This window comes from Klebsiella sp. CN_Kp097 (assembly GCF_040064495.1).
GTDB lineage: Bacteria > Pseudomonadota > Gammaproteobacteria > Enterobacterales > Enterobacteriaceae > Klebsiella > Klebsiella aerogenes.
On record NZ_JBEAIL010000002.1, the window covers coordinates 281,125 to 395,646 of the forward strand.

The following is a 114,522-nucleotide window of genomic DNA, read 5'->3' on the forward strand; positions in this document are numbered from 1 at the left end:
TAAACGTGATTTGCTGCACAGTGTAAATACTAATGAGAACCACTATCAATTCGATGCCGTTTTGATATTATTATGCTCAGTTTTTGTGATTGATGTCCTGGAGAAACAGTGTGGGTAATAATTTGATGCAGGCGGATCTCTCCGTTTGGGGTATGTATCATCACGCCGATATTGTCGTTAAGGTTGTGATGATTGGCTTGATTCTGGCTTCGGTAGTCACCTGGGCTATCTTCTTCGGCAAGGGCGCCGAAATGTTGTCCAGCAAGCGTCGCCTCAAGCGTGAGCAGCAGCAGCTCAGCGAAGCGCGTTCTCTCGATCAGGCTAACACTATCGCGAATGGATTCCATGCCAAAAGCCTGACCACTCAGCTGATTAACGAAGCCAATAATGAGCTGGAACTGTCGGCAGGCGTGGATGACAACGAAGGCATTAAAGAACGTACCGGTTTCCGCCTTGAGCGTCGTGTGGCGCAGGTTGGCCGCTATATGGGCCGCGGTAACGGTTATCTGGCGACTATCGGCGCTATTTCCCCGTTCGTCGGCCTGTTCGGTACCGTCTGGGGCATCATGAACAGCTTTATCGGTATCGCGCAAACGCAGACGACTAACCTCGCGGTTGTCGCACCGGGTATCGCGGAAGCGCTGCTGGCAACGGCGATTGGTCTGTTTGCCGCGATTCCGGCGGTGGTTATCTATAACGTCTTCGCCCGCATGATTGCCAGTTACAAAGCGTCTCTTGGCGACGTGGCCGCGCAGATTATGCTGCTGCAAAGTCGCGATCTCGACCTGAACGCCAGTGGTTCTCAGCCGCTGCGTCCGGCGCAGAAATTACGGGTAGGTTGATCCGCTATGGCAATGCATTTTAACGAAAACCTCGATGATAACGGCGAAATGCACGACATTAACGTGACGCCATTTATCGACGTCATGTTGGTGCTGTTGATTATCTTCATGGTGGCGGCGCCGCTGGCCACCGTGGACGTCAAAGTCAATCTGCCTGCTTCATCCAGCCAGCCGCAGCCGCGTCCGGAAAAACCGATTTATCTGTCGGTGAAAGCGGACAAATCGATGTTCCTCGGCAACGATCCGGTGACTGAAGAGAGCGTGATTGCCTCGCTGGATGCGCTGACTCAGGGCAAGAAAGACACCACCGTGTTCTTCCGCGCTGACAAAACCGTCGACTACGAGACGATGATGAAAGTGATGGATACGCTGCATCAGGCCGGATATCTGAAGATTGGTCTGGTGGGCGAAGAGACCGTCAAAGCGAAGTGATTTTCCCCAGGATATCTCCCGAAAGGCCAACACTGCGTTGGCCTTTTTTATTTCCCCGGCGCCTGCGCATCGTTTTGATATGAGCCAGCTGCGATATAATGGCGGCCATTTTTACAAACTGACAGGACCTTATGGAACGCTTTCTGGAAAACGCTATTTATGCTTCGCGCTGGCTGCTGGCGCCGGTTTATTTCGGCCTCTCGCTGGGCCTTATCGCGCTATCGATAAAATTTTTTCAGGAGATATTCCACATCCTGCCGCATATCTTCAGCGTCAGCGAGTCGGATCTGATTCTGACGCTGCTTTCGCTGGTCGATATGACGCTGGTGGGCGGGCTGCTGGTGATGGTGATGTTTTCCGGTTATGAAAACTTCGTCTCGACGCTGGATATTAACGAAGGCAAAGAGAAGCTCAACTGGCTTGGCAAAATGGATGCGACATCGCTGAAAAACAAGGTGGCGGCGTCGATTGTGGCTATCTCTTCCATTCACCTGTTGCGGGTGTTTATGGATGCGAAGAACGTGCCGGATAATAAGCTGATGTGGTACGTCATTATCCATCTCACCTTTGTGCTGTCCGCCTTTGTGATGGGCTATCTCGATCGCCTGACCAAGGTAAAGCACTGATGTGACAACTTACCCGGCAGCTTCGCGCCGCCGGGTAAAGGCATTACGCCTGACGTTTGTCTTCGGTCTGCGTGTCGAAATCGCGGGCGTCATGGCGCTCGTGCAACTGCTCGTCGAGCGGGCCATTGGTACGGTTAACCATCCGTCCGCGCTTCACAGCCGGGCGATTGCCCACGTCTTGCGCCCAGCGCAGCACGTTAACGTAGCTGCCGGCATCGAGGAATTCTGCGGCGTTATAGACGTTGCCCAGCACCACGTTGCCGTACCACGGCCAGATCGCCATATCGGCAATGGTGTACTCTTCCCCCGCCACAAAGCGGCCGCGCGCCAGTTGCTTATCCAGCACGTCGAGCTGACGTTTCGCTTCCATGGTAAAGCGGTCGATGGCGTACTCGATTTTTACCGGCGCATAGTTATAGAAGTGGCCAAAGCCGCCGCCGAGGAACGGCGCTGCGCCCTGTAGCCAGAACAGCCAGTTTAGCGTTTCGGTACGCCCGGCCGGGTCTTTCGGCAGGAAGAAACCAAATTTTTCCGCCAGATAGAGCAGGATACTGCCGGATTCAAATACCCGAGTCGGCGGAGTGGTAGAGTGGTCGCTCAGCGCCGGGATCTTCGAGTTCGGGTTAACTTCGACAAAGCCGCTGGAGAACTGGTCGCCTTCGCCGATACGAATCAGCCAGGCGTCATACTCAGCGCCTGCTACACCCAGCGCCAGCAGCTCTTCCAGCATGATCGTCACTTTCTGCCCATTCGGCGTGCCCAGCGAGTAGAGCTGGAGTGGGTGATTACCAACGGGCAGCACTTTCTCATGCGTGGCGCCGGAAACCGGACGGTTGATATTGGCGAACGCGCCGCCGTTATTCTGTTTCCATTCCCATACTTTCGGTGGTTGGTAGTGATTGTCGGACATACTGACCTGCCTCTTTAGTAAGGTGTACAAAAATAGTGAGGTGTACAAAAAGTCTAGCAGCTAATCTCAGGCCATAATCCGCGCGGCCCACACGCTGACGTCATCGCCGCTGCCGAGATCGGGCTGCACCAGGCCGTTGACCATAAACGTCGGCGACACATGAATGCCGTTCTGGCGGGCGTATTTACTGTGCCATTTGATCTCGTTTTGCAGCTCCGGACGGGCAAACGCCGCCGCCAGCGACACGTGGCTGTAGCGTTCAAGGCGTTCGATAATTTGCTGCGGGGTGGTATTCATATTCGGCCCGCTGCAGTGGTCGGTGAATTCAAACTCTTCACGATGATCGGCGACCGCCTGCAGGACTTTGTGCGCCTGCTCTCTGCCGTGCGGCAGGGTGGAGGCGGCCAGCACGCAGCGCACTATCACCCCGGAAAACAGATGCCACGGCTGGGACTGCAGGCGAATCTTAATCGTGACGTTCTCGGCGCCCACTTCATCCAGCAATTCATCGAGTTTATTGAAGGCGCGAACGGAAAACGGACAGGTTGGTTCGAGGAATACTTCAAAAGTCCGCGGTCCGTGTCCCCAGACCAGCGGCTGGGCATTGAGATGCGAAGGTGAGCTCATTGTCGACTCCTGATGTAGTGATGTTTTTTTGTTATGTGTTGGCTAACAATATCACTTCTGCCAATGGACGCCGGGTTATTTTCTATAAGGGCACGTTTAGCGAATCGAATGAGTGGTATCATCATTTCACCTCTGTCTGGTAAGTGCCTGCGGCAGGATAAGAAGAGGGAGTTTTGTTCCGCCAACTGCCCGGGCTGCATTAATTTGAGGTCAGGCTAAATGAGTAAAGGATCGACCAGTATTGACGCCCCTTTCGGCACGCTTTTAGGCTACGCGCCGGGCGGCGTGGCAATTTATTCTTCGAATTACAGTAGCTTAAATCCACAAGATTATCCGGATGACGCCGCTTTCCGCAGCTATATCGGCAATGAGTATATGGGGCATAAATGGCAATGCGTAGAGTTCGCGCGGCGCTTTTTATTCCTCACCTACGGTTTTGTTTTTACCGATGTCGGTATGGCTTATGAAATCTTCTCGCTGCGCTTTCTGCGCGAAGTGGTGAATGACAACATTCTTCCCCTGCAGGCCTTCGCCAACGGCTCGCGCCGTCCGCCGATCGCCGGTTCGCTGCTAATCTGGCAGAAAGGCGGCGAGTTTAAACATACCGGACACGTGGCGGTGATTACGCAACTGGTAGGGAATAAGGTCCGTATCGCCGAGCAGAACGTCATCCACGCGCCGCTGCCGCAGGGGCAGCAGTGGACCCGCGAGCTGACGCTGGAAGTGAAAGACGGCGTCTACACCATCAAAGATACCTTTGCCGATACCGAAATTTTAGGCTGGATGATCCAGACCGCCGATACCGAGCATAGCCTGCCGCAGCCGGTGCTGCCGGGCGAGGAGATGAAAATCAGCGGCGCGCGGCTGCCGAATAAAGGCCAGTTCCGCGGTAACTGGCTCAACGAGAAAGACACGCTGCAAAAGGCCTATGTTGAAGCCAACGGTCATTTCATCAATCAGGATCCTTACCAGTACTTCACCATCAGCGAGAGCGCCGAACAGGAGCTGATTAAAGCGACCAACGAACTGCACCTGATGTATCTGCACGCCACTGATAAGGTGATGAAGGATGACAACCTGCTGGCGCTGTTCGATATTCCGAAAATTCTCTGGCCTCGTCTGCGCCTCTCGTGGCAGCGCCGTCGTCATCATATGATTACCGGGCGCATGGATTTCTGCATGGATGAGCGCGGGCTGAAGGTGTACGAATACAACGCCGACTCTGCCTCTTGCCATACAGAAGGCGGATTGATCCTCGAACAGTGGCTGAAACAGGGCTATCGCGGTACCGGCCATAATCCGGCGGAAAATCTGCTTGAGGAGCTGGCGGGGGCGTGGAAGCACAGCCGCGCGCGGCCGTTCGTGCACATCATGCAGGATAAGGATCTTGAAGAGAACTACCATGCCCAGTTTATTCAGCGTTCGCTAACCGAGGCGGGCTTTGAGAGCAAAATTCTCTTTGGCCTTGATGAGCTGCGCTGGGATGCCGCCGGACAGCTTATCGACGGCGATGGCCGCCTGGTTAACTGCGTGTGGAAGACCTGGGCGTGGGAAACCGCCATCGAGCAGGTGCGGGAAGTCAGCGCCGATGAGTATGCGGCGGTGCCGATTCGTACCGGTCATCCGCAAAATGAGGTGCGCCTGATTGACGTCCTGCTGCGCCCTGAAGTATTGGTATTCGAACCGCTGTGGACGGTTATCCCCGGCAACAAGGCGATTCTGCCGGTGCTGTGGTCGCTGTTCCCGCATCATCGCTATCTGCTGGATACCGATTTTGTGGTCAATGACGAGCTGGCGAAAACCGGTTATGCAGTCAAACCGATCTCCGGGCGCTGCGGTAATAACATCGATCTGATAAGCCCGCACGATGAGGTATTGGATCAGACCAGCGGGCAATTTGTCGATCGCAAAAATATTTACCAGCAGCTGTGGTGTCTGCCGAAGGTTGACGGCAAGTACATCCAGGTGTGCACTTTTACGGTGGGCGGTAACTATGGCGGAACCTGCCTGCGCGGCGATGATTCGCTGGTGGTGAAGAAAGAGAGCGATATTGAGCCGTTAGTCGTGCTAAAAGACGACGAGTAGCGGCCGCAAACCGGGCAGCGGCTAGCATCGCAGCCCGGCACCTGCAAAGCTTCAACGTACAACTAACACAACAACAAGACAGAAAAGGAAAAGCATATGCACGATCGGCGCCTCGCCGCCCGCGCGGGTGAACTTAAGCCCTCCGCCGTCCGCGAACTTCTCAAACACAGTAAACTGCCCGGCGTTATTTCGCTTGGCGGTGGTATTCCGGCTCCGGAACTGTTTGATACCGAAGGTCTCAACCTCGCGGTGCAAAAGGTGATGAGCGAACGTTTTAATGATGCGTTCCAGTACGGCCTTACCGAAGGTTATCCGCCGCTGCGTCAGGCGGTGAGCGAAATCTGCCAGTCGCGCGGCGTGGCCTGCTCGGCAAGCCAGGTGTACATCACCTCCGGCTCGCAGCAATCGCTGGATATTGTCGCCCGCACGCTGCTCGATCCGGGCGATGCGGTCGTCGTTGAACGCCCGACCTACCTTGCCGCGCTGCAGGTATTCCAGCTGGCGCAGGCGAATATCCTGAGCGTCGATACCGATGATAACGGGATGCTGGTTGAACAACTGGCCGATCTGCTGGAGACCACTAAGGTTAAAGCGGTCTATCTGGTGCCGACGTTTGGCAACCCTGGCGGTAAAACCCTCAGCGACGATCGTCGCCAACGGCTGGTAGCCTTAGCGAAGCAACATGATTTTGTGATCATCGAAGACGATCCCTACGGCGAAATCAGCTTCACCGATAAAGTGCGTCGTCCGCTGTATCAACATGCGATCGAACAAGGCTGTGAAGATCGGGTGGTGTACACCTCCACGTTCTCCAAGATCCTCGCGCCGGGAATGCGTATTGGCTGGATCGTGATGCCGGAATGGCTGGCGCACCAGGCGGTGATCGTGAAGCAGGCGGCGGATCTGCATACCAATATGCTCTCTCAGGTCATCACCGCTGAGTATCTGGGAATGAATCGCCTGAACGATCAGATCGCCCTGATCCGCGAAGACTACCGTAAGAAGTGCGTGGCGCTGGCTGATGCGCTGGAAAGCCGTCTTGGCGAGCATCTTGAGTTTAGCCGCCCGGAAGGGGGAATGTTCCTGTGGGCCCGTTTCCGCTATCCGTTCGATACCATGGCGTGGCTGAAAAAGACGCTGGAAAACGGCGTGGTTTACGTACCTGGTGAAGCGTTCTACAACGATAATCCGGATACCCGCACCCTGCGTCTTTCCTATTCGACGGTTTCTGAAGCCGGTCTGCTGACCGCCGTCGAACGTCTGGCGAAATCGCTGTAATCTTTTGTCTCCGCACCGATGACCGGTGCGGAGAGCTTTAAATCGGGGGAGGGGTTACTCCTGCTCGGCGATGCGATCGTCAAGCCAGATAAGCATCAGGGAAGAGAGAAAAGCGACAGCAATAGTGCCAATAAACAACAACATAAAAATTTCCTCAGGGGTTTTATTATTTTTCTAATGTAACCGGTGAGTGGCTATTTTTGTTTGCAATGGTGATTTTAGTGTCACGCTGAGCCGTTGCAAGGGTAAAAAAATCATCAGCGTCAACATCGAAATTCAGGACGATTTCCCGGTATTTTCTGGCGTTAACGAGTTCTTTAGCTTCTTTCATACTACTGGCGATAATAGTAGGCATCAGTTTCATCTCAGTTTGAAAACTAGCAGGCAAAATAAAAGCTTGTTCGTATCAGATCAACATTTTTTTGCTACTTTACACATCACCAGAAAGTCTGTCTTTGCGCAATCGTAACCAGAGTGGGAGCGTATGCAGAAGCGGAGGCCAGATGACCCCGCTCACCGTCTTAAAGCTGATACTGCCAGGAGAACAGGAAGCGCTTTTCGGCTTCATCGAGATAGGTGTTGTTATCCTGCACGTAGGTCATAAATTTCACCGCGTTATGCTCGGTCAGGTTATATCCCACGCCGACCCCGGCGAAATAACCTTTATAGTTATCGCCATCGTCGTTTTTCGAGCCATACGACCCCCCGGCGAAGCCCAACAGGCGCAAATCGGCGCTCAGTGGTTTCAGGACAAATGCGCCGAGATAGCCGCTGCTGCCGGAGATATTCGTCGATTCAAAACCGTTTTCCGGCGACGGCATGCCGTTAAAACCCGACTGCGAACAGGCGCTATGTTGATCCTTATTACAGGCCATATGGTCGCCGGTATTATAGGTATAACCGGCCATCGGGAATATTTGGAAGCCTGCTGGTTCAAAGCCAAAATAACTGAGCGGCAGGAACGTGCCGATAGAATAGTTGGTTTGTGAGGAGTCATCGGGATAAACATTTTTCCCAAAGTTAAAGTTAAAAATACCAATCGGAAATAGCCATGAACCGCCGACGCGCCATTCCGTGGCGTCGCTATTAATACGCACATTGAGTTTCCGCGCTTCGTCAAAGGCCAGCGAGCCGGAAAATGCGAGATTGCTGTCATCCAGATCGTAGTTATCTGACCACGTCATGCCGAATTTGGTGGTCACTTTAGTCGGGTCATCCGCCGATTTCTCGGCGTTGGTTTTAACTTCCCCCGTCTGGGCAAAGAGCGCGCCTGGCAGCAGACCGATACACAGCGCACATACCGGGAGATATTTAATAAGCATAAAAAATTCACAATTAAAAAATAAAATACAACCAACTACTGTACACGACGATATTCATCGCTAATATCACCGATATATTTAATTTTGCATTTGCCTGTAAGACGTTTTAATTATTTACGCTATTCCCGTCATACTTCAAGTTGCATGTGCGTTGGCAATAACTCGGCCCATCCTTGGGCCTCGCCCTTACGGGCGCTGTAAACAGCGTTCAAATTCGTTCCTGACGAATTTGTCCTCGCTCACCCCAGTCACTTACTGGAGTAAGCTCCTGGGGATTCCCTGCGTCGCCGCCTTCCTGCAACTCGAATTATTTAGGGTATATAAAAAATTAACCCGCGCGCGGCGGGTTAATAATGTAAACGATATTAAATAATGCTTATAGCAGGCCAATCTCTTTCGCGGTGCGGTCCACGGCGCGTTTGGTTTTTTCAACCAGTTCATCGAGTTCGTTATGTCCGGCTATCAGCGCCGGCGCCATGATCATGCGCCCCAGCGTTGAGCGGATGATCACGCCTTCCTCAAAGCCGATGGTGCGACAGCGCCAGGCCAGTTCGTTCTCGTTGGCAAAGCGTTTGCGAGTGGCTTTATCTTCAGCAAACTGCAGGGCGGCCACCAGCCCGGCTCCCTGCACCTCGCCAATAAGCGGATGGTTTTCGAACACCTCGCGCAGCGTTTTTTGCAGATAGGGGCCGCTATCGGTGCGAACCCGGGTGACGTGGTTTTCATCGCGCAAGGCTTTCAGGTTGGCAATCGCCACCGCGGCCGCCACCGGGTGGCCGGAATAGGTCAGGCCGTGTGGGAAAACGCCGCCTTTTTCCACCAGCACGTCGGCCATGCGCTTGCTCAGCACCAGCCCGCCCATCGGTACGTAACCGGAGGTTAGCCCCTTGGCAATCGATAGCGTATCCGGTTCAAAACCAAAGTACTGATGCGCAAACCATTCACCGGTACGGCCAAAGCCGCCAATCACCTCATCGGCGCACAGCAGCACGTCATATTGCCGGCAAATACGTTGGATCTCCGGCCAGTAGCTTTCCGGCGGGAAGATCATACCGCCGGCGCCCTGGAACGGCTCGGCGATAAAGCCGGCGACGTTTTCCGCGCCCAGCTCAAGGATTTTCTCTTCCAGTTGGCGGGCGCAGCGCAGGCCGAACTCCTGCGGCGTCAGGTCGCCGCCGTGCATAAACCAGTAGGGTTCATCGATATGGGCCACGTCCGGTATCACCCCGCCCATTTCATGCATGAACTTCATGCCGCCGAGCCCGCTTGCCGCCAGCGTGGAGCCGTGATAGCCGTTCCAGCGGCCAATCATCACCTTTTTCTCCGGCTTACCGAGGATCTGCCAGTAACGGCGAACGGTGCGAATCAGCACTTCATTCGATTCCGAACCGGAGTTGGTGTAGATAGCGTGGCTGTAGTGCGGCGGCAGTAGGCTGAACAGTAGCTCGGAAAGCTCGATAACCGCCGGGTGGGTCGTGTGGAAGAACATATTGTAATAGGGCAGTTTGGCAAACTGCGCCGCGGCGGCGTCCGCCAGATCCTGGCGGCTGTAGCCCAACTGGGTACACCACAGGCCGGACATTCCATCGAGGTATTTATTGCCGTCGTTGTCCCACAGGTATAGTCCTTCGCCGCGTACCATGACGCGCGCCCCTTCGGCGTTCAGCGCTTTTTGATCCAGGAAGGCGTGAATATGGTGAGCCGCATCTGAATGTTGGTAATCGGACGTCGAACGGTTCTGATTGCTTGGATTAGTCATTTCGTCTCTCCTGTCTGCTGAAACTGAAACCAGGTGGTTTTGAGGCTGGTGAATTTATCAAAGGCGTGCAGCGACAGATCGCGGCCAAAGCCCGACTGTTTGTTGCCGCCAAAGGGAACGGTGACGTCCAGCGCATCGACGGTATTTACCGAGATCGTTCCGGCGGTCAGCTGCGCGGCGACGCGATGGGCGCGGTGCAGATTGTCGGTCCACAGCGAGGCGGCCAGCGCATAGATATGGTTATTCGCCAGATGGACCGCCTCCTGCTCGCTATCGAAGGCGCAAACTGCCAGCACCGGACCAAAGATTTCCTCTTTCCACAGCGCCATCTCTTCGTTCACGTCGGTCAGTAGCGTCGGCTGAACATAGTTGGCGACGCCGTCTATTTCCACCGTACGGCCGCCGGTAAGCAGCGTTGCTCCCTCGTCTTGCGCGCGGCGGATAGCCGCCATCACTTTTTCGGCATGGGCGGCGCTGACCATGGCCCCCATGCGGCTTTGCGGTTCGAGCGGATGCGCCGGAGCCCAGGCCTGCATTTTTTCCTGTAGTTTGGCAATGAAGGCCGCGTAAATCGGGCGCTCAACCAACAGGCGGGAGTTTGCCGAGCAGACTTCGCCCTGATTAAAACAGATGCCGAAGGCTGCTTTTTCAGCGGCCAGGTCGAGATCCTGGCAGTCGGCGAAGATGATATTGGCGCTCTTGCCGCCGCACTCCAGCCATACCTGTTTCAGGTTGGACTGGGCCGAATAGGCCATAAAGGCTTTGCCGACGGCGGTTGAGCCGGTGAAGGCGATGACATCGATATCGTGATGCAGTCCCAGCGCGCTTCCGGTTTCGGTTCCCAGCCCGGTCACCACGTTAAGCACGCCTGGCGGAATACCGGCCTCCAGCGCCAGTTCGCCCAGACGCAGGGCGCTAAACGGCGAGTTTTCCGAGGGCTTGAGGATTACGCTATTGCCGGCGGCCAGCGCCGGACCCAACTTCCAGGAGGCGAGGTCCAGCGGGAAATTCCACGGCACGATGGCGGCAACCACGCCGATGGGCTGGCGGGTAATAGTCGCCAGCGCGCCGGGCCTGGCGGGAGCCACTTCATCGTAGAGTTTATCTACGCTTTCGGCATACCAGCTGAGGATGTGCGCGGCGCCGGGGACATCAATGTTCAGCGCATCGTTGACCGGTTTCCCCATGCTGACGCTCTCCAGCAGCGCCAGCTCTTCGCGATGCTGAAGGATCAGCGCCGAGAGGCGCAGCAGCGCGCGTTTACGCTCCTGCGGCGCCAGCCCCGACCAGACGCCGGAAGTAAACGCGCGGCGCGCGGAGGCGACGGCAATATCGATATCTTCCGTCTGCAGCGAGGTGACTTCCGCCAGCAGCGTATTGCTGGCTGGGTTAATGGCGGGACAGGTTTTACGGCTTTTCGCGACGTACGGTTGACCATCGATAATGGCGTGGCTGATAAAGCGCTGCTCCTGCAGCTTGCGCTGCCAAAAGTTTCTATCAGACATGAACCTTCTCCTTCGCATGTTGCGTAATTGTTATTTATTTGTTTCTTTGAGTTCATGATGCAGTAGGCCAATGCGGCGAGAAAGGACTAAAAATCTAGGCAACCTCTATAAAAATCGTTGTTAGCCAGGATTGGCTATTTTCTGTGATCCAGGGCGGGAGGTTGTGCGTTGTGATGGCGTTCAAAAATCGGGGAGGTACAATTTTTCAATAGGCTGTAATGCAAAGAGTTTTTATTTGCGGTCAGTTTTCTACAACCCCGGAGCCTGCGTGCTTTTGGCGATATTAAATATTCTCAAATTAAGGTATTGAGAATATAAATACTAATTAAGGAGAAATGAATAACGGTGAAACGATCGAGTTCATCAGCCTGTTTTCATTAGCGGCAGCACGATTAATACGTTGTAATATAAGGTAGTTATATGCCTTGTTTTTTCTCATCCTGCTTATACTGGCCGAAGTACTATCCTCCGGCGCTCGCAATTTTTTCGCCAGGTATCTGTTAATTTTCTGTAAAAATCTGATCGCTGTCGGATTGTTGATCTTTTTCACGGCAGAGGGTTGCAGGCCAAGGTGTTCATCGTTTAAAGCTAACCAGCCTGCCTCCTTGATGATAAAAAAATAAGGTATCACATGCCCCATTTCACCCTGAAACAGCTCAAATACTTTGTTGCCGTCGTCGAGGCGGAAAGTATTGCTGAAGCCTCACGCCAGCTGCATATCGCGCAGCCGTCAATTTCCATCGCCGTGAAGACGCTGGAAGATATGTTTGAGCAGCAGTTTTTTATTCGCCACCACGCCCAGGGGGTATCAATGACCCCGAGCGGGCAGCGTTTTTATGAAAAAGCCAAAGAACTGCTGCGGCTCTCTTATCAATTTGAACAAAACTCGAAAGCCGATAATGAGCTGGTCTCCGGAATTATTTCCATCGGTTGTTTTGAGACCGCCGCGCCGCTGTATATGCCGTCGTTGATGGCCGGGTTTAAGAAAATTTATCCCGAAATCACCATTAAAATTTACGACGGCGAGCAGCACGAGATTGCTCACGGTCTGCACCGCGGGCGTTTTGACCTGGCTTTTCTCTACGACCTCGAACTGGATACCTCGATTTATACCGAGAGCCTCAACGCGCCGCAGAAACCCTATGCGTTGCTACCGGCGGACCACCCACTGGCCCAGCGGCACGCCGTACGGCTGTCCGAGCTGAGCAATCTGCCAATGATCCTGTTGGATGTGGTGCCAAGCAAAAACTACTTCATCAGCATTTTCAAAGATAAGGGCTACAACCCGCAGGTGGCCTACAGTTCGCCTTCGATTGAGATGGTGCGCTGCATGGTCGGCCAGGGGCTGGGCTTCTCGGTGCTGGTGACGCGTCCGGTGAATGACATGACCTATGACGGCCAGCAGGTACGCTGTGTGGAAATCCAGGATGAGATGGCGAATTCGGCGCTGGTAATGGCGCACCTGCGCAGTAGTGAACCGACTAAACCCACCAAACTGTTTATGGAATATTGCCGCAATGCGGTGTTGAGCCCGCCGCAGCAAGAAGTGAAAGTCGCCTGAATGAGTAAATTTACCCGCGATTAGCGCGGGTAAACATATTCATAAGGTATATTCTGCATTTTATTGCCTATAAAAAAACGAGGCTCTGACGATATTTTCATGAGCCTCGAAAGTCATGGTTATTTTCCTTTCAAAATCTCGTGCCTGAAAAATAAATACTGCGTATTCGCATGGCGGGAATGGCCTGAAGGCAGGGGGAGACCGCTGCATCATTATTTTATTCTCAGGTACTAAATTTATAATAATTTACCTGTGTATAACGGTTTATTAACCTCGGTCATGAGCAGAACATCATCCGAAGGACATATTTATGACCGTAGAAAAAATACAAATCGAGACGCTGGTTGTTGGCGGGGGGCAGGCCGGTATCGCCATGAGCGAGCACCTGAGCAAACAGGGTATTTCGCATCTGGTCGTGGAAAAGAATCGCATTGCCGAAGCATGGCGTACCGGCCGCTGGGATTCGCTGGTGGCGAACGGCCCGGCGTGGCATGACCGTTTTCCGGGCATGGAGTTTAAAGGCGGCGACCCCGATGCCTTTATTGCCAAGGATGATGTTGCGCAATACTTTGTTGATTATGTGCGCGAATTTAATCTCCCGGTGCGTACCGGCGTGGAAGTCAAAAGCGCGGTGCGTAACCACGGGCGTCCGGGGTTTACCATTGAAACTACCGACGGCGTGATTGAAGCGCTGAATATTGTCGCGGCGACCGGGCCGTTCCAGAAGCCGGTTATTCCGCCGATCGCCCCGCGCGACAGCGCCATCCATCAAATTCATTCGGCGAAATATTACAACCCGCAGCAACTGCCGGAAGGCGCGGTGCTGGTGGTGGGCGCGGGCTCGTCCGGCGTGCAAATCGCCGATGAACTGCAGCGCGCGGGCCGCAAGGTTTATCTGTCGGTCGGCGCCCATGACCGCCCGCCGCGCGCCTATCGTAACCGGGATTTCTGCTGGTGGCTGGGGGTATTAGGCCTGTGGGATGCCCCGGCCAGCGAACCCGGTAAAGAGCACGTTACCATCGCGGTTAGCGGCGCGCACGGCGGCCACACGGTTGATTTCCGTGAGCTGGCGCATCGCGGTATCACGCTGGTTGGTCTCACCGAATCCTTCGCTGGGGGCACCGTCTCCTTTAAAAATAATCTCGTCGAAAATATTCGCCTCGGCGATGAAAACTACCTGGCGCTGCTGGATGCCGCCGATGCTTACATCGCCGCCAATGGCCTGGATTTACCGGAAGAGCCCGCCGCACGGCAATTCTTAGCGGACCCGGACTGCATGACGTCGCCGATCCTGTCGCTCGATCTGGCGCAGGCGGGGATTAACACCATTATCTGGGCCACCGGCTATGCGGTGGACTACAGCTGGCTCAACGTCAACGCTTTCAATGAACAGGGCCGTCCTCAGCATCAGCGCGGCGTCTCCAGCGAACCGGGTGTCTACTTCCTTGGCCTGCCGTGGTTATCGCGCCGGGGATCAACCTTTATCTGGGGCGTCTGGCACGACGCGAAGCATATCGCCGACCATATCGCTACCCGCCGTAAATATAGCCAGTATAAAGACGCCAGCCAGCGTTAATCATGACTTACTGAACAGGATAACCATTATGCCGACCCATACTCGTATTCGGATGTTCAATACCAAAGAGACTTACCCTAATCAGACGCTGGACAATGACTTATGTCAGGCGGTGCGCGCAGGTAATACCGTCTACGTTCGCGGCCAGGTAGGGACGGATTTTGCCGGCAATCTGGTGGGCCTTGGCGACCCTAGAGCGCAGGCGGAACAGGCGATGAAAAACGTCAAACAGCTTCTGGAAGAGGCGGGGAGCGATCTGTCGCATATCGTCAAAACCACCACCTATATTATCGATCCGCGCTATCGCGAACCGGTCTATCAGGAGGTAGGAAAATGGCTAAAAGGCGTGTTCCCGATCTCCACCGGACTGGTGATTTCCGCGCTGGCGCAGCCGCAGTGGTTAATGGAAATTGATGTAATCGCCGTCATCCCTGATGACGCGGCGAAATAAGGAGGCAGAATGACATTTTCGATTGCCGCACGCTGCCCGGAAAGCGGGCAGTTTGGTATCGCGATCAGCTCTTCAAGCATTGCCGTCGGCGCCCGCTGCCCGTGGCTGCAGGCGGGGGTAGGAGCGGTATCGAGCCAAAATATTACCTTACCGGCGCTGGGGCAACTCACTCTGGCGCAGATGGAGCAGGGGCTGACGGCGGAGAAAGCGATGCGTCGGGCGCTGGCGGAAGACGACTTTAGCCGCTATCGGCAGATTATCGCCATCGACGCCAGCGGCCAGACCGCGTGGTTCAGCGGCGATAAAACGCTGGGGACCTGGCATGTTGTGCAGGGCGATAACTGTATCGCCGGCGGTAATATGCTGGCATCTGAGGCTGTTATTGCCGCGATGGCGGCAACGTTTTCGCAAACCGAAGGCGAGCTGGCGACGCGGCTGGTTGCCGCGCTGCAGGCCGGTGTAGCAGAGGGCGGCGAGGCCGGGCCGGTCCATTCGGCGGCGGTGAAAGTGGTAGATGATTACTCCTGGCCGCTGGTGGATCTGCGCGTCGACTGGAATGAAACGGACCCGATTGGCGAGCTGGCGGCGCTGTGGCAGGCCTATGAACCGCAAATGCAGGCTTACGTGACGCGCGCGCTCGACCCGCGGGAGGCTCCCAGTTACGGAGTACCCGGCGATGAATAGTCGATTACAGGATATTCTGGCGCGGCTGCTGGCGTTTGACACCACCAGCCGCGAATCGAACCTGGCGATGATCGACGATATTGCCGATTATCTCCACGGCTTCGCAATCGAAACGCAGCGTTTTTATGATGCGGAAGGGCGAAAAGCTAATCTCTATGCACGACTGGGCCCTGCGGGGCCCGGCGGCGTTATGCTCTCCGGCCACACCGACGTGGTGCCGGTTGACGGCCAGCCATGGACGGTTCCCCCTTTTGCCCTCACGCAACGCGATGGCCGCTGCTACGGCCGCGGTAGCGCCGATATGAAAGGCTTCCTCGCCTGCGTACTGGCCGCCATTCCTGATTTTCTCGCCCAACCGCTACGCATGCCGCTGCACCTGGCTTTTTCCTACGATGAAGAGGTGGGATGTCTTGGCGTACGCAGCCTGGTCGCCCATCTGCAGGCGTCGGCAGAGAAACCGGCGATGTGCATCATCGGCGAGCCGACGGAGATGCGCCCGGTCTATGGTCACAAGGGGAAGCTGGCGATGCGCTGCGATGTTCACGGCCACGCTTGCCACTCCGCTTACGCGCCTGATGGCGTGAATGCGATTGCCTGGGCGGCAAAACTGATTGGCCGCCTGGACGAGCTGGGCGAGCAGCTGGCGCTTCGCCAGGATACGCGTTTTGATCCGCCTTTCAGCACCCTGCAGGTGGGGGTGATTAAGGGCGGCGCGGCGTTGAATATTGTACCTCAGCACTGTCAGTTCGATTTTGAAATTCGCCATTTACCGGATGTTTCGCTCGATGACACCCTGTCCTCGCTGCAGGCGTATGCCGAAGGCGAACTGCTGCCAAAAATGCGCGCGACGGCGGCGGAAGCGGCTATTACCTTTCAACCGCTCAGCCAGTATCCCGGCCTGTTGAGCGACCCGCAGTCGGCGTTCGCCGGCTGGTTGGCGCAGTGGGCCGAATGCGGGGATTTTTCAACGGTCGCTTTTGGCACCGAAGGCGGATTGTTTGATGAGGCCGGCGTGGCCACGCTTGTTTGTGGTCCGGGGAGCATGGAGCAGGGGCATAAGGCGGATGAATTTGTTAGCGAGGCGCAGTTGGAAAAGTGCGCGCAGATGTTGAAAAACCTCTGCCGCTGGATGTCAGCTTAAATGCCGACGCGCCGCAATGGCGGCGCGCTTTCTTGTAGTCCTTAAACCTTCTCTTTTGCAAAAGCCATGCTTTTAACACTCTTCGCTTTCGAGAAATAATAATAGACCGGTGAGACCACCAATAAACCTATAATCCAGGAGAGATCCGCGCCGCCGAAGGTGAGGGCGATTGGCCCGGTATAAATTGAGGTCGACATAAACGGTACTTCGACCAGAATACCGAGGATATAGCAGGATATTGCCGTTGCATTAAAGTAGCCGTAAATACCGCCATCGCGTTTAAAGAAAGACTCAACGTGATATTCGCCATGGGCCACTAAATAATAATCGACCAGATTAATCGCCGTCCACGGCACCAGCACATACAGCAGCACGGTAATAAAGTTAGTGTAGATTAACAGGAAATTTTCCTGGCCATAGATGGCGAGGAATATCTCCAGCAGCATGGTCAAAATAGCGGTGATAATGCGTGCCCGCGCCATCGGCGACCAGCCGTCGATAAAGGTCTGGCCGAGCGTCAGGGTACAGAGTACGCCGCAGTACAGCATCATCGAGTTGGTGGCGGCGATCCCCAGCGCCAGCACGATAATCACTATCGCCCCCATGCTGCCGGTCAGATCCATAATCCCTTGAATAATATCGTCATTACCGATACAAATCGCCACCAGTACCCCGAGCACCATCGGCAAATAGGAGCCGAGAATGCAGCCAAAATAGCTGGCGTAAAAGACGCTTTTATCGTTGGTGCTGTAGGGCATATAGCGGGAATAATCAGAGACATAGGGCGCATAGGCCAGTTGCCAGAGCGCGGCGATAGACACGGCGCCGAGAAAACCGACGATGTTGAAGCCGCCGCGGTCGGCAAAATCGCCCGGCAGGCCATGGATGAAGACTATCCACACGAAGGTTGCCGCCAGTACGATACCGGAAATCCACGACATGATCCGCGCGTAGGAGTGGATGATCTTATAGCCAAAGATGGTGGCGAACAGGCTTAGCGCACCAACCACGATAATCCCAATGTCCGAGTTCATCGGCTGATAAATCGCGTGCATCGACTGCCCGCCGAGCACCAGACTGGAGGCGGTAAAGCCGATATACATCAGTACGACAATCGAGACCACCAGCACGGAGCCATAGGATCCGAACTGGCCCTTGGTCTGGACCATTTGCGGCACCCCGAGTTTTGGCCCCTGCGCCGAATGCAGCGCCATAAAGAGCCCGCCGACCAGGCTGCCGATAAATAGCGCAATCACTGACCATAAAAAGGAAAGATGAAAAATCGTCACCGACATCGCGCCGGTGATGACCGTTAACAACATAATGTTGGAGCCAAACCAAATGGTAAAGAGATCGCCTGGTTTGCCGTGACGCATATTTAAGGGGATAGGTCTGATGGTATTACTTTCAAGATTCTCGACATTAACAGATTGATGTTTTGTCATGGTGCTCTCTCATTATTTTGGTCTTCATCAGCGTAAGAGTGATATTTCAATGAGGAGTACAGCTAATCTACTCATCACAACATTTCATTCACCATTTTTACAACTCTGTATCATTTGCGAAATGACAAAAAATATCGGTGCTGGATATAAAAAAACTGCTTTACCCGGCGCTGGAAAAACGCCGCATTTGTGCGTTGCGCGTTTTTTAGAGCTTTATGCTTCGTGCTTAATTTTTTACTGGCAAACCCGCTGATGGTTTTTTATCGGGCAGATAAAACTCTGCCATATTGCGAGGGGATTAGAATGATGAACCATAGAGAGAAATAACAATTCCCTGTTTTTATTGCGGTCTAATGAGATAGATGTTTGACCCCATAAAATAATGGGGAAATAAAATAATTAGCTGATACATCATGACATTAGAATTGTCGTATTGAGTAACCTAAAGTCACACAGATAATGGGGATAAGGGCGTTATGCGAGGCGCTTCACAATAACCAACAGATAATCAATATAAGGGCAGGAATGCGACATCCTGCCCGAAAATAATTAATAACCGACTTTATAAACCCGTCCGCTTTGGATCCCTTCGACGCTGCGGCGGTAGGCCTGCGCCACCGCTGCGGCCGGTACGCTGGAGAAACCGGGGAAAAAGCCGTCATAGGCTTCGACGGATTCACTGAGCACGGTGGGGCTTATCAGGTTAATGCGGATCCCGCGCGGTAATTCGCAGGCGGCAGCGCGAACGAAGCCAGCCAGTCCGGCGTTAACGGTGGTGGCATTCACCCCTTGAGCGATGGGTTCATCGGCGACGATGCCGCTGATCAGGGTGATGGAACCGCCATCGTTAAGATAATGCTGGCCGGTGAGGGCGAGGCGAATCTGCCCCAACAATTTATCCTGCAGTCCCTGGTCAAAATCGCGGTCGGTCATCGTGCTTAGCGGGCCAAAGTATAAGCTGCCGGCTGCTGAGACAATGGCATCGACCGGGCCAATTTTCTCGAACAGCGCCTGCACACTGTGCTGCGAGGTGATATCAACCTGCTCGTCGCCGTGGGTCCGGCCAACGCGGATAACCTCATGCTGGCGGCTCAGTTCTTCCGCAACCGCGCGGCCAACGGTACCGCTGGCGCCAATAACGATAATTTTCATCGCAAACTCCTCAGTGAAGTGAGCCTCTATTCTTTAATTAATCGATTGTCGGATAAACTAGCTAAAAGTTAGATGATTGCTAACCAGGGGTTTGTAATATGGACAAGCTGCGTGGAATGGAGACGTTTGTCGCGGTGGTGGAGTGCGGCAGTTTTACCGGCGCGGCGGCGCGTCTTGAGATGTCGGCGGTGATGGTCGGCAAATATATCGCCTTACTTGAAGGCCAGCTCGGCACCCGCCTGCTGGAGCGAAATACCCGCCGGCAAAGCCTGACCGATGCCGGGCGAGTCTATTTTGACGAGGCGCGGCGTGTGCTCGAGCAGGTGGCGAATGCCGAGCGTTCGGTTGAAAGGCTACGGCTGGCCCCTGCCGGTACGCTACGGGTGAGCGCGCCGGTTTCTTTCGGCGCCAGCATTATCGCGCCGCTGACCGCCTCCTTTCTGCAGGCCTGGCCAGAGGTACGCGTCGAGCTTGATTTGACGAACCGCATGGTGGACCTGGTGGATGAGGGAATCGATCTGGCGATTCGCATCGGCGATATCCAGCGTACCGACCTGGTGGCGAAGTATCTCGCCCCTTATCGCATGGCGATCTGCGCGGCGCCGGATTATCTGGCGCGCCACGGCACGCCGCAGACGCCCGCTGATTTAGCCGGGCATCAGTGTCTTTCGCATACGGTGTGGACTGCGCGCAACGAGTGGCGGCTACCGGGCACTGCGGAAGAGGTACGCTGGAAGCGCGATGCGGTGCTGCGCTGCAATGATGGCTACGCGCTGCGTATGGCGGCGGTGGCCGGCGCCGGGCTGTTATTGCAACCGGAAGTGCTGCTGGCGGAAGACTTAGCCAATGGCCGACTGGTGCGTATTTTACAAAATTACACCCCGGAACCGAGGCCGATACACCTGCTGTGGCGCCAGGATCTGCGCCCGTTACCGAAACTTACCCGCTTCGTCGAACATTTGTTAAAGGAAGTGAACGGTATTTATAAGCTATGATTATCGTGTCTGATGAAAGCATTCATCGTGAAACAGTAATGGAGGTATGGATAGATGGGATTATTAAGTTTTGTGAAAGAAGCGGGCGAGAAGATCTGGGATGCCGTCTCCGGCTCCAGCAAGGAAGATCAGGCTGACAAGCTGAAAAAACATATTGATAGTCTTAACCTGCCTGGTGCCGAAAAGGTCAATATTGCCGTAGCGGACGATGGTACCGCGACGGTAACGGGCGACGTCGGTTCACAGGAAGATAAGGAAAAAATTCTGGTCGCGGTAGGTAACGTAACCGGGATTGGCCAGGTCAACGATAGCGTTACTGTGACGCAGAGCGGAGCGGAAAGTCGTTACTATACGGTTAAATCCGGTGATACCCTCAGCGCCATCTCGAAAGCGATGTATGGCTCCGCCAATGACTATCAGCGTATTTTTGAAGCCAATAAACCGATGCTGAAGCATCCCGATAAGATCTATCCGGGGCAGGTACTGATTATCCCGGCGAAGTAAGCCGTGAATCAGGGATCAATAGCAACGTTTTGATGGAGACTGTAATGGGATTATTAGATCAAATCGGCGGCGTGCTTGGCGGGCAGGCTGGCAAAGCTGAACAACTTCAGGCGATCATGACCTGGATTGAACAGCAGGGCGGTATTCAGGGAATCCTGGAAAAATTCCGCAGCGGCGGCTTAGGTGAAATCGTCGAGTCGTGGCTTAGTCAGCAGAGTAATATGTCGGTGAACAGCGATCAGATTACCTCGGTGTTCGGCTCGCCTGCGCTGCAGGATCTCGGCGCCAAACTGGGCGTTGATTCGCAAACCGCCTCATCGCTGATTGCGGAATACCTGCCAAAAATCGTCGATGGCCTGTCGCCGCAGGGCGAAGCGCCGGCCCAGGGCGACCTGGTCTCCGCAGGGCTTAATCTACTGAAAGGTAAGTTATTTAGTTAAACGCTTGCCGTTTGAGTTTTAACTTATCACATAATACGGGCCTGAATAACGGCCCGTATTTTATTATCCGCCATAAATTCACCGCCTCGCGATTATTTATTCTGTATTACTAATTGACAACTTACCGCTGCGTTGAAAATATCATTATTTAATCTTACCGGAACGGTTATGATAAATTTTTATGATATTTATCGGCGTCCTGCCGGGCTAATTAGTTTTTTTATTTCCTGTAGCCATAAACAAAGTAATTTACCCTTTCGCAAAATAATGCGCATTATCTCCAAAACATAAAAACACCTGCACATCACAACCATTATTAATGGTTTCTGACTTTGGAGAATGCTATGCCGACCAAAGAATCATCGCCGCCGCTTATTGAGAAGCACACCATTGGCTATATTCCGCCAGAAGATCGCCACGGTAAAACCCGCGATCTCTTTACCCTGTGGTTTGGCGGCAATATCGCGCCGCTGCCGATCGTTACAGGCGCCCTGGGGGTACAGATCTTTCATCTGAATCTGCTGTGGGGGATCGCTGCGATTTTAGTCGGCCATCTGGTTGGCGGGGCGCTGATGGCGCTGCACTCGGCACAGGGGCCGCAGATGGGGATCCCGCAGATGATCCAGAGCCGCGCGCAGTTTGGATCGTTTGGTTCGCTGCTGGTGGTGGCGATCGCCGGGGTGATGTACGTCGGTTTCTTTGCCTCGAACATCGTGCTGGCCGGGCAGTCGCTGCACGGTATCGCCCCTGCCGTCCCACTGCCGGTGGGGATCGTGATCGGCGCGGTGGGATCCTGCGTGATTGGCATTATCGGCTACCGATGTATTCACATTCTCAACCGAATCGGCACCTGGGTGCTGGGCATCGGCATTATGGTCGGCTTTGGCTACATCTTCACGCATCTGCATACCGCCGATTTCTTAACCCGCGGCGGCTTTTCCTTCTCGGGCTGGCTGGCTACCGTGTCGCTGGCGGCGTTGTGGCAGATCGCCTTCGCCCCGTATGTTTCTGATTATTCGCGCTACCTGCCGGCGGATGTGCCCGTCGCCGCGACGTTCTGGACCACCTACCTTGGCTCGACGCTCGGTTCCAGTCTGTCGTTTATTTTCGGCGCGGTAGCGGTGCTGGCGACGCCGGTGGGGCTGGAAACCATGGATGCGGTAAAGCTGGCGACTGGCGCGATCGGCCCGTTGATGCTGGTACTCTTCCTGCTGAGCGTCATCAGCCATAACGCGCTTAATCTGTATGGCGCGGTGATGTCTGTGATAACCCTGGTGCAAACCTTCCTGTGGCGCTGGATCCCCGGCAGCCGCAGCCGGGCGCTGCTGTCGGTTATCGTGCTTATTTGCTGTGTGGTGGCGGCGATCTTCGCCTCGGCGGACTTTATCAGCCACTTTATCGATCTCGTTCTGGCTCTGCTGGTGGTGCTGGTGCCGTGGACCGCGATTAACCTGATCGACTTCTACGCCATTCACAAGGGCAACTACGATATTAACTCGATATTTCAGGTGGATGGCGGCATCTATGGCCGTTACAACCCGCACGCGCTGCTGGCCTACGCCATCGGCATCCTGGTGCAGATCCCGTTTATGAATACCCCGCTATACGTTGGCCCGGTCTCGGCGTGGTTTAACGGCGCCGATCTCTCCTGGCTGGTCGGCCTGCTGGTGACCTCGCCGCTGTACTATTGGCTGGCAAGCCGCGATAGCGCCTGGCGTCGCCGTCAGGTTGGCCTCAGGCAGGCGATGGATTAAGTTATAAAGCGGAGCGCCGCTGGCTGGCCTTACGGTACTGCAGCGGCGTCTGGCGCATCATCTTTTTAAAACAGGTAATGAAGTAGGTCACCTCGCCAAATCCCACCGCCAGCGCGATGGCATCAATGCTCTCATCGCTATTACGTAGCAGATCGCAACTGCGTTTTATTCGCCGGGTGAGCAAATATTCATGGATATTGCCGCCGGTCTGCTGACGAAAAACCCGCGAGGTATAGCTGCGTGAAAGTCCGAGGTCGCAAGCCAGCTGATCGAGAGAAAACTTGCTGGCATAGTGGGCTTCGATCCAGTTCATAATCCGCGAGGCGACGGTCTGCTGGCGCGGCGGGTAGCGTTGCGGCTGCTCGGGAAGAAACGTCATCAGCTGCATCATCAAAAACGCCACCTCGCAGGCGGTGGTCTGCTCGTTATCTTCCAGACGCTGAAACTGTTCAAGGATCCTTTCGATAAATGCCGCGTGCTCGCTGAGGTCGTAAATTTGCGCCGGCAGATTGCTGGCGGCCAGCGCCGCGAACTGGGCCTGATGGCGCGGGAAAGCGCTGAGTGCGCTCTCGACGACCGACTGCTCAATGTGCATGGTGGTGCGGTGATAAGGATTTTTATCGCTATGATCGACCTGCACTTTGTGCAAACGGAAGGGCGGAAAGATAAATAATCGCCCCGGACGGGCGGTGTAGTGCTGGTTATCCACCACCACGATGCCGTAGCCGCTGGATATATAAAGCAATTCGACGCATTGATGCCAGTGGTAGTAAAGCACGCTGGTGGTATACATGCGATTAAACGAAATGGCCTGCCGATCGAGCGTAATACGTTCCAGCAGTTGCGCTTCGCCCATTTTGCCTCCAGGACAATAGATTTAAATTTTTACGCCATCATTTGCAATTTATCCTCCGCGCGGCCGACAAAATCCAGCAAAAATGAAATGGCGGTTTAATTTTGTGAGTCCGCTCACTCAGCGCCGGGAATAAAAGCGGTTACTCTTCATCCAGACGTCGCACACGTGGCTTGATAAAAGCCTAATAACAATAACTTACCTCTATCCTCGTGTTATACGGGAGGACCCTGTGCAACCTGAAAACATTCATCTGGATAACCCACTGACAAGCCGGGAAGAGGTGCTACGGCTGGTCAATGAAATGTTGAACGCGGTGGCGCCTTATTTTAAAAACGACGCCAGCCGCATTGATTTAGCGAACTTCACCGCTCACTACGGCCAGCAGGTCGCGAGCATGGAAACCTTTTCCCGGCTACTGTGGGGCGTGACGCCGCTGTTGGCTGGCGGCAGCGAGCCGCAGCATTTCTCCTTCTATTTACAGGCGATAAAAAACGGCACCAATCCGCAGCATGCCGATTACTGGGGCGAAGTCGCGCCTTACGATCAACGCATTGTCGAGATGGCGGCTTACGGATTATTGCTGGCGCTGGCGGGCGAAACCGTACTGGCGCACTTCACTGCTGCGGAAAAAGAGAATTTATGGCGCTGGTTAAAGCAGTGCGAGACCCAGGATATCCCGGATAATAACTGGCACTTCTTTCCGATTCTGGTGCAGGTTGGCTTTCATTATTGCGGTATGCCGACCAATCCGCAGGCGCGGGAAGATCATTTCGCCGCCATGGAACGTTACTACCTCGGCGATGGCTGGTACTCGGACGGTCCGGGCCGCCCGCGCGACTATTACATTTCGATGGGCTTTCATTTCTATGGCCTGATTTACGCGAAGCTGATGGCTGATGTCGATCCGCAGCGCTGTGCGGAACTGCGTCAGCGGGCCGCGCATTTCTCCTCTGACTTCATCCATTTCTTTGCCGATGACGGCGCGGCGATCCCGTTCGGCCGTAGTCTGACCTATCGCTTTGCCGAAGCGGCGTTCTGGAGCGCGGCGGCCTTCGCCGGGCTGGAAGTCTTTTCGCCGGGCGTGATGAAAGGCATCGTGTTGCGCCACCTGCGCTGGTGGCTGAAGCAGCCGATGTTCGACCGCGACGGCGTACTGAGCGTTGGCTACAGCTACCCGAACCTGGCGATGGCGGAAGATTACAACGCGCCGGGTTCACCATACTGGGGGCTGAAAACCATGCTGGTGCTGGCGTTAGGCGAGGGCGACGCCTTCTGGCAGGCGGCTGAGTTGCCGCTGCCGCCGCTGCCCGCGCAGCACACAATAGCCCATGCGGATCAGGTGCTGGTACATCAGGCCGATCACCTGTGGATGCTAACTTCCGGCCAGCTGGAGCTGAACAACTTCGTTAATACCGAGGCGAAATACTGCAAATTTGCCTACTCCACCCGCTTTGGTTTCACCATTGAGCGGGGGCGCTACGGGTTGAACCATGCCGCCCCCGATTCGATGCTGCTGCTGGCCGAAAAGGATAATTACTGGCGCGGCCGCCGCGAATGCCAGCAGGTGGTCACCGCTGATGGCACCATTTACAGCCGCTGGCTGCCATGGCGTGACGTGGTGATTGATAGCTGGCTACTGGCGCTGGGCGACTGGCAGCTGCGCGTCCATCGCATAACTACCCACCGCGCGCTGGATTGCGCGGAAGGCGGCTTTAGCCTGGCGAACCGTCCGCTGCCGCAGGCGCAGGAGCGTGACGGCGCCTGCTGCTTACGCAGCGCCCGCGATATCTCGGCGATTTTCTGTTTACATCCGCACGCCCGCCGCGGCGAGACGGTACTGACGCCGCCGAACAGCAATCTGTTGTTCGCCGAACGCGCGGCGGTGCCAGTGCTGCGCGGCGAGCTTGATGCGGGGACGCATTGCCTGGTAAGCGCGGTATGGGCGGGGAATGCCGCTGACTTCGAACCGCAACACTGCCCACAGGCCTTCATTAGCGATGACGCGGTACGCTTCGTGACGGCACGACAAGAAACGACGCTCGTTCTGGCCCCGGAGGCATCGCTATGAGCACATCATCGTCCGTACGCGCCGCGCAGTACAAAATGAGTACCTTTATTTTTCTCTACTTTTTCACCTGGTCATCCAGCTTTGGCCTGTACGCGCTGTGGCTGAGCCAGAAGGTAGGTCTCGATAGCATTACCATCGGCAGCGTGTTCGCCATTAATGGCGTTTTCGCGGTGGTCCTGAAACCGGTGTACGGCTACATCATGGACAAAATCGGCATGAGCAAGTGGCTGCTCTATTTTGTCTGCGCCATTTCCGCGCTGATGGCGCCGTTCTTCGCGCTGGTGTACCAGCCGCTGCTGCAAAGCCACGCGACGCTGGGGATTATCATCGGCGCGCTGTATTTGAGCCTTGGCTGGTACGCCGGGGTGGCGGCTTCCGAATCTTATGCCGACCGCTTTAGCCGTCTGTACGGGCTGGAGTTTGGCCGTATCAGAATGTGGGGTTCGCTGGGCTGGGCGATGGCGGCTTCGGTCTCCGGACTGCTGTTTAACTTCACGCCGCTGGCTAACTTTTTGCTCAGCAGCGGCACCTCGGTACTGATGCTGCTGGTGCTGATTAGCCTCAAAATTGGTGATGAACAGCTGCGCAATAACAACGTCATTTCCGCGAATAAGATCGTCTTTGCCGATGTGTTGATGCTGCTGAAAAATCGCAAATTCTGGATGTTCAGCCTCTACGTCGCCGGAGTCGCGTGGATGATGTTCATCGCCGAGCAGCAGTTCCCGCGCTATTTCGTCTCGTTCTTTGCCACCAAAGAGCAGGGCAACGCCTGGTACGGCTATCTGAGTACCGTCCAGTCGGGGATGGAGTTTGTGATGATGATGTTTATCCCGTGGCTGGTGAACCATTATGGCGCCAAGCGCGGCCTGCTGTTCTGCGGCTGCGTGGTGGGGGCGCGGCTGATTGCCTCCGGCTTGACCAACGACCCGATTGTCATCTCCATTATCAAACCTTTTTACGGCGTTGAGATCGCGCTGCTGCTGATTTCAGTTTTCAAATACATCGCCGAACACTTCCATCGTCGGGTTAACGCCACGATGTACCTGCTGGGTTACCAGGCAATGATTTACGTCGGATCGATTGTGGTCGCGCCGCCGGCGGGTTACCTGTACGACAAAATCGGCTTTGAGCATACCTATCTGCTGATGGGCTGCTGCGCCCTGACGTTTACGCTGATTTCCGCTTTTACGCTATCGCGCTGCCAGTCGAAGCGCGATGCCTCACGACCCTTTACTCCGGCTTTAGATACCGCCTCGGTTGAACCGGCCAAACATTAATTCAGGAGTTGTTATGACCAAATCTGTTATCACCGAAGCGCTGCGGCCGATAGAACTGCATCAGGTCGACCGCCTGGCGTTGAGCCAGAAGCTGGAAGACGCGCTGGCCCGCGTGACGCGCAAGCTGGACAAAAATATCGTTGCCTTCGGCGATAAGTTCCCCGGCGAAGCTTGTGAAAACGGCATCTGGCCGCGTACCGATAACGTAGAGTGGACCACCAGTTTTTGGCCGGGCCAGCTGTGGCTGGCGTGGGAGATGACCGGCAAAGCGCACTACCGCGAAGCCGCCGAGCGCTATTTACCGTCGTTCGCCCGGCGTATTGAGCAGCGTATCGACACCGCGACTCACGACCTCGGCTTCCTTTATTCGCTCTCCTGCATCAGCGCCTGGCGGCTCACCGGCAATGAAGCCGCTCGCCAGTCGGCGCTGCTGGCTGCCGAGCGCCTGATGGAGCGTTTTAACCCGACGGCCAAAATTATCCAGGCGTGGGGCGACTTAAACGATCCGGAGCAGCAGGGGCGAATGATCATCGACTGCAATATGAACCTGCCGCTGCTGTACTGGGCCAGCGAGCAGACCGGCGACCCGCGCTACGCGCAGGCGGCAACGGCCCACGCCGGGCAGGCGGCGAATTATATCGTGCGTGAAGACGCTTCGACTTATCACACCTACTATATGGATGTGCAGACCGGCGAGCCGCGCTTTGGTAACACTCATCAGGGCTACAGCGATACCTCATGCTGGTCGCGCGGCCAGGCGTGGGGCATTTACGGTTTCCTGCTGAGCTATCAGCACACCGGCGATAAGCAGATGGTTGAGCTGTCGCGCAGCCTGGCGCATTACTTCCTCAACCGCCTGCCGGAAGATGATGTCTGCCATTGGGATCTGGCGTTGCTCGGCACCGATGCCGTGCGCGACAGTTCGGCGGCGGCGATTGCCGCCTGCGGCCTGCTGGAGCTGGTCAAGGCGTTGCCAACGCTCGACGCCAACCGCGCGTATTACGAAGAGATGGCGCTGCGCATTGCGCTGTCGCTGACCGACAACTACCTGGCCCACGACGATGACCCTACCGAAGGGTTGCTGCAGCACTCGGTATATCACATGGGCAGCGGCAAGGGCGTCGATCAATGCTGTAGCTGGGGTGACTATTTCTATCTTGAGCTGCTGGCGCGGCTGCGACAGATTTGGTACCCGTACTGGTAACCCTCAAGGAATGGAGAGCGAGATGAAAAGCGTAGCCGTGTTATTAGCCCCCGGATTTGAAGAGGGGGAAGCGATAGTCACTATCGATATCCTGCGCCGACTGAATATTGCGGTGCAGACAATTGCCTGCGGCGAGAGTCGCGAAGTGGTGAGCTACCACGCTATCCCGATGATAGCGGATAGCACCCTGAAGGCCAGCTTCGATCAAACATTTGATGCCGTGGTGTTGCCGGGAGGCCCGGAAGGCAGTGTTAATCTGGCGAAAAGCGCGGAGGTCATTGCCTTCGTTCGCCGCCACGATGAAGCGGGTAAATATATCTGCCCGATTTGCTCCGCCGCCGCCCGCGTGCTGGGCGGCAATGGGCTGCTGAAGGGGCGTCGCTATGTCTGTTCCGGCGATCTTTGGCAGCAGGTGAGCGATGGCGTGTACGTGGACGCCGACGTTGTGGAAGACGGCAATCTGCTCAGCGGCCGGGGGTTGGGCAAGGTATTTGATTTTGCTTTCACCCTGGCGGCGCGGTTACAGGGTGATGAAGCGCCGGCGCGCGAACAGGCGGAACATATTTATTATCCGTGGTAGAGGAAAATAGCCAGTGACTGCTAAAGGCGCCTTAGTGGCGCCTTTTACTTTTGTAGCGCCCTCTCATGTCGCCTGGTTATTAGCGCGTCAAGGATTGCCTTAATCTCACTTAAATGATATTAATTATCATTCTCATAATAAAAACATAATAACAATATTAATACCTGGCAAGGATGTGAGCTTAACGAACAACCACTTTAAGTTAGGCATGAATTAGGGAATAGGTATGAGAATTAACAAGATCCTCTGGCCGCTCACCGCGCTAGTGGTAGGGTTGAATAGCCCGCTATCCGCCGCCAAATCTTCCGATGATAGCGATGAAACGCTGGTCGTTGAAGCCACCGCAGAACAAGTACTTAAGCAGCAGCCGGGCGTTTCAATTATTACCAGCGAAGATATTAAAAAGGACCCTCCGGTCAACGACCTCTCCGATATTATTCGCAAAATGCCGGGGGTGAACCTCACCGGCAACAGCGCGTCAGGCACCCGCGGTAATAACCGCCAAATCGATATTCGCGGTATGGGGCCGGAAAACACCTTAATCCTCATTGATGGCGTCCCGGTGACCTCGCGTAACTCCGTACGCTATAGCTGGCGCGGCGAGCGTGATACCCGCGGCGATACTAACTGGGTACCGCCGGAACAGGTTGAACGTATCGAAGTCATTCGCGGCCCGGCGGCGGCGCGCTATGGCTCCGGCGCGGCGGGCGGGGTGGTGAATATCATTACTAAACGCCCAACCAATGACTGGCATGGCTCGCTCTCGTTATACACCAACCAACCGGAAAGCAGCGATGAAGGGGCCACCCGACGCGCCAACTTTAGCCTGAGCGGGCCGCTGGCCGGCGATGCGTTGACGATGCGTTTGTACGGCAACCTGAATAAAACCGATGCCGACAGCTGGGATATTAACTCTTCCGCGGGGACGAAAAACGCCGCCGGCCACGAAGGGGTACGCAACAAAGATATTAACGGCGTCGTCTCCTGGAAAGTGAATCCGCAGCAAATTCTCGATTTTGAAGCCGGATATAGCCGTCAGGGTAATATCTACGCCGGCGATACGCAAAATAGCTCTTCCAGCGCGGTGACCGAAAGCCTGGCGAAATCTGGCGCAGAGACTAACCGCCTGTATCGGCAGAATTACGGTATTACCCATAATGGGGTCTGGGATTGGGGGCAAAGCCGCTTTGGAGTCTATTACGAAAAAACCAATAACACCCGTATGGATGAAGGTTTATCCGGCGGCGGCGAAGGGCGTATTTCGGCGGATGAGAAATTCACCACTAACCGCCTGACCTCCTGGCGCACCAGCGGCGAACTCAATATTCCGCTGGATCTATGGGTCGATCAGACTCTGACCGTTGGCGCGGAGTGGAACCGCGATGAGCTTGACGATCCCTCTTCTACTGGTTTATCGGTAAATGATAATAACATTGGCGGTATTCCCGGTTCAGCGGCGGATCGCAGCAGTAAAAATCATTCACAAATTAGCGCCATCTATTTTGAAGATAATATTGAACCGACGCCCGGAACCAATATTATTCCCGGCCTGCGTTTTGATTATCTTAATGAGTCCGGCGGCAACTTTAGCCCCAGCCTGAACCTGTCGCAGGAATTAGGTGATTACTTCAAAATTAAAGCCGGGATTGCCAGAACCTTTAAAGCGCCAAACCTCTATCAATCCAGCGAAGGCTATCTGCTCTATTCGAAAGGCAACGGTTGCCCTAAAGATATTACTTCAGGCGGCTGCTACCTGATTGGTAATAAAGATCTCGATCCGGAAATCAGCGTGAATAAAGAGATCGGCCTGGAGTTTGCCCTCGACGATTATCATGCCAGCGTGACTTATTTCCGTAACGATTATCAGAATAAGATTGTGGCCGGCGATGATATTATCGGGCAAACCGCTTCCGGCGCTTATATCCTCCAGTGGCAGAACGGCGGTAAAGCGTTAGTGGACGGCATTGAAGCCAGTATGGCGTTCCCGCTGGTGAAGGATCGTCTGAAATGGAATACCAACGCCACTTACATGATTACCTCGGAACAAAAAGATACCGGCAACCCGCTCTCGGTTATTCCGAAATACACCATCAACAACTCCCTGGACTGGACGATTACCCAGGCATTTTCCGCCAGCGTCAACTGGACGCTGTATGGTAGACAAAAACCGCGTACCCATGCGGAGTCGCGCAGCGAAGATACCGGCGGCCTGTCGGGTAAAGAGCTGGGGGCTTATTCGCTGGTTGGTACCAACTTTAATTACGATATTAATAAAAATCTGCGTCTGAACGTGGGGGTCAGCAATATCTTCGATAAACAGATCTATCGTTCATCCGAAGGGGCGAATACCTATAACGAACCCGGTCGGGCCTATTATGCCGGAGTGACGGCGACATTCTGATCGCATCGTCATCAGTATACTGCCCGCAACCGCGCGGGCAGTATCAACGCTGGGTTAAGGACAACTATGCTGGTTGGACGCTTTTTCGCGACTCATATCCAGCAGCGCGCTGTGGAATGAGGCGTTAAACATCGGCCCGTGCCCCAGGCCAGGGAAATCCCAAAAGGCGGCATTAACCTCTTTCTCTTTCAGCGTGGCGAGGGCGGCATGTACTTTAGTTAGCACTTCAGCGGCGTGCGTTGCCCGGTTATCACCCGGCGTCGCCGAACCCTCCATAATGGCCAGGCTTTTGGCGCAATATGATGCAGGCTCGACCGCCGTGATTCGGTTCAGCAGGGCAAAGTTGTCCCGGCCAAGCGAAGGACTGGCGCTGTAATATGAATGGAAGAACGAGGACGAAAGCCAGGAGTCGAGCGCGAACAGGCCGCCGTATGAGTGACCCCACAGGCCGCGGCGCTGTGGGTTGATTTTCAGCCCTTGCTCCGCCTTAGCGGCTATACGCGTTTCCAGTAATTGACGGAAGTCTTCACTGCCGCCGCTTTTGCGGCCAACATATGTTTCATTATTCTTTCTGACTGCTGGCGTATAGTCGTAGGCCCGGCCGTTAAGATCGAATGGCAGGTTGGTCTGATAACCGACCGCGACGATCACCGGCGGCGATTGCGCCGCCAGCTGCTTGAGTAGTTCGTCAGACAGGCGATCCATTACCGCATTACCATCAAGCATATATAGCACGGGATAGCCCGTTGGTGGCGCGGCTTTATTCGGTATGGCCGTCCATACCCGATAGTGGCGAGCGCCGTCGGCGGAATCGAACTGATTGACGCTGAAGTGGTAAAACGCTGAACCCTTATCGGCGATATTGGGCCCCAACGGCTGCATATCCGGTTTTGCTAAGCCTGAAGCGCTATAGCTGAGGGTGAGGCAAGAAAGAACGGCAAAAAGCGCCTTGCGCGGGCGCGTAGAGCGAGACTCGCGGGCATACATCTGATGATTATTCCTTTTCCGCAGGTGAAATTTTCGTTATTCAGAAAGCACATACAGTTGCCTGAAAGCGCTTGCTGGTCAAGTCAACCCTGCAGTAAGCCGAGCCCATCAAGCAAGGCGCCGCGCCACCAGGCGTAATCGTGCCCGCCGGTGTAAATGGCACAATGACTATCAACGCCGGACGCCTGTAGCTGCTGATGAAGCCGCTGGACGTGAGGCACCGTCGAACCTTCCAGTGAGCCCACACACAGGCGGATACGGACAGTACGCGGCGGCGCAGACAACACATGTTCGCTGACCCAAGAAGTATCGGTTGCGCTAAATAAATGGGGGCGACTGCCGCCATCTGGCGTCCACCACATAGAAGGCGAATGGCTGAGCACCAGACCGAAAGTTTCCGGCGCATGGCGGGCGGCCATCAGCGCGCTGACGCCGCCGAGGCTCTGCCCGGCCAGGACGGTGCGTGAGCGATCCGCCCATTTTTGTCGCGGCTGTTCGCGGCGAATGGTCGGCAGGAGATGTTCCGCGACGTCCCGTATCAGTTCGCTGCGCCCGCCGAGTATCGTGGTGCGCTCGCGCTCATCGATATTGTCGATGCCCAGCAGCGCCACGGGAACAATGCGGCGGCTATCGATCGCGGCGTCGATGGCTGCGCACACCCCAAGATGATCGAACCAGGTTTCGCCATCGGGTAGCACCACCAGCCCCAACGGCTGCGACTTATCAACCGCGGGCAGGTACAGACGCACCTGCCGTGATTGCCCGGCAACGATCCGTTCTGAGGTCAGCAAGGTGCCGGCGTGGCGGCCTCCGCGCCATTCGGATTGAGCGGGGGCGTTATCAAGCGCCAGCACCGACTCCCGCACGCCGTCGCGAATAGCGATCCCCGGCGTCTTATTGAGCGGATCGGCCTGTCCGGCGAGAGCGGCAAAGCGGCTCCCAAGCTGGTTAACAACCGCTTCCGGCGTGCCGGGTGGGATCTCCACCAGTGAATAAGAGCCGCAATAGCTGGCCGGCAGGCGCAGCGTCAGGGTCCAGATATCCGTTGCGGGAATCTGGGTCATCAGCCCTTTTGCCACCTGTTCTTTGTCGGTTACCCGGTTTAATCGCAGATAAACGCCTCTGAGCGGATGGCGGGCGCGCCACAAAAAAGTGACTTCACGTTCATCGGCTGCGCCGTCCACCGTTGTTACTAGCGGTACCGGCAGCGATGTGGCCTGCTGCCAGAAATGAGAAAGATCGGTAATGTTGCCGGTCGCCAACTGGCGGCGCAGGCCGGCGATAGCTGCTGAAACCGGCGGATGTGGATTGATATTGAACATTCTATCTCTTTGAAAAATCATGCTACCAGTAAAAATAGCTAAAGCGGCTGTTCAGCGAACAGCCGCTTTAGGCGTGTTGATTAAGGTCTAACGCTTACCATCACTATCCCACGATTTCTCCCGTTATGTCGTGTTGGTTGCGTGCATCTGCCGGGCCGACGCTATCGCGCCATAAGCGGGCGTAGAGGCCGTTCGCCGCAAGTAATTGCTCGTGTGTACCGTATTCTGCGAGCCGCCCTTTATCGACAACGGCGATCAGATCGCAGCGCTGGGCAGTGGTCAGGCGGTGCGCCACGATTAGCGCCAGGTGCTTTCTGGCACGGGCGACTTCGGTTAACGAAGACATGAGGCGCTCTTCCGCGCGGCGATCCAGGCGCGATGTGGCTTCATCGAGCAGCAGGACGTGGGCATTCGCCAACTGGGCGCGAGCCAGCGCAATCAACTGACGTTGTCCGGCGGATAAATCCGCGCCGCCGTTATTGACTGGCGTGCGGAAACCTTGCGGGAGCTGACGTACCAGCTCAAACAGGCCTGCCTGCCGTGAAGCGATCTCAACTTCAGCATTGCTGCTGGATGGCCGCGAATAACGTATATTCTCCGCAATATCGCCGCTAAAGAGCGCAACATCTTGATCGACCAGCCCGATCTGACGGCGGTAATCGGCAAGGGTTGTCGCCGTCATCTGTCGTTCCCCAATGCCGATGGTCCCGCTGGTGGGCGAATAGAGTCCGGCGATAAGTTTAATCAATGTCGACTTCCCGGCGCCGCTGCGGCCAACGACCGCCACGACACTGCCCTCGGGGATGGTCAGGGTGAGCTTGTCCAGTGCTGGCTCAGCGCTGCCGGGATAACGGTACGTAACTTCATCAAGCTGTAATGCACCCGTGGCTGGCTGGGTGGAGGAAGGGGTGACGTTTTCTGTCTCTTCGGTCGCCAACAGTTCATCAATATGTTTACCGCTGGCCGTCGCCTGCTGGAAGGAATCCACAATCCCGGATAATTGCTGTACCGGGCCGTAAAACTGCCCCAGCAACAGGAAGAATGCCGCCAGCACACCGGCGGTCATTTCGCCTTCGGCCACCCTCGATGCGCCAACCAGAAGCACGGCGGCATAGGAGGCCTCGGTACAGAAGGTCAGGAAGGGGAAGTAGACCGCAAGATATTTCTGCGCGCGTACGCGGGTGGCGCGGAAGCGATCCGATAATGCGCGCAGCCGGGCGGCCTCTTGCTCCTGTTGACCATGGGATTGCACGACGCGCAGGCCGGAGACTTTCTCCTGCAGAGTGCTATTCACCTTGCCGATTTCAAGGCGTGCCTGGGCATAGGCTGGGGAGCTCAGGCGACGATAAACCCAGGTCGCCAGCGCGACTACCGGCACTGCGCTTAAGGCCGTCAACGCCAGAATGGGGTCGAGCCAGAACATGGCCGCGGCGATGGCGAACATCGTGACCAGGCTGGTGGCCGCGCCGGCAAGGCCGTTTTGCAGGAAGCGGGCGAGGGAGTCGACATCGACGGTCATCCGGGTCAGGCGTGAATCAACGTGCTTTTCATGCCAGGGGAGGGCAAGACGCAGTATATGGCCGAAGCTGCGCAAGCGTACCGTATGTTGAACCGACTCCGCCGCTCTGGCGGCGAAGATGGTCTGTAGTGAATAACAACACCAGCTTATGACCACCAGGCACAGGGCGAGCAGGGCGCAGATGCCGATAGTCGCCATATCGCCTGCGGCAACCCCCGAGTCAATACCGCGCTGTAGCAGTATTAACACGCCGACGCCAGCGGCAGAATCCAGCGCGATCAGCAGGGCGGCGATGATGAACATCCACGCCACCGGCCGCAGCAGCGAGGTCAATCTACGCCCCTCTCCGGCCAGCGCCTGTTGAACCGCCTGTTCCGGCACGCGGGTCATGCGGGCGACAAAACCGTTGCCGTCAACTTCCGGCAACGCTTGCGGCTCCTCGTTCTGCATCGCTGGCGTTGTTGGCCAAAGATCGCGGCAGCCGCCGGCGGCAGGTTCGAGGAAATCCCCGTCGCCGGTCATCAGCGCGCGGAACGCCGGGCAGCGAGACTCAAGCTCAGCCTGGCTGCCGATGTCCACCACTTGCCCTTTATCCAACACCACAATTCGACTGGCCAACCGCAGCGTCGCCCGGCGGCGGGCAATCACCAGCAGCATGTGCTGGTCATCGGCGTAACGACCCAGCGCGGCATTGATCTCCGCTTCGGTACCGGCATCTACCGCCGATGTGGTGTCATCGAGAATCAACAGTTCCGGTGCGGTAATCAGCGCCCGCGCCAGCGCGATGCGTTGCCGCTGTCCACCGGAGAGGTTAGTACCGCGCTCGGTTAGGCGGGTATCGAAGCCTTTCGGTAAGGCATTGATAAACTCGCTGGCGCCTGCCGCCGCCGCCGCGCGGCGAATATCTTCCATCGTCGCCTGCGGGTGGCCGTAGGCGATATTTTCCGCGACCGTTCCGGCAAACAGAAAGGCGTCTTCAAATACCACCCCCACCTGACGGCGTAACGCCTCAAGCTTGAGATCGCGAAGGTTCTGCCGACCGGTGCTGGTGTCTAGCCAAATATCGCCAGCGCTGGGATCGTAAAAGCGCGCCAGCAGCATTAGCAGCGTCGATTTACCGGAGCCCGACGCGCCGACTACCGCCAGCGTTTCACCCGCCTGTAGGGAGAAGGAAACATCGCTCAGGATACGGCTGCCGCCGCCATAACCGAAGTTCACTTTTTCTAACTGCAGGCCAATAACACGACCATTGAGCGCTTCGCTACCGTCAACCATTTGCGAACGGGTGTCGATCAGAGCGAATACCCGTTCTACGGATGCCTGGGTACGTTGGGCGATCACCAGGAACGACGCCAGCACACGGGTAGGTCCGGTCAACATGGCGAGGAAACTGGCAAAGGCCACGAAGGTCCCGAGGTCAATTCGCCCGTGCATCACTGACCAGCCGCCGTAGCACAGTAGAACGATTTGCCCGAGTACCGGTAGCGCCAGCATGGTAGCGCCAGGCATCGCCTGCGAAATGGCCGCGCCGATGCGCACGCGCACCATCTGCCGCGACTGACGATCCAGCCAGCGCGTTTCGCGTAGTTCCGCCACGCAGGATTTCACCACCGAGATCTGCGCCAGAACTTCGCGCATGTGCTCGGTCAGATTCGCCAGCCGGTCTGAAGCCAGCCCCGTCTGAGCGAATACCCGACGACGGGCGCGCAGCGCAGTAATGGCAAGACACGCCAGCACGCAGACCACGATTAGCGTCATGGCCGGCGACATCCACAGCATCACGGCAATACCGGCGATGTAGTAGGTAAATACCGCCAGCGGTACCGGAGCCATCTGCAATAGGGTATGCATTTGCTGCAGATCGCTATTGGTCCGTGAAATCACCTGTCCGGTACGCAGCGCATCCTGGCCTGCGCCATCGAGCTTTTGAATACTGTCGAACGCTCGTCCTCGCAGGGTGTGCTGCACCCACAGCGATAGCTCGCCAGCATAGCCGCGTCGTACATAGTTACCGATGAAATCAAAAAAGGCGATCAGTAGCAGTCCGCAGGCCAGCCACGGCAGGCGGGTAGGATTTCCCGCCAGCGCATCATTTACCGCCTGCCGCGTCAGTAGCGGCGTCAGCGCGGCCAGCAGAATGGTCGACACCGACGCCACTACCACGATGGCGCTAAGTTTCTTACGTTCCCAGCACACGCGCGCAAGGCGGATTATCCAGGACCGCGCGGGTGTGGGAGAGTGAGTCGCAGGCATTAAGCCTCCTCCGTCAATTTAAAGATGAAATCCGCCACGGCGGCCATTACCCTTTTTGCGCCATGGCGGCCAGTTCTTTCGCCACCTCGGTTGGGCAGGCCTGCGCCGCCATTTCCGCCGCCACCTCTTCAGAGGCCGTACGTAATGCGCGATCGTCGAGGAAAGCATTGATCATGCTGCTCGACAGACCTCCGTCGCCGGGGATGATCCCGCAGCCGCGATCGACTACCGCGCGGGCGTTTACTGGGCGATCGGCCCCCTGGCCGAAAACGATCTGTGGAATACCCGCGTGCAGCGCCGTCAGGGTGTTGCCAGCGCCGCCGTGATGGATAAAACCATCGGCGCCGTTGAGGAAGGCGCCCATCGGGATCCAGTCAACCAGGCGAACGTTTGACGGCAACGCGCGTAGATCGGAGCGCGCATTGGCTGAGAGATGCAGAATGATCTCGGCATCGACTTCACTGGCGGAATCCATCACCCAGGAGATCAGATCGAGGCCATCGACCATCGGTTTGACGGTGCCCAGGCTGACCAGTAGCCGTTTGCGATCGGGCGTGCGTTCCCACCATTCTTCCCAAACCGCACCGCCGTTATACGGCACGTATTGCATGGGAATGATCGGTTCGCCATCGTTTTGCAGGATGCTCATACTCGGCGGCGTCACGTCGATCCACGCCATATCCTGCGGCGGAGCTTCGACGCCGTGGCGGCGGTAGGCGTCAGTGAGCGAGCGCGTCACACCTTTGATATGCCAGGGGGTGTGGCCGAAGCCGACAGTTTGCATGACCACCGGGATATCGTATTTGGCGGCGATCAGCGGCCCGACGACGCCGAGGGGAGGATAGACGATAAGGTCGGGCCGCCAGTGTCCGGCAAACTCCACCAGTTGGTCGGCCATCTCTTCGCTGAAGAACGAGAAGTTGCCCATTTTGGTGCCGATGTTACTTTCCTTCCGCTGCGCCTCGCGGCGGCGATAATCGGCCTCCGAATCGAAGCCGGGCGCGGCATCAAACACCACCAGCCCTGCCTCGGCCGCCTTTTGGGCGAATTTACCGCTACTGGCGATCAGCACTTCGTGACCGTTAACGCGAAATGCCTGCGCCAAAGACAGCACCGGGTATAGCAGCCCATAGAGTGGTGGGCCAACAAACAGAATGCGCATGAGAAAATCCCTCTCCGCTTGACGAACTAATTCAGGAAGTCGACGCAGTCAATATGCCGGCCAGCGCGACGTTAACTATCGTTAACCCGGCTGTGCCTGGCGCTGCGCCATTTTTTAGTTTCGCCAGCGCGACGCACGGCAACGCCGGCGACCCTATCGCAGGCGGTGAATCCGTAGCGCACGCTGACGAATCGGGAATTCCCTGTCCCGACTTCCATTAACGCTTGCGCGTCATTGTCCTGATGAACGGCCTGACGCGCCGCCGCACTGCCACGGCGGCTTGTGAGGCCGCATTTGCCGGGTGAGAGGCCGGTCAACGCGCAGGGCGATGTCCGTAATTCCTGAAGACACCGTGTCGCATCATCCTGATAGCGTCGCCTTCGCGGGTCGGTAAGGGACAAAGCGCCGTTGTTCAGGCGATGCTCGTTCCCTTACGGCCTCGGTATACCTTGCCAAAGAAATCACCAATGCAAATGCTAATGAGAATAATTACCAATATCATTTGCAAATTGCAATGATAAGTAAAAACTTAATGGAACGGGTAAACGTTTATAGGACAAATCGCAGGTGAGCTTTTCAGGAGGGGCGATGGGTTCCGGTAAGTGATGTTGTTCTGCAGGAACAAAGGCCAATCGGTTATTTTTTTATTGCGGAAAGCGGCTGCTTACCGCTCTTCATTACCCGCGTATGATTTGTGATATGATGAAAAAGCGAAACTTTTTCTCTTTTTTCCAGGTTAAACGATACTTATGAGCGCGTTCGATCACTCGTCAGATGACACCCAGGAAACTATCGGCAACAGCCTGCGCCGACGCCCACTGGCGCGCAAAAAGTTGTCTGAAATGGTGGAAGAAGAGTTGGAGCAGATGATTCGTCGCGGCGAGTTTGGCGAAGGTGGACAGCTTCCTTCGGAACGTGAGCTGATGGCGTTTTTTAACGTCGGGCGCCCGTCGGTACGTGAAGCGCTGGCTGCGCTCAAGCGTAAGGGCCTGGTGCAAATCAACAATGGCGAACGTGCGCGAGTCTCGAGACCGTCGGCGGACACCATCATTTCCGAGCTTTCCGGGCTGGCGAAGGATTTTCTCTCCGCGCCTGGCGGTATCGCGCATTTCGAGCAGTTACGCCTTTTTTTCGAATCAAGCCTGGTGCGCTATGCGGCTGAGAACGCCACGGATGAGCAGATTTCCCTGTTAAGCAAGGCGTTGGAGATTAACGGCCAGTCGCTGGATGATAACGCGCAATTTATTCGCTCAGACGTCGATTTCCACCGCGTGCTGGCGGAGATCCCCGGCAACCCTATCTTTATGGCGACGCATGTTGCTTTGCTTGACTGGCTAATCGCCGCGCGGCCGAAAGTGTCGGAGCAAGAGCTTCATCATCACAATAACGTCAGTTTTCAAGAGCATATTGCCATATTTAACGCCATACGCGATCGCGATCCGGACGAAGCCGATCGTGCGTTGCAAACCCACCTCAAAAGTGTTTCCGCCACCTGGCGTGCCTTAGGTAAAACCAAAAAATCCGCTAAATGATCCCTGCTTCGCGATCGGTTTAGTGAACTCGATCGCACAATAAGCTTTCCCTATTGTACTGCTTTAAAAATGATCTGGTATAACAGGTATAAAGGTACATAGTTAATCCAGTCAAACATCATTACGAGGTATATATGGTTAGCCATTTACGTGGCGTGATGCCCGCGCTTCTGACCCCATTCGACGCACAGCAGAACATCGATCGGGCGAGCCTGCGTCGGTTAGTGCGTTTCAATATTGAGCAGGGCGTTGATGGGGTTTACGTCGGCGGATCGACCGGGGAGGCCTTCGTTCAGAGCCTGTCCGAGCGCGAAGAAGTCCTTGAAATCGTAGCGGAAGAGGCGAAAGGGAAAATTACCTTAATTGCGCATGTTGGTTGCGTCAGTACGGCGGAAAGCCAGCAGCTGGCGGTGGCGGCTAAGCGCTATGGTTTTGATGCGGTTTCCGCGGTAACGCCGTTCTACTACCCGTTCAGCTTTGAAGAGCACTGCGATCATTATCGCGCAATTATTGATTCTGCTGATGGGATACCGATGGTGGTCTACAACATTCCGGCGCTGAGTGGGGTAAAACTGACCTTAGAGCAGATTAACCAACTGGTGACATTACCGGGGGTGGGCGCGTTAAAACAAACGTCTGGCGATCTCTATCAAATGGAGCAAATCCGTCGCGCGCATCCGGAACTGGTGCTCTACAACGGCTATGACGAAATTTTCGCTTCCGGCTTGCTGGCGGGCGCTGACGGCGGGATCGGTAGTACCTATAACATTATGGCCTGGCGCTATCTGGGGATCGTGCAGGCGCTGAAAGAGGGCGACACCGCGAAGGCGCAGCAGCTGCAGCATGAGTGTAATAAGGTCATCGATCTGTTAGTCAAAGTGGGCGTATTCCGTGGACTGAAAACGGTGCTGCACTATATGGATGTGCTCTCCGTACCACTCTGCCGTAAACCGTTTGCGCCGGTAGAGGATAAATTCCAGGCCGAATTGAAAGCGCTGGCGCAGCAGTTAATGCAGGAGCGCGGCTGATTTCTCGCCGGAGACGCTCATAAACTGCGCTTTCGATAAGAGATTTAATCAGACATCTGAAGCGGGCGTCATCCGGCAACAACGATATTCAATTCATACCAAAGCGAGTGGGCGCAGCCCATCGCGGGAGACTCACCATGAGTACAACAACCCAGAATATCCCGTGGTATCGTCATCTTAACCGGGCGCAGTGGCGGGCATTTTCCGCCGCCTGGTTAGGGTATTTGCTTGATGGTTTTGATTTTGTCTTAATCGCCCTGGTGCTCACTGAGGTTCAGGGGGAATTTGGTTTGACGACGGTACAGGCGGCAAGCCTGATTTCCGCCGCTTTTATCTCTCGCTGGTTTGGCGGCTTGATGCTCGGGGCAATGGGGGATCGCTACGGTCGCCGCCTGGCGATGGTGACCAGCATTGTTCTTTTTTCGTTGGGTACGCTGGCCTGCGGTTTTGCCCCTGGCTACACCTCTCTCTTTATTGCCCGGCTGGTTATTGGGATGGGCATGGCGGGAGAATATGGCTCCAGCGCCACCTATGTTATTGAAAGCTGGCCGAAACACTTGCGGAACAAGGCGAGTGGATTTCTGATCTCTGGCTTCTCGGTTGGCGCCGTCGTCGCCGCGCAGGTTTATAGTCTGGTGGTGCCCGTTTGGGGCTGGCGTGCGCTCTTTTTCATCGGCATTGTCCCCATCGTTTTTGCCCTCTGGCTGCGTAAAAACATTCCGGAAGCGGAAGACTGGAAAGAGAAGCACGAAGGTAAAGCGCCGGTACGTACGATGGTCGATATTCTCTATCGCGGCCAGCATCGGGTGCTAAACATCATCATGACCTTTGTGGCAGGCGCGTCGTTATGGTACTGCTTTGCCGGCGAGGCGCGTATTGCCGGGTTGGTTGCGCTGCTGGGCCTGGTATGCGCCATTATCTTCATCAGTTTCATGGTGCAAAGTAGCGGTAAACGCTGGCCGACCGGCGTGATGCTGATGGTGGTGGTGCTCTTCGCTTTCCTCTACTCCTGGCCGATTCAGGCGCTGCTGCCTACTTATCTGAAAACTGAACTGGCCTATGATCCACATACTGTTGCTAACGTATTGTTCTTTAGCGGTTTTGGTGCAGCCGTCGGCTGCTGCGTCGGCGGTTTCCTCGGCGACTGGCTGGGGACCCGTAAAGCTTACGTTTGCAGTTTACTGGCTTCGCAACTGCTGATCGTTCCGGTATTTGCGATAGGCGGCACCAATGTCTGGGTGCTCGGTTTGTTACTGTTCTTCCAGCAAATGCTGGGTCAAGGAATTTCAGGGATCTTACCGAAGCTGATCGGCGGTTATTTCGAAACCGATCAGCGTGCTGCGGGTCTGGGATTTACTTACAACGTCGGTGCTTTGGGCGGCGCGTTAGCGCCGATTCTTGGGGCGTTAATTGCTCAACGCCTGGATTTAGGCACCGCGCTGGGTTCGCTCTCCTTTAGCCTGACGTTCGTGGTGATCTTACTCATCGGGCTTGATATGCCAACTCGCGTCCAGCGGTGGATCCGCCCGGAAGCCATGCGTACCCATGATGCGATCGATGGCAAACCGTTCAGCGGCGCAGTGCCGTTTGGTCGCGGTAAAAGCACATTAGCGAAAAGTAAAAATTAACCATGGCGCCTGGCCAATCACGAATGTTTGCCTAAGGATATGATGATGTCTCTACTTGAACAGCTTAATCAAAACATTGCGCAATCTGGTGGTTTGATAGTTTCCTGCCAGCCTGTACCAAATAGCCCGCTGGATAAGCCTGAAATTGTCGCTGCGATGGCCCTGGCGGCGGAGCAGGCAGGGGCGGTCGCGCTGCGTATTGAAGGTATTGATAATTTACGCGCCACCCGCGCCGTCGTTTCTATTCCTATCATCGGGATTATGAAACGCGATCTCGACGATTCGCCAGTCCGGATCACCCCGTTCCTTGAAGATGTTGATGCGCTGGCGCAAGGCGGGGCGGATATTATCGCCGTGGATGGTACCAATCGCCTGCGTCCGGTTACCGTTGCGGCACTGCTGGCGCGAATTCATCAGCATGCTTTGCTGGCGATGGCCGACTGTTCAACTTTTGAAGATGGGATGGCTTGCCAGCAGCAGGGGGCCGACATTATCGGGACGACGCTTTCTGGCTACACGACGGTGAAAACGCCGGAAGAACCCGATTTCGCTCTGGTGAAAACACTCAGTGAGGCCGGATGCCGGGTGATTGCCGAGGGGCGCTACAACACCCCGGCGCAGGCGGCAACTGCGATGCGCCAGGGGGCATGGGCCGTGACCGTTGGCTCTGCCATCACTCGTCTTGAGCATATCTGCCAGTGGTATAACTCGGCGTTAAAAAAGGCGGTGTCATGACTACGCTTGCTATTGATATCGGCGGAACCAAACTCGCCGCCGCGCTGGTGGATGATGACCTGAACCTCCTTAAACGCCGTGAGTTGCCGACACCCGCCAGCAAAATGCCGGAAGCGCTATGTTCGACGCTGCAAGAGCTGATCGTGCCGTTGTTTGCTCGCGCCCAGCGAGTGGCAATTGCCTCTACCGGAATAATTAGCGGCGGCGTGCTGTCGGCCATCAATCCCCATAATCTGGGCGGTTTGCAGCATTTTCCGCTGACGCAGACGCTGGAAAAAATCACCGGCCTACCCACACTGGCGGTTAACGATGCGCAAGCTGCGGCATGGGCGGAATACCATGCTCTGGGGGATGAATGTCGCGACATGGTTTTCATCACGGTATCCACAGGTGTAGGGGGCGGTGTAGTGAGTAATGGTCGGCTAATCACCGGGAATGGCGGTCTCGCCGGCCATCTGGGCCATACGTTAGCGGACCCGAATGGACCGCTATGCGGTTGTGGTCGGCGCGGCTGCGTAGAGGCTGTTGCTTCCGGACGTGGAATGGCGGCCGCCGCTCAGGGAGAACTCAGCGGATGTGATGCGAAAACGATTTTCATCCGTGCCGGGCAGGATGATGAGCAGGCTATTGGGCTTATTCACCGTTCGGCACAGACCTTAGCGAGATTGATCGCTGATGTAAAAGCGACAACGGATTGCCAGCGCGTGGTGGTCGGTGGCAGCATCGGCCTGGCGGAAGGTTATCTGGAGATGGTGAGAGCTTACCTTGCGCAGGAACCGTCGGTATATCACGTAATGTTACAACCCGCGCATTACCGACATGACGCGGGATTGCTGGGAGCGGTGTTACTGGCTCGGGAGAATAACTCATGATAGCAGGTGATATTGGAACGCTGACCGCCTCCGGGATACATCCCGTTTTAGCCGAAGCGTTGATGCTGGCGGTAGCCGCTTGTCCACAGGAGAAATCTCCTGGACGTTTCAATCTACGCGGTGACGATATTTTTATGAACGTCATGGTATTTACTACCCAGCCAGCGGAAAGTAAAAAATCGGAACAGCATGCGCAATATATCGATATTCAACTGTTGCTAAGCGGTGAAGAACGTATTCTGTGGGGAATGGTAAATTGTGCACAGCAGTGCGAAGCGATACACGTTGAAGAGGATTATCAGTTGTGTAATGCGATTGAAAATCAGCAGGCCATTACGCTACGGCCTGGTAATTTCGTGATATTTATGCCTGGTGAGCCGCATAAACCTGGATGTATTACGACATTGCCGCAGGAGATTAAAAAGGTAGTCGTTAAGGTTAATGTTAGCCTTTTGCAAAACGAATACTGATGCTGAGATTATTCCTGGTTTTGTTTGTGTAATGTGTTCTTCATTTAAATCTGCAAAATTTAAACTAGCTTATTAGGGGGCTCCTTTTCTTAAAACATGCAATATAGGGACTGTTATGGCTATTGATATGTATCTGAAGGTTGATGGGGTAACCGGTGAATCTAACGACTCAAATCATAAAAATTGGATAGATGTTTTGTCATTTAGCTGGGCAGCTGAGCAGCCTGGGAATATGAGCGTTGGCGGCGGTGGCGGAGCGGGTAAAGTTAATTTTCAGGACCTTTCGGTACAAGCATTGATAGATAAAGCAACGCCGGCAGTTCTCAAGTTTTGCGCTAGCGGTAAACATGTCGCTAAAGTCGAACTATCAATTTGCAAAGCCGGCGGCTCGCAAATTGAGTATTCGCGTGTTGTTCTTGAAGATGTTCTGGTGACGAAAACCAGTTTTAGCGGTGTGGGTCATACCGACACTATTATGGTGAATTACCTGTTTCAGGCATCTAAAGTTAATCTGCATTATTGGGAGCAGTCTTCTCAAGGGACCAAAGGCGCAGAAACTAAATCGGGTTGGGATATCAAACAGAATAAAGAAATTTAATCGACGCTGGAGCGCCTGCAATGCCAGATATTACCTCCGAGATAAATGCGGTTCTCTCCGATCATTCCCGGTTTGACGCAGAGCAGCTGGATATTATTATTTCATTCGTCAATGAACTGGATAAAGGAACTTTGAGTCAGTTTGAGAACGCTCCGGATCGCACGATTATGGATACCTATGAGCGCTTGCTTTCTGCCAGTAAAGAGCCTGCCAGAAGACAACGCGACGAAGAATACGAACTGGAATCTCTGACGGGGGCCAGTCGTCGTACTACCACCATGAGCAATCATGCCGCGTTTTTTGATCGCTTCAGAACAACGCCCGCGCATATGTATGGTTACGGCGGCAACGTCTACCGGGATCAGACAAAAAGCTATTACGATGTGGCTGGTAAAATACTGGCAGGCATTGGCGGTCTCGCTTCTTTTGGCGCAGGTACCGCCGCCATCGCCGCCTCGCAGGCGGGTTCGTCGCTTTCGGGTATAGCGGCGCGTTATGCGTTATCTTCTGTCGGCGCGACCGGCCTGGCCGCTGGCGCGATGGCGTTGCTCCGTAATAATTTTTCCGATGTTCAGGTAGCGACGAATAAAGATTTCCTCGAAACCATCAAGTCTATCGCCAAGCTAAGAAACAAACTGAATGATTTCTTCCAGGGCCTCAACAACAAGGTCTATTCGGATAAGACAAAAGCAGAAACGGCGCTCAACAATGAAATGAAGTCACATCCGTTACGTTTTGGCGTCGGTTCAGGAAGTCAGGTAGTACATGCCAACCTGGCCCCGATTCAACGTTTGGTCACTCAGGACTTTGTTACCGTAAACCACGAGATCAGAGCCAAAATTCTGCCGAAGGGTACAAATTCAGCCTGGAGTGTTGCGGTTTCGAGCTCAGAAATGGGTTGGGATGAACGGGTATTGGACCAGGCTAACATGGGCATTCTGCAGCAGGTCGTTCATCAGCTTTAACGCGGTTGTGTTGGCGGCGAATAATCGAACGTAGTTCGATGTAGAGTCCGGCCCGCAGAAAAGCAAAAACCCGCCTTTTGGGCGGGTTCTTTAAATAGTGGTGCCCGGACTCGGAATCGAACCAAGGACACGGGGATTTTCAATCCCCTGCTCTACCGACTGAGCTATCCGGGCAACGGGGCGCATTAAACCTGATTCACCGCGCCTCGTCAACGAAATTTATAAATTTCGCAGCAGACTGCACAATCTATCACCACTTTGCCGTAAAAGCACGCGTCGTCAGGCAAAAAAGGCCGTCCACGCGACCGAAATCGGCATTGCCAGCAGCAGGGCGGGGAGCATATTGACCACCGCGAACATCTTAATCCCGCAGATACGCAGGCCGGTCGCCACCAGCAGCATACCGCCGACGGCGCTGAAGTCGGCCATCATCATCGGCGTGGTCAGCGGCATGATAAGCGAGGCGCAAGCCGCCAGACTCAGCTGAATCAGCAGCATCGGCACACAGATTGCCGACACCGCCAGCCCCAGCGTGCAGGCGAAAATCGTGGCGGTGAAAAAGTCGAGAAACGCTTTGGCGATAAGGATGCTGGCGTCGCCGGTCATTCCTTCGCGCATGGCGCCAAAAACGCCGGTACCGCTGGCGCAAAACAGCACGATGATCGCCACGTAGCTCTGAATATAAGACTCGTGGGCCGAGGCCTTTTTCCTGCCCTTTGGCGACAATAGCTGCTGGAGTTTGCTTACCAGGGTATTGATGCCTTTCTCCATATTACACACTTCGCCGAGTAGCGCGCCGACCAGCGTCGCCAGCACCATCACCGGCAGGTTGGCGCACTTGATGACCAGTAAAATACCAATCCCCAGTGATGCCAGCCCAAAAATCGAGGTCATCGAGGTGCGGATCCGTTCCGGCAATCGTTGGCTCAGCAGCGCGCCCAGTACGCCGCCGACAAGCACCGCGCTGGCGTTAATAAATGGCCCTATAACCAAAGTAAACTCCTGTTAAGTATTCCTGATGTCCGCATTATTATGACGTTGTTTCGCCGCTAAGGCTTGCGGATACGTGGGGAGAATGCATATGGATTTCATCTTGCGCCACTTTCGGAAAGGTGCCATGATTGCGCGGATTTTCACCTCTTTACCCTGAGGCCGCCGGGATGACGACATCGCCATTACATCGCCGTTGCCGCTGCGTACTGCTGCGCGGTATGCCTCGTTCCTTACTCTCCCTGTTCACCATGCGGTGAAGGCCACGTATGCTCACTGTAGGACAACAGTAAGATCGGACGCGTCTGCTTTTACTGATGTCCGGCGGTCGGAGCTGAATTCCGTCAGACCCGGACACCTCGTTGGGCAAGGCTCCACCTTTGCCTGAGATTTTTACACTCCCGATACGGGCATTTGCGCTTATGAAATCTATGCACATTGCCGCCAGCTGTGAGCTGGTCTCCCGTCTGTCCACCCATCGTCAGGTTGTGGCGCTGGACAGCACTGATTTTACCGATGCGGCAGCGGTCGTCATCACCGCGGCGGATAGCCGCAGCGGTATCCTGGCCCTGCTCAAGCGCAGCGGATTCAATCTGCCGGTCTATCTATTTAGCGAAACGCAAACGGATAAACCGGAAGGAGTCGTCGCGGTGATTAGCGGCAAAGAGCAGGAGTGGCTGGAGCTGGAAGCGGCTGCCTGCGGCTATGAAGAGAAACTGCTGCCGCCATTTTTCAATACGCTTAGCCAGTACGTTGAGATGGACAACAGCACTTTCGCCTGTCCCGGCCATCAGCATGGCGCGTTCTTTAAAAAGCATCCCGCGGGCCGCCAGTTCTACGAGTTTTTCGGCGAGAACGTTTTTCGCGCTGACATGTGCAACGCCGACGTCAAGCTCGGCGATCTGCTGATCCATGAAGGTTCGGCGAAGCACGCGCAGAAATTTGCGGCAAAAGTCTTCAATGCCGATAAAACCTACTTCGTGCTTAACGGCACTTCCGCGGCGAACAAGGTCGTGACCAATGCGCTGCTGACCCGCGGCGATCTGGTACTGTTCGATCGCAACAACCATAAATCAAACCACCATGGCGCGCTGATCCAGGCCGGGGCGACGCCGGTCTATCTGGAAGCCGCGCGCAACCCGTTCGGCTTTATCGGCGGCATCGACGACCACTGCTTTGATGAAACCTACCTGCGCGAGCTGATCCGCGAAGCGGCGCCGGAAAAAGCCGACGCGGCGCGCCCGTTCCGCCTGGCGGTGATCCAACTGGGCACCTATGACGGCACGGTGTATAACGCGCGCCAGGTGGTCGATAAAATCGGCCATCTCTGCGATTACATCCTGTTTGACTCGGCGTGGGTCGGTTACGAGCAGTTTATCCCGATGATGGCTGACTGCTCGCCGCTGCTGTTGGATCTCAATGAAAACGATCCGGGCATTTTTGTGACGCAATCGGTGCATAAGCAACAGGCCGGTTTTTCGCAGACTTCGCAAATTCACAAGAAGGATAACCATCTGCGCGGCCAGGCGCGTTTCTGCCCGCATAAGCGGCTGAATAACGCCTTTATGTTGCATGCTTCCACCAGTCCGTTTTATCCGCTGTTCGCCTCGCTGGATGTGAATGCCAAAATCCATGAAGGAGAGAGCGGTCGGCGGCTGTGGGCGGAGTGCGTGGAGCTGGGTATCGAAGCGCGTAAAGCGATACTAGCGCAGTGTAAATTATTGCGGCCATTTGTGCCGCCGCTGGTCGGCGGGAAACCGTGGCAGGAGCATTCGACGGCGACTATCGCCAGCGAACGTCGCTTCTTTAGCTTCGAGCCGGGCGCGAGCTGGCACGGCTTTAGCGGTTATGCTGACAATCAATACTTTGTCGATCCGTGTAAGCTGCTGCTGACCACGCCGGGCATCGATGCCGATAGCGGCGACTATACCGAGTTTGGCATCCCGGCGACCATCCTGGCGCACTACCTGCGCGAAAACGGCATCGTGCCGGAGAAGTGCGATCTCAACTCGATTTTGTTCCTGCTGACGCCGGCGGAAAGCGCGGAAAAACTGGCGCGACTGGTGGCGATGCTGGCCCAGTTCGAACAGCATATCGAAGCGGATTCGCCGCTCGCCGAGGTACTGCCGACTATTTACAACAAATACCCGGTTCGCTACCGCGATTACACCATTCGCCAGCTGTGTCAGGAAATGCACGATCTGTACGTCAGTTTTGATGTTAAAGACCTGCAAAAGGCGATGTTCCGCAAGCAGAGTTTCCCGCCGGTGGTGATGAACCCGCAGGACGCCAACCGTGAATTTATCCGCGGTAACGTTGAGTTGGTGCGCCTGAGCGAGGCCGAAGGCCGCATCGCGGCGGAAGGGGCGCTACCGTATCCGCCGGGCGTGCTGTGCGTGGTGCCGGGCGAACTCTGGGGCGGCGCGGTACTACGCTACTTCCTCGCGCTGGAAGAGGGGGTCAATATGCTGCCGGGCTTTTCGCCGGAGCTGCAGGGGGTTTATAGCGAAACGGATACCGATGGTATTAAGCGGTTGTATGGGTATGTGTTGAAAGCGTAAACCGGGACCAGGCATTGTGCGCGTATTTTGCCGGATGGCGGCTGGCGCCTTATCCGGCCTACGGTCCGTGCGGCCTGCCTTTAATTTAATCATCGTGCTGGCTGAAACTGCCGGTAGCAATGGCCTCAAAACCCCGGTGGCGCTGCCGCTTACCGGGGCTACAGCGCTGTGCGGTTTGGTAGCCCGGAGAAGGCGCAACGCGCCGCCTCCGGGAAAACCCCTGTGCGACAAAACCGTTGCAAACCGATAACAGTATCTACAAATTCTGTAGGCCCGGTAAGGCGTCAGCCGTCACCGGGCAATGACGATCAGGCGTTCTGGCGCGCGGCGGCAGGCTGTCTGACGTGTTGATACTTGAACAGCGCCACGAAAGCGACGGCCAGCACCAGCGAGTAGGCGGCGAAAATCAGCCACACGCTTTGCCAGTTAGTGATCCCCTCAATGGTAAAGTGCTCGACAACTTTGCCGCTCACCATCCCACCAAGGATGCAGCCGAAGCCGTTGGTCATCATCAGGAACATACCCTGGGCGCTGGCGCGGATTTCCGGACGCACCTCTTTCTCAACGAACACTGAACCGGAGATGTTGAAGAAGTCGAAGGCGCAGCCGTAGACGATCATCGACAGCACCAGCAGGACGGTACCGAACGGCGTCGGGTCGCCGAAGGCGAACAGGCCGAAGCGCAGCATCCACGCCACGATACTAATCAGCATCACGTTCTTAATGCCGTAGCGGCTAAGGAAGAACGGGATAGTCAGAATAAACAACGTTTCGGAGATCTGCGAAATCGACATCAATACCGATGCGTGCTCGACGATAAAGCTACCGGAGAACAGCGGGTCTTTATCGAAGCTGTGCAGGAAGGTGTTGCCAAACATATTGGTGATCTGCAGTTCGGCGCCGAGCATCATGGAGAAGATAAAGAAGATTGCCATACGCTTGTTTTTAAACAGCGCAAAGGCGTTCAGGCCGAGCATCTCGGTCCAGCTCTGGTTGCGCTGGGCGTTGGCGACCGGAATATGCGGCAGCGTCAGGGTGAACAGCGCCAGCAAGACCGACAGCGTCGCGCCGATATAAAGCTGCATATGGCTAAGCTCGAAGCCCGAGAAGCTAACGCCCCACATGGCGAGGATAAAGCCGATGGTGCCCCAGATACGAATTGGCGGGAAATCGGTCACGATATCCAGCCCCGCCGACTGCAGGCGGTAGTAGGAGATGGTGTTGATCAAGCCAAGCGTCGGCATATAGGCCAACGAGTTAAGCAAGATCACGAGGAACATCTCGCCTGGCGTAGTGACCTGCGCCGCGAGGTACAGCGTTAACGCGCCGACCAGGTGGCAGATGGCATACACCCATTTGGCGCTGATCCATTTATCGGCGACGATCCCGAGCAGCGTAGGCATCAGAACGGCGGCGATACCGAGCGAGCTATACACCGCGCCGATGGCCGCGCCGTCAAACTTCAGGGTGACGAACATGTACGAGCCGAGCGTGGTTAGCCAACTCCCCCAAAGGCAGAACTGCAGGAACGACAGTATTTTTAACTGCAGCTTAAGATTCATGTATTTATCCTCACGAATGTGGGCTGGTTATGTTTTTTAAATAACATAACCACCGTTATTTTGATGCGATTCTATCATTCAGCGATTGCAAGCTTCTGTTAACTGCCGCAGAAAATCGAAAGATATTACCAAGTATGTCATAAAAAAAGAGAGGCCCGGTGCGATGCCCGGGCCTGTGGGGGAGAAGCGTTACTTACGGCGATAGCTTTTTTGCGCGGTGTTAACTTTATACAGATAACGGCGTGATTCGGCAGATGGATGGCGGGTGGTGAGCGTCTGGTAGACGTCGCCTGGCGCCATACTGTTAATGATGTTCGCCGCCTGGACTTTATCGCTGGAGAAGACGCGCAGTACGCTGCCGGCGCCGCCGTTATAGGCGGTGATCACCGCGTAGCGACGCGAGGTGGGGTTATCGATGCCGGCGAGATAAACGTTGTTCAGCATCGCCAGATAGGCGGTGCCGGTATCGATGTTATTCGCCGGGTCAAACAGATAGCTGCGGCTCGGCAGGCCGGATTTGCCCTGCGAGCGGAAGACGTCTTTCCCCGCGCTATGCTGTACGACCTGCATCAGCCCCATGGCATCCGCGTGGCTCACCGCATAGGGGTTAAACGATGATTCTGTTTGCATAATCGCAAGGATCAGCGACTCATCAACGCCATATTTACGCGAGGCCTGGCGCACCATGCCGAGATATTTATGCGCACGTTTATCGAGGTGGTTAGGCACCAGGTTGATGGTGATGCTATAGACCACGCGCAGGCCATTGCTGCGGCTCTTCAGGCGGGTTTGCAGCAGATAATCGGCATAGCGCGCGGCGCGCCACTCCCAGCGGATGGATTCGCCGGTGTTATCGACGACCTGGCCGTAGAGGAACGGTTCTTTGGAAATCTGAATATCATCGACATCGGAATAGAGGTCGATAGAGTTGGGGTCATCGCCCATCAACAGAGTTTTGATAATCGCCTGGCGTAACCGTCCTTGCGGATCGGTTCCGGCGATGGTCTCGACGGTAATCGTACCGGCATCAAAGTTGATGTGGCTGCGGGTTTGATATTGATCGGTATATTTTACGTAGTCCTTCGGCCCGGCGAGCAGAACTTCGTTATACCCCCAAATGTTCTCGATGTTATGGGCAAACTGGCCCATCAGGATATCGAATCCGTTAGTGTCCTTGACCCAGGCCTCGTTATATTCGGCGCCTTTTTTATTGGAACTGGAACAGGACACGAGCAATGGCGCAATCAGCGCGAGCGCTAAGTATTTTTTCATCATTCCGGGAGTGCGTGTTGTGTTTGTTTGGTAAAGGCCGTGAGGCCCTTACTGTTTTTCCGGCGGCGTGTAGCCTTCGATGTGAACGTCTTTCCCTTCAAACAGGAACTGCACCATCTCCTGTTCCAGCAGCTTGCGGTGCTCCGGGTTCATCATGCTGAGTTTTTTCTCGTTGATCAGCATGGTCTGCTTATGCTGCCACTGCGCCCAGGCCTCTTTGGAAATTTCGTTGTAAATGCGCTTACCGAGCTCGCCCGGATAGAGCTGGAAATCCTGGCCGTCCGCTTCACGCTGCAGGAAAGTACAAAAAATCGTTCTGCTCATAATCAATCCTCTTTTATAGCCGAAAAAACTAGACCGGCGTTCCGGCTTTCAACTGTTGCAACAAGCGCTCCACGGGGGCCGCCAGTCCGACCGATGGCGGCTGCGCTAAGTTATACCAGAGTGCGTTACCTTCATCCATGCATGCGCCAGATGAGTGCACTGTAAGCCACATCGGCACAATATCCAGGTGGAAATGGCTGAAAGTGTGGCGGAAGGCGGTTAATTGCGTCAGATTATCGGCCTTTATCTGACGTTGCGCCAGCCACTCACGCAGCCCGGCTTCATCCTCAAATTGCGGAAAACAGAACAACCCGCCCCATAAACCCACCGGCGGACGTTGGGAAAGAAATACCTCGTCGCCGTGCTGCATCAGCAGGAAGTAGCCGGTGCGCTCCGGGATGGTCTGCTTCGGTTTTTTCCCCGGATATTCCGCCCATGAATGGTTAGCGTAGGCCACGCAGCCGTTACTCAGCGGGCACAGTTCGCACTTCGGCTTCGAGCGGGTACAAACCATGGCGCCGAGATCCATCATCGCCTGGTTGAAGCGCTCTACGCCCTGCGCCGGCGTCACCTCTTCGCTTATTTCCCACAGCCGTTTTTCCACCTCTTTTTTCCCCGGCCAGCCGCTCACAGCATAGCAGCGGGCGAGTACCCGCTTCACGTTGCCGTCGAGAATCGGATAATGCTGACCGAGCGAAAGGGATAAAATCGCCCCCGCCGTCGAGCGCCCGACGCCGGGAAGCGCGGCCACCTCTTCAAAGGTTTGCGGGAACTCGCCGCCGTGTTGCGTGGCGACCTGCTGCGCGGCTTTATGTAAATTGCGCGCCCGCGCGTAGTAGCCAAGGCCGGTCCACAGATGCAGCACTTCATCCAGCGGCGCGTTGGCTAAATCAACAACCGTTGGGAAACGCGCCATAAAGCGTTCAAAATAGGGAATAACCGTGGTGACCTGGGTTTGTTGCAACATCACTTCGGAGAGCCATACTTTGTAGGGCGTCTTGGCGATTTGCCAGGGCAGGGTTTTACGGCCGTATTTGTCGTACCAGTCCAGGACCTGGGCTGAAAATTGCGCGGCGAGAAAAGTCAAAGCTACGGCTCCGGAATCGCGATTACAGGGTGGCAGATTGCAGCACAAGGGCGAGTGGCTGTAAACCCTTGCATCCGCCGGGTAACTTTGGATAATGCCCGTTTTCCGAACACATTCACAAGCAGACTTAACTTTTATGAAAAACGACGTCATTTCTCCGGAATTCGATGAAAACGGTCGCCCGCTGCGCCGTATTCGTAGCTTCGTCCGTCGCCAGGGCCGCCTGACGAAAGGGCAGCAGCATGCGCTGGATAACATTTGGCCGGTGATGGGCGTTGAATTCAACGATGCGCCGCTCGATTTCGCCGCTCTGTTTGGCCGCGAAGCGCCGGTCACCTTAGAAATTGGTTTCGGTATGGGCGCCTCGCTGGTGGCGATGGCGAAAGCTAAACCGGAGCAAAACTTCCTCGGTATTGAAGTGCACTCGCCGGGCGTCGGCGCGTGCCTGGCTTCCGCGGAAGAAGAAGGCGTACAAAACCTGCGCGTAATGTGTCACGATGCGGTCGAAGTGCTGCACACTATGATCCCGGATAACTCGCTGAATATGGTGCAGCTGTTTTTCCCTGACCCGTGGCATAAAGCGCGTCATAATAAACGTCGTATCGTGCAGCCGCCTTTCGCCGAGCTGGTAAAAAGCAAACTGAAGCTGGGCGGTGTCTTCCATATGGCGACCGACTGGGAAGCCTATGCTGAGCATATGCTGGAAGTGATGTCTTCGCTGGAAGGCTATCGTAACCGGTCGGAAAGTAACGATTACGTACCGCGCCCGGAATCGCGCCCGGTAACCAAATTTGAACAACGTGGCCATCGTCTTGGCCACGGCGTATGGGACTTAATGTTCGAGAGGGTGAAATAATGGCCAAGAATCGTAGCCGTCGTCTGCGTAAAAAAATGCATATCGACGAGTTTCAGGAGTTAGGTTTCTCCGTAGCCTGGCGTTTCCCGGAAGGGACCAGCGAAGAGCAGATCGACCAGACGGTCAACGATCTGATCGAAGAGGTCATTGAGCCGAATAAACTGGCCTTTGACGGCAGCGGCTATCTCTCGTGGGAAGGGCTCATCTGCATGCAGGAAATCGGTAAATGTACCGAAGAGCATCAGGCCATCGTTCGTAAGTGGCTGGAAGATCGTAAATTAGCGGATGTGCGCACCAGCGAACTTTTTGACGTCTGGTGGGACTAAGTTTGACAAGGGTCGGCAATTGCCGGCCCGATTTGTCTTAAGGGAGTAAAATGATGCGTAAAACGCTGCTGGCGGTGGCGCTTTCCGTCACCGCTTTGTCTGCCCACGCGGACTACCAGTGTAGCGTCACGCCGCGTGACGATGTGATCCTCAGCCCGCAGCAGGTGCAGGTGAAGGGTGAAAACGGCGATCTGGTGATTAAGCCGGACGGTAATCTGACCTTTAACGGTAAAGCCTATGCCCTTAGCGCCGCCCAGCGCGAACAGGCGCAAGATTATCAGGCCGGTCTGCGCAGCAGTCTGCCGTGGATTGATGATGGCGCGCGTTCGCGGGTCGAAAAGGGCCGCAAGGCGCTGGATAAAATCATCACCGAACAGGTCGGCGCCAGCAGCAGTATGCATAGCCGCCTGACCAAGCTGGACGCGCAGCTGAAAGAACAGATGAACCGCATTATCGAACGTCGCAGCGATGGCCTGACTTTCCACTATAAAGCCATCGACCAGGTTCGCGCCGATGGCCAACAACTGGTGAATCAGGCGATGGGCGGCATTCTGCAGGACAGCATTAACGAGATGGGCGCCAAAGCGGTGCTTAAAGGCGGCGGCAATCCGCTGCAGGGCATTCTCGGCAGTCTTGGCGGCCTGCAAACCGCAATCCAGGATGAGTGGAAAAACCAGGAAGCGGATTTCCAGCAGTTCGGCAAAGATGTTTGCAGCCGGGTGGTCTCGCTGGAAGAGAGCCGCAAAGCGCTGGTTGGTTCGTTAAAGTAAGCAAGATTTCGCGGCCCGCATTTCTTTGGGCCGCGCACTTATCCACTCAGGCGCGGCCGTGCGACACGCGTGAACGGCGAGCCAGAGAATCAATGATTACCGCAATCGCCAGTACCGCGCCGGTAATGATATAGCGCAGCGAAGACGGCAGGTTCAACAGCGTCAGCCCATTTGAAATCGACTGAATCACGATGATCCCCAATAGCGCGGACCAGGCGCTGCCGCGTCCGCCGAACAGGCTGGTGCCGCCGATCACCGCCGCGGCGATGGCGTTGAGGTTGACGTCGCCGGTGCCGGCCTGCTGGCTGGCGGAAGCCAGTCGCGACGCCGCGAGAATGCCGCCGAAGGTCGCAAGCGTGGTACACAGAACAAAAGCGCTCACATAAATCGCCCGCACGTTAATTCCCGAACGGCGCGCCGCTTCACGGTTGCCGCCGACCGCGAACATCGAGCGACCCCATTTTGTCCGTTTCAGCGCGTAGTTGAGGATCATCACGCAGGCGACAAAGAGACCGAAAATCCACGGAATACCGCGCCCCTGATTGAGGTAAAGCACCGCGGCCTCGAAGATAATCGTCAGCGCGATCGCGCGCGCCAGTAGCGAGCTGACTCCCTCGGCGGAAAGATTGGCCGCCAGCCGCCGCGAGCGTTTTTTCAGACCAAAGACAATAATCGCCAGTCCTGGCAGCAATGCCATCAGGTGTGAGAACCAGCCGGGCATCACCAGCAGTTGGCCAAAGCGCACCAGCGGCGAAGTATAGGGCAGGTTGATGCTGCCGCTCGGCCCGAGGATATACAGCTGCATGCCCAGCAGCGCCAGCAGGCCGGCGAGAGTGGCGACGAAACTTGGCATTCCGACGCGGGTATACAGTAGCGCGTAGACCAGCCCGACGGCCACGCCGCAGGCCAGCGCCACGGCGATGGCTCCCGCCAGCGGCCATCCTGCGTTCACCCACAGCACGCCGACGATAGCCGATGCCAGGCCGCTCATGGAGCCGACCGACAGGTCTATCTCACCAAGCATCAGCACGCAGACGATGCCGAGCGAGATAAACCCGACCGTCGCGCAGTCAAACAGCAGGTTCACCAGGTTATTCGGCGCGATATAGACCGGGTTGAGAAAGGTGAAAACCAGGGAAATCACAATCAGCCCGGCTATCACCGGCGCGGTGCCGAGATCGCCGGTTTTGATGCGGGTTATCTGCGCGCGCAGGGCGCCAAACAGCCCCTCGTCGTGACGAACGCGCTCATCGCTGCGATCCAGCGCGGTGTGGGATGCGGTCTTACTGTTCATAAAATTACATCGCTCCGGAAGTTGTTGGCTGTGATTTACGTTCAACCCGGCGTGAAACGGCGTTTTCCGTCGCGCCGGTGATCGCGGCGACCAGATCCTGATTGGAAGCATCGGGCGTGAAGATCCCTTTGTTGCGCCCGAGACGTAGCACCACGATACGGTCGGCGACGGCGCGAACGTCTTCCATGTTGTGGCTGATGATGATGACGCCAAGCCCGCGCTCGCGAACGCGCTCAATCAGGTTGAGCACTTCCGCGGTCTGCGCGACGCCCAGCGCCGCGGTGGGCTCATCGAGCATAATGATTTTAGGGTTCAGCAGCAGCGAACGGGCGATGGCGACGGTCTGCCGCTGGCCGCCGGAAAGCGATGCCACCGGTTCGCGTACCGACGGAATACGTGCCGCCAGCTCCTGCAGCAGCGTCCAGGCTTTCACTTCCATCGCCACTTCATCGAGCTGGAACGGCGAAATTTCATGACCCAGAAACAGGTTTGCTACCACATCAAGGTTTTCACACAGCGCCAGATCCTGAAACACCGTGGCAATACCGTATTCCAGCGCTTTGCCGGGGCTATCGAGGGTGACAGGGTTGCCGTCAAACTCAATGGTGCCGGAGGTCGGCTGGTGGACGCCGGCGAGGATCTTCACCAGCGTGGATTTGCCCGCGCCGTTGTCGCCGACCAGCGCGACCACCTCGCCGGCGTGGACTTCTAATTCGATATCCGTCAGCGCCGACACCGCGCCAAAATGTTTAGAGACGTTGCGCAGTTGCAGTATTGGCCGCCCGGCGGCGGAGTTGTGTTGTTGTTGCGGCATACAAAACGACCTCAATAATGGCGAAATCACGCCCGCCGCGGCGGGCGCAGGGTCACAGGTTACTTGCTGATGCCTAACTTCTGGCAGGCGGCGGCGTATTCGCCGCTACACACCTGATCCCAGGTCTGGATTTTTTTATCGAAGATTTCCGCTTTGATGTTTTTGGCGGTCACCACTTCCGGGGTAAATAGCTGGGAAGGGGTGTTGTACAGGGTGGTGCTGGCCTGCGGTTTTTTGCCCTGAATAAAATCAACCGCCACTTTGGCCGCCGCTGCGGCAACGATCTCCGATGGCTTGGAGATGGTGTTGTACTGGTCGCCGGCGATGATCAGCTGCAGCGCGGCGATAGTGGCGTCATTGCCGGTGACCGGCGGCAGCGGCTGGACGCCGGCAGCCTTAAAGGCGGCAATCGCCCCGCCGCCGGTACCGTCGTTCGCCGCGACCACGCCCTTAATTTTGTCGCCAAAGCGGGTAACCTGCCCGGCGGTCCACTCCTGGGCTTTCGGCGGCGCCCACTCCGGGGTGTCGAATTCGGCCAGCGTTTTGTAACCGGACTCTTTCAATCCGCGATGGATACCGTCGCGGATCAGCCCTGCGGCGGCATCGGTTGGCGAACCGTTAATTTGCAGCACGCCGGCATCCTGCGGCACGCCGCTCGCTTTCAGGTGGTCGGTGAGGGATTTCGCGATGGCGTAGCCAATGCCCTCGTTATCAAACGAAACATAAAAATCGGCCGGTTTGTTTGGCACCGGGCGGTCATAGGCGATGACCTTGACCCCCTGCGCCTGGGCGTTTTCGACCAGCGCGGCGGCGGCGGAAGAGTCAACCGGATCCAGGACGATCACTTTCGCTCCCTGGGCGATTACCGAGTTGAACTGCTGCTGCTGGAGCGACGCGTTGGCGTTGGCATTCTGATAGATGACCTTACATTCCGCGCAAAGCTTGCTCATTTCCGCCTTAAAACCGGGGAAGTCGTGCTGCTCATAGCGGGTAGAGGCCTGATCGGGCATTAAAAAGGCCACGGTGGCGGACTCTGCAGACCAGGCTGAAGCCGTGACGGTGCCGGATAGTGCGGCGAGTGTGATAAATATATTACGGTAATTCATTGTGTTACCCTCTTTTTTATAGGCTTAAGCCCGCCGGGTTGCGCCGACGTTACAGAGACTTTTTTTAATCAGAGTTACCAATAATTCACATGTAGGATACGTCGGTTTTACATTTGCTCAACCGATGAAGCAGGATTACCACTGCGCAAAAAATGAGTCAAGAAAAGGAAAAAAGTCGATCGGATTTTGTGATTCGCTGCAAATAAGTGAACAAAAAAACGCCAGTCTATTTGACCGTGGCGGGAGAGGATGTAAGGGGAAAGATACGGGCGACGACGTGCCGCCCGCAGGGATTACTCTTCGCTGAGGAACAGCTCCAGCAGCGAATTTAAAAACAGCTTACCGTGCTCGGTAATCTGCCAGTTTTGCGCATCTTCCAGCAGATAGCCTTCGGCGATGGCGGCATCGATTTGCGGACGGATAACCTGCTCATCAAGTCCGGTATACAAGCTGAACTCCGCGCGCGGCGCGGCCTCCAGCAGGCGGAAGCGGTTCATAAAGAACTCGAACGGTTTATCCGCCGCCTCCACGTCGTGCTGACGCTCCAGGTAACGGCCTTCCATGTAGCCGCGCGGGTGACGGGTTTTTGCCGTACGCAGAATGCGGCCATCAGGGAAGGTCACTTTGCCGTGTGCGCCGCAGCCGATACCGAGGTAGTCGCCAAAGCGCCAGTAGTTGAGATTGTGCTGGCACTGATAGCCTGGTTTGGCGTAAGCGGAGGTCTCGTATTGCTGATAACCTGCGGCGCTCAGCAATTGATGTCCCTGTTCGAAAATATCCCACAGCGCATCGTCATCCGGTAACACCGGCGGGCGCGAACCAAACAGCGTGTTCGGCTCAATAGTCAACTGATACCACGACAGATGCGGCGGATTCAGCGCGATCGCCTGGCGCAAATCATCCAGCGCCTCATCCAGCGACTGGTCCGGTAGGCCATGCATTAAATCGAGGTTAAAGCTACGCAGCCCGAGGCCGCTCGCCAGCCGCGCCGCGCGTTTTGCCTCTTCCGGGCCGTGAATACGTCCCAGACGCTGCAATTTGGGCTCGCTAAAGCTCTGTACGCCGATGGAGATACGGTTGACCCCGGCACGCTGATACTCAACGAAGCGATCGGCCTCCACGGTCCCCGGATTGGCTTCCATGGTGATCTCCGCATCCGCCGCCAGCGGCAGGCAGGCGCGCACGCCATCCAGCAGGGTTTGCATCGCCGAGCCGGAAAGCAGGCTCGGCGTACCGCCGCCGATAAAAATAGTCTTAATTTCACGTCCTTGTGCGTATGGCGCATCGTGGCGCAGATCGGCAAGCAGGTGCTGGACGTAGTCGTCGTGCGGCACTTCGCCCTTTAACGCATGCGAATTGAAATCGCAGTACGGGCATTTCTGCACGCACCACGGGATATGAATATAAAGACTGAGAGGCGGCAAATTAGCCATTACGTAATGCTTCCAGTAACAGTTTCAGCGCCTGCCCACGGTGGGAAATGGCGCTTTTCTCTTCACGGCTCAGTTCCGCTGCGGTTTTACCCTCGGACGGAACAAAGAAAATCGGGTCATAACCAAAGCCGCCGCTACCCGCCGCCTGGCGAGTAATCACGCCCGGCCAGCTGCCGTGGCACACCAGCGGTGTCGGGTCTTCGGCATGGCGCAGATACACCAGCACGCAGTGGAACTGGGCCTGGCGTTGCTCATCGGGCACGTCCTGCAGGGCATCCAGCAGCTTTTCCAGATTCTGCTGGTCGCTGGCGTTTTCACCCGAGTAGCGAGCGGAGTAAATGCCCGGCGCGCCGCCCAGCGCATCCACCGCCAGACCCGAGTCGTCGGCGATGGCCGGCAGGCCGGTGACCTGCGCGGCGTGACGCGCTTTGAGGATCGCGTTTTCGATAAAGGTCAGGCCGGTTTCTTCGGCGGAATCGACCCCAAGCTCGGTCTGGGCGACGACGTCGAGCCCAAAATCTTCCAGCAGCGAGGCCAGCTCGCGAACTTTACCGGCGTTGCCGGTAGCGAGTACAACTTTTTGCATATTCAATCCTGTTTAGTCAGTCAGCGCCGCGACGGCGGGCGGGATCTGCTGCGGGTGAATGATTTTTACCTGTTTGTGACGGCCCAGTTCGCCTTTTTCGATAAGCACCTGGCTTTTCGCGACGCGGAACTGTTTAGCGAGATATTTAACCAGATGGGCATTTGCCTGGCCGTCGACGGGTGGGGCGGTGATGGCGACTTTGAGCTCGTCGCCATGCAGACCAACAAGGCTGTCGCGGCTGGCCTTTGGCTGAATATACAGCCTGAGCACCAGCCCGTCAGCGCAGACTTCAACGGCACTCATAGCGCCATCCACAGCCCCGGAAGCAGGACATTGCCAGTAGCTTGCAGCAGCTCGGCGATACCCATGTTAATCACGTATAGCAGCAGGACCAGCACCATCGGCGAAAAGTCGATGCCGCCCATGGATGGCAGCAGGTTGCGGATCGGGCGCAGCAGTGGGTCGGCCAACTGCATCAGCACGTATTCCACCGGGCTGCGGCCCTGGCTTACCCAGCTCATGATCGCCATCAATAGCAGCACCCAGAAAATCAGCGAACCGATGGTTTTCAGCAGGATCAGCACCGCGGCAATCCAGATAATCGGCTGGAAGGTGACCACCATAAACAGCACGATCGCTTTGATAACGCAGAGCACGAAGGCGACCAGCAGGGAGGCGCTATCCAGCGGCCCCATTGCCGGGATAATCCGGCGCAGCGGCCCGACGATTGGCTGGGTCGCTTTCACGACGAACTGTGAAAACGGATTGTAAAAGTCGCAGCGCGCCCACTGCATCCAGACGCGTAACAACATGACCATTGTGTAGAGCTCAATGACCGTTGAGAGCAGGAAGGTCAACGTCTTCATGGCGTTCCTCAGATTCCTTATTTTTTGCTGTAGTCGCGCGCGCCGAAGATTGCGGTCCCGATGCGCACCATAGTGCTTCCCGCCGCGATAGCGGCTTCCATGTCATCCGACATGCCCAGAGAGAGCGTATCAACCGAAGGGTAGAGCGTTTTCAGTTGCGCGAATGCTACCGCCATTTGTTGGGCGACGGCAAACTGCCTTTCATATTCTGACTCTGGCGCCGGAATGGCCATTAACCCGCGAAGCTGTAGGTTCGGTAAGGCGTCGATGCCGGCGGCTAAAGCGTCAAGCTCCGCCAGCGGGATCCCGGATTTACTCTGTTCATCGCTGATGTTGATTTGAATCAGCACGTTCAGCGGCGCTAGATCCGCCGGACGTTGCTCGCTCAGGCGGCTGGCGATTTTCAACCGGTCGACGGTGTGGCACCAGTCAAAATGCTCGGCCACCAGCCGGCTTTTGTTGGACTGCAGCGGGCCGATGAAGTGCCACTGCAGACCGCTGGCGCCCGCCTGCTGGAAATAGCGGATTTTATCCACCCCTTCCTGGACGTAGTTTTCGCCGAATGCCCGCTGTCCTGCGGCCATCGCTTCTTCGATAGCGCTCGCAGGTTTGGTTTTACTCACTGCAAGCAACGTAACTTCTTCTGGAGCGCGGCCGCAGCGGGCGGCGGCGCCTGAGATTTTATCCCGGACCTGTGCCAGGTTATGCGCAATATCGTTCATATTCCGAGGATCAGTTATGGAGCTGGAAGAAATCGTGGCCCTTAGTGTAAAGCATAACGTCTCCGATCTACACCTGTGCAGCGCGTATCCGCCGCGCTGGCGTCGTTTGGGAAAGCTTGAGCCTGCACCGTTTACTTCGCCGGATGTTGAGGAAATCCTCACTCGCTGGCTTAACGACCCACAGTTGGCGCAGTGGCGTGCCGATGGCCAGGTGGACTTTGCCCTGGCCCTCTCAGATGGGCCGCGGCTGCGTGCCAGCGCTTTTGCCCACGCGCGCGGCTTGTCGTTGGCGCTGCGTCTTTTGCCGCAGCGATGCCCGCAGTTGGGTGATTTGGGCGCGCCCGCCGCGCTTAGCGAACTGTTAAATGAAGAGAGTGGTTTGATCCTGGTTACCGGCGCTACCGGTAGCGGCAAGTCGACCACCCTGGCGGCGATGGTGGACTACCTCAATCAACATCGCCATGGTCATATTTTAACCCTTGAGGATCCCGTGGAGTTTATTCACGCCAGCAGGAACTGCCTGATCCAGCAGCGCGAAATCGGCCGCCATTGCTCCTCCTTCGCGGCGGCGCTACGCGTGGCGCTGCGTCAGGACCCGGACGTGATCTTATTAGGTGAGCTACGCGATAGCGAAACCATCCGCCTGGCGCTGACCGCGCCGAAACCGGGCACCTGGTGATGGCGACGCTGCATACCCGCAGCGCGGCGCAGGCCGTCGAGCGGCTGGTGGATGTGTTCCCGGCGGAAGAAAAAGAGCCGGTTCGCAGTCAGCTGGCAGGGAGCTTATGCGCCGTGGCGGCGCAAAAATTGTTGCCAAATGCTTCCGGCGGCCGGGTTGCGCTATACGAACTTTTAGTGAACACGCCAGCGGTGGCAAATTTGATCCGCGAAGGAAAAACGCATCAGCTACCCGGCGTGATGCAAACCAGTCAACAGGCAGGAATGCAAACCTTTGCGCAGAGTTTTCAACAACGTGCGTTAGCAGGTGAGTTATAGCTTATGCCGTGATGAAACAAAGGTGGTATTCATTAAATTGTTAATTCAGTGTTCAATTAATGTTTTGATTAATGATTTCATAATACAAATAAGTGGTACGACCTAAGCCGAAATAATGAATGTTATGACAGCGGGCTTACATTTACCCCGCTTAACCAGGAAAAAAATGGGATTACCTTTTGACACTTTTGCGGGGTTCGATTTATGCTGTTTACGGGAATAGGAAGATTCTCATGAAATGATGTTTCAATATCCAAAGTGTATTTGAAAATATAAATACATTATTGAACGTTTAATTTTCAGTTAATTTAACCGCTAAGATGGCGGGGTACTGCTAAGGAGAGTTTCAAGTGATTAATTTATCGGAGAATTTACTGCATTCGCGTCAGGTGACTTTCATTACTCATCCGTCCATTCAGAGTAATGCATTTGCGACGTGGTTGACTGAGAAGCTATCCGTAAACGTAACTCTGCATAATATCAACAAACCGCTAACTCAACGTCTGGCAAAAGACTCCGTAATATTGTTTGATATTGCCGTCTCTAATAAGAAATTGAATGGCGTGTGGCGAGATATTATTCGCGTACAGGCAGATAATCCGCGTCTGTTGATTATCAATAGCGCGCAAAAGTATGAGCTTTACGAAATGGCGCAATGGCCTGCGTTATATGGCGTATTCCGCCATGACGATGACCAATCGCGCTTAATTGAGGGCGTCAAAGCCGTATTAAATGGCGAGCAGACGGCTGAATTGAGCGTGATGCACCCGGCGCTGTATTCTGCGGATCAGGTCACGGCGCCGACGGAGAACTCACCGTTGACCGAGCGTGAATGTGAGATCCTCAACGAGCTGCGCTGCGGCGCAACGAATATGGATATTGCCCGCGCGCTGTTCATCAGCGAAAACACGGTACGTACTCATCTGTACAATGTGTTCCGCAAATTGAGCGTGAAGAACCGTACCCAGGCGGTAAGCTGGGCGAATGAACATCTGCGTCACTGATTGCCCGGCGGCGCTACGCTTGCGATGGCCTACGGGTTATGCCAGCGAGGGAGTTGTAGGCCGGGTAAGGCGAAGCCGCCACCCGGCGCAAAAGCGGCTCCGCATCCGCTGCCATGATTGCCCGGCGGCGCTACGCTTGCGCGGGCCTACGGGTTACTCCAGCGGGGGGTTGTAGGCCGGGTAAGGCGAAGCCGCCACCCGGCGCAAACGCGAATCTATGCTTCGCTTTCATCCCAGAGCTACCGATTAGTATCCCTGTTCGAAATAGCTTTCGAGGATAACCACGGCAGAGGCGGAATCAACGCTGCCTTTATTGAGCGCGCGAAAACCTCCGTGTTCGAACAGCCCTGCGCGGGCTTCGACGGTGCTTAAACGCTCGTCGTGGAGGGTGATTTTCACGCCGAAGCGGCCATGAATTTTATTGGCGAAGTTACGTGCGCGCGCGGTTAGCGGCTGTTCGGTGCCGTCCATGTTCAGCGGCAGGCCGACAATCACCGCTTCCGGCTGCCACTCTTTCAACAGCTTTTCGATGATGTTCCAGTCCGGTTTGCCGTCCTGCGCTTTCAGCGCCGGGAGCGGACGCGCCGTGCCGGTAATGCGCTGCCCAACGGCGACGCCAATGCTTTTAGTGCCAAAATCAAAACTCAGAAAGGTACCGCTCATTATGCATGCCCCGCGTCGGCAGGCATCGTCACGATATCGATACCGATAAGTTTGGCCGCTTCGCGCCAGCGGTCGGCAATCGGCGTTTTAAACAAAATATTCTGATCGGCCGGTGCGGTAAGCCAGGCGTTATCGAGAATTTCCTGTTCCAGTTGCCCTTTTTCCCACGACGCGTAGCCCAACGCGACCAGCACGTTGCTCGGTTGTTTATCGGTACCGAGAGTTTCCAGCACGTCGCGTGAGGTGGTAATCACCGTGTTGTCGGAGATACGGATGCTGGAGGAAAAATCAGACGGCGGCGTATGCAGGATAAAACCGCGATCCTCCGCCAGCGGGCCGCCGACCATCACCGGTTTATCCAGGCGAATTTCCGGGTTGCGCGCCACCGGCGCGATTTTCAGTTTTTCCAGGATCCCTTCCACCTGCAAATTTTCCAGCGGCTTATTGATGATAATGCCCATGGCGCCATCGTCGTTGTACTCGCAGATATAGACGACGGAGCGACGGAAAAGAGGGTCCTGTAGCGCAGGCATGGCAATCAGAAAGTGATGCTGTAAATTCATTGTCAGAGGTTCTGTTCCTGGTTTAAAAAAACAACACCCAGTATGCGGGTAAAGTAGAAACGTGTCGATGCACTTTATTTTACCGGCGCCGGAAGACGCCTGGCGGGCGGGCGTTTGCCCGCCCCAGTACTTATTTATTGATACGTTTTTCGATAGCGTCCATTAGCATGCCGGTAATCGACACGTCCGGGAAAGCGGCTTCGATTTCGCGCACGCAGGTCGGGCTGGTAACGTTAATTTCGGTCAGACGATCGCCGATGATATCCAGGCCGACGAAGATAAGGCCTTTGGCTTTTAGCGTCGGGCCGACGCGGCGGGCAATTTCCCAATCGCTTTCGGTCAGCGGACGCGCTTCGCCACGGCCGCCGGCGGCCAGGTTGCCGCGCGTTTCACCGCCCTGCGGGATACGCGCCAGGCAGTATGGCACTGGTTCGCCGTCCACAACCAGCACACGTTTGTCGCCGTCTTTGATGGCAGGCAGGTAATTCTGCGCCATGCAGTAGCGGCTACCCAGTTCGGTCAGGGTTTCGGAAATGACGCCGAGGTTCGGATCGCCCGCTTTCACGCGGAAGATTGAGGCGCCGCCCATGCCGTCCAGCGGTTTGAGAATGATATCGCCGTGTTTCTCCCAGAACGCTTTCAACTGGGCTTTATTACGGGTCACCAGCGTTTCCGGGGTTAGATCGGAGAACCAGGCGGTAAACAGCTTCTCGTTACAGTCGCGCAGGCTCTGCGGCTTGTTGACGATAAGCGTGCCTTTCTCTTCCGCGCGTTCGAGAATGTAGGTGGCGTAGATAAACTCGGTATCGAACGGCGGGTCTTTACGCATCAGGATAACGTCGAGATCCGCCAGCGGCAGGTCCTGTTCGCCGGTGAACGCGTACCACTTGTCGTAATTCTGCTCGACGCTCAGCGTGCGCGTACGGGCGCGGGATTCGCCGTTGATGAGATACAGGTCGTTCATCTCCATGTAATGGAGTTCATAGCCGCGACGCTGCGCTTCCAGCAACATAGCGAAGCTGGTGTCTTTTTTGATGTTGATGGATGCGATAGGGTCCATCACGATGCCGAGCTTGATCATTCTTTTCTCCATTAGCGCTGTCGTGTTTGCGGAACGTTGCGCCAGATTTTAGCCCAGATCGCCAAAACGCACCTGCAGCGCGGTGATGGCGGTGAGCGCGGTGGTCTCAGTACGCAGAACGCGTGGTCCCAACAGGATATCAGTAAACTGATAGCGAGCGGTCATCGCTATCTCTTCCGCCGACAGACCGCCTTCCGGGCCAATCAGCAGGCGAACACGTTCAACCGGCAGCGGCAGCGTATTGATGCTGGCGCTGGCGCGCGGGTGCAGGTTGAGCTTAAGGCCGTTTTCTTCCTCGGCGCACCAGGCTTCCAGCTGCATCGCCGGGCGAATCTCCGGCACGATGTTACGGCCGCTCTGTTCGCAGGCGGCAATAGCGATTTTCTGCCACTGCTGAATCTTCTTCTGCAAGCGTTCGGCATCCAGTTTAACGCCGCAGCGCTCGGAAAACAGTGGCGTTATGAGGCTTACGCCAAGTTCGATCGATTTCTGGATGGTGAATTCCATTTTTTCGCCGCGTGACATCACCTGGCCGAGATGGATGTGCAGCGGTGATTCACGATCGTCGATCTGGCCACGGATAACCTCGACCATGACGTTTTTCTTACCCGCTTCGGTGATGACCGCATCGAAAACCTGATTGCTGCCGTCAAACAGCTGGATTTCCTGACCTTTGCTCATGCGCAGGACGCGGCCAACGTGGTTGGCTGCGTCTTCGCTGAGGGCAATGTGGCTACCGGGGGTAATGCGTTCCGGGTGGTGGATGCGAGGAATGCGCATGCTTGATATTCCGTTCTTCGCGCAGATAGCGTCTTCCCCATAGCGGGGAAGACGGCGGCTGCAAATTAACAATTGCCGCTAGTGTAGGTTAGCTCTTTTGCGCCTGGCAAGCCTGCTGGACGTAAGGATTATGGTTGCCCTGTACTTTGGCGATTCGCTCATCGCGCTCGCACTCCCAGGAGGTCACCGGATACTGCTTATCCCAGGCGGTAAATAGCTGGGTTTGCTGGCGGGAAAGAGTCAGCTGATAGCGGTCGCGCATATAGAAGTAGGTGCGAGCGATCGAGCCGCGGGCGCGTACCGGCGGTTCGGCGACTTTATCTTTGAAATCGACCTTCATGGCGCATTGACCATACTGCCCGTCGCCGCCATTCCACTGGCTGTACATAAAGTTGCCGCGATCGCCATTGACCTCGCCGACCGCAGGCTGCAGGTTATGCATATCGCTTTCCATCTTGCGATATTCCGGATCTTTGGCGCAGTTTTTACGTCCACCATCCTGCCAGCATTGGCGCTGGTGGCCGAACTGCCACGCCGGAACCACATGTTCCCATTCGACCCGGCTGGCGCGGTTCTCGTTTTTACGCACTTTGTAGCCGCAAGATTCCAGATCGATAACGCCTTTTTTACCCTGCCAGTCGATTTTACAACCGCAATAAAAGTCGCCGGGGACGTCGGCATTCACTTTTACGCCTGCGGCTTTCGCCTGGGAAAAACTATGAATACCAGCTGCCGCAAGCGGGCCGCTGGCTGCCACGCTGAACAACGCGACGGCAAAAACATACATACGGGACATCGTAAACTCCGTGTCAAAACGAGCCCGCAACGTAGCGAATGAGGGTGTCAGATGCAATCAGTCAGATCAGAAAGTTTCTAATTAATTCCGGTGGTTACTTTTCCGCCACCAGCAGATCGCCGCAGCGAACGCAGCGGTAGGTGGCTTCACCGCGCACCACGCGGTTATGACGACGAACGGTGAGCTGATGCTGCTGGCACTGGCAGCGATAGGGGAAGGTGTTCTGGCGTACCGAATCAAGCTCAAAGCGATGGGTGCGGCGGGCGGGGACGCCCAGCACGGCCTCCATCATCCATTTCCACTCTTTGCCGTGCGGCGCGACGCGGCCAAAGTGTTTCCACACCAGCAGATGCGCCAGTTCGTGCGGTACCACTTCATCGATAAACGCCTGCTGGTTTTCCAGCAATAGCACTGGATTAAGGCGGATCTCGTTTTTCTCCAGCCACGCGGTGCCTGCGGAGGTGCCGCGCTGCTGATAAACCAGCGTCGGTTCCGCATAGCGGCGTTCCAGCTTGAGATTGGCGGTGGCAAGGTGCTCCCGCAGGCTACGCATGACGGCCTGCTGGATAGCGATGGGAATACGGGGTGTTTTCATAGCGCCAGAGGATAGTGCGCCGCGCGGGGGAGAGCAAGAAGAAGCTTCCTCCCAAAGGGGAGGAAGCACAGAGGGGATTAATCGCGAGCGCCGATTTCGCGCAGCGGGCGTCCCTGCATCAGGTTGCGTTCAATATGTTCCAGCGAGACGTTTTTGGTTTCCGGAATCAGCCAGATAGTCAGCAGGATAAACAGCACGTTCAGACCGCCGTAGACCCAGAAGGTGTTGGCGCTGCCGAGAGAGTTCAGCATGGTCAGGAAGGTGGCGCCGACGATCATATTGGCAATCCAGTTGGTCGCGGTGGAGCAGGTGATACCGAAATCGCGGCCTTTCAGCGGCTGGATTTCCGAACACAGTACCCAAATCAGCGGGCCGGCGCTCATCGCGAAGCCGACGATAAACATCAGCAGCATCAGTACCGCGAAGTACTGTGCGGTAGCAGAATGAATACCGATATGCATCATGCTGCCCAGTACGCCCATACCGGCGGCCATCACGATAAAGCCGAGGATCAGCGTCGGTTTGCGGCCCCAGCGGTCGACCAGGCCGATAGCGATAAAGGTGGCCAGTACGTTGGTCAGGCCGACGATCACGGTGCCCCACATTTGCTCAGTGGTATTGGCATAGCCCGCCAGTTCAAAAATCTTCGGCGCATAGTACATGATGACGTTCATCCCGGTGAATTGTTGCATGATCTGCAGCAGGACGCCGAGGAACACCGCACGGCGGAAGTTGCTGTTCTCTTTGAACAGCGCCCAGCCGGACTGTTTGACTTTCAGGCTTTCGCGGATTTCATCGAGCTCGCGTTTGGCTTCGGCGCTGGTATCTCGCAGGCGCAGCAGGACGCGCTCGGCATCGACGAAACGGCGTTTAGCGGCAAACCAGCGCGGGCTATCCGGCAGGAAGATAACGCCGATCAGCAGCAGGACTGCCGGGATGATAATCACGCCGAGCATCCAGCGCCACGCGCCGCTATAGCTGAAGGCGGTATCGGAAAGATAGGCGCCGAGAATACCGATGGTAATCATCAACTGGTACATCGAAATCATACTGCCGCGGATTTTCTCCGGCGCGATTTCCGACAAGTATAGCGGCGCGGTGTAAGAGGCGACGCCAACCGCCAGCCCGAGCAATACGCGGGAAATTAGCAGGATTTCGACGTTCGGCGCGGCGGCGGAAAATAGCGAGCCCGCAACGAACAGGATCGCGCCGATCATCAGGCTTTTTTTACGCCCAAGTTTGAAAGAGAGCCAGCCGCTGCCCACTGCGCCGACGGCGGCGCCGAACATCATGGAGCTGACCACCCACTCCTGGGTGTGTGCGCTGATTTGGAATTCATTGGCAATGAACGGTAAGGCGCCGGCAATAACGCCGATATCAAGGCCGAACAGTAAGCCGGCCAGCGCGGCGAGGAAACAGACAAAGAACGTCATCGTCTTGTTTGAACGCCCTTGTTTTTTATTGTCAGGCATAACGCCCTCCAGTTGAGTTATTGATTCTGTCGATGCTTAGAGTAGGGGAGTGCAGGACAAAAAAACGTGATTACAATCACGACTGTGTAATCGGTTACACTAAGGTAAAGATATGTAATCAGCAAAAGCATATTCAAATCATAGATATAAAAGGCAATTATCGCCAATAAGATTGCGCTGAAACGGCGAAATTCGACATGGTATGTAACATTGTGAAAAGAATTGGCGTCAACAGAAAGCTCAGTTACGCCAGGCTCTATAATAGATATGTAATCGCTTCCATTATCTATGGCCTGCATGACAAAAAAAGGGCAGGAAGCGTTAGATGTGGGGAATGAGGGGCAACAAAAAGGCCAGCGCGGGGCTGGCCTTAAGAGTCAAGCGGGGTGGCTTATTTCAGGCCAGCCGCTTCGCGCAGCAGGGCTGCTTTGTCGGTTTTTTCCCATGGGAAATGTTCGCGACCAAAGTGACCGTAAGCCGCGGTCTCTTTGTAGATCGGGTGCAGCAGATCCAGCATCTGAATCAGGCCGTACGGACGCAGGTCGAAGAACTCGCGTACCAGCAGGGTCAGCTGTTCAGAAGGCACTTTTTCGGTGCCGAAAGTTTCTACCATGATCGAAGTCGGTTCAGCGACGCCGATGGCGTAGGAAACCTGAATCTCACAACGATCGGCAAGGCCTGCGGCAACGATGTTTTTCGCTACATAGCGCGCCGCGTAGGCTGCGGAACGGTCAACTTTAGATGGATCTTTACCGGAGAACGCGCCGCCGCCGTGGCGAGCCATGCCGCCGTAGGTATCAACGATGATCTTACGACCGGTCAGACCGCAGTCGCCCATCGGGCCGCCGATGACGAAACGTCCGGTCGGGTTGATGAAGAACTTGGTCGAAGCGTTCAGCCATTCGGTCGGCAGAATCGGCTTGATGATCTCTTCCATCACTGCTTCCTGCAGGGATTTCTGATCGATATCTTCAGCGTGCTGAGTAGACAGCACTACCGCATCGATGCCGACGATTTTGCCGTCGTCATACTGGAAAGTGACCTGGCTTTTCGCGTCCGGACGCAGCCACGGCAGGGTGCCGTTTTTGCGGACTTCAGCCTGGCGCTGAACCAGACGGTGAGCATAGGTCACCGGAGCCGGCATCAGCACGTCAGTTTCGTTAGTGGCATAACCAAACATCAGGCCCTGGTCGCCCGCGCCCTGTTCCAGCGGGTCGGCACGGTCAACGCCCTGGTTGATGTCCGGGGACTGTTTACCAATGGCGCTCAGGACGGCACAAGAGTTGGCGTCAAAGCCCATATCGGAATGCACGTAGCCAATTTCACGCACCGTGTTACGGGTGATCTCTTCGATATCAACCCATGCGCTGGTGGTGATTTCACCGCCAACCAGAACCATGCCGGTTTTAACGTAGGTTTCGCAGGCTACGCGCGCTTTCGGATCCTGTTCGAGGATCGCGTCCAGCACGGCATCGGAGATTTGGTCAGCAATTTTGTCTGGATGCCCTTCTGATACAGACTCGGACGTAAAGAGGTGTTTTGCCATGTTTTATTTTACCTGTGAGTATTCGTGTAGCTCATACTGTTGTGTAGAGAGGCTTTGATAGATGACCCTACCAAGGCTTGCAGGTAGTGACACGAGCAGTCTGAGTGTTAATCAGTATAGATGGATTAACTTCTGGATGGCTATTTTAGGTCAGAACTTCATCGCATTTCCACATTTTTTTGACATCACCCGCATTAATGGAAAAAGCGTGGTGGAAATTTTTCCTGACAACCCCGGCAAGGCGCGTATTTTTATTTTGCATTTTACCCCGCTTCTCGGTATAAAACGCCGCGCGCGGCTCATTAAAAAAGCGCACGAAGCCCCATCTCGTGACGCCACTTCCAGCCGGGTTAAGCACTCTGTTACACAGCGGCGGTTTCGCCGGCTGTTCGATATGTATAGCTTTGGCTTGTCGCTGGCCTGTTTCGGGGCAGTGTGGAGGTGATACCAGATAATGAACCAACGTTTTTCGCCTGATTCGTCGCGTCGTTCTGTCGCGCAATTCTATCCCGCAATCTGCATCTCTTTCGTGCAAACCTGCCGATGTTCTACCCATCTCGGCGCTTCTCAGGATTCCAGGGCCTCCAGGCTTTTTGAAAACTGAACAAGGGCGCTCTTGCGTGAGCAAGGGTTTTCTCGTGGTTTCTCCGGGCTGTCATACCAGCTTCGGGTACGTGTTTTACTATATATGAATAAGAAACCGGTCGCGCAGCTGCAGTGCCAGCACTATCTGCTGGGATTAAAGGCTGTTCATGGGTTGTTATCGCGTCTGTCGACTGCGATAGTAGTTAATATTACAAGTTGAGGTTCGCTATGTCTGACGACATGTCTTTGGGTTCGCTTTCGTCAGCAGGCGAACACGGTGTACTACGTTCCATGCAGGAGGTTGCGATGAGCTCCCAGGAAGCCAGCAAAATGCTACGTACCTACAATATTGCCTGGTGGGGTAATAACTATTACGACGTTAACGAACTGGGCCATATCAGCGTTTGCCCGGATCCTGACGTCCCGGAAGCGCGCGTCGACCTGGCCGAGCTGGTCAAAGCGCGCGAAGCCCAGGGACAACGCCTGCCGGCGCTGTTCTGCTTCCCGCAGATCCTGCAACATCGTCTGCGCTCGATTAACGCCGCCTTCAAGCGCGCGCGTGAATCCTACGGTTATAACGGCGACTATTTCCTTGTCTACCCGATCAAGGTTAACCAGCACCGTCGCGTGATTGAATCCTTGATCCACTCCGGCGAACCGCTGGGGTTGGAAGCCGGTTCGAAGGCTGAACTGATGGCGGTGCTGGCGCACGCGGGGATGACCCGTAGCGTGATCGTCTGCAACGGTTATAAAGATCGCGAATACATCCGTCTGGCACTGGTGGGTGAGAAGATGGGCCATAAGGTCTATCTGGTCATCGAGAAGATGTCGGAAATCGCCATCGTGCTGGAAGAGGCCGCCCGTCTGAACGTGGTGCCGCGCCTTGGCGTGCGTGCGCGTCTGGCCTCGCAGGGTTCCGGTAAATGGCAATCCTCCGGCGGCGAGAAATCTAAATTCGGCCTCGCGGCGACGCAGGTGCTGCAACTGGTCGAAATTCTGCGCGAGGCAGGTCATCTTGAGAGTCTGCAACTGCTGCACTTCCACCTCGGCTCGCAGATGGCCAACATTCGCGATATCGCCACCGGCGTGCGCGAATCGGCGCGTTTCTACGTCGAGCTGCATAAGCTGGGCGTTAATATTCAGTGCTTCGATGTCGGCGGCGGTCTGGGCGTGGACTATGAAGGGACCCGCTCGCAGTCCGACTGTTCGGTGAACTACGGCCTGAATGAGTACGCCAACAATATCATCTGGGCGATCGGCGATGCCTGTGAAGAGAACGGCCTGCCGCACCCGACGGTGATTACTGAGTCCGGCCGCGCGGTGACCGCGCACCACACCGTACTGGTTTCCAACATTATCGGCGTCGAGCGCAACGAATACACCGAGGCGACCCCGCCGGCGGAAGACGCCGCGCGTCCGCTGCAGAGCATGTGGGAAACCTGGCTGGAGATGCACGAAACCGGCAACCGCCGCTCGCTGCGTGAATGGCTGCATGACAGCCAAATGGATCTGCACGATATCCACATCGGCTACTCCTCAGGCACCTTCAACCTGCAGGAGCGCGCGTGGGCGGAACAGCTGTATCTGAACATGTGCCATGAGGTGCAAAAACAGCTCGATCCAAGCAACCGCGCCCATCGCCCGATTATCGATGAGCTGCAGGAACGTATGGCGGATAAAATCTACGTCAACTTCTCGCTGTTCCAGTCGATGCCGGATGCCTGGGGTATCGATCAGCTGTTCCCGGTGATGCCGCTGGAAGGGCTGAACAAGTCGCCGGAACGCCGCGCGGTGCTGCTGGATATAACCTGCGACTCCGATGGCGCCATCGATCACTATGTTGACGGCGACGGGATCGCCACTACCATGCCGATGCCGGAATACGACCCGGAGAACCCGCCAATGCTGGGCTTCTTTATGGTTGGCGCTTATCAGGAGATCCTCGGCAACATGCACAACCTGTTCGGCGACACCGAAGCGGTAGACGTCTTCGTCTTCCCGGACGGTAGCGTTGAGGTTGAGCTCTCCGATGAGGGCGATACGGTGGCGGATATGCTGCAGTATGTTCAACTGGATCCGAATACGTTGCTGACCCAGTTCCGCGATCAGGTGAAAAATACCGGACTCGACGCCGAGCTGCAGCAGCAGTTCCTCGAAGAGTTCGAAGCGGGGCTGTACGGGTATACTTATCTTGAAGATGAGTAACTAAGAGTTATCCGCTGGCGGGCCGGTTTATATTCCTGAACCGGCCCTTTTTTATAAATGAAATCTGAAACATCATGGTAGCTGCTTTTTAAAATGACAAAGGTCCGTACACTGCCGCAGGGAATTAACATTCAGTGAAACAGGGACGGAATATGAAAAGCATACCGCGTTACGGTCTTATTATCGGTTTATTATTTTTAAGCGGCTGCGCAAAACAGCCGGAGTACAATACCCGCAAGGCACTCTCCACTGAGGTTGCCACCCGCTGGGGCAGCGACGTTCACTCAACGGTTAAAGGCGTGTCTGCAGAACGCGTAGATTCCCATCCTGATGAGATCGTATTAATTAATTATTCCGGTCAATATCAAACCGGGTTTGACCAGCGCTATAGCATTCGTAATAGCGATCTGGAATATGCGGTACGCGATGCTAATTTTAACTCTCTCCCTATTACTCGCCGCTATAATAATTCCACGGGAAAATGGCAATACGCCATTGCGGCCCGCGTTGGTACTCAGTATCAATTATATGTCCGTAATTATAGCCACAGCGTGGATTATGAAATTGTCGCCACGGTGGATGGTCTCGATGTCCTGAGCGGTAAGGCCGGTTCGCTTAACAACAATGGCTACATTGTGCCTGCTGGTGGCTCGTTAGCGATCAAAGGCTTTCGTAAAAACAGCCGTATCGAGGCGGCATTCGAATTTTCAAACGTCGCGCAATCTTATGCCGCCCATTCCGTACAGGGCGACACGCGTAACGTTGGAGTCATTGGTTTTGCGGCCTTCGCTTTACGTGGAAAAGAGCAAGCGTCGCTACCGCCGTGCGCGAGCCAGGCCTTCCCGGCGGACGGTTTCGCCCCGGCGCCTTGTCAAAAATAAACGTCCCGCTTGCTGCCGGGCGTTTTTCGGGCGATAATTTATGCCCATAAGCAGTAACCCAATTCAAACCCTTCCTCGTCGGGCCTAACGACGCGGAGGGGTTTTTTTATACTTATTTTTTACGTACCACGACTGCGAAAAGAGGTCATATCCATGAGCACTTTAGGTCATCAATACGATAACTCCCTGGTATCCAACGCCTTTGGTTTCCTGCGTCTGCCGATGAACTTTATGCCGTATGAAAGCGATGCGGATTGGGTCATCACCGGCGTGCCGTTTGATATGGCGACCTCCGGGCGCGCGGGCGGCCGTCATGGCCCGGCGGCGATCCGTCAGGTGTCAACCAACCTTGCCTGGGAGCACAACCGTTTCCCATGGAACTTCGACATGCGCGAACGCCTGAACGTCGTGGACTGCGGCGATCTGGTCTACGCCTTCGGCGACGCCCGCGAAATGAGCGAGAAACTGCAGGCGCACGCGGAGAAACTGCTGGCGGCCGGTAAACGCATGCTCTCCTTCGGCGGCGACCATTTCGTCACCCTGCCGCTGCTGCGCGCCCACGCCAAGCATTTCGGTAAAATGGCGCTGGTACACTTCGATGCCCACACCGATACCTACGCCAACGGCTGTGAATTCGACCACGGCACCATGTTCTACACCGCGCCGAACGAAGGGCTTATCGATCCGAACCACTCCGTGCAGATCGGTATTCGTACCGAATTCGATAAAGATAACGGTTTTACCGTGCTTGATGCGGGCCAGGTTAACGACCGCAGCGTCGATGACATCATCGCTCAGGTGAAGCAGATCGTCGGCGATATGCCGGTGTACCTGACCTTCGATATCGACTGCCTGGATCCGGCATTTGCGCCAGGTACCGGTACGCCGGTGATCGGTGGACTCACCTCCGACCGTGCGATCAAACTGGTGCGCGGCCTGAAGGATCTGAACATCGTCGGGATGGACGTGGTTGAAGTCGCCCCGGCCTATGACCAGTCCGAAATCACCGCCCTGGCGGCGGCGACTCTGGCGCTGGAGATGCTATACATTCAGGCAGCGAAGAAAGGCTAAGCGTTTACTGCTGCTGCTGCTGCTGCTGCGCGACGCATGCGCAGCAGCAGTACGCCGCCGGCGCACAGCGTGATCAGCTGCGAGGCCACCAGAACGGAAAAACCTGAACTGACCGATCCCACTGATTTCATCACCACTCCCATCAGCAGCGGAATAAACGCCGCGCAAATATTGCCAATGCCGTTAATGATCCCATAGGCGCTGCCCACCGCTTCGCGCGGGGCGTGATGCTGAACCACCGCGGGGATCGCTGCCCCCTGTAATCCCCAGAAAACGTTCGCCGCCAGCATAAACAGCGCCAGCATCGCCGGCTGCTGGCTGAGCATCAGCGCCAGCACGGAACCGGCGGTGAGTAGGCCGCCGATAATAAACAGCAGCGGTGCCTGCTCCGGGCGCATTTTGTCGAGGAGCACGCCGCCAAGAAACTTTGAGCCGAGGCTTAACAGAAAGGGGACTGCCGCCAGCAGCCCGGTGGCCTGTAGTGAGAAGTGGTGCTCGTCGCGCAGCCAGGCGGGCAACCAGGCGCTGCTCCCCCACAGATAACTGAGCGTGGCGATTTCCACCAGCAGGATCCAGCCAAGCAGCGGCGTACGCCAGGCGAGGGCGAAAGTCTGGCTGAAGCCCGGCTTCGCGCGCTGGGCGGTCACTTGCGGCGCGGGGAGAAACCGCCAGATTAATCCACCGCCGAGCAGCAGGTTAAGCAGCGCCAGCACGTAGAAGGAACCGATCCAGCCAACGTGCGCCATCAGCCAGGTGACCAGCGGGAAGCCTACCGCCAGCCCCAACGATACGCCAAGGGCGGTCAGCGCATTCGGCTTGCCTATTTCATCAGCGGCGAAGTTGTCGTTGATAAAGCGCGTTTTCAGAGAGAACAGCGGCCCCTCCGCCACGCCAAGAACGATGCGCGCGATCAACATTCCCAGCAGTGAGCCGAGTAGCGGGGAAATGGCGCACACCAGCGCCCATATAGCAATGCTGCTTAAGAGTCCCTGACGATAATGCCATCTACTTTCTATAACTGGGGTTAATAATAATGCCGAAAACCCATAACCCAGAAGAAAGCATGTCATTAGCATGCCTTGTAACATTCTGTTTTCATTTAACTGAAAATGGGCAGCGAATTCCGGGTTAAGGATCATCACCGAGATATTTACCCGATCGACGTAGGAAATAATTATTAACAAAAGTAATGCTATTACCCCTTGCCATCTTGCCGCCATTCGTTGTCTCCACGCTTAATTTAATGATTGCCAGTTATTATTTTTTAACGCCAGATATAGTTACATAAGTAAAATGGTTCACCTGTGAAACTATCTGTTTTTAAAGGATTAAATAAAGAGTTGTTTCATGGGTGAAACACCATGGCTTCCACTGTTGCCCATTTTTAATGATCGATTTGAAAAGAAGTCAATAGTCGGATGTGAAATTTAAATTGGCATTTTTATTTATAATGGATCACCGCTTTAAATATCATCATTTCATCTGAATGCAGTTTTTCGTGATCAATTGCACACTTAGCTAATTTAAAAGCCATTCATTAACAAGTTCGTCACATTAACGCTTGACGAAACATTCACCGCTTTTATATTGACCGTATTAAATAAGAAACAGAGTTTCATATATGAAACAAAAGCCTGGAGGATTGCGATGAGCTGGATAGGCGTATGTGACGCGGAGCAAGTACAGGAAGATTTCCCATATAGCGGCAATATCGACGGTAAGGAAATCGGTATTTATCTGATTGATGGCGAATATTACGCGCTGGAAGACGTTTGCCCTCATGCCTATGCGCTCCTGAGCCAGGGCTTTGTCGAAGATGGCAAGGTGGAATGCCCGCTGCATGAGGCGGTATTCGACGTGAAAACCGGCCAGTGCCTGCATGGCCCCGGCGGTCGCAACCTTAATCGTTACCCGGTGCGGGTATACGACAATCAGATCCAGATTACCTTTATCGAGGAGAACGTGGCATGAGCGAATCCCTGGACTTCAACCCGGCGCTACCGGAAAGCCGCCAGTTTACGCCACCGGCGGAAGGCGGAAACGGCAATATCCATAAGCCTGGCGACTATCACAATCTGATTTGGCAAACCCGCAGCCGGGTGCCGGAAAACTGGGAACTGCAGCTTATCGCCACCCTGGAAACGTTGTTCGAGCAGGGCGCGGAAAGTCTCGGTGAGCTGGTGAACGGCCTCAATGGCGTCAGGATGCATGACCAACAGGGCGAACCGTGGAGCGAAAGCAGCTTCCAGGCATTTTTACAGGTTAACGGCTACTGAGGACACAGCGATGACGACAACGGTACAAAACTATCTTGATAAAGGACTGCGCGGCCTGTGGTATCCGGTGCTGGCGAGCTGGGAAGTGCAGTCTGCGCCGGTGGGCATTACCCGTCTCGGCGAGCAGATCGTGGTCTGGCGGAATAAAGACGGTCAGGTGCAGGCGCTGGAAGACCGCTGCCCGCATCGCGGCGCGCGCCTGTCGATGGGCTGGAACTTAGGCGATCGTATCGCCTGCTGGTATCACGGCGTGGAAGTCGCCGGCAACGGCGAAGTCAAAGACGTCCCGGCGGTTGACCGCTGCCCGCTGGTCGGCCAGCAGTGCGTGCGCAGCTACAACGTGCAGGAAGCGCATGGGGCAATCTTCCTGTGGTTCGGCGTCACCGCCGACCAGCAGCCTGATGAACTGAGCTTCCCGGAGGAACTGGCCGATCACGAAAAATACAGTAACTTCCTGTGCACCGCGGCGTGGAAATGCAACTACCAGTACGCGCTGGAAAACGTGATGGACCCGATGCACGGCACCTATCTGCACTCGTCATCGCATTCGATGGCGGAAGGCGATCGCAAAGCCGATATGGTGCTGCAGCCGACGAAAACCGGCTTTATCTTCGAGAAAAAAGGGCAGAGCGGCGTCAACTTTGACTGGGTTGAACTGGGCAACAGCGGCGCCTACTGGATGCGCCTGTCTATTCCGTACAAAAAGCGTTTCGGGCCGGGCGGCCACTTCTGGATCGTCGGCATGGTGGTTCCGGAAGATAACGACAACTGCCGCGTCTTCTTCTGGCGCATCCGCGGCGTTCAAGGCTGGCAGCGCGATCTGTGGCGCTTTATGTACCGCAACCGTCTGGAAAAACTGCACTGGGAGGTACTGGAACAGGATCGCGTGGTGCTGGAAAGCCTGGCGCCGAACGCCCGCGATCATGAATATCTCTATCAACATGACGTCGGTTTGTCCCGCCTGCGCCGCATGATGCAGAAAGCGGCGAAAGAGCAGTTAGCGCTTCGCGAAGCGCAGCAGGGTGCCGCCTGATGAACGGCCTGCTGAACGGTAAACGTATTGTCGTCACCGGCGCGGCGCGCGGCCTCGGTTACCACTTTGCCGAAGCCTGCGCCGCGCAGGGCGCGACGGTGGTGATGTGCGACATCCTGCAGGGGGAGCTGGCGGAAAGCGCTCATCGCCTGCAGCAGAAGGGCTATCAGATCGAATCCCACGCCATCGATCTTGCCAGCCAAGCGTCGATCGAGCAGGTCTTCAGCGCCATCGGCGCGCAGGGGCCTATCGATGGCTTAGTCAATAACGCGGCGATGGCCACCGGCGTCGGCGGTAAAAATATGATCGATTACAATCCGGACCTGTGGGATCGGGTGATGACGGTCAATGTCAAAGGCACCTGGCTGGTGACCCGCGAGGCGGTACCGCTGCTGCGCGCAGGGTCGGCGATCGTCAACGTCGCTTCGGATACCGCGCTGTGGGGCGCGCCGCGGCTGATGGCCTATGTCGCCAGTAAGGGCGCGGTGATTGCGATGACCCGCTCCATGGCCCGCGAGTTGGGTGAAAAGCGGATCCGTATCAACGCCATCGCGCCGGGACTGACCCGCGTTGAGGCCACGGAATACGTTCCCGCCGAGCGTCATCAGCTGTATGAGAACGGCCGCGCGCTCAGCGGCGCGCAGCAGCCGGAAGATGTCACCGGCAGCGTGGTCTGGCTGCTGAGCGATCTTTCGCGCTTTATCACCGGCCAACTGATCCCGGTCAACGGCGGTTTTGTCTTTAACTAACAAGTGAGGCGGTATGGCGAACGATCAGGAAGTGAAGTACCTGGTACCGGGTCTGGAGCGCGGTTTACAACTGCTGCTGGCGTTTGGCGAACAGCATCGCGATCTGACCTTTGCCGAGCTGCATCGGCTGGTGGATATGCCGAAAGCGACCGCCTATCGCGTGGTGCAGACGCTGGAATATATGGGCTTTCTCGAGCGCAATGCCCGCACCAATACCTTTTCGCTGGGCATGAACGTTCTGCGTCTGGGCTTTGAATATATCGCCTCACTGGATGTCGCTCAGGTGGGTCAGCCGGTCATCGAGCAACTACGCGATATCAGCCAGTGCAGCAGCCATCTGGCGATCCGCGACGGCCGCGACATTATCTACATCGCCCGCGTCAGCGCCGCCGGTTCGCGTATCAATCAGGTCAGCGTCGGAACGCGGCTACCGGTGCACTGCACCTCGCTTGGCCGCATGCTGCTGACCGATGTTTCCCGCAGCGAGTTTGAACAATTGTTCCCGAATGAACGTCTGCCGGGCAATACGCCGGGCCAGCTGTACGACCGCGAAGCGCTGTGGCAGATGGTGCAGCAGGATAAAGCCCGCGGCTACGTGATTGGCGAATCGTTCTATCGCCACGGCATCTCATCGATTGTCTATCCGGTCTTTGACCGCAGCGGCCGGGTGGCGGCGGTCGTCAGCATTCTGGTGCCGTCGGACGAGATCCCACAAAGCGATCGCGAACGGTTGCAGAACGACGTCAGTATGGCAGCGGACAAAATTTCCGGCTTCCTCGGATATTTGTCACAGGCAAGTTAAATCAACAACTTAACAGCAGGCGCTTGATTGCGTCGGGCATGTTTTACGCCCAAATTCGGGCGACTGAACGGTAAAGAGGCGACGAATAATGAGTATTACCGGAATTGAAAAGCTGGAATTTGGCGTAGACGACCTGAACCACAGCGCCAAATTTATGCGCGATTTTGGCCTGACCGGCGACGCCAGCGGCCGCGCGTTTACCACCCTCAGCGGCGCGCGGGTCGAACTTAACCCGACCGATGCCGCCGACCTGCCGCCAGCCTTTGAGGCCGGCAACACCCTGCGTCGCATGACCTGGGGCGTGGCGGATCGGGCGGCGCTGGATGCGCTGCGCCCGAAGATGGAACGTCAGCCCGCTTTCCGTGAAATCGACGGCGCGCTGGAGTGCCGCGATCCCAACGGTATGACGCTGCGGGTGCAGGTTAGCCAGCAAACGGCGGTTGAACTGAACGTTGAACCGATCAACCAGTGGGGCGATGTGCGTCGCATCGACACCCCGAGCCCGGTGTACGACCGCGCGCAGCCGATTAACGTCGGCCACGTGGTGTTCTTCGTGGAAGAACTGGCGGCGGTGGAAAGTTTCTATCGCGAAGTACTCGGCTTCCAGGTGTCAGACCGCTACATCAATCGCGCGGTGTTCCTGCGCTGCGGCGTACGCGGCGGACACCATAACCTCTTCTTATTGCAGTTGCCCAACCGCAAGCGCGGGCTAAACCACGTCGCGTTTACCGTACGGGATATTCATGAAGTGATCGGCGGCGGCATTGCGATGAATAAAAACGCGTGGAGCACGTTTATCGGTCCCGGCCGCCATCCGGTCTCCTCGGCCTACTTCTGGTATGTCAACAGCCCGACCGGCGGCGCTTTTGAGTACTACACCAACGATGACTATCTGACGGAAAACTGGCAGCCGCGCGAGCTGGAGCATTCACTCGTGTCCTTTACCGAATGGGCGGTGGAAGGCGGTATCGATCACGATACCCGTCGCCAGCAGAAAAAACCGGAGGCGGTATGACGGCGCGGATAGTCATTATCGGCGGCGGCCAGGCTGGCGGCTGGGCAGCGAAAACGCTGCGTGATGAAGGGTTTAGCGGCGAGATTTGCGTGGTTGCCGAAGAGCAATGGGATTTTTACGAGCGCCCGCCGCTGTCGAAAGCGGCATTGCTGGAGGCCGAACCGGCGCTGCCGCGGTTATTCAGCGCCGAGGCGCAACAGGCGCTGGATCTGCGCTGGTACCGCCCGCTGCGCGCGGAATCGATCGACCGGCAAAATAAAACCCTGGCGCTGAGCAACGGCGAAACGCTGGCGTACGACCAACTGCTGATCGCCACCGGCGGCCGCGCGCGGCTGCCGTCCGAGGCCTGGGCGCAGCATCCGCAGGTCTATACCCTGCGCCACTGGCAGGACGCGCAGCGTCTGAAGCAGCGGCTGGCATCGGCAACGCGGCTGGCGATCGTCGGCGGCGGCTGGATTGGCCTCGAAATCGCCGCCTCGGCGCGCAAAAGCGGCGTAGCCGTGACCCTTTATGAACAGCAGCCGGCGCTGTGCATGCGCTCGGTCAGTATGGAGGTCTCGCAGGCGCTGGATGAGTTGCATCGCGGGCAGGGCGTTGATATTCGCCGCGGCTGCGGCGCGCTGGAGCTGGAAGATGATAACGGCCTGCCGACGCTGCACTGCGATGGCCAGCGGGAAACCTTCGACGCGGTGGTGGTGGGGATCGGCGTCGATCTGAATCTCGAACTGGCGCGCGATGCCGGGCTCACTGTCGAGCGCGGAATTGTCGTCGATGCCCAAGGGCGCAGCAGCGATCCGGCGATTTTCGCCGCCGGCGATGTCGCCCAGCACCATCAGTACGGCCTGTGCATTCAGTCGTGGGCCTTTGCGCAAAATCAGGCGATCGCTACGGCGAAAGCGATGCTCGATCCGCAGGCCAGTGGCTACGACGAGGCGCCGTGGCTGTGGTCGGATCAATACGATCGCAATATCCAGATCCTGGGGATCCCGCAGGCTGGCAGCCGCACCATCGTGCGTGACGAGCCGCAGGGCGCGCTCTACTTCTCGCTGAATGCCGATGGACGTTTAACGCAACTGGTGGCCTTCAATAATGCACGTACCGTGAAGCTGGCGAAGCGCTGGATGGCGGCGGGGAGGGATCTCTCTGACGTCCCGCTCGCTGACCCGACTTTCTCGCTGATGTCATTGCGATAATTAACGCGAACCCTTAAGGGGGAGAAATGACCACATTAGAGACTAACGCCGCGCCTGCTGAGGCGAGCGGCGAGGGCGTCCGCACGCCTGAAAAGGCGGTTCGTTGGGCCATTCCGCTGTCGCTGCTGGCCTGCGTACTGTTGGCGTTTTTCGACAAAATCAGCATCGCCGCGCTGTTTTCCGATAGCCATTTCCAGCAGGCGATGGGGATCGATTTCGATACCACCCGGCTGGGCATTTTGATGAGCGCCTTTCTGTTGAGCTACGGCTTCTCGTCAGTGTTGTTAAGCGGTCTTGGCGACAGGATTGCGCCGCTGCGCTTGCTAACTGGAATGATGGTGGTGTGGTGCATCCTGATGGTGATCATGGGCTTCACCCACAACTACGCGCTGATGGTGACGCTGCGCATCCTGTTGGGTATTGCTGAAGGGCCGCTGTTCCCGTTGGCGTTCGCCGTGGTGCGCCACACTTTCCCGCAGCGGCTACAGGCTCGCGCCACCATGCTGTGGCTGCTTGGCACGCCGGTTGGCGCGGCGCTGGGTTTCCCGCTGTCAATTTGGCTACTCAATACCTTCGGCTGGCAGAGCACCTTTTTCGTGATGGCGATGCTGACGGTACCGGTGCTGATTTTTGTGCGCATCGGGCTGCGCGGCGTGCAGCTGGAGGCGAAAGTCGGCAGCGATAAAACGTCGCAGGAAGCACGCCGCAGCGCGCGTCGCGAGCTCTTCGTGAGTCCGCATTTCTGGATGATCTGCATTTTCAACATCGCCTTTCTCGCCTATCTGTGGGGGATCAACGGCTGGCTGCCGGGCTACCTGATTAAAGGCAAAGGCATTCATCTGGAACACGCCGGCTGGCTGTCGTCGATGCCGTTTATCGCCATGCTGCTGGGCGAAATTATCGGCGCCTGGCTGTCCGACCGCGTCGATAAGCGCGCCGCCGCCTGCTTTATTTCCCTGGCGGGCGCCGGAATCGGGCTGGCGGCGGTGATGCATTTTAGCGCGCCGTTGCCGGTGATCGCGGCGATGAGCTTTAGCACCTTTATGTGGGGCACCGGCGCGCCAAACATTTTCGCGCTGCTGGCTAAAGCGACCCATCCACGGGTCAGCGCCACGGCGGGTGGAATTTTCAACGGGCTGGGAAACTTTGCCGGGGCGCTATCGCCGGCGGTGATGGGCGCGCTTATCGCCTTCACCCATAGCATGGATTCCGGGCTGATTTTTCTGGCGGTGATGGCGGCGGTGGGCTGCGCCCTGTTACTGCCGCTGCTGAGACGTTACTGAGGATAAAACGATGACTGATTCAACCGTAACTGCAAAACAGAGTTTGAAACCTGACCATCTGACGATGGAAGAGTGGGTGGAGTCGCGTATCGCGCGCTTTGAAGGCCGTAAATACGACTGGAATGCGCTGAAATTCCAGGCCGATTTCGATCCGAAATATCGCCGCGCGCAGATGCGCTACATCGGCACCGGCGCCACCGGCGTCGCCAGTGATACCAACACCGTTCCGGCCGAGCACTTCACCTTCTCCACCATGGTGTTGCCGTCCAAATGTGAAGGCCCGCTGCACCTGCATGATGACGTAGAAGAGGTGTTCTTCATGCTCAAAGGGCAGATCACCCTGATGATTCAGGACGGCGACAACTATACCGAAACCGTGCTGCGCGAACGCGATCTGATCTCGGTGCCGCCTGGAATTTACCGCGGTTTGTTTAACCACGGCGAAGAAGAGGCGCTGATGTGCGTGATGCTTGGCACCCATAAGCCGCATATTCCGACCTACCCGGAAGATCACCCGCTGGCAAAAGTAAAACGTAACTAAGGGGCAATGATGACGGGTTTTCGTGAACAAGGAAGCGGTATTCCGCTGACGCTGTTGCACGGCATCAGTTCCGGCGCGGCCTCCTGGCATAAACAGATGACGCTGCCCGGCTACCGCGTGCTGGCCTGGGATATGCCCGGTTATGGCGAGAGCCCGATGCTGGCGGCAACGCCGGCGGTTGCCGGTGATTACGTCGACGCCCTGGCGCGAATGCTGGACCGCGCTGGAGTAGAGCAAACCATACTGGTCGGCCATTCGCTGGGCGCGCTGGTGGCGGCCGCCTTCGCCGCGAAATACCCGCAGCGGGTGCTTTACCTGGTGCTCGCCGACGTCGCGCAGGGCTACGGCCAGGCGGAAGCCGCACAGCGGGAAAAAGTCTGGCAGGGACGTCAACAGCAGATGGCGCTGGGCGGTGAGGCGATGGCGCAGGGGCGGGCGGCAAAACTGCTGCGCCCCGGCGCGCGCGAAGCCGATGTGGCGACGGTGGCGGCAGGTATGCGCAGGCTGCGTAGCGAAGGCTATCTCGCCGCCGCCTGGATGCTGGCGCATGACGACATCCACCGCTGGCTTGCCGACTATCGCGGTCGTCTCTCGGTGTGGTGCGGCGAGCAGGATGCCATTACCCAACCGGAGCTGGTGCAGGGAGTGGCGCTGCGTTACGGCGCACCTTACATCGCCATCCCGCAGGCTGGACATGCCAGCTATCTCGATAACGAAACCTTTTTTAATCAACAGCTTTTACGCATTGGGGAAGAGGTGCGCGATGAATGCACAAATTGAAGGACGCGTCGCGGTAGTCACCGGCGGCTCGTCAGGGATCGGCTTTGAAACGCTGCGCCTGCTGCTGGGCGAAGGGGCGAAGGTCGCGTTTTGTGGCCGCAACCCGGATCGGCTGGCCAGCGCCCATGCGGCGTTGCAAAACGAATATCCAGAAGGCGAGGTGTTCTCCTGGCGCTGCGACGTACTGAATGAAGCGGAAGTTCAGGCCTTCGCTGATGCGGTCGCCGCGCGTTTCGGCGGCGCCGACATGCTGATTAATAATGCCGGGCAGGGCTATGTCGCCCACTTCGCCGATACGCCGCGCGAGGCCTGGCTGCACGAAGCCGAACTGAAACTGTTCGGCGTGATTAACCCGGTAAAGGCCTTCCAGCCGCAGCTTGAACAGTCGGATATCGCCTCGATTACCTGTGTGAACTCGCTGCTGGCTCTGCAGCCGGAAGAGCACATGATTGCCACCTCTGCTGCCCGCGCCGCGCTGCTCAATATGACGCTGACCCTGTCGAAAGAGCTGGTGGAGAAAGGCATCCGCGTGAATTCCATCCTGCTGGGAATGGTCGAATCCGGGCAGTGGCAGCGCCGTTTCGAAAACCGCAGCGATAAGAGCCAGAGCTGGCCGCAGTGGACCGCCGATATCGCCCGCAAACGCGGGATCCCGATGGCGCGCCTCGGCAAACCGCAGGAACCGGCACAGGCGTTGCTATTCCTCGCTTCGCCGCTGGCCTCCTTTACCACCGGCGCGGCGCTGGACGTTTCCGGCGGTTTCTGCCGCCATCTGTAAGGAAAGATGATGAAAAAGGTCATGTTAATCGGCTATGGCGCGATGGCTCAGGCGGTGATTGAACGCCTGCCGCCGCAGGTGACGTTGGGTTGGATCGTCGCCCGCGAATCGCATCATGCGGCGATCCGCCAGCAGTTCGGCCACACGGTAACGCCGCTTACCGATCCGCTGCAATGCGGCGGGACGCCGGATCTGGTGCTGGAATGCGCCAGCCAGCAGGCGGTCGCGCAGTACGGCGAAGCGGTGCTGGCGCGCGGCTGGCATCTGGCGGTGATCTCGACCGGCGCGCTGGCGGACAGCGAACTGGAACAGCGTTTACGTCAGGCGGGCGGCAAGTTGACGCTGCTGGCTGGCGCAGTAGCCGGGATTGACGGCCTGGCGGCGGCCAAAGAGGGGGGGCTTGAACGAGTGACCTATCAGTCGCGTAAAAGCCCGGCCAGCTGGCGCGGCAGCTATGCCGAACAGCTTATCGACCTCAGCGCGGTCAATGAAGCGCAAATTTTCTTCGAAGGCAGCGCCCGCGAGGCGGCGCGGCTATTCCCGGCAAATGCCAACGTGGCGGCAACCATCGCGCTGGGCGGTATCGGCCTTGACGCGACCCGAGTACAGCTGATGGTCGATCCGGCGACGCAACGCAACACCCATACGCTACACGCCGAAGGATTGTTCGGCGAGTTTCACCTGGAGCTGAGCGGCCTGCCGCTCGCCAGCAATCCGAAAACATCGACCCTCGCGGCACTGAGCGCGGTACGCGCCTGCCGTGAACTGGCATAACGCAGAGAGGCTGAGATGGACGAATTAGACATTTTTATCGGCGGCCAGTGGCGTCGCGGCGGCGGCAATTTGATGCACAGCCAGTTTCCGGCGGATGGCGCTATTAACGCGGCGCTGCATGCGGCAAGCCTTGATGATTTACAGGAGGCGATCGACTGCGCCGACCGCGCCTGGCGGGAGCCAACGTGGCGGGCGATGCTGCCGCATCAGCGAGCGAAGATCCTGCATAAAGTCGCCGATCTGATTGAAGCACAGCTTGATGCGCTCACCCAAAAGCAGAGCCGCGATAACGGTAAACCGCTGGCGGAAGCGCGAGGGCTGGTGATGAGCGCGGCGGGGACGGCGCGCTATTTTGCCGCCGCCTGCGAGTTACTGGAAGGCGAGCTGCCGACGCCGCGGCAGGCGGATCTATTGACTCTGAGCCGCTATGAGCCGTTGGGCGTGGTGGCGGCGATCACCCCATGGAACTCGCCGATCGCCAGCGAAATGCAGAAGGTGGCCCCGGCGATCGCCGCCGGAAATGCGGTGATCCTCAAACCGGCGGAAGCCACGCCGCTCATGGCGCTGGAGCTGGCGAAGATCTTTGAGCAGGCCGGTTTACCCGCCGGACTGCTGAGCGTGCTGCCGGGTAAAGGATCGATTATCGGCGATGCGCTGGCCCGCCATCCTAAGGTGCGCAAAATTTCCTTTACCGGCGGCACCACCACCGGGCGTCACCTGGCGCACGTGGCGGCGGAAAAGCTGATCCCGGCGTCGCTGGAGCTGGGCGGTAAATCGCCGACCATCGTGCTGGAAGATGCCGATATCGAACAGGCGGCGCGGGGCATCTGCTACGGCATTTTCAGCTCCGGCGGTCAGGCCTGCATTGCCGGCTCGCGTCTGTTTGTCCATGACAAAGTGTATCCGCAATTAATGGCCCGTCTGCTGGAGTTAACCCAAGGGCTGCGGGTTGGTCATCCGTTCAGCGCTGGCACCCATGTCGGGCCGCTGATCAACGATAAACACCGCCAGAGCGTGCTGGAGTACGTCGAGCTGGCGAAACGCGAAGGCGGCAGCGTGCTATGCGGCGGCGAGATCCCGGCGGATCCGGCACTGGCGGCGGGGAGCTATTTCCTGCCGACCATCATTGAAGGGCTGAACAATCAAGCCCGCGTTTGCCAGGAAGAGATCTTCGGGCCGGTGTTGGTGGCAATGCGTTTTCACGATGAAGCGGCGCTGATCCGCGAGGCCAATGATTCGGTCTTCGGGCTGGCGGCGGGGATCTGGACGCGCGATACCGGCCGCGCGCTGCGTCTGAGCGAGCAACTGGAAGCCGGTACGGTGTGGATCAACACCTACAAAGTTTTCTCCATTTCGACCCCGTTTGGGGGCTTTAAAGAGAGCGGTCTGGGCCGCGAAAAAGGGATCCAGGGGCTGAAAGCCTGGATGCAACAAAAGAGCATTTATCTGGCGACGGGTAATAGCGTCAACCACTGGTGCGACTGAGAAAGGGTGAGCAATGAGCGAAATGATAACCGTCGGCGATGCCATCGCCAGAACGCTTGAGCAGTATCACGTTGAAGCCATTTATGGCGTCATTTCTATCCATAACCTGCCGATCGCCGACGCCGTCGGCCAGCGGGAAAAAATCCGCTTTGTTCCGGCGCGCGGTGAAGCGGGCTCGGTGACCATGGCTGACGCCCACGGCCGTTTTTCCGGGCTCGGCGTGGCGCTGACCAGTACCGGCGCGGGCGCGGGTAATGCGGTCGGCGCGCTGGTTGAGGCGATGAACGCCGGTACGCCGCTGCTGCACCTGACCGGACAGGTCGAAAAAGCCTGGCTGGACGCCGACACCGGTTTTATTCATGAAACCCGCGATCAGTTGACCTTCCTGAAAGCCAGTTCGAAGCGCGCTTACCGCATTAGCAACGCCAACCAGGCGGTGGCTATCCTGCATAAGGCGATTCAGGAGGCGCAGACGCCGCCGTGCGGCCCGGTCTCGGTGGAAATTCCCATCGATATTCAGAGCGCCAAAATTCCGCTTTCACTGCTGACCGCGCCGTTGAAACGCGCTCCGGCGGTTGAGCCGGAAGCGTCGCTGGTCGATGCGCTGTGGGAGCAGCTTAAGCAGGCGAAGCAGCCGCTGCTGTGGCTTGGCGGCGGCGCGTTAGGGAGCGGCGAGGCGGTGAAGACGCTGGCGGATGCCGGGGTGACGGTGATTTCCAGTACCCACGGCCGCGGCATTCTGGCGGACAGCCATCGCGCTAGCCTACGCGCGTTTCATAATTCTCCCTCGGTTGAAGCGCTGATTTCACAATGTGATTTCACACTTGTGGCCGGTTCCCGGCTACGCAGTAACGAAACGCGCTCGTGGACGCTGGAACTGCCAACGCCGCGGGTGCAGATTGATATCGACCCGGCGGCGGCCAGCCGTAACTACCTGATGGACAACACGGTGGTGGCGGACTGCCGCGCTTTATTAGCGGCGCTGGCAGCGCGGGTGCAGGGCCGGATGTGGGGCGATGCGCGTTGGGATAGCCAGCTTAAAGCGGCGGTAGAGGCGGCGGAGCAGGGGCTGCGCGACCAGTGCGGCGCTTACGCTAAATTGAATGACGCGATTGCGCAGGCGCTGCCCGATGACGGCATCCTGGTGCGCGATATTACCGTTTCCGGCAGCCTGTGGGGCAGCCGTCTGTTCCGCGCTCACGGCCCGCTGATGAATATCCATTCTCTGGCCGGCGCCATCGGTATGGGGCTACCGATGGCGGTGGGTACCGCGATTGCCAATCCGCAACGGAAAGTGGTCGGCCTGGTCGGCGACGGCGGCCTGAGCCTCAACCTTGGCGAACTGGCGACTCTGGCGCAGGAGAAGGCCAACGTGACGCTGTTGATTATGAACGATGGCGGCTACGGCGTGATGCGCGGTATTCAGGATAAGTACTTTGGCGGCCGCCAGTATTACAACGAGCTGCACACGCCGGACTTTACCCTGTTGGCGCAGGCGATTGGCCTGCAGGCGTGGAGCGTGGAACGCGCGGAGGATTTCCAGGCGGTGATGACCGAGGCGCTGGCGATGCCGGGGCCATCGGTGGTGGAAGTGAAAATGGGCCAGATTGGCGCGCTGCGCTTTGCCGGCCCGCCGCAGAAGACGCTGTATTAATGATAACCCAGTGACCCCAACCCTCTCCCTTCCGGGGAGAGGGTACCGCACGGCACAGGGGGTTAATCAAGGCGCCGGACGGTTGCTCCTGCGCGCCGGGAGAGGGCCGGCTCACAGGAGAGGGTTCATTACACGGTTAAAACACGTTAAACGGATATTCGACGTAGAACCGCACTTCATTACCGCTGACGTTATAGTCGCTGGCGTTGCTGGAAACGCGCAGCATCGAATAGCGGAGTTTCAATTTCAAATCTTTCGCCATGCCGTTTTGCACCTGGTACTGCACCTGGTTGAACCATTCGTGTTCTTTGCCGTTGCTGGTCTCGGCGGTTTTAATGTTATCGCCGCGAACGTAGGCGGTGGTCCAGCTCAGGCCCGGTACGCCCAGTCCGGCAAAATCCAGGCCATAGGAGGCCTGCCAGGAACGCTCATCCTCGCCGTTAAAATCTGACCAGTAGGAGTTAGCCAGCCAGATGGTGTTACCGCCATCGCCGACGCCGCCCTGATTCTGATACCCGCCGTAGTGGTAGCCGGTGCTGCCGCTGCTTTGCTGGTAAGCGACTTTAAAGGTATGAATATCCCAGATATAGCTGGCGGCCAGGCTCCAGATGCTGTTGCTGCGCCCGGTGTCATTGGCGTCGGCATACTCTTGATCTAAGCGCGAGTTATAGCCGTTGAAATCAAGAATCAGCTGCTGGTCGGCGGCGAACGGCTGCTTGTAGTTCAGGCCGAGATACTGCTTATTCAGCACGTCCTCGACGTGCGAAGCGTAAAGCGCGCCGCTAAGCTGGTCGTTGAATTGATAGCTGGCGCCGCCAAAGGTCAGGCTCTTCAGGCCGCTGTTGTGGCTGTCGTCGCTTTTGCGCTGCTGATCGGTGAAATACCCGGCGTTAATTTCCAGGCCGTCGATTTCTCTTGAGGTCAGCATGGTACCGGTATAGCTCTCATACAGCAGCCGCGAGTCATCGGCGTAGACGATGGGCAGCATCGGGCGCTGGCTGCCGTAGCTGAGTACGGTATTCGAGAAGCGCATTTTAGCGGTACCGCCAAATTTTGCTAAATCGGACTTCGCGCGGCCATCATCATCCTGGGCGAAAAAGTCGATACCGCCCGCGCCGCTGCGGCCGCGGCCGCCGTCGAGGCGCACGGCGTACTGTGCAATGCCGTCAACGCCGAAGCCGACCGGCCCTTGAGTAAAGCCGGATTCGAAGGTAGCGATGATACCCTGACCCCATTCGGCTTTATCCGGCAAACCATCGCGATAATCGCGTTTGATATAAGCATTACGTAAAAATAGATCCAGGTGGCTGTCTTCAATAAAGCCCTGACTGGTAGATTGTTGGCTGGCGAAAGCCGGCGCGGCGGCAATAATGCCAAGTGCGAGTAATGGTAATTCTTTTTTCACTGAGGGCACTTCTCTGTCTGTCGATATATTCAAGGGAATCACTGCCAGTCAGATATTCTCCTGAAATAATGTCGAAAGCAATCATTGTGTGAGCAGTTATTGCAGCCGGAAACAGGCTGTATGGCGCATGAGCCGTGCGCCAGGTAGTAAGGGGTGGACTATTTATTATTCGGGTAAAGACGATTCTGGAAGCCAGATAGTGTGCGGCCTTTTTAATTTACCAAATAATATATTTCTGAATCGCCGGGCATAAAATAATTGGCTGTGATGCGCTGTGATAATAATTAACGGTTTGTGCGCTTAAATTATCAATTGATGCGGCTAAATATTTTTACGGGTATATAAAAAAGGGAGGCAATAATGCCTCCCGCTGTCGCTTATTTAATACCGTCGGCCTTCATGCGATCGCGAATATGCTGCGCGCGGGTTTCCGATGCCGGGTGATCGTCAAACATGGAGCTCTGACGGCCGGCTTCCAGCTTGGCCAGTTTTTCGAAGCTGGTGGCCAGTCCCGATGGATTGATGCCGCGTTTACGCAGCAGGTCGTAAGAGTAGTCGTCCGCTTCCGACTCCTGGCGCTGGGAGAACTGCGAGTTCACCAGTTTTTCGCCGAGATCGCCCAGCTGCGACTGCGACAGGCTACCGACGATACCACCAGCGGAGGCCGCCGCCGCGCGCACGGCGTTGGTGCCCAGCGCGACCTGCATCCCTTTCTTCACGTGGCCCAACGCAACGTGGCCCATTTCGTGGCCGATAACCGCTTCCACTTCATTATCGTTCATCAGGTCCATCAGGCCGCTATAAACGCGGATGCAGCCGTTGGCCATCGCGAAGGCGTTGACGTCTTTTGTTTCATAAACCTTGTAGTTGACCGGCTGACCGTTGATGTTATCGCCCAGCGCCGCGGCAATCTTGCTCAGGCGTTTGCTGTACTCGCTGCTGGCCGGAGAAATAGTGGCTTTGGCGTCCATCTCTTTACACGCCTGGTCACTTAAGGTTTTTACCTGTTCGTCGCTAAGAGAGTAGGCCTGGAATGCTTCCGCGCCCGAGCTCAGCAGGGCGTTGGAGTTCATGTTCTGACATCCGGTTAACGTTGCTGCGATCCCGAAGGCAAGAAGGGTTGAGCGAATTTTCATTTTTATCTTCCACAATCTTATGGTTTTTTATCTGAATAATGGGCGACGACGGACCCGCCTCGTCCTGTGCAAAGTATAAATAGTATCTCATGATCCGGGCGAGTGGATTCCGCGGCAGCACAACGTGTTCCAGAGATTTCTTAATGGGCAAAAGGATGCTCCATGTACATGCTTTGTCGCTTGGGTTACATTGTTCACACTTTTTTCCGGCGTAGCCCAAAACGCGCTCTCGTCAAGTCGTTAAGGGCATGGCCTTATAACATCCGAACTGGAGTCAAAATGTCCTCACGTAAAGAGCTTGCCAACGCTATTCGTGCGCTGAGCATGGACGCTGTACAGAAAGCCAAATCCGGCCACCCTGGCGCCCCGATGGGCATGGCTGACATTGCCGAAGTCCTGTGGCGTGATTTCCTGAACCATAACCCGCAGAACCCGTCCTGGGCCGATCGCGACCGCTTCGTGCTGTCCAACGGTCACGGCTCCATGCTGATTTACAGCCTGCTGCACCTCACCGGTTATGATCTGCCGATTGAAGAACTGAAAAACTTCCGTCAGCTGCACTCCAAGACTCCGGGCCACCCGGAAGTCGGCTACACTGCAGGCGTGGAAACCACCACCGGCCCGCTGGGTCAGGGTATCGCTAACGCAGTCGGTATGGCTATCGCGGAAAAAACGCTGGCGGCGCAGTTTAACCGTCCAGGACACGACATCGTCGATCACTTCACCTACGCCTTCATGGGCGACGGCTGCATGATGGAAGGCATTTCTCACGAAGTGTGCTCCCTGGCCGGTACCCTGAAACTGGGTAAACTGGTGGCGTTCTATGATGACAACGGCATCTCCATCGATGGTCACGTTGAAGGCTGGTTCACCGACGATACCGCGAAACGCTTTGAAGCCTACGGCTGGCACGTGGTGCGCGGCGTTGACGGTCACGACGCTGACGCCATCAAACGCGCGGTAGAAGAAGCGCGCGCGGTCACCGACAAACCGTCCCTGCTGATGTGCAAAACCATCATCGGCTTCGGTTCGCCGAACAAAGCAGGCACCCATGATTCCCACGGCGCGCCGCTGGGCGACGCGGAAATCGCGCTGACCCGCGAAGCGCTGGGCTGGAAATACGGCCCGTTTGAAATCCCGTCTGACATCTATGCGCAGTGGGATGCGAAAGAAGCCGGCCAGGCGAAAGAAGCCGCGTGGAACGACAAGTTTGCCGCCTACGCCAAAGCCTTCCCGCAGGAAGCAGCCGAATTTACCCGCCGTATGAAAGGCGAAATGCCGTCTGACTTCGACGCGAAAGCTAACGAGTTCATCGCTAAGCTGCAGGCGAATCCGGCGAAGATCGCCAGCCGTAAAGCATCGCAGAACGCCATCGAAGCGTTTGGCCCGCTGCTGCCGGAATTCCTCGGCGGTTCTGCCGACCTGGCGCCGTCCAACCTGACCCTGTGGTCCGGCTCTAAGCCGATCAACGAAGACACCGCCGGTAACTACATCCATTACGGCGTACGTGAATTCGGTATGACCGCGATTGCCAACGGTATTTCGCTGCACGGCGGTTTCCTGCCGTACACCTCTACCTTCCTGATGTTCGTGGAATATGCGCGTAACGCGGTACGTATGGCGGCGCTGATGAAACAGCGTCAGGTGATGGTCTACACCCACGACTCCATCGGTCTGGGCGAAGATGGCCCGACTCACCAGCCGGTAGAGCAGGTGGCTTCCCTGCGCGTCACGCCGAACATGTCCACCTGGCGTCCGTGTGACCAGGTTGAATCCGCGATTGCGTGGAAATATGGCGTAGAGCGTCAGGACGGCCCGACCGCGCTGATCCTCTCCCGTCAGAACCTGGCGCAGCAGGAGCGTACCGCAGAGCAACTGGCAAACGTGGCCCGCGGCGGTTATGTGCTGAAAGATTGCGCCGGCCAGCCGGAACTGATCTTCATCGCCACCGGTTCAGAAGTGGAACTGGCGGTTGCCGCGTGGGACAAACTGACCGCTGAAGGCGTGAAGGCGCGCGTGGTCTCCATGCCGTCCACCGACGCGTTCGACAAGCAGGATGCGGCCTATCGTGAATCCGTACTGCCGAAAGCCGTTTCTGCCCGCGTAGCGGTAGAAGCCGGTATCGCGGACTACTGGTTCAAATACGTTGGCCTGAACGGCGCCATCGTTGGCATGACCACCTTCGGTGAGTCTGCGCCGGCAGAGCAGCTGTTTGAAGAGTTCGGCTTCACCGTTGACAACGTTGTCGCCAAAGCGAAAGCACTGCTGTAATCGCTGGTACGGTGCGGGCTGATGCCCGCACCTCAACCCTATCCTGTGGGAGAGGGTGCGAACACCAAAAACGGTAACCCCTGGGTTACCGTTTTGCTTTTACCTCGCCACCCGGATTTTTGTAGGCGCTATTCCTCGAACATGTAACTATCCTGTAAATTATTCCAAAGAAAATGTGACGCAAGTCATATAGCTGGTTTATTGCTCTGGACAAACATTCCTTTTATTCCGACTTTGGCTTATTCTAGCTGAAGCGTTTCAGTCGTATAAATGTTCGACAATTAATCAATCAGTCGCAGTTTGCGACAGGTAAGGTTCCCCTAAAGGCGTTGCTGGATTACTCTGTCAGCCACCTCAAATCAGGGATAACCTTGCAGGAGACCTATGACCATACGCATCGCGATTAATGGCTTCGGTCGCATAGGACGCAACGTGGTTCGCGCTTTGTATGAATCCGGGCGTCGTGCGGAAATCACCGTGGTGGCGATCAATGAACTGGCGGATGCCGCAGGCATCGCGCATTTATTGAAGTACGACACCAGCCATGGCCGTTTTTCCTGGGATGTTCGCCAGGAGCGGGAACAGCTGTATGTCGGCGATGACGTCATTCGTCTACTGCATGAGCCTTCTATCGCCGCGCTGCCCTGGCAGGAGTTGGCGGTAGATGTGGTGCTGGACTGTACCGGCGTATACGGTAGCCGTGAACATGGCGAAGCCCATCTTCAGGCTGGCGCGAAGAAAGTGCTCTTTTCACATCCTGGCGGCAACGATCTCGACGCAACGGTAGTCTTCGGCGTCAACCATGATGAACTGCGCGCGGAGCACCGCATTGTCTCCAACGCCTCCTGCACTACCAACTGCATTATTCCGGTCATTAAACTGCTAGATGATGCCTACGGCATTGAGTCAGGAACGGTCACGACAATCCACTCCGCGATGCACGACCAGCAGGTGATCGATGCCTATCATCCGGATCTGCGGCGAACCCGTGCGGCCAGCCAGTCAATTATTCCGGTTGATACTAAACTTGCGGCGGGGATCACCCGTATTTTCCCGCAGTTTAACGACCGTTTTGAGGCGATCGCGGTACGTGTACCGACGATTAACGTCACCGCAATTGACCTGAGCGTGACGGTGAAAAAACCGGTAAAGGCCTGTGAAGTCAACCAGTTGCTGCAAAAAGCAGCACAGGGAGCATTTCATGGTATAGTTGACTATACGGAATTACCGTTGGTCTCGACAGATTTTAACCACGACCCGCACAGCGCCATCGTCGATGGCACGCAAACCAGGGTCAGTGGCGCGCATCTGATCAAAACGTTGGTCTGGTGCGATAACGAATGGGGCTTTGCTAACCGAATGCTCGACACGACGTTAGCGATGGCCGCGCAAGGTTTCAGGTAAGGCGCTGCGGCGCTTGCAAAACTTTATCAAGAATCAACGAGAGGATTCACCATGTCTGTAATTAAGATGACCGATTTGGATCTGGCTGGTAAACGCGTTTTCATCCGTGCTGATCTGAACGTACCGGTTAAAGATGGCAAAGTGACCAGCGACGCGCGTATCCGCGCCTCCCTGCCGACCATCGAACTGGCGCTGAAACAGGGTGCTAAAGTAATGGTTACTTCTCACCTGGGTCGTCCGACCGAAGGCGAGTACAACGAAGAATTCTCTCTGTTGCCGGTTGTTAATTACCTGAAAGACAAACTGTCTAACCCGGTTCGTCTGGTTAAAGATTACCTGGATGGCGTTGACGTTGCTGCCGGTGAACTGGTGGTTCTGGAAAACGTTCGCTTCAACAAAGGCGAGAAAAAAGACGACGAAGAACTGTCTAAGAAATACGCTGCGCTGTGCGACGTATTCGTCATGGACGCTTTCGGTACCGCGCACCGCGCGCAGGCTTCCACCCACGGTATCGGTAAATTCGCCGATGTCGCTTGTGCAGGCCCGCTGCTGGCCGCTGAACTCGACGCGCTGGGCAAAGCGCTGAAAGAACCGGCTCGTCCGATGGTTGCTATCGTTGGCGGTTCTAAAGTTTCCACCAAACTGACCGTTCTCGACTCTCTGTCCAAAATCGCTGACCAGCTGATCGTAGGCGGCGGTATCGCTAACACCTTCGTTGCCGCTCAAGGCCACAACGTCGGTAAATCCCTGTACGAAGCGGACCTGGTTGACGAAGCTAAGCGCCTGCTGAGCACCTGCGATATCCCGGTTCCGACTGACGTTCGCGTCGCTACCGAGTTCTCTGAAACCGCCACTGCGACCCTGAAATCCGTTAACGACATCAAAGATGACGAGCAGATTCTGGACCTCGGCGACGTTTCCGCACAGAAACTGGCTGAAATCCTGAAAAACGCCAAAACCATTCTGTGGAATGGCCCGGTTGGCGTATTCGAATTCCCGAACTTCCGTAAAGGTACTGAAATCGTCGCTAATGCTATCGCAGACAGCGAAGGCTTCTCTATCGCAGGCGGCGGTGACACCCTGGCGGCGATTGACCTGTTCGGCATCGCTGACAAAATCTCCTACATCTCCACTGGCGGCGGCGCATTCCTCGAATTCGTGGAAGGCAAAGTTCTGCCGGCAGTAGCAATGCTCGAAGAGCGCGCTAAGCAGTAATTTAGTTCAGGCGGGGAAACCCGCCTGTTTTTCAGCGCGCTAACGTACAATTTTGTACAGCTCGCGAACCTTCTTCAACGGTCGAAGATACAGATACAGGACTAAGTAACATGTCTAAAATTTTTGATTTCGTAAAACCGGGCGTCATCACTGGCGACGACGTTCAGAAAGTGTTCCAGGTAGCTAAAGAAAACAACTTTGCTCTGCCAGCGGTAAACTGCGTGGGTACTGATTCCATCAACGCCGTTCTGGAAGCTGCTGCGAAAGTTCGTTCTCCGGTTATCGTACAGTTCTCTAACGGCGGCGCTGCGTTCATCGCGGGCAAAGGCGTGAAAACTGACGTTCCGCAGGGCGCTGCTATCCTCGGCGCTATCTCTGGCGCGCATCACGTTCACCAGATGGCTGAACACTACGGCGTGCCGGTTATCCTGCACACTGACCACTGCGCGAAGAAACTGCTGCCGTGGATCGACGGTCTGCTGGACGCGGGTGAAAAACACTTCGCTGCCACTGGCAAACCGCTGTTCTCTTCCCACATGATCGACCTGTCCGAAGAGTCCCTGCACGAAAACATCGAGATCTGCTCTAAGTACCTGGCTCGCATGGCCAAAATGGGCATGACTCTGGAAATCGAACTGGGCTGCACCGGCGGTGAAGAAGACGGCGTGGACAACAGCCACATGGACGCTTCCGCACTGTACACCCAGCCGGAAGACGTTGATTACGCGTACACCGAGCTGAGCAAAATCAGCCCGCGCTTCACCATCGCCGCTTCCTTCGGTAACGTACACGGCGTTTACAAGCCGGGTAACGTGGTTCTGACCCCGACTATCCTGCGCGACTCTCAGGAATATGTTTCTAAGAAACACAACCTGCCGCACAACAGCCTGAACTTCGTCTTCCACGGCGGTTCCGGTTCTTCCGCTCAGGAAATCAAAGACTCCGTCAGCTACGGCGTTGTGAAAATGAACATCGATACCGATACCCAATGGGCGACCTGGGACGGTATCCTGCAGTACTACAAAGCGAACGAAGCTTACCTGCAGGGCCAGCTGGGCAACCCGAAAGGCGAAGACCAGCCGAACAAGAAATACTACGACCCGCGCGTATGGCTGCGTGCCGCTCAGACCTCTATGGTGACCCGTCTGGAGCAGGCATTCAAAGAGCTGAACGCGATCGACGTTCTGTAATTTAGCTTGCTGCGAGGTAATGAAGGGAAACGGCGTTTCCTTTTATTACCGGCATAAAAAAGGCTTCCTGCGGGAAGCCTTTTTTTTAGCGACTTACACAGGTCCCTTTCTCCCCGGCTAATATCTGTGGCGCATCCTTTAACGCGCCGATAAAGGCGTTATTTCCGGTCTGTTTGACAAACTGAATGACCGCTTCCGCTTTCGGCCCCATTGCGCCGTCCGGCGCGGCAAATGGCGCGAGCGTTGCAATGGTGGCGTGATGCAACGGGCGAGCCTGCGGCGTCCCCCAGTCAACATAGACCGCATCGGCATCCGTCAGTATCAGCAGGTGGTCGGCATGAATGGCGCTGGCAAGCGCCGCCGCCGTCAGATCTTTATCGATAACCGCTTCGACTCCCCGGTAACCGTGAGTATCGGCAACCACCGGGATCCCGCCTCCGCCGCAGCAAATCACCAGATGACCGGCATCCATCAGCGTCTGAATGGCCGCGCTATCAACAATATTTAGCGGTCTGGGGGAAGGGACCACCCGACGGATATAGTCGCCATCCGCTTTCATCTGCCAACCATAGCGTTTTTCCAGTTCCGCCTGCTGCTGCGGCTGATAAACCGGGCCAATATATTTCCCCGGCGCCGCGAAAGCGTCATCATTTGCCGCCACCTCTACGCGCGTCATCAGGGTGCTGACCGGCGCACCGGCGTACTGCATCAGTTCCTGAGCGATAGCGAAGCCTATCATCCCCTGACTTTCCGCGACCAGAATATCCAGCGGCCAGGCGGGAGATTCCTGATAGGCGGCGTTTTGCAGCGCCAGCAATCCGACCTGCGGGCCATTGCCGTGTACGATCACCAGTTGGTAATCGCGGGCTAATTCCGCCGCCATCCGGGCAAAAAGTTGAATGCTGCGCTGTTGGTTTTCCGCGCTGAGCACTTCTCCGCGCTGCAGCAGTGCGTTACCACCCAGCACAATGACGATTTTCTTTTTCATGATGACCTCATTGAATTATAGAAGTGCGCTAAAAATATCGTTTTAGCGGACAGGTAATGTGATGAGATCGCCACTTTATCGAGAGTAAAAAATATCTCGCTAATAAATATTATATTCGCTGGTTTTATTTAAATGTTTTTAAAGATGATTATTAGATTTTTTTTAATAATTTCGTCAGCAGTCTTTAGGAATTTAAAACAATGGATTTTGTGTGACTTTGTTCAAATGAAATACATGGTTACCCCGATATGGTTAGCAGAGTTAAAACATCAATCCTTCACCCATCCGCTGGGATGGCCTGAGGTGAATATTGCCGGGAGATAGCTTATGTCAGGAACGTATGAGGTAACCGAGGTGACCAAAAGAAAAGGAATACCCGCCTGGTGGGTCACGGTATTTCTTTTCTGGTTAGGTTGGGTATTTATGTATGCCGATCGCACGGTATTAAATCCGGTGATGGGTGAACTGGAAAAAGAATTTGGTTTAAGCGGTACGCAATTAGGAGTGCTCAACTCCGTATTTTATTTTTCTTATGCATTGCTGCAGGTGCCGGCGGGGATCCTCGGGGACAAAATCGGTAAGAAAAAAGTGCTGGTGCCTGGGTTTATTCTATTTGGCGTTTTTACCGCGGTCACCGGTTGGGTAAAAAGCTGGTATATGCTGCTGTTTGCCCGCGTGGTCACCGGCGCAGGCGAGGGGACATATTATGGCCCGCAGTACGGATTGTCTTCCGAGCAGATCCCGAAAAAGTTCCGCTCGCTGGGTAGCGCGATTATCAATAGCGGAATGGCCTTTGGCATCGCGTTGGGTCTGATGACCTCCAGCTGGCTGGTCTATGACCAGGGTTACTCCTGGCGGATGCCGTTTTATGCCATGGCGATACCTTCGGTGCTGGTAGGGGTTGCTATCTGGCTCTTTGTGAAAGAGAAAAAACGCACCGCCGACGCCGAGGGCAAGCCGGTACAAAAAGGCAAATTTAGCGATCTGTTGAAGAATCGTAATTTAATTCTGACCTATATCATGGTGTTCTGCAGCCTGTTTGGTTTCTTCGTTATTCTGACCTGGCTTCCTTATTATCTGCAAAACGAGCGCGGTATTGCCGGTAGCGAAACCGGGTTTATTTCGTCGCTGGTCGCGTGGATCTCTATTCCCGGCGCGCTGTTGTTCTCGGGGCTGTCGGATAAATTAGGCCGCCGCAAGCCGTTAATTTTATTCCTCGTACCGGTGGCGATTGCCAGCATGCTTTCCATTATTTGGATGCCGAGTATGACCGGCGTCATCGTGGCGCTGTGCGTGTACGGCCTGGTTGGCAAACTGGCGCTGGATCCGGTGCTGGTGGCGCTGGTCGCCGATAGCGTTGATGAGACCAATTACAGTACCGCGTTTGGTTTATTTAATTTTATCGGGATGAGCTCATCGATTCTGGCGCCCATTATTGCAGGGGCGGCGCGTGATATTACCGGCAGTCTGGCTTCGAGTTTTTATGTTTCCGCGGCGCTGCTGGTCATTGGTCTGGTCGCCATGCTGTTTTTAAAAGAAAAACGCACATAAAGAGGTAGCGGTAATGATTTACGCTTTTATTAAAAAGGGAAGCTTTCAGGATTCCGTAAGCCTGATGATTATTTCCCGCAAATTAAGTGAACGCCCGGAAGTGGATCAGGTTTCGGTCATGATGGGCACCCCGGCGAATAAATCAATGCTGGAGTCGACCGGATTCTGGCACCCGGATTTCGCCGAGGCGACGCCCAACGATATTTGTGTCGCAGTCCGCACGCAGGAAGCGCAGCCGGAAATTCTCGATTTAATCCGCGAACAGTTAGAGAAAGAGCTGAGCGCTATCGCTAATGCATCGGGCAGTTCAACGCAGCTGGTCAAGGCGCGGCGCTGGGAGAGCGCCTGCCAGAAATTACCGGACGCGAATCTGTTGCTGGTTTCGGTGGCAGGCGAGTACGCCGCCGGGGTGGCGAAAGAGGGATTGTTAGCCAATAAGAGCGTGATGCTGTTTTCCGATAACGTCCCGCTGGAGCAAGAAGTTGAACTGAAAATGCTGGCTCGCGAGAAGGGACTCATTGTAATGGGTCCGGACTGCGGGACGGCGATGATCGCTGGTAGTCCACTGGCTTTCGCTAACGTTTTGCCGCAGGGCGGAATTGGCGTCATCGGCGCATCGGGGACCGGCATCCAGGAAATCACCTCGCAGGTGGCGCTGCATCAACAGGGAATTAGCCACGCCATCGGCCTTGGCGGGCGCGATCTCAGCGCCGAAGTCGGCGGCATCAGCGCCCTGACCGCGCTGGAGATGCTGGCGGCCGATAGCGCGACGCAGGTTATCGCTTTTGTCTCCAAACCGCCTTCGCCACAGGTGCGTGCCCGCATCATTGCCGCCATGCAAAAACAGAATAAACCGGTGGTGGCGCTGTTCCTCGGCAGCCGTGCCGAGCAGCGCCGCGAGGGCAACGTCTGGCTGGCGAACTCGCTGGCGGACGCCGCGCAACTGGCGGTACTGCTGATGCGGGTCGCGCAACAGCGGCAGAGCCAGCCGCAGGTTGCAGGCAAGGGGATTTATGGCCTGTACGCTGGCGGTACCCTTGCCGCCGAGGCCGCGATGCTGCTTTCCGCCCATCTGGGAGTGCCGGTCAGCGACAGCCACGCCGACGGTGTGATGCTGGAAGCCGGCGGGCATCGCATTGTTGACCTTGGCGACGATAGCTACACCCTCGGCAGACCGCACCCGATGATCGACCCCACCACCCGCAGCATTGAAATTGAGAAGCTGGCGGCGATGCCGGAAGTTGGCGTGCTGTTGCTGGATGTGGTGCTGGGCTATGGCGCCTGCGCCGATCCGGCCGGGGCGGTGGTTGAGGCCATCGAGCAGGTTCGCCGTAAACGTGTCGCGCCGTTGGTGGTTATCGCCACCATGACCGGTACCGATGCCGACCCGCAGGGCCGTAGCGAGCAGATAGCCATCCTGCGCGATGCCGGGGTTGCGGTGGTCGAAACCCTCGAAGAGGCGACGCTACTGGCGGTTAGCCTGACGCAGCATCAGCCGCAGAGCGAATCGACAGCGCATAACCCGCTGCTCGACGGCGTGCAGGTCATTAATGCCGGGTTGCGCAGCTTCGCGCTGGATCTACAAAGCAGCGGTACGCCAGTGGTGCATTATCAGTGGGCGCCCGTTGCAGGCGGTAACGCTCGTCTTGCCAGTTTACTCAAGCAGTTACATTAAGTTCAGAGGTATGGATATGTACTCATCAATTGCACAGGCTAACGAAGCCATTATCGAACGAATTAAAGCCGCGCGCCCGCATTGGGTTGCCGTCCGCCCTGCGAAAGAGGCGGTGGCTGAATTATCTTCTGGACGTAAATTACTGCACGCCGGGCCGCCAATCGCCTGGCAAGAGATGACCGGGCCGATGCGCGGAGCCTGTATCGGCGCTTCGTTGTTTGAAGGCTGGGCGACGAGCGAAGAAGAAGCCGTGCGGATGCTGGAGCAGGGAGAGGTGGAATTCATCCCTTGTCACCACGTGGGCGCGGTGGGGCCGATGGGGGGGATTACCTCGGCGAACATGCCGGTGCTGGTGGTGCGCGATATGGTTCATGGCAACCAATCCTGCTGCAACCTGAACGAAGGGATCGGTAAAGTGATGCGCTTCGGCGCCTACGGCGAGGATGTGCAAACGCGTCTGCGCTGGATGCGCGACACGCTCGCGCCGGTGCTGCAGGAGGCGCTGTCGCGGATGGAAAACGGCGTTGACCTGACGGCGATGATGGCGCAGGCGATTACCATGGGCGATGAGTTCCATCAGCGTAATATCGCCGCCTCGTCGCTGCTGCTGCGCACGCTATCGCCGGTCATTGCCGGTCTGGATCGACCGAATGCGGAAATTGTCGCCGTGCTGCAGTTCCTCAGCGTCACCGATCAGTTCTTCCTCAATCTGGCGATGGCTTACAGCAAAGCGGTGATGGATGCGGCGGCGGAAATCAAAGCCGGCTCGGTGGTGACCGCCATGACCCGCAACGGCCGCGAGTTCGGCATTCGCGTTAGCGGTACCGGCGATCGCTGGTTCACCGCACCGGTGAATACGCCGCAGGGGCTGTTCTTCACCGGCTACAGCCAGGCGGATGCTAACCCGGATATCGGCGATAGCGCGATTACCGAAACGCTGGGGATCGGCGGCGCGGCGATGATCGCCGCACCGGGCGTGACGCGGTTCGTCGGCGCTGGCGGAATGGGCGCGGCGCTGGAAACATCGGAAGAGATGTCTGAAATCTATCTTGCCAACAACCCGCTGTTCCAGATCCCATCATGGGATTTCAAAGGCGCCTGCCTGGGGCTGGATGTTCGTCGGGTCGTGGAAACCGGCATCACGCCGCTTATCAATACCGGTATTGCCCACCGCGAAGCAGGGATAGGCCAGGTGGGAGCGGGAACCGTTCGCGCACCGCTGCTGTGCTTTGAGAAAGCGCTGGAAGCGTTAGCGGAACTGCACCACATTACTGCCTGAGTCGAGAGAGGGGCGGCGCTGCCGCCCCGGAGAGACGCCGATGAACACCCTCAATGCGCTGGCCTGTAACGGCCTTGAACAGTTAGCCGATGGCGTGTGGCAGCGTCATAGCCGGTTTTCACAGGCGGTTAATTTCGTCCACGCCGATGGGGCTTTGCTGACGTTGTTTCGCTACGGCAAAGGTATGGGTCCGACGGGGATTCTGCTTAGCAGCACCCAGTTTGCGCAGTTGGCTAATCTTCCGCGACTGGTTAAGCAAGGGCGCTTGTTATGGGGGGCGGGAGTCGCCATTCGCCCGCGTCGGACGCTCAAACTTCGCTTTCCGGTCGGCCACTCGTTTCCTCTCGATCTTTCGGCTTATTCACGTCAGAGCGGACTTCGCGTCGCGCTCAATCAACCGTTAGCGGATATGCCGTTTTATTCATCTATTATGGGTGAGCTTGAGCGCTGGCGGCGCGGCGATCTCCCGGACTGGGGATGGCTGATTGGCAACGGGCCCGGATTAACTCCCAGCGGCGATGATATGCTCGCCGGGATGTTGGCGATGCTGTACGGCGCCGGTTTTTCTGACCGACTGCACGCGTTTATCCCCCCGGCGGATCAACTTACCTCGCTGACAACTTCGGTAAGCTGTAGCTATCTGAATAGCGCCAGGCGCGGCGAGTTTTCGCTGCCGGTGGTTAAGGTAATGCGCGGGCTGCGGTCGACAGGCGATCCTAAGTGGGCAATTCAGCGTTTGCTGGCGGTAGGTCATACTTCTGGGGCTGATACGCTGCTGGGGATGGCATTCGCGCAGCATTGGTTACAGAGAGTGGATTCAAGGAGAACGCATGCTCGATCAGGAAACCATCCGCACGTTTATACAGGTCGCCGAGACCGGGAGTTTCTCCCGTGCGGCCAGCCTGCTGCACAAAACGCCGGCGGCGATTAGCTATCGTATCAAAACGCTGGAGGAGCAGGTGGCAACGCAGCTCTTCTTACGCACGACCCGCTCGGTAAGCCTGACGCTGGCCGGGCAACATCTGCTTGAGCACTGTCGGCAGTGGCTGAACTGGCTCGACGTGATGCCCGATGAACTCCAGCAGATTAATGCTGGCGTCGAAAGACAGGTTAATATCGTTATCAATAATCTTCTGTATCAGCCGCAGAGCGCCGCGGATCTTCTGACCTGGCTACATCAGCAGTTTCCCTTTACCCGCTTTCAGCTTTCCCGCCAGGTCTATATGGGGGTCTGGGACTCTTTGCTATACGACGATTTCCAGCTGGCGATTGGCGTCACCGGCTCGGAATCCCTGTCCAACAATATCTCTTTATTGCCGCTCGGCGATATTCGCTGGCAGTTTGTGGTGGCGCAGAATCATCCCCTTGCCACTCATCCCGCGGCGGTGCTCTCCGACGATGCGCTACGCCGCTATCCGGCAATTAATATTGAAGATACATCGCGGACTCTGACGCGTCGTGTCGCCTGGCTGCTCAATGGGCAAAAAGAGATCAAGGTGCCGGATCTCAGCACCAAGCTGGCCTGCCATCTTAGCGGTCTGGGGGTCGGCTTTTTGCCAGAAAGAATGTGCCGCGCTTACCTGGAATCCGGCGCGCTGGTGGCCCGTGCGGTCGCCAACCCCCGCCAGCCTTCGCCGCTCTCCGTTGCCTGGAAGAATGCCGGCAGCGGTAAAGTCGTCAGTGAAATCGCCAGGGCGTTCGAGCGCAAAGAGGCATTAGTCAGCGGTTTTTTGCGGATGGTGGATCGTCCTGCGCAAGCGTAATGCGGCGTTAGTTTCATCTGGATCAGATTGAGAAATGGCATCTTCGGTGGTTTTTGTTTACCTTTAAAAGGTCATTTTCGTGAGAATGATCTCATTTGCTTTTTTTTGATATGACCCAAGGATTACTAAATGGAAGATTTGAACGTTGTCGATAGCATCAACCATGCCGGGACCTGGCTGGCGCGCAACCAGGAGTTGCTGCTGAGCTATGCCGTCAACATCGTTGCCGCTATCGTTATCCTGATCATCGGGATGATCGTGGCGCGCATCGTTTCTAACACCGTCAACCGCCTGATGCTGGCGCGTAAGATCGACGCAACTGTCGCCGATTTTCTCTCCGCGCTGGTGCGCTATGCGATTATCGCCTTTACGCTGATTGCCGCCCTGGGCCGCGTTGGCGTACAGACCGCCTCAGTGATTGCCGTGCTGGGCGCCGCCGGTTTGGCGGTGGGTCTGGCGCTGCAGGGGTCATTGTCGAACCTTGCCGCAGGCGTACTGCTGGTGATGTTCCGCCCGTTCCGCGCCGGTGAATATGTCGATCTCGGCGGCATCGCGGGCACCGTGCAGAACGTGCAGATTTTCTCCACTACCCTGCGTACCGTCGATGGCAAAATCGTGGTGGTGCCGAACGGCAAAATCATCGCTGGCAATATCATTAACTTCTCCCGTGAGCCGGCGCGCCGTAATGAGTTTATTATCGGCGTCTCCTACGATGCCGATATCGATAAGGTGAAACAACTGCTGACCGCGATTATCGAATCCGATGACCGCATTCTGCGCGATCGCGAAATGACCGTTCGTCTTAACGAACTGGGCGCCTCTTCGGTGAACTACGTGGTTCGCGTATGGAGCAAAAGCAGCGACCTGCAAAACGTCTACTGGGACGTGCTGGAGCGCATTAAGCGTGATTTCGACGCCAACGGCATCAGCTTCCCGTATCCGCAGATGGACGTACATATGGTGAATCAGCAGGAAAAAGCGCAGTAATTTTTTCCAGCAATGGCACAAGACCGGCACCGCCGGTCTTTTTTTGTCTGTGGGTATTAGCTTTGCTTATTAATGATTAAAATTATCAATTTCCGCTAATGTTGGCGGCGCGCTATATTCTCCGGCATTAACGATGAAACCGGAAAATAAAACGATGCTATCTTATTACTTTCAAGGGCTTGCGCTGGGAGCGGCGATGATCCTGCCGCTCGGGCCGCAAAACGCTTTCGTGATGAATCAGGGGATCCGCCGCCAGTATCATTTAATGATTGCGCTGTTGTGCGCGCTTAGCGATCTGGCGTTGATCTGCGCCGGTATTTTCGGCGGTAGCGCGCTGCTGATGCAGTCGCCGTGGCTGCTGGCGCTGGTCACCTGGGGCGGCGTCGCTTTCCTGTTATGGTATGGCTTCGGCGCGCTGAAGACGGCGATGAGCAATAATCTCGAGCTGGCTAGCGCCGAGGTCATGAAGCAGGGGCGCTGGAAAATCATTGTTACCATGCTGGCGGTGACCTGGCTTAACCCCCATGTGTATCTCGATACTTTCGTGGTGCTGGGCAGTCTTGGCGGACAGCTGGCGGTCGAGCCCAAACGCTGGTTCGCGCTGGGGACGATTAGCGCGTCATTCTTATGGTTCTTCGGCCTGGCGCTGCTGGCCGCGTGGCTGGCGCCGCGTTTACGTACCGCGCGGGCGCAGCGAATCATCAACGTGCTTGTCGGGCTGGTGATGTGGTTTATCGCCCTGCAGTTGGCAAAAGATGGCCTGCAACATATACAGATGCTCATCAACCAGGCTTAGTCCGATGGACTTTCCGCGCGTAAGCGCTAAGCTAGCTGGCATGCGTCCTTAAAATGGGCGACCTAAGCAAGATGGAGAAACGACAGTGAAGTTAAAAGTCTTAGCCCTGGCGGCAGCACTCGGATTCAGCACTATGGCGGCGCAGGCAAGTGAATTGCCGGATGGCCCGCACATTGTGACTTCAGGCACAGCAAGCGTTGCAGCGGTTCCGGATATCGCCACTCTGGCGATTGAAGTTAACGTCGCGGCAAAAGATGCGGCATCGGCAAAAAAACAGGCTGACGATCGCGTTGCGCAATATCTCTCTTTCCTCGAAAAGAGCGGCATTGCCAAAAAGGATATCAGCTCGGCGAACCTGCGTACCCAACCTGATTACGACTATCAGAACGGCAAAAGCATCCTCAAAGGCTATCGCGCGGTGCGTACCGTTGAAGTTACCCTGCGTCAGCTCGATAAGCTGAATGGCCTGCTGGACGGCGCGCTGAAAGCGGGGCTGAATGAAATTCGTTCCGTATCGCTGGGCGTTGCGCAACCTGACGCCTATAAAGATAAAGCGCGTAAAGCGGCTATTGATGATGCGGTACATCAGGCGCAGGAACTGGCTGCTGGCTTCCACAGCAAGCTGGGTCCGGTCTATAGCGTGCGTTACCATGTTTCCAACTATCAGCCGAGCCCGATGGTTCGCATGATGAAGGCAGCTGACGCCGCGCCGGTCTCCGCGCAGGAAACCTACGAGCAGGCGACCATCCAGTTTGATGATCAGGTTGACGTGGTCTTTGAACTGCAGCCAGCACAGGCCGCCGCGCCTGCCGCGCCGGCGAAACCAGCTGAAGCGCCGAAACCGGCTCAGTAAGCCGCAGCGACAAAAAAGCCACTTCAGTGAAGTGGCTTTTTTATGCCCGCCGTTTAATCCTGGCGCAACACCTTGTGGCCGTAATCAATAAGCGCATCGGTCACCCGGCGCATCATGCGGCTTTCCGGCGCAAAGCGGTGCCAGTAGAGCATCCGGCGCTGGAACAGCCCCGGCGTCAGGTCGATAAGCTCGCCGCTCTTCAGCTCTTTCTCGATCTGCAGGTGCGGGATCATACAGCAGGTGGTGCCCTGGCGCGCCAGCTGCACGAAGGCCTCCGACGAGTTGACGATATGGCAGGGCACGCTGCCCGGCGGCAGGTCGAAGTTTTGCTGCAGGAACGCCTGGTGCATATCGTCGAGATGATCGAAGGCGACCACCGGCGCTTTCAGCAGCGCAGAACGCGTTACCCCGTTAGGGAAATAGCGTTGCGCAAATTCCTTTGAGGCGACGAACAGGTAATCGAGCGCGCCGAGTTGATCGACCAGGCAGCTTGGCAGCGCCTGCGGCTGAATACTCACCGCGCCGACCACTTCCCCACGGCGCAAACGCTCCTGGGTACGGGTTTCATCTTCAACCTGCAGATTGAGGCGGATAGGGGAGTCGGATAACACGTTGGCCAGCGCCGGCAGCAACCAGGTCGCCAGACTGTCGGCGTTGACCGCCAACGACAGCAGCAGCGGCGTGGAGCCGGTCTGCTCATCGCCAAGCCACTCTTCTTCCAGCAGCTCAACCTGGCGCAGCAGAGCCAACAGTTTTTGCCCCTGCTCGGTCGGGCGCGGCGGTACGGTACGCACCAGCAGCGGTTGGCCAAACATGTTTTCCAGCTGTTTGATACGCTGTGAGACGGCGGACTGTGTAATGCATAGCTTCTGCGCGGCGCGCTCAAACCCACGTTCCCTAATCACCGCATCCAGCGCTTGTAATGTTCTGTAGTCCGGTCGTTTCATTATTCTGGCGTACCCCCATAACTTTTCGTTAACCCGCACTATGACATAAATTTGTTTTTGATAAAGACGAAAATGGTCTGCTCAGATGTGTGATCGCCATCGCAGGGACATTTCATCCGTCGATGTTCTATAATGCGCGGTAAGTATTCACATCTCGGACGATAATCATGACGCAGGATGAACTGAAAAAAGCAGTCGGCTGGGCAGCGCTGCAATATGTACAACCGGGCACCATTGTCGGTGTCGGCACCGGCTCCACGGCGGCGCATTTTATTGATGCGCTGGGAACCATGAAAGGGCAGATCGAAGGCGCGGTCTCCAGCTCCGACGCCTCCACCGAGAAGCTGAAAAGCCTCGGTATCCCGGTATTCGACCTTAACTCCGTTGACCGCCTCGGCATCTACGTTGACGGCGCGGATGAAATTAACGGCCACATGCAGATGATCAAAGGCGGCGGCGCGGCGCTGACCCGCGAAAAGATCATCGCCTCGGTTGCCGATAAGTTTATCTGTATCGCCGACGCCTCTAAGCAGGTTGATATTCTCGGCAACTTCCCGCTGCCGGTGGAAGTGATCCCGATGGCGCGCAGCGCCGTCGCGCGTCAACTGGTGAAGCTGGGCGGCCGCCCGGAATATCGTCAGGGCGTGGTGACGGATAACGGCAACGTGATCCTCGATGTACACGGCCTGGAAATTCTTGACGCTATCGCGCTGGAAAACGCCATTAACGGTATTCCGGGCGTGGTGACCGTCGGCTTGTTCGCCAACCGAGGCGCCGACGTGGCGCTGATCGGTACCGCCGACGGCGTGAAGACCATCGTCAACAAATAAGACGATCGGGGGGAAGTTTCGCGCTTCCCCCTAAATTTTTTTCTATGGCCTTAATTTGGTGACTTGTGTCACATTTACGTAACCTTTCTGAGTAACAATCTGCCATCTATTCTCTTTCTGGTGTTTTGTCCTGTCTTTTGCTTCAACGTGATATTTCTTCAGGTCGGCGAGGCAAACGTTCATATTGCCGCGATAGTTTTTTTTGATATGTTGCTGGAAGAGTTTTTGTTCAGCACGACATCAGTACCAATAAAAACAGGACGGGGAAATGGCAAAGGTATCACTGGAAAAAGACAAGATTAAATTTCTGCTCGTTGAAGGCGTGCATCAGAAAGCAATCGATAACCTTCGTGCGGCAGGTTACACCAACATCGAATTTCACAAAGGCGCGCTCGATACTGAAGAGCTGAAAGCGTCGATCCGTGATGCCCATTTTATCGGCCTGCGTTCCCGTACTCATCTGACTGAAGAGATCTTCGCCGCGGCGGAAAAACTGGTGGCGGTGGGCTGCTTCTGTATCGGCACCAATCAGGTCGATCTGGATGCGGCGGCAAAGCGCGGTATCCCGGTATTTAACGCCCCGTTCTCGAACACCCGTTCGGTGGCTGAGCTGGTCATCGGCGAGCTGCTGCTGATGCTGCGCGGCGTGCCGGAAGCTAACGCCAAGGCGCATCGCGGCGTGTGGAATAAGCAGGCGGTAGGCAGCTTTGAAGCGCGCGGCAAAAAACTGGGGATTATCGGTTACGGCCATATCGGCACCCAGCTCGGCATTCTGGCGGAATCGCTGGGGATGCACGTCTATTTTTATGATATCGAAAACAAACTGCCGCTGGGCAACGCCACGCAGGTTCAGCATCTCTCCGACCTGCTGAACATGAGCGATGTCGTTAGCCTGCACGTGCCGGAAAACGCCTCCACCAAAAACATGATGGGGCCGGAAGAGCTGGCGCTGATGAAGCCGGGCGCGCTGCTGATCAACGCCTCTCGCGGCACGGTGGTCGATATCCCGGCGCTGTGCGATGCGCTGTCGCGTAAACACCTGGCCGGCGCGGCCATCGACGTCTTCCCGACGGAGCCGGCGACCAACAGCGATCCGTTTAACTCTCCGCTATGCGAATTCGATAACGTGATCCTGACGCCGCATATCGGCGGTTCAACTCAGGAAGCGCAAGAGAACATTGGTCTGGAAGTGGCAGGCAAGCTGGCGAAGTATTCCGATAACGGTTCTACGCTGTCGGCGGTGAACTTCCCGGAGGTTTCTCTGCCGCTGCACGGCGGACGCCGTCTGCTGCATATTCATGAAAACCGCCCGGGCATCCTGACGGCGCTTAACCAGATTTTCGCCGCGCAGAACATCAACATCGCCGCCCAGTATCTGCAAACGACTCCGCAGATGGGCTATGTGGTAATTGATATCGAAGCCGATGGCGACGTCGCGCAGCAGGCGCTGCTGGCGATGAAAGCGATCCCGGGCACCATCCGCGCCCGTCTGCTGTACTAATTTGTTGTTGCCTCACGGGCAGGTCGCATACCTGCCCGTATTTTTTTAACGCCTTCCGGGCGCAATTCTCGAACCCGCATCACTTTCTACCAGCGCCAGGTTTTACCTGGCGTAATCACCGCCGGCAGCGGTATATCCCACTGTTCGCTCGGCAGCGTATCCACTTGCTGGCAGTCGTGGGCGTAGCCTACCGGCTGCAGGCGATACTGCCGCCAGTTCTGTAAAGTACGATCATAGAAACCGCCGCCCATCCCCAGGCGTTGACCGCTGGCATCGAAGGCGACCAGCGGGGTAATCAACACATCGAGCTCGGCCAGCGGCAGGACATCGCGCACGTCGAGCTTTGGTTCGTAAATCTTCAGGCGATTGAAAATCAGCTGGCTTTGCGGATGGTAATGTAAAAACAGCAGATTGCCGGGGCTAAACGGATGCAGTACCGGCAGATAAACCCGCTTGCCCGCCCGCCACAATTGCTCGATCAGCGGTTGGGTGTCCAGCTCGCCGTCGAAGGAGAGGAACAGCGCCACGGTATGAGCGAGAACGACGGGCGGATACGCCATCATTCGCTCAGCGGCCTGCAGGGCGAAGCGCTGCTGCTGTTCGGCGCTAAGCGCGCGTCTACGCTCGCGGATCTGCTGGCGAATTTGCTGTCTGGAGAGCGGGATATCGGGCTGTATAGTCATGCTGGTCTCATTACGAGCAGGCGAAACGATACGGGAAAGTGTAATACAGGGCGGCACAGGCCGAAAACAACGTTGAGGGGATAATGCGAACTTAAGAAGGGAATCTCCGAGATGCCGCCGCAGGCTGTAACCCTTGAACCCTTGGTTCAAGGTGAATGCGTCGTCACAGTTTTAAGGCTTCTCGGGCGAACCGAGCATGCTCACCAACCGTGGAGCGCCACATTCTTGTGGTATGAAATATCGGCTCAGGGGACTGGCCCGCTTGCAAACATCTCAGAGAAATTTTGTTCTTGCGATTACTCTAACACAGTTAACGACAAAGTGTTATTCAA

Annotated in this window: 109 protein-coding genes, 1 tRNA gene, 1 other RNA gene and 1 pseudogene (1 of these 112 only partly in view); 68 read left to right on the forward strand and 44 right to left on the reverse strand. The window is 56.3% G+C overall.

The genetic code is table 11. The features are described from left to right. The first annotated feature begins 110 nt into the window (after positions 1-110). The 3 genes from exbB to ABLV07_RS03595 all read left to right on the forward strand — a co-directional run bounded on the left by exbB (position 111) and on the right by ABLV07_RS03595 (position 1,900). Positions 111-842 carry a tol-pal system-associated acyl-CoA thioesterase gene (gene exbB, locus ABLV07_RS03585; RefSeq protein WP_015369670.1) on the forward strand — a complete coding sequence of 244 codons (732 nt, stop codon included), beginning with the start codon at positions 111-113 and terminating at the stop codon, positions 840-842. A 6-nt stretch (positions 843-848) separates the two neighbouring features. Beyond that, on the forward strand, positions 849-1,274 hold the full coding sequence (exbD, locus tag ABLV07_RS03590) for a TonB system transport protein ExbD (protein ID WP_015369671.1): 426 nt from the start codon (positions 849-851) through the stop codon (positions 1,272-1,274). Positions 1,275-1,405: 131 nt separating this feature from the next. Further along, positions 1,406-1,900: a TIGR00645 family protein gene (locus ABLV07_RS03595; RefSeq protein ID WP_015369672.1), complete on the forward strand. Its 495-nt coding sequence runs from the start codon at positions 1,406-1,408 to the stop codon at positions 1,898-1,900. A gap of 43 nt (positions 1,901-1,943) precedes the next feature. Here the strand turns inward: ABLV07_RS03595 and yghU are convergent, their stop codons facing one another. Next, a complete protein-coding gene (gene yghU, locus ABLV07_RS03600) occupies positions 1,944-2,810 on the reverse strand; it encodes a glutathione-dependent disulfide-bond oxidoreductase (RefSeq protein ID WP_020077919.1) in 867 nt (288 codons plus the stop codon). A 66-nt stretch (positions 2,811-2,876) separates the two neighbouring features. Further along, positions 2,877-3,437 (reverse strand): thioredoxin domain-containing protein, encoded by a 561-nt coding sequence (locus ABLV07_RS03605; protein ID WP_015369674.1) that lies wholly within the window; start codon positions 3,435-3,437, stop codon positions 2,877-2,879. A 20-nt stretch (positions 3,438-3,457) separates the two neighbouring features. Between ABLV07_RS03605 and ABLV07_RS03610 the strand changes: the two genes are divergently transcribed. The 3 genes from ABLV07_RS03610 (at position 3,458) to ABLV07_RS03620 (ending at position 6,800) form a co-directional block, all read left to right on the forward strand. Then, positions 3,458-3,580 carry a hypothetical protein gene (locus ABLV07_RS03610; RefSeq protein ID WP_015369675.1) on the forward strand — a complete coding sequence of 41 codons (123 nt, stop codon included), beginning with the start codon at positions 3,458-3,460 and terminating at the stop codon, positions 3,578-3,580. A 76-nt stretch (positions 3,581-3,656) separates the two neighbouring features. After that, positions 3,657-5,522, forward strand: a complete 1,866-nt coding sequence (gss, locus tag ABLV07_RS03615) for a bifunctional glutathionylspermidine amidase/synthase (protein ID WP_020077920.1) — start codon at positions 3,657-3,659, stop codon at positions 5,520-5,522. 96 nt (positions 5,523-5,618) lie between these two features. Further along, positions 5,619-6,800 (forward strand): PLP-dependent aminotransferase family protein, encoded by a 1,182-nt coding sequence (locus tag ABLV07_RS03620; protein WP_015369677.1) that lies wholly within the window; start codon positions 5,619-5,621, stop codon positions 6,798-6,800. Between the two features lie 166 nt (positions 6,801-6,966). On the opposite strand, the gene ABLV07_RS03625 is transcribed toward ABLV07_RS03620, so the two are convergent. The 5 genes from ABLV07_RS03625 to ABLV07_RS03645 form a co-directional block, all read right to left on the reverse strand. Further along, complete coding sequence (locus tag ABLV07_RS03625; RefSeq protein ID WP_015369678.1) at positions 6,967-7,155, reverse strand: hypothetical protein; 189 nt, start codon at positions 7,153-7,155, stop codon at positions 6,967-6,969. 166 nt (positions 7,156-7,321) lie between these two features. Then, entirely contained in the window at positions 7,322-8,122 is an 801-nt protein-coding gene (locus tag ABLV07_RS03630; protein WP_063445706.1) for a hypothetical protein, read from the reverse strand. 376 nt (positions 8,123-8,498) lie between these two features. Further along, positions 8,499-9,881, reverse strand: coding sequence for an aspartate aminotransferase family protein (locus ABLV07_RS03635; RefSeq protein ID WP_042897817.1), 1,383 nt, complete (start codon positions 9,879-9,881; stop codon positions 8,499-8,501). Further along, on the reverse strand, positions 9,878-11,386 hold the full coding sequence (locus tag ABLV07_RS03640) for an aldehyde dehydrogenase (RefSeq protein ID WP_015369681.1): 1,509 nt from the start codon (positions 11,384-11,386) through the stop codon (positions 9,878-9,880). The genes ABLV07_RS03635 and ABLV07_RS03640 overlap by 4 nt, the downstream gene beginning before the upstream one ends. A gap of 325 nt (positions 11,387-11,711) precedes the next feature. Next, positions 11,712-12,026, reverse strand: coding sequence for a hypothetical protein (locus tag ABLV07_RS03645; protein WP_058675861.1), 315 nt, complete (start codon positions 12,024-12,026; stop codon positions 11,712-11,714). Here ABLV07_RS03645 and ABLV07_RS03650 point away from each other — a divergent pair. The 5 genes from ABLV07_RS03650 (at position 12,018) to argE (ending at position 16,799) form a co-directional block, all read left to right on the forward strand. After that, positions 12,018-12,947, forward strand: a complete 930-nt coding sequence (locus tag ABLV07_RS03650) for a LysR substrate-binding domain-containing protein (protein ID WP_015703484.1) — start codon at positions 12,018-12,020, stop codon at positions 12,945-12,947. The genes ABLV07_RS03645 and ABLV07_RS03650 overlap by 9 nt on opposite strands. A gap of 310 nt (positions 12,948-13,257) precedes the next feature. Further along, positions 13,258-14,523, forward strand: coding sequence for an NAD(P)/FAD-dependent oxidoreductase (locus ABLV07_RS03655; protein WP_015703482.1), 1,266 nt, complete (start codon positions 13,258-13,260; stop codon positions 14,521-14,523). 28 nt (positions 14,524-14,551) lie between these two features. After that, the gene (locus ABLV07_RS03660) at positions 14,552-14,974 is read left to right on the forward strand and encodes a RidA family protein (protein ID WP_015369686.1); all 423 of its coding nucleotides are present in this window, start codon (positions 14,552-14,554) and stop codon (positions 14,972-14,974) included. Positions 14,975-14,983: 9 nt separating this feature from the next. Continuing rightward, the gene (locus ABLV07_RS03665; RefSeq protein ID WP_015369687.1) at positions 14,984-15,658 is read left to right on the forward strand and encodes a DUF1028 domain-containing protein; all 675 of its coding nucleotides are present in this window, start codon (positions 14,984-14,986) and stop codon (positions 15,656-15,658) included. Next, positions 15,651-16,799 (forward strand): acetylornithine deacetylase, encoded by a 1,149-nt coding sequence (argE, locus tag ABLV07_RS03670; RefSeq protein WP_049035001.1) that lies wholly within the window; start codon positions 15,651-15,653, stop codon positions 16,797-16,799. Before ABLV07_RS03665 ends, argE begins: the two co-directional genes overlap by 8 nt. A gap of 41 nt (positions 16,800-16,840) precedes the next feature. Here the strand turns inward: argE and ABLV07_RS03675 are convergent, their stop codons facing one another. Continuing rightward, a complete protein-coding gene (locus ABLV07_RS03675) occupies positions 16,841-18,244 on the reverse strand; it encodes a cytosine permease (RefSeq protein ID WP_015703479.1) in 1,404 nt (467 codons plus the stop codon). Positions 18,245-18,793: 549 nt separating this feature from the next. Further along, positions 18,794-19,396, reverse strand: a complete 603-nt coding sequence (locus ABLV07_RS03680; RefSeq protein WP_020077929.1) for a short chain dehydrogenase — start codon at positions 19,394-19,396, stop codon at positions 18,794-18,796. A 98-nt stretch (positions 19,397-19,494) separates the two neighbouring features. On the opposite strand from ABLV07_RS03680, the gene ABLV07_RS03685 reads away from it, so the two are divergent. From ABLV07_RS03685 to ABLV07_RS03700, 4 genes are all read left to right on the forward strand, one after another. Continuing rightward, on the forward strand, positions 19,495-20,391 hold the full coding sequence (locus ABLV07_RS03685) for a LysR family transcriptional regulator (protein WP_045414325.1): 897 nt from the start codon (positions 19,495-19,497) through the stop codon (positions 20,389-20,391). Positions 20,392-20,445: 54 nt separating this feature from the next. Continuing rightward, on the forward strand, positions 20,446-20,895 hold the full coding sequence (lysM, locus tag ABLV07_RS03690; protein WP_015369692.1) for a peptidoglycan-binding protein LysM: 450 nt from the start codon (positions 20,446-20,448) through the stop codon (positions 20,893-20,895). A gap of 44 nt (positions 20,896-20,939) precedes the next feature. Beyond that, the gene (locus ABLV07_RS03695; RefSeq protein ID WP_020077931.1) at positions 20,940-21,335 is read left to right on the forward strand and encodes a YidB family protein; all 396 of its coding nucleotides are present in this window, start codon (positions 20,940-20,942) and stop codon (positions 21,333-21,335) included. Between the two features lie 344 nt (positions 21,336-21,679). Then, positions 21,680-23,089 carry a cytosine permease gene (locus ABLV07_RS03700; RefSeq protein WP_058675863.1) on the forward strand — a complete coding sequence of 470 codons (1,410 nt, stop codon included), beginning with the start codon at positions 21,680-21,682 and terminating at the stop codon, positions 23,087-23,089. A gap of 1 nt (position 23,090) precedes the next feature. Here the strand turns inward: ABLV07_RS03700 and ABLV07_RS03705 are convergent, their stop codons facing one another. Then, entirely contained in the window at positions 23,091-23,945 is an 855-nt protein-coding gene (locus ABLV07_RS03705) for an AraC family transcriptional regulator (RefSeq protein WP_015369696.1), read from the reverse strand. A 229-nt stretch (positions 23,946-24,174) separates the two neighbouring features. Here ABLV07_RS03705 and ABLV07_RS03710 point away from each other — a divergent pair, with 229 nt between their 5' ends. The 5 genes from ABLV07_RS03710 to iroN all read left to right on the forward strand — a co-directional run bounded on the left by ABLV07_RS03710 (position 24,175) and on the right by iroN (position 31,475). After that, positions 24,175-26,013 (forward strand): DUF2264 domain-containing protein, encoded by a 1,839-nt coding sequence (locus ABLV07_RS03710; protein WP_058675864.1) that lies wholly within the window; start codon positions 24,175-24,177, stop codon positions 26,011-26,013. Continuing rightward, entirely contained in the window at positions 26,010-27,290 is a 1,281-nt protein-coding gene (locus ABLV07_RS03715) for an oligosaccharide MFS transporter (RefSeq protein ID WP_015369698.1), read from the forward strand. The genes ABLV07_RS03710 and ABLV07_RS03715 overlap by 4 nt, the downstream gene beginning before the upstream one ends. A gap of 13 nt (positions 27,291-27,303) precedes the next feature. Next, positions 27,304-28,494 carry a glycoside hydrolase family 88 protein gene (locus tag ABLV07_RS03720; protein ID WP_032712521.1) on the forward strand — a complete coding sequence of 397 codons (1,191 nt, stop codon included), beginning with the start codon at positions 27,304-27,306 and terminating at the stop codon, positions 28,492-28,494. 22 nt (positions 28,495-28,516) lie between these two features. After that, a complete protein-coding gene (locus ABLV07_RS03725; RefSeq protein ID WP_015369700.1) occupies positions 28,517-29,074 on the forward strand; it encodes a DJ-1/PfpI family protein in 558 nt (185 codons plus the stop codon). Between the two features lie 226 nt (positions 29,075-29,300). After that, positions 29,301-31,475: a siderophore salmochelin receptor IroN gene (iroN, locus tag ABLV07_RS03730; protein WP_015703473.1), complete on the forward strand. Its 2,175-nt coding sequence runs from the start codon at positions 29,301-29,303 to the stop codon at positions 31,473-31,475. A 54-nt stretch (positions 31,476-31,529) separates the two neighbouring features. On the opposite strand, the gene ABLV07_RS03735 is transcribed toward iroN, so the two are convergent. The 4 genes from ABLV07_RS03735 to iroB all read right to left on the reverse strand — a co-directional run bounded on the left by ABLV07_RS03735 (position 31,530) and on the right by iroB (position 38,718). After that, positions 31,530-32,462, reverse strand: a complete 933-nt coding sequence (locus ABLV07_RS03735) for an alpha/beta hydrolase (protein WP_047043368.1) — start codon at positions 32,460-32,462, stop codon at positions 31,530-31,532. Positions 32,463-32,545: 83 nt separating this feature from the next. After that, the gene (locus tag ABLV07_RS03740; RefSeq protein WP_047058887.1) at positions 32,546-33,784 is read right to left on the reverse strand and encodes an alpha/beta hydrolase-fold protein; all 1,239 of its coding nucleotides are present in this window, start codon (positions 33,782-33,784) and stop codon (positions 32,546-32,548) included. Between the two features lie 103 nt (positions 33,785-33,887). Beyond that, positions 33,888-37,556 (reverse strand): salmochelin/enterobactin export ABC transporter IroC, encoded by a 3,669-nt coding sequence (iroC, locus tag ABLV07_RS03745; protein WP_151584296.1) that lies wholly within the window; start codon positions 37,554-37,556, stop codon positions 33,888-33,890. A gap of 46 nt (positions 37,557-37,602) precedes the next feature. Next, positions 37,603-38,718, reverse strand: a complete 1,116-nt coding sequence (gene iroB, locus ABLV07_RS03750) for a salmochelin biosynthesis C-glycosyltransferase IroB (protein WP_032715824.1) — start codon at positions 38,716-38,718, stop codon at positions 37,603-37,605. Positions 38,719-38,771: 53 nt separating this feature from the next. Between iroB and ABLV07_RS03755 the strand changes: the two genes are divergently transcribed. The 9 genes from ABLV07_RS03755 to ABLV07_RS03795 all read left to right on the forward strand — a co-directional run bounded on the left by ABLV07_RS03755 (position 38,772) and on the right by ABLV07_RS03795 (position 46,546). Continuing rightward, on the forward strand, positions 38,772-38,939 hold the full coding sequence (locus tag ABLV07_RS03755) for a hypothetical protein (RefSeq protein WP_015369706.1): 168 nt from the start codon (positions 38,772-38,774) through the stop codon (positions 38,937-38,939). A gap of 528 nt (positions 38,940-39,467) precedes the next feature. Then, entirely contained in the window at positions 39,468-40,250 is a 783-nt protein-coding gene (gene nanR / locus ABLV07_RS03760; protein ID WP_042897796.1) for a transcriptional regulator NanR, read from the forward strand. Positions 40,251-40,384: 134 nt separating this feature from the next. Next, positions 40,385-41,278: an N-acetylneuraminate lyase gene (gene nanA / locus ABLV07_RS03765; protein WP_015703468.1), complete on the forward strand. Its 894-nt coding sequence runs from the start codon at positions 40,385-40,387 to the stop codon at positions 41,276-41,278. 137 nt (positions 41,279-41,415) lie between these two features. Beyond that, positions 41,416-42,906, forward strand: coding sequence for an MFS transporter (locus tag ABLV07_RS03770; protein WP_015703467.1), 1,491 nt, complete (start codon positions 41,416-41,418; stop codon positions 42,904-42,906). A 45-nt stretch (positions 42,907-42,951) separates the two neighbouring features. Beyond that, a complete protein-coding gene (locus ABLV07_RS03775) occupies positions 42,952-43,641 on the forward strand; it encodes an N-acetylmannosamine-6-phosphate 2-epimerase (protein WP_015703466.1) in 690 nt (229 codons plus the stop codon). After that, complete coding sequence (locus ABLV07_RS03780) at positions 43,638-44,513, forward strand: N-acetylmannosamine kinase (RefSeq protein WP_042897792.1); 876 nt, start codon at positions 43,638-43,640, stop codon at positions 44,511-44,513. The genes ABLV07_RS03775 and ABLV07_RS03780 overlap by 4 nt, the downstream gene beginning before the upstream one ends. Further along, positions 44,510-44,983, forward strand: coding sequence for an N-acetylneuraminate anomerase (gene nanQ, locus ABLV07_RS03785; RefSeq protein WP_015703464.1), 474 nt, complete (start codon positions 44,510-44,512; stop codon positions 44,981-44,983). Before ABLV07_RS03780 ends, nanQ begins: the two co-directional genes overlap by 4 nt. Positions 44,984-45,098: 115 nt before the next feature. Further along, complete coding sequence (locus tag ABLV07_RS03790; RefSeq protein ID WP_015369713.1) at positions 45,099-45,581, forward strand: type VI secretion system tube protein Hcp; 483 nt, start codon at positions 45,099-45,101, stop codon at positions 45,579-45,581. Positions 45,582-45,601: 20 nt separating this feature from the next. Then, on the forward strand, positions 45,602-46,546 hold the full coding sequence (locus ABLV07_RS03795; protein ID WP_015369714.1) for a hypothetical protein: 945 nt from the start codon (positions 45,602-45,604) through the stop codon (positions 46,544-46,546). 98 nt (positions 46,547-46,644) lie between these two features. On the opposite strand, the gene ABLV07_RS03800 is transcribed toward ABLV07_RS03795, so the two are convergent. Together ABLV07_RS03800 and ABLV07_RS03805 are read right to left on the reverse strand one after the other, a co-directional pair. Then, a tRNA-Phe gene (locus ABLV07_RS03800) sits at positions 46,645-46,720 on the reverse strand. Between the two features lie 105 nt (positions 46,721-46,825). Beyond that, on the reverse strand, positions 46,826-47,539 hold the full coding sequence (locus tag ABLV07_RS03805) for a DUF554 domain-containing protein (protein ID WP_015369715.1): 714 nt from the start codon (positions 47,537-47,539) through the stop codon (positions 46,826-46,828). 419 nt (positions 47,540-47,958) lie between these two features. Between ABLV07_RS03805 and ABLV07_RS03810 the strand changes: the two genes are divergently transcribed. Then, complete coding sequence (locus ABLV07_RS03810) at positions 47,959-50,097, forward strand: ornithine decarboxylase (protein ID WP_045359353.1); 2,139 nt, start codon at positions 47,959-47,961, stop codon at positions 50,095-50,097. A gap of 308 nt (positions 50,098-50,405) precedes the next feature. Here the strand turns inward: ABLV07_RS03810 and ABLV07_RS03815 are convergent, their stop codons facing one another. The 4 genes from ABLV07_RS03815 to mutY form a co-directional block, all read right to left on the reverse strand. Continuing rightward, positions 50,406-51,659 carry a nucleoside permease gene (locus tag ABLV07_RS03815; RefSeq protein WP_020077944.1) on the reverse strand — a complete coding sequence of 418 codons (1,254 nt, stop codon included), beginning with the start codon at positions 51,657-51,659 and terminating at the stop codon, positions 50,406-50,408. Between the two features lie 189 nt (positions 51,660-51,848). Beyond that, entirely contained in the window at positions 51,849-52,931 is a 1,083-nt protein-coding gene (mltC, locus tag ABLV07_RS03820; RefSeq protein WP_015369719.1) for a membrane-bound lytic murein transglycosylase MltC, read from the reverse strand. A gap of 48 nt (positions 52,932-52,979) precedes the next feature. Then, the gene (locus ABLV07_RS03825) at positions 52,980-53,255 is read right to left on the reverse strand and encodes an oxidative damage protection protein (RefSeq protein WP_004105744.1); all 276 of its coding nucleotides are present in this window, start codon (positions 53,253-53,255) and stop codon (positions 52,980-52,982) included. A 28-nt stretch (positions 53,256-53,283) separates the two neighbouring features. Further along, positions 53,284-54,342 (reverse strand): A/G-specific adenine glycosylase, encoded by a 1,059-nt coding sequence (gene mutY / locus ABLV07_RS03830; protein ID WP_020077946.1) that lies wholly within the window; start codon positions 54,340-54,342, stop codon positions 53,284-53,286. A 136-nt stretch (positions 54,343-54,478) separates the two neighbouring features. Here mutY and trmB point away from each other — a divergent pair, with 136 nt between their 5' ends. Genes trmB through ABLV07_RS03845 form a run of 3 tightly spaced genes read left to right on the forward strand, consistent with a single transcriptional unit; the run spans position 54,479 to position 56,294 of the window. Continuing rightward, the gene (gene trmB, locus ABLV07_RS03835) at positions 54,479-55,198 is read left to right on the forward strand and encodes a tRNA (guanosine(46)-N7)-methyltransferase TrmB (protein WP_015369721.1); all 720 of its coding nucleotides are present in this window, start codon (positions 54,479-54,481) and stop codon (positions 55,196-55,198) included. Next, positions 55,198-55,524, forward strand: a complete 327-nt coding sequence (locus ABLV07_RS03840; protein ID WP_015369722.1) for a YggL family protein — start codon at positions 55,198-55,200, stop codon at positions 55,522-55,524. Before trmB ends, ABLV07_RS03840 begins: the two co-directional genes overlap by 1 nt. Positions 55,525-55,574: 50 nt before the next feature. Further along, positions 55,575-56,294, forward strand: coding sequence for a DUF2884 domain-containing protein (locus tag ABLV07_RS03845; RefSeq protein ID WP_032709145.1), 720 nt, complete (start codon positions 55,575-55,577; stop codon positions 56,292-56,294). Positions 56,295-56,340: 46 nt separating this feature from the next. Here the strand turns inward: ABLV07_RS03845 and ABLV07_RS03850 are convergent, their stop codons facing one another. The 8 genes from ABLV07_RS03850 to ABLV07_RS03885 all read right to left on the reverse strand — a co-directional run bounded on the left by ABLV07_RS03850 (position 56,341) and on the right by ABLV07_RS03885 (position 63,115). Beyond that, entirely contained in the window at positions 56,341-57,588 is a 1,248-nt protein-coding gene (locus ABLV07_RS03850; protein WP_015369724.1) for an ABC transporter permease, read from the reverse strand. 4 nt (positions 57,589-57,592) lie between these two features. After that, entirely contained in the window at positions 57,593-58,402 is an 810-nt protein-coding gene (locus ABLV07_RS03855; protein WP_004181271.1) for an ATP-binding cassette domain-containing protein, read from the reverse strand. A gap of 59 nt (positions 58,403-58,461) precedes the next feature. Next, a complete protein-coding gene (locus ABLV07_RS03860) occupies positions 58,462-59,508 on the reverse strand; it encodes a sugar ABC transporter substrate-binding protein (RefSeq protein WP_015369725.1) in 1,047 nt (348 codons plus the stop codon). Positions 59,509-59,801: 293 nt separating this feature from the next. Beyond that, entirely contained in the window at positions 59,802-60,941 is a 1,140-nt protein-coding gene (gene hemW, locus ABLV07_RS03865) for a radical SAM family heme chaperone HemW (protein ID WP_046883095.1), read from the reverse strand. Then, entirely contained in the window at positions 60,934-61,527 is a 594-nt protein-coding gene (locus ABLV07_RS03870; RefSeq protein ID WP_015369727.1) for an XTP/dITP diphosphatase, read from the reverse strand. The genes hemW and ABLV07_RS03870 overlap by 8 nt, the downstream gene beginning before the upstream one ends. A 12-nt stretch (positions 61,528-61,539) precedes the next feature. Further along, positions 61,540-61,830 (reverse strand): DUF167 family protein YggU, encoded by a 291-nt coding sequence (yggU, locus tag ABLV07_RS03875; RefSeq protein ID WP_015369728.1) that lies wholly within the window; start codon positions 61,828-61,830, stop codon positions 61,540-61,542. Then, positions 61,827-62,393: a YggT family protein gene (locus tag ABLV07_RS03880; protein WP_015369729.1), complete on the reverse strand. Its 567-nt coding sequence runs from the start codon at positions 62,391-62,393 to the stop codon at positions 61,827-61,829. The genes yggU and ABLV07_RS03880 overlap by 4 nt, the downstream gene beginning before the upstream one ends. A gap of 17 nt (positions 62,394-62,410) precedes the next feature. Further along, complete coding sequence (locus ABLV07_RS03885) at positions 62,411-63,115, reverse strand: YggS family pyridoxal phosphate-dependent enzyme (protein WP_046883094.1); 705 nt, start codon at positions 63,113-63,115, stop codon at positions 62,411-62,413. Positions 63,116-63,131: 16 nt separating this feature from the next. On the opposite strand from ABLV07_RS03885, the pseudogene ABLV07_RS03890 reads away from it, so the two are divergent. Then, a pseudogene (locus ABLV07_RS03890) lies at positions 63,132-64,111 on the forward strand (type IV pilus twitching motility protein PilT). A gap of 350 nt (positions 64,112-64,461) precedes the next feature. Further along, entirely contained in the window at positions 64,462-65,115 is a 654-nt protein-coding gene (locus ABLV07_RS03895) for a LuxR C-terminal-related transcriptional regulator (protein ID WP_015369732.1), read from the forward strand. 246 nt (positions 65,116-65,361) lie between these two features. Here the strand turns inward: ABLV07_RS03895 and ruvX are convergent, their stop codons facing one another. The 8 genes from ruvX to metK all read right to left on the reverse strand — a co-directional run bounded on the left by ruvX (position 65,362) and on the right by metK (position 72,611). Beyond that, positions 65,362-65,778 (reverse strand): Holliday junction resolvase RuvX, encoded by a 417-nt coding sequence (gene ruvX, locus ABLV07_RS03900; protein ID WP_015369733.1) that lies wholly within the window; start codon positions 65,776-65,778, stop codon positions 65,362-65,364. Then, positions 65,778-66,341, reverse strand: coding sequence for a YqgE/AlgH family protein (locus tag ABLV07_RS03905; RefSeq protein ID WP_045392076.1), 564 nt, complete (start codon positions 66,339-66,341; stop codon positions 65,778-65,780). The genes ruvX and ABLV07_RS03905 overlap by 1 nt, the downstream gene beginning before the upstream one ends. Positions 66,342-66,471: 130 nt before the next feature. Beyond that, positions 66,472-67,422, reverse strand: coding sequence for a glutathione synthase (gene gshB, locus ABLV07_RS03910; RefSeq protein WP_015369735.1), 951 nt, complete (start codon positions 67,420-67,422; stop codon positions 66,472-66,474). A gap of 48 nt (positions 67,423-67,470) precedes the next feature. Continuing rightward, entirely contained in the window at positions 67,471-68,202 is a 732-nt protein-coding gene (rsmE, locus tag ABLV07_RS03915; protein WP_015369736.1) for a 16S rRNA (uracil(1498)-N(3))-methyltransferase, read from the reverse strand. Between the two features lie 88 nt (positions 68,203-68,290). After that, positions 68,291-68,998, reverse strand: coding sequence for a deoxyribonuclease I (gene endA / locus ABLV07_RS03920; RefSeq protein WP_015369737.1), 708 nt, complete (start codon positions 68,996-68,998; stop codon positions 68,291-68,293). A 94-nt stretch (positions 68,999-69,092) separates the two neighbouring features. Beyond that, on the reverse strand, positions 69,093-69,593 hold the full coding sequence (locus ABLV07_RS03925) for a SprT family zinc-dependent metalloprotease (protein WP_020077952.1): 501 nt from the start codon (positions 69,591-69,593) through the stop codon (positions 69,093-69,095). A 77-nt stretch (positions 69,594-69,670) separates the two neighbouring features. Beyond that, a complete protein-coding gene (locus ABLV07_RS03930; RefSeq protein WP_015369739.1) occupies positions 69,671-71,065 on the reverse strand; it encodes a sugar porter family MFS transporter in 1,395 nt (464 codons plus the stop codon). Positions 71,066-71,456: 391 nt separating this feature from the next. Further along, a complete protein-coding gene (metK, locus tag ABLV07_RS03935; RefSeq protein WP_004149807.1) occupies positions 71,457-72,611 on the reverse strand; it encodes a methionine adenosyltransferase in 1,155 nt (384 codons plus the stop codon). 136 nt (positions 72,612-72,747) lie between these two features. On the opposite strand from metK, the gene ABLV07_RS03940 reads away from it, so the two are divergent. From ABLV07_RS03940 to speB, 5 genes are all read left to right on the forward strand, one after another. Continuing rightward, positions 72,748-73,056 carry a hypothetical protein gene (locus tag ABLV07_RS03940; RefSeq protein ID WP_139340791.1) on the forward strand — a complete coding sequence of 103 codons (309 nt, stop codon included), beginning with the start codon at positions 72,748-72,750 and terminating at the stop codon, positions 73,054-73,056. 243 nt (positions 73,057-73,299) lie between these two features. Beyond that, positions 73,300-73,416, forward strand: coding sequence for an acid stress response protein YqgB (gene yqgB / locus ABLV07_RS03945; protein ID WP_015369741.1), 117 nt, complete (start codon positions 73,300-73,302; stop codon positions 73,414-73,416). Between the two features lie 8 nt (positions 73,417-73,424). Then, positions 73,425-75,401, forward strand: a complete 1,977-nt coding sequence (gene speA, locus ABLV07_RS03950) for a biosynthetic arginine decarboxylase (protein ID WP_020077953.1) — start codon at positions 73,425-73,427, stop codon at positions 75,399-75,401. A gap of 152 nt (positions 75,402-75,553) precedes the next feature. Further along, positions 75,554-76,282: a hypothetical protein gene (locus tag ABLV07_RS03955; protein WP_015703450.1), complete on the forward strand. Its 729-nt coding sequence runs from the start codon at positions 75,554-75,556 to the stop codon at positions 76,280-76,282. Between the two features lie 153 nt (positions 76,283-76,435). Then, the gene (speB, locus tag ABLV07_RS03960) at positions 76,436-77,353 is read left to right on the forward strand and encodes an agmatinase (protein ID WP_047080345.1); all 918 of its coding nucleotides are present in this window, start codon (positions 76,436-76,438) and stop codon (positions 77,351-77,353) included. Here speB and ABLV07_RS03965 read toward each other — a convergent pair. Continuing rightward, positions 77,350-78,573, reverse strand: coding sequence for an MFS transporter (locus tag ABLV07_RS03965; protein WP_063410830.1), 1,224 nt, complete (start codon positions 78,571-78,573; stop codon positions 77,350-77,352). The genes speB and ABLV07_RS03965 overlap by 4 nt on opposite strands. A 427-nt stretch (positions 78,574-79,000) precedes the next feature. Between ABLV07_RS03965 and ABLV07_RS03970 the strand changes: the two genes are divergently transcribed. The 14 genes from ABLV07_RS03970 (at position 79,001) to ABLV07_RS04035 (ending at position 91,716) form a co-directional block, all read left to right on the forward strand. Next, positions 79,001-79,324: a non-heme iron oxygenase ferredoxin subunit gene (locus tag ABLV07_RS03970; RefSeq protein ID WP_004151769.1), complete on the forward strand. Its 324-nt coding sequence runs from the start codon at positions 79,001-79,003 to the stop codon at positions 79,322-79,324. Then, entirely contained in the window at positions 79,321-79,629 is a 309-nt protein-coding gene (locus tag ABLV07_RS03975) for a recombinase-like helix-turn-helix domain-containing protein (protein WP_004144765.1), read from the forward strand. The genes ABLV07_RS03970 and ABLV07_RS03975 overlap by 4 nt, the downstream gene beginning before the upstream one ends. Before the next feature lie 10 nt (positions 79,630-79,639). Continuing rightward, complete coding sequence (locus ABLV07_RS03980) at positions 79,640-80,662, forward strand: aromatic ring-hydroxylating dioxygenase subunit alpha (RefSeq protein ID WP_032413044.1); 1,023 nt, start codon at positions 79,640-79,642, stop codon at positions 80,660-80,662. Continuing rightward, positions 80,662-81,411 carry an SDR family oxidoreductase gene (locus ABLV07_RS03985; RefSeq protein WP_348853332.1) on the forward strand — a complete coding sequence of 250 codons (750 nt, stop codon included), beginning with the start codon at positions 80,662-80,664 and terminating at the stop codon, positions 81,409-81,411. Before ABLV07_RS03980 ends, ABLV07_RS03985 begins: the two co-directional genes overlap by 1 nt. A gap of 13 nt (positions 81,412-81,424) precedes the next feature. Further along, a complete protein-coding gene (locus ABLV07_RS03990; protein WP_015703447.1) occupies positions 81,425-82,213 on the forward strand; it encodes an IclR family transcriptional regulator in 789 nt (262 codons plus the stop codon). Between the two features lie 88 nt (positions 82,214-82,301). Continuing rightward, entirely contained in the window at positions 82,302-83,228 is a 927-nt protein-coding gene (locus tag ABLV07_RS03995; protein ID WP_004211386.1) for a VOC family protein, read from the forward strand. Beyond that, a complete protein-coding gene (locus ABLV07_RS04000; RefSeq protein WP_015703445.1) occupies positions 83,225-84,421 on the forward strand; it encodes an FAD-dependent oxidoreductase in 1,197 nt (398 codons plus the stop codon). Before ABLV07_RS03995 ends, ABLV07_RS04000 begins: the two co-directional genes overlap by 4 nt. Before the next feature lie 26 nt (positions 84,422-84,447). Beyond that, positions 84,448-85,704 carry an MFS transporter gene (locus tag ABLV07_RS04005; RefSeq protein WP_015703444.1) on the forward strand — a complete coding sequence of 419 codons (1,257 nt, stop codon included), beginning with the start codon at positions 84,448-84,450 and terminating at the stop codon, positions 85,702-85,704. 10 nt (positions 85,705-85,714) lie between these two features. Next, positions 85,715-86,245, forward strand: coding sequence for a cupin domain-containing protein (locus tag ABLV07_RS04010; RefSeq protein ID WP_004152888.1), 531 nt, complete (start codon positions 85,715-85,717; stop codon positions 86,243-86,245). Positions 86,246-86,254: 9 nt separating this feature from the next. Continuing rightward, complete coding sequence (locus ABLV07_RS04015) at positions 86,255-87,025, forward strand: alpha/beta hydrolase (RefSeq protein ID WP_348853333.1); 771 nt, start codon at positions 86,255-86,257, stop codon at positions 87,023-87,025. After that, positions 87,009-87,803, forward strand: coding sequence for an SDR family oxidoreductase (locus ABLV07_RS04020; RefSeq protein ID WP_015703442.1), 795 nt, complete (start codon positions 87,009-87,011; stop codon positions 87,801-87,803). Before ABLV07_RS04015 ends, ABLV07_RS04020 begins: the two co-directional genes overlap by 17 nt. A gap of 9 nt (positions 87,804-87,812) precedes the next feature. Beyond that, positions 87,813-88,577: an aspartate dehydrogenase gene (locus tag ABLV07_RS04025; RefSeq protein ID WP_047080350.1), complete on the forward strand. Its 765-nt coding sequence runs from the start codon at positions 87,813-87,815 to the stop codon at positions 88,575-88,577. Between the two features lie 15 nt (positions 88,578-88,592). Next, the gene (locus ABLV07_RS04030) at positions 88,593-90,062 is read left to right on the forward strand and encodes an aldehyde dehydrogenase (RefSeq protein WP_020077964.1); all 1,470 of its coding nucleotides are present in this window, start codon (positions 88,593-88,595) and stop codon (positions 90,060-90,062) included. 13 nt (positions 90,063-90,075) lie between these two features. After that, positions 90,076-91,716, forward strand: a complete 1,641-nt coding sequence (locus ABLV07_RS04035) for a thiamine pyrophosphate-binding protein (protein WP_087867500.1) — start codon at positions 90,076-90,078, stop codon at positions 91,714-91,716. Positions 91,717-91,852: 136 nt separating this feature from the next. Here the strand turns inward: ABLV07_RS04035 and ABLV07_RS04040 are convergent, their stop codons facing one another. Beyond that, positions 91,853-93,121 (reverse strand): OprD family outer membrane porin, encoded by a 1,269-nt coding sequence (locus ABLV07_RS04040; RefSeq protein WP_290344745.1) that lies wholly within the window; start codon positions 93,119-93,121, stop codon positions 91,853-91,855. 377 nt (positions 93,122-93,498) lie between these two features. Next, a complete protein-coding gene (locus ABLV07_RS04045) occupies positions 93,499-94,257 on the reverse strand; it encodes a M48 family metallopeptidase (RefSeq protein WP_290344746.1) in 759 nt (252 codons plus the stop codon). 279 nt (positions 94,258-94,536) lie between these two features. Here ABLV07_RS04045 and tkt point away from each other — a divergent pair, with 279 nt between their 5' ends. The 4 genes from tkt (at position 94,537) to fbaA (ending at position 100,337) form a co-directional block, all read left to right on the forward strand. Then, the gene (gene tkt / locus ABLV07_RS04050; protein ID WP_020077966.1) at positions 94,537-96,528 is read left to right on the forward strand and encodes a transketolase; all 1,992 of its coding nucleotides are present in this window, start codon (positions 94,537-94,539) and stop codon (positions 96,526-96,528) included. Between the two features lie 384 nt (positions 96,529-96,912). Next, the gene (epd, locus tag ABLV07_RS04055) at positions 96,913-97,932 is read left to right on the forward strand and encodes an erythrose-4-phosphate dehydrogenase (protein ID WP_015369761.1); all 1,020 of its coding nucleotides are present in this window, start codon (positions 96,913-96,915) and stop codon (positions 97,930-97,932) included. A 51-nt stretch (positions 97,933-97,983) separates the two neighbouring features. Next, positions 97,984-99,147 (forward strand): phosphoglycerate kinase, encoded by a 1,164-nt coding sequence (gene pgk / locus ABLV07_RS04060; protein WP_015369762.1) that lies wholly within the window; start codon positions 97,984-97,986, stop codon positions 99,145-99,147. Positions 99,148-99,257: 110 nt separating this feature from the next. Continuing rightward, the gene (gene fbaA / locus ABLV07_RS04065; RefSeq protein ID WP_004144748.1) at positions 99,258-100,337 is read left to right on the forward strand and encodes a class II fructose-bisphosphate aldolase; all 1,080 of its coding nucleotides are present in this window, start codon (positions 99,258-99,260) and stop codon (positions 100,335-100,337) included. 85 nt (positions 100,338-100,422) lie between these two features. Here fbaA and ABLV07_RS04070 read toward each other — a convergent pair whose 3' ends face one another. Next, on the reverse strand, positions 100,423-101,325 hold the full coding sequence (locus ABLV07_RS04070; RefSeq protein WP_348853334.1) for a carbamate kinase: 903 nt from the start codon (positions 101,323-101,325) through the stop codon (positions 100,423-100,425). 327 nt (positions 101,326-101,652) lie between these two features. On the opposite strand from ABLV07_RS04070, the gene ABLV07_RS04075 reads away from it, so the two are divergent. The 8 genes from ABLV07_RS04075 to ABLV07_RS04110 all read left to right on the forward strand — a co-directional run bounded on the left by ABLV07_RS04075 (position 101,653) and on the right by ABLV07_RS04110 (position 110,229). Beyond that, positions 101,653-102,876 carry an MFS transporter gene (locus ABLV07_RS04075; protein WP_032706367.1) on the forward strand — a complete coding sequence of 408 codons (1,224 nt, stop codon included), beginning with the start codon at positions 101,653-101,655 and terminating at the stop codon, positions 102,874-102,876. Positions 102,877-102,889: 13 nt separating this feature from the next. Next, positions 102,890-104,551, forward strand: coding sequence for an acyl-CoA synthetase FdrA (locus ABLV07_RS04080; RefSeq protein ID WP_058675867.1), 1,662 nt, complete (start codon positions 102,890-102,892; stop codon positions 104,549-104,551). Positions 104,552-104,567: 16 nt separating this feature from the next. Then, on the forward strand, positions 104,568-105,830 hold the full coding sequence (locus ABLV07_RS04085) for a DUF1116 domain-containing protein (protein WP_032712504.1): 1,263 nt from the start codon (positions 104,568-104,570) through the stop codon (positions 105,828-105,830). A gap of 40 nt (positions 105,831-105,870) precedes the next feature. Continuing rightward, positions 105,871-106,761 carry a DUF2877 domain-containing protein gene (locus tag ABLV07_RS04090; protein WP_058675868.1) on the forward strand — a complete coding sequence of 297 codons (891 nt, stop codon included), beginning with the start codon at positions 105,871-105,873 and terminating at the stop codon, positions 106,759-106,761. Continuing rightward, positions 106,661-107,593, forward strand: coding sequence for an HTH-type transcriptional activator AllS (allS, locus tag ABLV07_RS04095; protein WP_032706364.1), 933 nt, complete (start codon positions 106,661-106,663; stop codon positions 107,591-107,593). Before ABLV07_RS04090 ends, allS begins: the two co-directional genes overlap by 101 nt. Positions 107,594-107,722: 129 nt before the next feature. Then, positions 107,723-108,580 carry a small-conductance mechanosensitive channel MscS gene (locus ABLV07_RS04100; RefSeq protein ID WP_045363614.1) on the forward strand — a complete coding sequence of 286 codons (858 nt, stop codon included), beginning with the start codon at positions 107,723-107,725 and terminating at the stop codon, positions 108,578-108,580. Between the two features lie 154 nt (positions 108,581-108,734). Next, the gene (gene argO / locus ABLV07_RS04105; RefSeq protein ID WP_015703435.1) at positions 108,735-109,376 is read left to right on the forward strand and encodes an arginine exporter ArgO; all 642 of its coding nucleotides are present in this window, start codon (positions 108,735-108,737) and stop codon (positions 109,374-109,376) included. Between the two features lie 85 nt (positions 109,377-109,461). Next, on the forward strand, positions 109,462-110,229 hold the full coding sequence (locus tag ABLV07_RS04110) for an oxidative stress defense protein (protein WP_015369771.1): 768 nt from the start codon (positions 109,462-109,464) through the stop codon (positions 110,227-110,229). Positions 110,230-110,282: 53 nt separating this feature from the next. Here ABLV07_RS04110 and argP read toward each other — a convergent pair whose 3' ends face one another. Beyond that, entirely contained in the window at positions 110,283-111,176 is an 894-nt protein-coding gene (argP, locus tag ABLV07_RS04115; protein WP_008806448.1) for a DNA-binding transcriptional regulator ArgP, read from the reverse strand. Positions 111,177-111,343: 167 nt separating this feature from the next. On the opposite strand from argP, the gene rpiA reads away from it, so the two are divergent. Both rpiA and serA read left to right on the forward strand, forming a co-directional pair. Further along, positions 111,344-112,006: a ribose-5-phosphate isomerase RpiA gene (gene rpiA / locus ABLV07_RS04120; RefSeq protein ID WP_015369772.1), complete on the forward strand. Its 663-nt coding sequence runs from the start codon at positions 111,344-111,346 to the stop codon at positions 112,004-112,006. A gap of 268 nt (positions 112,007-112,274) precedes the next feature. Beyond that, on the forward strand, positions 112,275-113,507 hold the full coding sequence (serA, locus tag ABLV07_RS04125; protein ID WP_015369774.1) for a phosphoglycerate dehydrogenase: 1,233 nt from the start codon (positions 112,275-112,277) through the stop codon (positions 113,505-113,507). A gap of 86 nt (positions 113,508-113,593) precedes the next feature. Here the strand turns inward: serA and ABLV07_RS04130 are convergent, their stop codons facing one another. From ABLV07_RS04130 to zapA, 3 genes are all read right to left on the reverse strand, one after another. Beyond that, the gene (locus tag ABLV07_RS04130; protein WP_045414353.1) at positions 113,594-114,190 is read right to left on the reverse strand and encodes a 5-formyltetrahydrofolate cyclo-ligase; all 597 of its coding nucleotides are present in this window, start codon (positions 114,188-114,190) and stop codon (positions 113,594-113,596) included. A gap of 99 nt (positions 114,191-114,289) precedes the next feature. Next, a non-coding RNA gene (gene ssrS / locus ABLV07_RS04135) (6S RNA) lies at positions 114,290-114,473 on the reverse strand. Between the two features lie 41 nt (positions 114,474-114,514). After that, positions 114,515-114,522 carry the end of a cell division protein ZapA gene (zapA, locus tag ABLV07_RS04140; protein WP_004205298.1) on the reverse strand. Its footprint extends 322 nt past the window's final position, so 8 of the gene's 330 nt are visible here — the last part of the coding sequence; the start codon falls outside the window, past its right edge; its stop codon occupies positions 114,515-114,517.

Coding starts and splice junctions, on each gene's coding strand:
- ABLV07_RS03645 (WP_058675861.1), bottom strand. CDS start 12,026: ATGGGGCATGTGATACCTTATTTTTTTATCATCAAGGAGGCAGGCTGG.
- lysM (WP_015369692.1), top strand. CDS start 20,446: ATGGGATTATTAAGTTTTGTGAAAGAAGCGGGCGAGAAGATCTGGGAT.
- ABLV07_RS04085 (WP_032712504.1), top strand. CDS start 104,568: ATGTACTCATCAATTGCACAGGCTAACGAAGCCATTATCGAACGAATT.
- ABLV07_RS03985 (WP_348853332.1), top strand. CDS start 80,662: ATGAACGGCCTGCTGAACGGTAAACGTATTGTCGTCACCGGCGCGGCG.
- ABLV07_RS03995 (WP_004211386.1), top strand. CDS start 82,302: ATGAGTATTACCGGAATTGAAAAGCTGGAATTTGGCGTAGACGACCTG.
- ABLV07_RS04035 (WP_087867500.1), top strand. CDS start 90,076: ATGAGCGAAATGATAACCGTCGGCGATGCCATCGCCAGAACGCTTGAG.
- tkt (WP_020077966.1), top strand. CDS start 94,537: ATGTCCTCACGTAAAGAGCTTGCCAACGCTATTCGTGCGCTGAGCATG.
- yghU (WP_020077919.1), bottom strand. CDS start 2,810: ATGTCCGACAATCACTACCAACCACCGAAAGTATGGGAATGGAAACAG.
- ruvX (WP_015369733.1), bottom strand. CDS start 65,778: ATGAGCGGTACCTTTCTGAGTTTTGATTTTGGCACTAAAAGCATTGGC.
- ABLV07_RS03990 (WP_015703447.1), top strand. CDS start 81,425: ATGGCGAACGATCAGGAAGTGAAGTACCTGGTACCGGGTCTGGAGCGC.
- ABLV07_RS03825 (WP_004105744.1), bottom strand. CDS start 53,255: ATGAGCAGAACGATTTTTTGTACTTTCCTGCAGCGTGAAGCGGACGGC.
- ABLV07_RS03660 (WP_015369686.1), top strand. CDS start 14,552: ATGCCGACCCATACTCGTATTCGGATGTTCAATACCAAAGAGACTTAC.
- allS (WP_032706364.1), top strand. CDS start 106,661: ATGCTCGATCAGGAAACCATCCGCACGTTTATACAGGTCGCCGAGACC.
- ABLV07_RS03770 (WP_015703467.1), top strand. CDS start 41,416: ATGAGTACAACAACCCAGAATATCCCGTGGTATCGTCATCTTAACCGG.
- ABLV07_RS03790 (WP_015369713.1), top strand. CDS start 45,099: ATGGCTATTGATATGTATCTGAAGGTTGATGGGGTAACCGGTGAATCT.
- ABLV07_RS04030 (WP_020077964.1), top strand. CDS start 88,593: ATGGACGAATTAGACATTTTTATCGGCGGCCAGTGGCGTCGCGGCGGC.
- ABLV07_RS04000 (WP_015703445.1), top strand. CDS start 83,225: ATGACGGCGCGGATAGTCATTATCGGCGGCGGCCAGGCTGGCGGCTGG.
- speA (WP_020077953.1), top strand. CDS start 73,425: ATGTCTGACGACATGTCTTTGGGTTCGCTTTCGTCAGCAGGCGAACAC.
- nanA (WP_015703468.1), top strand. CDS start 40,385: ATGGTTAGCCATTTACGTGGCGTGATGCCCGCGCTTCTGACCCCATTC.
- trmB (WP_015369721.1), top strand. CDS start 54,479: ATGAAAAACGACGTCATTTCTCCGGAATTCGATGAAAACGGTCGCCCG.
- ABLV07_RS03625 (WP_015369678.1), bottom strand. CDS start 7,155: ATGCCTACTATTATCGCCAGTAGTATGAAAGAAGCTAAAGAACTCGTT.
- ABLV07_RS03850 (WP_015369724.1), bottom strand. CDS start 57,588: ATGAACAGTAAGACCGCATCCCACACCGCGCTGGATCGCAGCGATGAG.
- nanR (WP_042897796.1), top strand. CDS start 39,468: ATGAGCGCGTTCGATCACTCGTCAGATGACACCCAGGAAACTATCGGC.
- hemW (WP_046883095.1), bottom strand. CDS start 60,941: ATGGCTAATTTGCCGCCTCTCAGTCTTTATATTCATATCCCGTGGTGC.
- ABLV07_RS03715 (WP_015369698.1), top strand. CDS start 26,010: ATGAGCACATCATCGTCCGTACGCGCCGCGCAGTACAAAATGAGTACC.
- mltC (WP_015369719.1), bottom strand. CDS start 52,931: ATGAAAAAATACTTAGCGCTCGCGCTGATTGCGCCATTGCTCGTGTCC.
- ABLV07_RS03970 (WP_004151769.1), top strand. CDS start 79,001: ATGAGCTGGATAGGCGTATGTGACGCGGAGCAAGTACAGGAAGATTTC.
- ABLV07_RS03650 (WP_015703484.1), top strand. CDS start 12,018: ATGCCCCATTTCACCCTGAAACAGCTCAAATACTTTGTTGCCGTCGTC.
- ABLV07_RS03925 (WP_020077952.1), bottom strand. CDS start 69,593: ATGAAAACACCCCGTATTCCCATCGCTATCCAGCAGGCCGTCATGCGT.
- ABLV07_RS04070 (WP_348853334.1), bottom strand. CDS start 101,325: ATGAAAAAGAAAATCGTCATTGTGCTGGGTGGTAACGCACTGCTGCAG.
- rpiA (WP_015369772.1), top strand. CDS start 111,344: ATGACGCAGGATGAACTGAAAAAAGCAGTCGGCTGGGCAGCGCTGCAA.
- ABLV07_RS03680 (WP_020077929.1), bottom strand. CDS start 19,396: ATGAAAATTATCGTTATTGGCGCCAGCGGTACCGTTGGCCGCGCGGTT.
- ABLV07_RS03695 (WP_020077931.1), top strand. CDS start 20,940: ATGGGATTATTAGATCAAATCGGCGGCGTGCTTGGCGGGCAGGCTGGC.
- ABLV07_RS03675 (WP_015703479.1), bottom strand. CDS start 18,244: ATGACAAAACATCAATCTGTTAATGTCGAGAATCTTGAAAGTAATACC.
- ABLV07_RS03685 (WP_045414325.1), top strand. CDS start 19,495: ATGGACAAGCTGCGTGGAATGGAGACGTTTGTCGCGGTGGTGGAGTGC.
- iroN (WP_015703473.1), top strand. CDS start 29,301: ATGAGAATTAACAAGATCCTCTGGCCGCTCACCGCGCTAGTGGTAGGG.
- pgk (WP_015369762.1), top strand. CDS start 97,984: ATGTCTGTAATTAAGATGACCGATTTGGATCTGGCTGGTAAACGCGTT.
- exbD (WP_015369671.1), top strand. CDS start 849: ATGGCAATGCATTTTAACGAAAACCTCGATGATAACGGCGAAATGCAC.
- ABLV07_RS04020 (WP_015703442.1), top strand. CDS start 87,009: ATGAATGCACAAATTGAAGGACGCGTCGCGGTAGTCACCGGCGGCTCG.
- argP (WP_008806448.1), bottom strand. CDS start 111,176: ATGAAACGACCGGACTACAGAACATTACAAGCGCTGGATGCGGTGATT.
- ABLV07_RS03870 (WP_015369727.1), bottom strand. CDS start 61,527: ATGCAAAAAGTTGTACTCGCTACCGGCAACGCCGGTAAAGTTCGCGAG.
- ABLV07_RS03740 (WP_047058887.1), bottom strand. CDS start 33,784: ATGTTCAATATCAATCCACATCCGCCGGTTTCAGCAGCTATCGCCGGC.
- fbaA (WP_004144748.1), top strand. CDS start 99,258: ATGTCTAAAATTTTTGATTTCGTAAAACCGGGCGTCATCACTGGCGAC.
- gshB (WP_015369735.1), bottom strand. CDS start 67,422: ATGATCAAGCTCGGCATCGTGATGGACCCTATCGCATCCATCAACATC.
- ABLV07_RS03755 (WP_015369706.1), top strand. CDS start 38,772: ATGCCGGCCAGCGCGACGTTAACTATCGTTAACCCGGCTGTGCCTGGC.
- ABLV07_RS03840 (WP_015369722.1), top strand. CDS start 55,198: ATGGCCAAGAATCGTAGCCGTCGTCTGCGTAAAAAAATGCATATCGAC.
- ABLV07_RS03665 (WP_015369687.1), top strand. CDS start 14,984: ATGACATTTTCGATTGCCGCACGCTGCCCGGAAAGCGGGCAGTTTGGT.
- ABLV07_RS03795 (WP_015369714.1), top strand. CDS start 45,602: ATGCCAGATATTACCTCCGAGATAAATGCGGTTCTCTCCGATCATTCC.
- ABLV07_RS03885 (WP_046883094.1), bottom strand. CDS start 63,115: ATGAACGATATTGCGCATAACCTGGCACAGGTCCGGGATAAAATCTCA.
- ABLV07_RS03630 (WP_063445706.1), bottom strand. CDS start 8,122: ATGCTTATTAAATATCTCCCGGTATGTGCGCTGTGTATCGGTCTGCTG.
- metK (WP_004149807.1), bottom strand. CDS start 72,611: ATGGCAAAACACCTCTTTACGTCCGAGTCTGTATCAGAAGGGCATCCA.
- ABLV07_RS03705 (WP_015369696.1), bottom strand. CDS start 23,945: ATGGGCGAAGCGCAACTGCTGGAACGTATTACGCTCGATCGGCAGGCC.
- ABLV07_RS04010 (WP_004152888.1), top strand. CDS start 85,715: ATGACTGATTCAACCGTAACTGCAAAACAGAGTTTGAAACCTGACCAT.
- ABLV07_RS03725 (WP_015369700.1), top strand. CDS start 28,517: ATGAAAAGCGTAGCCGTGTTATTAGCCCCCGGATTTGAAGAGGGGGAA.
- ABLV07_RS03845 (WP_032709145.1), top strand. CDS start 55,575: ATGATGCGTAAAACGCTGCTGGCGGTGGCGCTTTCCGTCACCGCTTTG.
- epd (WP_015369761.1), top strand. CDS start 96,913: ATGACCATACGCATCGCGATTAATGGCTTCGGTCGCATAGGACGCAAC.
- ABLV07_RS04005 (WP_015703444.1), top strand. CDS start 84,448: ATGACCACATTAGAGACTAACGCCGCGCCTGCTGAGGCGAGCGGCGAG.
- ABLV07_RS03930 (WP_015369739.1), bottom strand. CDS start 71,065: ATGCCTGACAATAAAAAACAAGGGCGTTCAAACAAGACGATGACGTTC.
- ABLV07_RS03775 (WP_015703466.1), top strand. CDS start 42,952: ATGTCTCTACTTGAACAGCTTAATCAAAACATTGCGCAATCTGGTGGT.
- ABLV07_RS04100 (WP_045363614.1), top strand. CDS start 107,723: ATGGAAGATTTGAACGTTGTCGATAGCATCAACCATGCCGGGACCTGG.
- ABLV07_RS03780 (WP_042897792.1), top strand. CDS start 43,638: ATGACTACGCTTGCTATTGATATCGGCGGAACCAAACTCGCCGCCGCG.
- ABLV07_RS04075 (WP_032706367.1), top strand. CDS start 101,653: ATGTCAGGAACGTATGAGGTAACCGAGGTGACCAAAAGAAAAGGAATA.
- ABLV07_RS03965 (WP_063410830.1), bottom strand. CDS start 78,573: ATGGCGGCAAGATGGCAAGGGGTAATAGCATTACTTTTGTTAATAATT.
- ABLV07_RS03975 (WP_004144765.1), top strand. CDS start 79,321: ATGAGCGAATCCCTGGACTTCAACCCGGCGCTACCGGAAAGCCGCCAG.
- ABLV07_RS03655 (WP_015703482.1), top strand. CDS start 13,258: ATGACCGTAGAAAAAATACAAATCGAGACGCTGGTTGTTGGCGGGGGG.
- iroC (WP_151584296.1), bottom strand. CDS start 37,556: ATGCCTGCGACTCACTCTCCCACACCCGCGCGGTCCTGGATAATCCGC.
- endA (WP_015369737.1), bottom strand. CDS start 68,998: ATGTCCCGTATGTATGTTTTTGCCGTCGCGTTGTTCAGCGTGGCAGCC.
- ABLV07_RS04025 (WP_047080350.1), top strand. CDS start 87,813: ATGAAAAAGGTCATGTTAATCGGCTATGGCGCGATGGCTCAGGCGGTG.
- ABLV07_RS03955 (WP_015703450.1), top strand. CDS start 75,554: ATGAAAAGCATACCGCGTTACGGTCTTATTATCGGTTTATTATTTTTA.
- ABLV07_RS03700 (WP_058675863.1), top strand. CDS start 21,680: ATGCCGACCAAAGAATCATCGCCGCCGCTTATTGAGAAGCACACCATT.
- argO (WP_015703435.1), top strand. CDS start 108,735: ATGCTATCTTATTACTTTCAAGGGCTTGCGCTGGGAGCGGCGATGATC.
- gss (WP_020077920.1), top strand. CDS start 3,657: ATGAGTAAAGGATCGACCAGTATTGACGCCCCTTTCGGCACGCTTTTA.
- ABLV07_RS04090 (WP_058675868.1), top strand. CDS start 105,871: ATGAACACCCTCAATGCGCTGGCCTGTAACGGCCTTGAACAGTTAGCC.
- ABLV07_RS03640 (WP_015369681.1), bottom strand. CDS start 11,386: ATGTCTGATAGAAACTTTTGGCAGCGCAAGCTGCAGGAGCAGCGCTTT.
- ABLV07_RS03605 (WP_015369674.1), bottom strand. CDS start 3,437: ATGAGCTCACCTTCGCATCTCAATGCCCAGCCGCTGGTCTGGGGACAC.
- ABLV07_RS03635 (WP_042897817.1), bottom strand. CDS start 9,881: ATGACTAATCCAAGCAATCAGAACCGTTCGACGTCCGATTACCAACAT.
- ABLV07_RS04045 (WP_290344746.1), bottom strand. CDS start 94,257: ATGAAAATTCGCTCAACCCTTCTTGCCTTCGGGATCGCAGCAACGTTA.
- ABLV07_RS03940 (WP_139340791.1), top strand. CDS start 72,748: ATGGCTATTTTAGGTCAGAACTTCATCGCATTTCCACATTTTTTTGAC.
- ABLV07_RS03980 (WP_032413044.1), top strand. CDS start 79,640: ATGACGACAACGGTACAAAACTATCTTGATAAAGGACTGCGCGGCCTG.
- ABLV07_RS03880 (WP_015369729.1), bottom strand. CDS start 62,393: ATGAAGACGTTGACCTTCCTGCTCTCAACGGTCATTGAGCTCTACACA.
- ABLV07_RS03720 (WP_032712521.1), top strand. CDS start 27,304: ATGACCAAATCTGTTATCACCGAAGCGCTGCGGCCGATAGAACTGCAT.
- argE (WP_049035001.1), top strand. CDS start 15,651: ATGAATAGTCGATTACAGGATATTCTGGCGCGGCTGCTGGCGTTTGAC.
- rsmE (WP_015369736.1), bottom strand. CDS start 68,202: ATGCGCATTCCTCGCATCCACCACCCGGAACGCATTACCCCCGGTAGC.
- ABLV07_RS03905 (WP_045392076.1), bottom strand. CDS start 66,341: ATGAATTTACAGCATCACTTTCTGATTGCCATGCCTGCGCTACAGGAC.
- ABLV07_RS04015 (WP_348853333.1), top strand. CDS start 86,255: ATGACGGGTTTTCGTGAACAAGGAAGCGGTATTCCGCTGACGCTGTTG.
- ABLV07_RS04130 (WP_045414353.1), bottom strand. CDS start 114,190: ATGACTATACAGCCCGATATCCCGCTCTCCAGACAGCAAATTCGCCAG.
- serA (WP_015369774.1), top strand. CDS start 112,275: ATGGCAAAGGTATCACTGGAAAAAGACAAGATTAAATTTCTGCTCGTT.
- ABLV07_RS04080 (WP_058675867.1), top strand. CDS start 102,890: ATGATTTACGCTTTTATTAAAAAGGGAAGCTTTCAGGATTCCGTAAGC.
- ABLV07_RS03595 (WP_015369672.1), top strand. CDS start 1,406: ATGGAACGCTTTCTGGAAAACGCTATTTATGCTTCGCGCTGGCTGCTG.
- nanQ (WP_015703464.1), top strand. CDS start 44,510: ATGATAGCAGGTGATATTGGAACGCTGACCGCCTCCGGGATACATCCC.
- iroB (WP_032715824.1), bottom strand. CDS start 38,718: ATGCGCATTCTGTTTGTTGGCCCACCACTCTATGGGCTGCTATACCCG.
- ABLV07_RS03610 (WP_015369675.1), top strand. CDS start 3,458: ATGTTTTTTTGTTATGTGTTGGCTAACAATATCACTTCTGCCAATGGA.
- ABLV07_RS03810 (WP_045359353.1), top strand. CDS start 47,959: ATGAAATCTATGCACATTGCCGCCAGCTGTGAGCTGGTCTCCCGTCTG.
- ABLV07_RS03620 (WP_015369677.1), top strand. CDS start 5,619: ATGCACGATCGGCGCCTCGCCGCCCGCGCGGGTGAACTTAAGCCCTCC.
- ABLV07_RS03860 (WP_015369725.1), bottom strand. CDS start 59,508: ATGAATTACCGTAATATATTTATCACACTCGCCGCACTATCCGGCACC.
- ABLV07_RS03855 (WP_004181271.1), bottom strand. CDS start 58,402: ATGCCGCAACAACAACACAACTCCGCCGCCGGGCGGCCAATACTGCAA.
- yqgB (WP_015369741.1), top strand. CDS start 73,300: ATGAATAAGAAACCGGTCGCGCAGCTGCAGTGCCAGCACTATCTGCTG.
- speB (WP_047080345.1), top strand. CDS start 76,436: ATGAGCACTTTAGGTCATCAATACGATAACTCCCTGGTATCCAACGCC.
- yggU (WP_015369728.1), bottom strand. CDS start 61,830: ATGAGTGCCGTTGAAGTCTGCGCTGACGGGCTGGTGCTCAGGCTGTAT.
- ABLV07_RS03815 (WP_020077944.1), bottom strand. CDS start 51,659: ATGAATCTTAAGCTGCAGTTAAAAATACTGTCGTTCCTGCAGTTCTGC.
- ABLV07_RS03735 (WP_047043368.1), bottom strand. CDS start 32,462: ATGTATGCCCGCGAGTCTCGCTCTACGCGCCCGCGCAAGGCGCTTTTT.